This window comes from Bacillus jepli (assembly GCF_047238305.1).
Taxonomy (GTDB): Bacteria; Bacillota; Bacilli; order Bacillales; family Bacillaceae_L; genus Ferdinandcohnia.
This window is the reverse complement of the sequence record NZ_JBDFMO010000001.1, coordinates 3,344,004-3,459,346: the sequence shown is the minus strand read 5'-3', so window position 1 is coordinate 3,459,346 and position 115,343 is coordinate 3,344,004. Positions and strand designations below refer to the sequence as shown.

General features: G+C 36.8%; 120 protein-coding genes, 1 tRNA gene, 1 pseudogene and 2 riboswitches (1 of these 124 only partly in view). Of the genes and pseudogenes, 35 read left to right on the top strand and 87 right to left on the bottom strand.

Going from position 1 to position 115,343, the window contains the following annotated elements:
- The first annotated feature begins 125 nt into the window (after positions 1 to 125).
- A complete protein-coding gene (gene ilvD, locus ABC371_RS17735; RefSeq protein WP_412898006.1) occupies positions 126 to 1,805 on the top strand; it encodes a dihydroxy-acid dehydratase in 1,680 nt (559 codons plus the stop codon).
- Between the two features lie 137 nt (positions 1,806 to 1,942).
- Complete coding sequence (locus tag ABC371_RS17730) at positions 1,943 to 2,485, top strand: transcription repressor NadR (RefSeq protein WP_412898005.1); 543 nt, start codon at positions 1,943 to 1,945, stop codon at positions 2,483 to 2,485.
- Between the two features lie 254 nt (positions 2,486 to 2,739).
- Here ABC371_RS17730 and htpG read toward each other — a convergent pair whose 3' ends face one another.
- From htpG to selB, 4 genes are all read right to left on the bottom strand, one after another.
- Complete coding sequence (htpG, locus tag ABC371_RS17725) at positions 2,740 to 4,620, bottom strand: molecular chaperone HtpG (RefSeq protein ID WP_412898004.1); 1,881 nt, start codon at positions 4,618 to 4,620, stop codon at positions 2,740 to 2,742.
- 114 nt (positions 4,621 to 4,734) lie between these two features.
- A complete protein-coding gene (locus ABC371_RS17720; protein ID WP_412898003.1) occupies positions 4,735 to 5,658 on the bottom strand; it encodes a CBASS cGAMP-activated phospholipase in 924 nt (307 codons plus the stop codon).
- Positions 5,659 to 5,755: 97 nt separating this feature from the next.
- Complete coding sequence (locus tag ABC371_RS17715) at positions 5,756 to 5,983, bottom strand: SelT/SelW/SelH family (seleno)protein (protein WP_412899384.1); 228 nt, start codon at positions 5,981 to 5,983, stop codon at positions 5,756 to 5,758.
- Between the two features lie 12 nt (positions 5,984 to 5,995).
- Positions 5,996 to 7,879: a selenocysteine-specific translation elongation factor gene (selB, locus tag ABC371_RS17710; RefSeq protein ID WP_412898002.1), complete on the bottom strand. Its 1,884-nt coding sequence runs from the start codon at positions 7,877 to 7,879 to the stop codon at positions 5,996 to 5,998.
- Positions 7,880 to 8,009: 130 nt separating this feature from the next.
- Between selB and ABC371_RS17705 the strand changes: the two genes are divergently transcribed.
- Positions 8,010 to 8,106, top strand: a tRNA-Sec gene (locus tag ABC371_RS17705).
- 77 nt (positions 8,107 to 8,183) lie between these two features.
- Here the strand turns inward: ABC371_RS17705 and ABC371_RS17700 are convergent.
- Positions 8,184 to 9,209 carry a PTS sugar transporter subunit IIC gene (locus ABC371_RS17700; RefSeq protein ID WP_412898001.1) on the bottom strand — a complete coding sequence of 342 codons (1,026 nt, stop codon included), beginning with the start codon at positions 9,207 to 9,209 and terminating at the stop codon, positions 8,184 to 8,186.
- Positions 9,210 to 9,576: 367 nt separating this feature from the next.
- Here ABC371_RS17700 and selD point away from each other — a divergent pair, with 367 nt between their 5' ends.
- The 5 genes from selD to ABC371_RS17675 all read left to right on the top strand — a co-directional run bounded on the left by selD (position 9,577) and on the right by ABC371_RS17675 (position 14,303).
- A complete protein-coding gene (gene selD, locus ABC371_RS17695) occupies positions 9,577 to 10,629 on the top strand; it encodes a selenide, water dikinase SelD (RefSeq protein WP_412898000.1) in 1,053 nt (350 codons plus the stop codon).
- Between the two features lie 71 nt (positions 10,630 to 10,700).
- Positions 10,701 to 11,597 (top strand): phosphate/phosphite/phosphonate ABC transporter substrate-binding protein, encoded by an 897-nt coding sequence (gene phnD / locus ABC371_RS17690; protein ID WP_412897999.1) that lies wholly within the window; start codon positions 10,701 to 10,703, stop codon positions 11,595 to 11,597.
- An 11-nt stretch (positions 11,598 to 11,608) separates the two neighbouring features.
- Positions 11,609 to 12,364: a phosphonate ABC transporter, permease protein PhnE gene (gene phnE / locus ABC371_RS17685; RefSeq protein ID WP_412897998.1), complete on the top strand. Its 756-nt coding sequence runs from the start codon at positions 11,609 to 11,611 to the stop codon at positions 12,362 to 12,364.
- 14 nt (positions 12,365 to 12,378) lie between these two features.
- On the top strand, positions 12,379 to 13,116 hold the full coding sequence (phnC, locus tag ABC371_RS17680) for a phosphonate ABC transporter ATP-binding protein (RefSeq protein ID WP_412897997.1): 738 nt from the start codon (positions 12,379 to 12,381) through the stop codon (positions 13,114 to 13,116).
- An 86-nt stretch (positions 13,117 to 13,202) separates the two neighbouring features.
- A complete protein-coding gene (locus ABC371_RS17675) occupies positions 13,203 to 14,303 on the top strand; it encodes an AI-2E family transporter (protein WP_412897996.1) in 1,101 nt (366 codons plus the stop codon).
- A gap of 96 nt (positions 14,304 to 14,399) precedes the next feature.
- On the opposite strand, the gene ABC371_RS17670 is transcribed toward ABC371_RS17675, so the two are convergent.
- Together ABC371_RS17670 and ABC371_RS17665 are read right to left on the bottom strand one after the other, a co-directional pair.
- Positions 14,400 to 14,639, bottom strand: a complete 240-nt coding sequence (locus ABC371_RS17670; RefSeq protein ID WP_412897995.1) for a spore germination protein — start codon at positions 14,637 to 14,639, stop codon at positions 14,400 to 14,402.
- Positions 14,640 to 14,826: 187 nt separating this feature from the next.
- Positions 14,827 to 15,018: a hypothetical protein gene (locus tag ABC371_RS17665; protein WP_412897994.1), complete on the bottom strand. Its 192-nt coding sequence runs from the start codon at positions 15,016 to 15,018 to the stop codon at positions 14,827 to 14,829.
- A 315-nt stretch (positions 15,019 to 15,333) separates the two neighbouring features.
- On the opposite strand from ABC371_RS17665, the gene ABC371_RS17660 reads away from it, so the two are divergent.
- Positions 15,334 to 15,798 (top strand): low molecular weight protein-tyrosine-phosphatase, encoded by a 465-nt coding sequence (locus ABC371_RS17660; RefSeq protein ID WP_412897993.1) that lies wholly within the window; start codon positions 15,334 to 15,336, stop codon positions 15,796 to 15,798.
- Between the two features lie 85 nt (positions 15,799 to 15,883).
- Here ABC371_RS17660 and ABC371_RS17655 read toward each other — a convergent pair whose 3' ends face one another.
- From ABC371_RS17655 to ABC371_RS17645, 3 genes are read right to left on the bottom strand one after another with little or no spacing between them, the layout of a single operon-like run.
- Entirely contained in the window at positions 15,884 to 16,891 is a 1,008-nt protein-coding gene (locus ABC371_RS17655) for an LLM class flavin-dependent oxidoreductase (RefSeq protein WP_412897992.1), read from the bottom strand.
- A gap of 14 nt (positions 16,892 to 16,905) precedes the next feature.
- Entirely contained in the window at positions 16,906 to 17,190 is a 285-nt protein-coding gene (locus tag ABC371_RS17650; protein WP_412897991.1) for a DUF3219 family protein, read from the bottom strand.
- A gap of 3 nt (positions 17,191 to 17,193) precedes the next feature.
- Positions 17,194 to 17,796: a class I SAM-dependent methyltransferase gene (locus tag ABC371_RS17645; protein ID WP_412897990.1), complete on the bottom strand. Its 603-nt coding sequence runs from the start codon at positions 17,794 to 17,796 to the stop codon at positions 17,194 to 17,196.
- 134 nt (positions 17,797 to 17,930) lie between these two features.
- Between ABC371_RS17645 and ABC371_RS17640 the strand changes: the two genes are divergently transcribed.
- On the top strand, positions 17,931 to 18,257 hold the full coding sequence (locus ABC371_RS17640; RefSeq protein WP_412897989.1) for a LapA family protein: 327 nt from the start codon (positions 17,931 to 17,933) through the stop codon (positions 18,255 to 18,257).
- Positions 18,258 to 18,288: 31 nt separating this feature from the next.
- On the opposite strand, the gene ABC371_RS17635 is transcribed toward ABC371_RS17640, so the two are convergent.
- Positions 18,289 to 20,487: an ATP-dependent helicase gene (locus ABC371_RS17635; protein WP_412897988.1), complete on the bottom strand. Its 2,199-nt coding sequence runs from the start codon at positions 20,485 to 20,487 to the stop codon at positions 18,289 to 18,291.
- 148 nt (positions 20,488 to 20,635) lie between these two features.
- Here ABC371_RS17635 and fumC point away from each other — a divergent pair, with 148 nt between their 5' ends.
- Positions 20,636 to 22,024, top strand: coding sequence for a class II fumarate hydratase (fumC, locus tag ABC371_RS17630; protein WP_412897987.1), 1,389 nt, complete (start codon positions 20,636 to 20,638; stop codon positions 22,022 to 22,024).
- A 34-nt stretch (positions 22,025 to 22,058) separates the two neighbouring features.
- Here the strand turns inward: fumC and pepF (ABC371_RS17625) are convergent, their stop codons facing one another.
- Complete coding sequence (gene pepF / locus ABC371_RS17625) at positions 22,059 to 23,849, bottom strand: oligoendopeptidase F (protein WP_412897986.1); 1,791 nt, start codon at positions 23,847 to 23,849, stop codon at positions 22,059 to 22,061.
- Positions 23,850 to 23,983: 134 nt separating this feature from the next.
- Between pepF (ABC371_RS17625) and ABC371_RS17620 the strand changes: the two genes are divergently transcribed.
- A complete protein-coding gene (locus ABC371_RS17620) occupies positions 23,984 to 24,769 on the top strand; it encodes a hypothetical protein (RefSeq protein WP_412897985.1) in 786 nt (261 codons plus the stop codon).
- 176 nt (positions 24,770 to 24,945) lie between these two features.
- Here the strand turns inward: ABC371_RS17620 and ABC371_RS17615 are convergent, their stop codons facing one another.
- From ABC371_RS17615 to ABC371_RS17595, 5 genes are all read right to left on the bottom strand, one after another.
- Positions 24,946 to 25,104: a hypothetical protein gene (locus tag ABC371_RS17615; protein WP_412897984.1), complete on the bottom strand. Its 159-nt coding sequence runs from the start codon at positions 25,102 to 25,104 to the stop codon at positions 24,946 to 24,948.
- A 15-nt stretch (positions 25,105 to 25,119) separates the two neighbouring features.
- Entirely contained in the window at positions 25,120 to 25,566 is a 447-nt protein-coding gene (locus ABC371_RS17610) for a DUF5392 family protein (RefSeq protein WP_412897983.1), read from the bottom strand.
- 335 nt (positions 25,567 to 25,901) lie between these two features.
- Positions 25,902 to 26,378: a Cys-tRNA(Pro) deacylase gene (gene ybaK, locus ABC371_RS17605; protein WP_412897982.1), complete on the bottom strand. Its 477-nt coding sequence runs from the start codon at positions 26,376 to 26,378 to the stop codon at positions 25,902 to 25,904.
- A 16-nt stretch (positions 26,379 to 26,394) separates the two neighbouring features.
- A complete protein-coding gene (locus ABC371_RS17600; RefSeq protein ID WP_412897981.1) occupies positions 26,395 to 26,790 on the bottom strand; it encodes a VOC family protein in 396 nt (131 codons plus the stop codon).
- A gap of 114 nt (positions 26,791 to 26,904) precedes the next feature.
- A complete protein-coding gene (locus ABC371_RS17595) occupies positions 26,905 to 27,246 on the bottom strand; it encodes a VOC family protein (protein ID WP_412897980.1) in 342 nt (113 codons plus the stop codon).
- A 106-nt stretch (positions 27,247 to 27,352) separates the two neighbouring features.
- Between ABC371_RS17595 and ABC371_RS17590 the strand changes: the two genes are divergently transcribed.
- Positions 27,353 to 27,871: a TetR/AcrR family transcriptional regulator gene (locus ABC371_RS17590; protein WP_412897979.1), complete on the top strand. Its 519-nt coding sequence runs from the start codon at positions 27,353 to 27,355 to the stop codon at positions 27,869 to 27,871.
- A gap of 56 nt (positions 27,872 to 27,927) precedes the next feature.
- Here ABC371_RS17590 and ABC371_RS17585 read toward each other — a convergent pair whose 3' ends face one another.
- The 6 genes from ABC371_RS17585 to ABC371_RS17560 form a co-directional block, all read right to left on the bottom strand.
- Positions 27,928 to 28,425 (bottom strand): YfiT family bacillithiol transferase, encoded by a 498-nt coding sequence (locus ABC371_RS17585; protein ID WP_412897978.1) that lies wholly within the window; start codon positions 28,423 to 28,425, stop codon positions 27,928 to 27,930.
- Positions 28,426 to 28,576: 151 nt separating this feature from the next.
- The gene (locus tag ABC371_RS17580; protein ID WP_412897977.1) at positions 28,577 to 28,972 is read right to left on the bottom strand and encodes a secondary thiamine-phosphate synthase enzyme YjbQ; all 396 of its coding nucleotides are present in this window, start codon (positions 28,970 to 28,972) and stop codon (positions 28,577 to 28,579) included.
- A gap of 24 nt (positions 28,973 to 28,996) precedes the next feature.
- On the bottom strand, positions 28,997 to 29,200 hold the full coding sequence (locus ABC371_RS17575) for a zinc ribbon domain-containing protein (protein WP_412897976.1): 204 nt from the start codon (positions 29,198 to 29,200) through the stop codon (positions 28,997 to 28,999).
- 59 nt (positions 29,201 to 29,259) lie between these two features.
- Positions 29,260 to 30,153 (bottom strand): TIGR01777 family oxidoreductase, encoded by an 894-nt coding sequence (locus tag ABC371_RS17570; protein ID WP_412897975.1) that lies wholly within the window; start codon positions 30,151 to 30,153, stop codon positions 29,260 to 29,262.
- 160 nt (positions 30,154 to 30,313) lie between these two features.
- Positions 30,314 to 30,886, bottom strand: coding sequence for an ECF transporter S component (locus ABC371_RS17565; RefSeq protein WP_412897974.1), 573 nt, complete (start codon positions 30,884 to 30,886; stop codon positions 30,314 to 30,316).
- A 167-nt stretch (positions 30,887 to 31,053) separates the two neighbouring features.
- Positions 31,054 to 31,183, bottom strand: a riboswitch (FMN riboswitch).
- A 117-nt stretch (positions 31,184 to 31,300) separates the two neighbouring features.
- Positions 31,301 to 32,302 (bottom strand): LLM class flavin-dependent oxidoreductase, encoded by a 1,002-nt coding sequence (locus tag ABC371_RS17560; protein WP_412897973.1) that lies wholly within the window; start codon positions 32,300 to 32,302, stop codon positions 31,301 to 31,303.
- 276 nt (positions 32,303 to 32,578) lie between these two features.
- Between ABC371_RS17560 and ABC371_RS17555 the strand changes: the two genes are divergently transcribed.
- On the top strand, positions 32,579 to 33,262 hold the full coding sequence (locus ABC371_RS17555) for a DUF421 domain-containing protein (RefSeq protein WP_412897972.1): 684 nt from the start codon (positions 32,579 to 32,581) through the stop codon (positions 33,260 to 33,262).
- A gap of 83 nt (positions 33,263 to 33,345) precedes the next feature.
- Complete coding sequence (locus ABC371_RS17550) at positions 33,346 to 34,761, top strand: Na+/H+ antiporter NhaC family protein (RefSeq protein WP_412897971.1); 1,416 nt, start codon at positions 33,346 to 33,348, stop codon at positions 34,759 to 34,761.
- Positions 34,762 to 34,799: 38 nt separating this feature from the next.
- On the opposite strand, the gene thiW is transcribed toward ABC371_RS17550, so the two are convergent.
- The 4 genes from thiW to ABC371_RS17530 all read right to left on the bottom strand — a co-directional run bounded on the left by thiW (position 34,800) and on the right by ABC371_RS17530 (position 37,257).
- On the bottom strand, positions 34,800 to 35,303 hold the full coding sequence (gene thiW, locus ABC371_RS17545; RefSeq protein ID WP_412897970.1) for an energy coupling factor transporter S component ThiW: 504 nt from the start codon (positions 35,301 to 35,303) through the stop codon (positions 34,800 to 34,802).
- A gap of 21 nt (positions 35,304 to 35,324) precedes the next feature.
- Entirely contained in the window at positions 35,325 to 36,086 is a 762-nt protein-coding gene (locus ABC371_RS17540) for a 3-oxoacyl-ACP reductase (protein ID WP_412897969.1), read from the bottom strand.
- 90 nt (positions 36,087 to 36,176) lie between these two features.
- A riboswitch (TPP riboswitch) is annotated at positions 36,177 to 36,283 on the bottom strand.
- Between the two features lie 64 nt (positions 36,284 to 36,347).
- Entirely contained in the window at positions 36,348 to 37,010 is a 663-nt protein-coding gene (locus tag ABC371_RS17535; RefSeq protein WP_412897968.1) for a DNA alkylation repair protein, read from the bottom strand.
- Between the two features lie 115 nt (positions 37,011 to 37,125).
- The gene (locus ABC371_RS17530) at positions 37,126 to 37,257 is read right to left on the bottom strand and encodes a hypothetical protein (RefSeq protein ID WP_412897967.1); all 132 of its coding nucleotides are present in this window, start codon (positions 37,255 to 37,257) and stop codon (positions 37,126 to 37,128) included.
- Positions 37,258 to 37,443: 186 nt separating this feature from the next.
- Between ABC371_RS17530 and ABC371_RS17525 the strand changes: the two genes are divergently transcribed.
- Complete coding sequence (locus tag ABC371_RS17525; protein ID WP_412897966.1) at positions 37,444 to 38,496, top strand: alpha/beta fold hydrolase; 1,053 nt, start codon at positions 37,444 to 37,446, stop codon at positions 38,494 to 38,496.
- Positions 38,497 to 38,618: 122 nt separating this feature from the next.
- Positions 38,619 to 38,762: a hypothetical protein gene (locus ABC371_RS17520; RefSeq protein WP_412897965.1), complete on the top strand. Its 144-nt coding sequence runs from the start codon at positions 38,619 to 38,621 to the stop codon at positions 38,760 to 38,762.
- A gap of 44 nt (positions 38,763 to 38,806) precedes the next feature.
- On the opposite strand, the gene ABC371_RS17515 is transcribed toward ABC371_RS17520, so the two are convergent.
- Both ABC371_RS17515 and ABC371_RS17510 read right to left on the bottom strand, forming a co-directional pair.
- Positions 38,807 to 39,253, bottom strand: a complete 447-nt coding sequence (locus ABC371_RS17515) for an RlpA-like double-psi beta-barrel domain-containing protein (RefSeq protein ID WP_412897964.1) — start codon at positions 39,251 to 39,253, stop codon at positions 38,807 to 38,809.
- A 123-nt stretch (positions 39,254 to 39,376) separates the two neighbouring features.
- Positions 39,377 to 39,823 (bottom strand): RrF2 family transcriptional regulator, encoded by a 447-nt coding sequence (locus tag ABC371_RS17510; RefSeq protein ID WP_412897963.1) that lies wholly within the window; start codon positions 39,821 to 39,823, stop codon positions 39,377 to 39,379.
- Positions 39,824 to 39,996: 173 nt separating this feature from the next.
- Here ABC371_RS17510 and hmpA point away from each other — a divergent pair, with 173 nt between their 5' ends.
- Entirely contained in the window at positions 39,997 to 41,217 is a 1,221-nt protein-coding gene (gene hmpA / locus ABC371_RS17505) for an NO-inducible flavohemoprotein (protein WP_412897962.1), read from the top strand.
- A gap of 98 nt (positions 41,218 to 41,315) precedes the next feature.
- Here hmpA and ABC371_RS17500 read toward each other — a convergent pair whose 3' ends face one another.
- Complete coding sequence (locus ABC371_RS17500; protein ID WP_412897961.1) at positions 41,316 to 42,653, bottom strand: uracil-xanthine permease family protein; 1,338 nt, start codon at positions 42,651 to 42,653, stop codon at positions 41,316 to 41,318.
- Between the two features lie 274 nt (positions 42,654 to 42,927).
- Between ABC371_RS17500 and ABC371_RS17495 the strand changes: the two genes are divergently transcribed.
- Positions 42,928 to 43,905, top strand: coding sequence for a Rieske 2Fe-2S domain-containing protein (locus tag ABC371_RS17495; protein ID WP_412897960.1), 978 nt, complete (start codon positions 42,928 to 42,930; stop codon positions 43,903 to 43,905).
- 52 nt (positions 43,906 to 43,957) lie between these two features.
- On the opposite strand, the gene ABC371_RS17490 is transcribed toward ABC371_RS17495, so the two are convergent.
- Positions 43,958 to 44,224 carry a phospholipase A2 family protein gene (locus ABC371_RS17490; RefSeq protein ID WP_412897959.1) on the bottom strand — a complete coding sequence of 89 codons (267 nt, stop codon included), beginning with the start codon at positions 44,222 to 44,224 and terminating at the stop codon, positions 43,958 to 43,960.
- A gap of 209 nt (positions 44,225 to 44,433) precedes the next feature.
- On the opposite strand from ABC371_RS17490, the pseudogene ABC371_RS17485 reads away from it, so the two are divergent.
- The 3 genes and pseudogenes from ABC371_RS17485 to ABC371_RS17475 all read left to right on the top strand — a co-directional run bounded on the left by ABC371_RS17485 (position 44,434) and on the right by ABC371_RS17475 (position 46,794).
- Positions 44,434 to 45,672, top strand: a pseudogene (locus ABC371_RS17485) (MFS transporter).
- Positions 45,673 to 45,787: 115 nt separating this feature from the next.
- Positions 45,788 to 46,360, top strand: a complete 573-nt coding sequence (locus tag ABC371_RS17480; RefSeq protein ID WP_412897958.1) for a DUF502 domain-containing protein — start codon at positions 45,788 to 45,790, stop codon at positions 46,358 to 46,360.
- A 218-nt stretch (positions 46,361 to 46,578) separates the two neighbouring features.
- A complete protein-coding gene (locus ABC371_RS17475; protein WP_412897957.1) occupies positions 46,579 to 46,794 on the top strand; it encodes a hypothetical protein in 216 nt (71 codons plus the stop codon).
- Between the two features lie 33 nt (positions 46,795 to 46,827).
- On the opposite strand, the gene ABC371_RS17470 is transcribed toward ABC371_RS17475, so the two are convergent.
- From ABC371_RS17470 to ABC371_RS17445, 6 genes are all read right to left on the bottom strand, one after another.
- Positions 46,828 to 47,655, bottom strand: a complete 828-nt coding sequence (locus tag ABC371_RS17470; protein WP_412897956.1) for a hypothetical protein — start codon at positions 47,653 to 47,655, stop codon at positions 46,828 to 46,830.
- On the bottom strand, positions 47,648 to 48,550 hold the full coding sequence (locus tag ABC371_RS17465; protein ID WP_412897955.1) for a WD40/YVTN/BNR-like repeat-containing protein: 903 nt from the start codon (positions 48,548 to 48,550) through the stop codon (positions 47,648 to 47,650). The genes ABC371_RS17470 and ABC371_RS17465 overlap by 8 nt, the downstream gene beginning before the upstream one ends.
- A gap of 109 nt (positions 48,551 to 48,659) precedes the next feature.
- Positions 48,660 to 49,478, bottom strand: coding sequence for an NAD(+) synthase (gene nadE / locus ABC371_RS17460; protein WP_412897954.1), 819 nt, complete (start codon positions 49,476 to 49,478; stop codon positions 48,660 to 48,662).
- A gap of 46 nt (positions 49,479 to 49,524) precedes the next feature.
- Entirely contained in the window at positions 49,525 to 51,000 is a 1,476-nt protein-coding gene (locus ABC371_RS17455) for a nicotinate phosphoribosyltransferase (protein WP_412897953.1), read from the bottom strand.
- Positions 51,001 to 51,024: 24 nt separating this feature from the next.
- Positions 51,025 to 51,573, bottom strand: coding sequence for a cysteine hydrolase family protein (locus ABC371_RS17450; protein ID WP_412897952.1), 549 nt, complete (start codon positions 51,571 to 51,573; stop codon positions 51,025 to 51,027).
- Between the two features lie 233 nt (positions 51,574 to 51,806).
- Entirely contained in the window at positions 51,807 to 52,085 is a 279-nt protein-coding gene (locus ABC371_RS17445) for a DUF1292 domain-containing protein (RefSeq protein ID WP_412897951.1), read from the bottom strand.
- A 423-nt stretch (positions 52,086 to 52,508) separates the two neighbouring features.
- Here ABC371_RS17445 and ABC371_RS17440 point away from each other — a divergent pair, with 423 nt between their 5' ends.
- Positions 52,509 to 53,390: a DMT family transporter gene (locus tag ABC371_RS17440; protein ID WP_412897950.1), complete on the top strand. Its 882-nt coding sequence runs from the start codon at positions 52,509 to 52,511 to the stop codon at positions 53,388 to 53,390.
- 44 nt (positions 53,391 to 53,434) lie between these two features.
- On the opposite strand, the gene ABC371_RS17435 is transcribed toward ABC371_RS17440, so the two are convergent.
- The 3 genes from ABC371_RS17435 to ABC371_RS17425 all read right to left on the bottom strand — a co-directional run bounded on the left by ABC371_RS17435 (position 53,435) and on the right by ABC371_RS17425 (position 56,841).
- Positions 53,435 to 55,030 (bottom strand): long-chain-fatty-acid--CoA ligase, encoded by a 1,596-nt coding sequence (locus ABC371_RS17435; RefSeq protein ID WP_412897949.1) that lies wholly within the window; start codon positions 55,028 to 55,030, stop codon positions 53,435 to 53,437.
- Between the two features lie 152 nt (positions 55,031 to 55,182).
- Positions 55,183 to 55,857: an N-acetylmuramoyl-L-alanine amidase gene (locus tag ABC371_RS17430; RefSeq protein ID WP_412897948.1), complete on the bottom strand. Its 675-nt coding sequence runs from the start codon at positions 55,855 to 55,857 to the stop codon at positions 55,183 to 55,185.
- A 177-nt stretch (positions 55,858 to 56,034) separates the two neighbouring features.
- Positions 56,035 to 56,841 (bottom strand): RDD family protein, encoded by an 807-nt coding sequence (locus ABC371_RS17425; RefSeq protein ID WP_412897947.1) that lies wholly within the window; start codon positions 56,839 to 56,841, stop codon positions 56,035 to 56,037.
- Between the two features lie 101 nt (positions 56,842 to 56,942).
- On the opposite strand from ABC371_RS17425, the gene ABC371_RS17420 reads away from it, so the two are divergent.
- A complete protein-coding gene (locus ABC371_RS17420) occupies positions 56,943 to 57,923 on the top strand; it encodes a stage II sporulation protein M (RefSeq protein WP_412897946.1) in 981 nt (326 codons plus the stop codon).
- Here the strand turns inward: ABC371_RS17420 and ABC371_RS17415 are convergent.
- The 6 genes from ABC371_RS17415 to ABC371_RS17390 all read right to left on the bottom strand — a co-directional run bounded on the left by ABC371_RS17415 (position 57,901) and on the right by ABC371_RS17390 (position 64,118).
- Complete coding sequence (locus ABC371_RS17415) at positions 57,901 to 59,259, bottom strand: DUF58 domain-containing protein (RefSeq protein WP_412897945.1); 1,359 nt, start codon at positions 59,257 to 59,259, stop codon at positions 57,901 to 57,903. The genes ABC371_RS17420 and ABC371_RS17415 overlap by 23 nt on opposite strands.
- Positions 59,210 to 60,139 (bottom strand): AAA family ATPase, encoded by a 930-nt coding sequence (locus ABC371_RS17410; protein ID WP_412897944.1) that lies wholly within the window; start codon positions 60,137 to 60,139, stop codon positions 59,210 to 59,212. Before ABC371_RS17410 ends, ABC371_RS17415 begins: the two co-directional genes overlap by 50 nt.
- Entirely contained in the window at positions 60,136 to 61,263 is a 1,128-nt protein-coding gene (locus tag ABC371_RS17405) for a DUF4350 domain-containing protein (RefSeq protein ID WP_412897943.1), read from the bottom strand. Before ABC371_RS17405 ends, ABC371_RS17410 begins: the two co-directional genes overlap by 4 nt.
- Positions 61,250 to 61,906 (bottom strand): DUF4129 domain-containing protein, encoded by a 657-nt coding sequence (locus ABC371_RS17400; protein ID WP_412897942.1) that lies wholly within the window; start codon positions 61,904 to 61,906, stop codon positions 61,250 to 61,252. The genes ABC371_RS17405 and ABC371_RS17400 overlap by 14 nt, the downstream gene beginning before the upstream one ends.
- 13 nt (positions 61,907 to 61,919) lie before the next feature.
- Entirely contained in the window at positions 61,920 to 62,834 is a 915-nt protein-coding gene (locus ABC371_RS17395) for a hypothetical protein (RefSeq protein ID WP_412897941.1), read from the bottom strand.
- A gap of 162 nt (positions 62,835 to 62,996) precedes the next feature.
- Positions 62,997 to 64,118, bottom strand: a complete 1,122-nt coding sequence (locus ABC371_RS17390) for an NAD(P)/FAD-dependent oxidoreductase (protein WP_412897940.1) — start codon at positions 64,116 to 64,118, stop codon at positions 62,997 to 62,999.
- Between the two features lie 182 nt (positions 64,119 to 64,300).
- Between ABC371_RS17390 and ABC371_RS17385 the strand changes: the two genes are divergently transcribed.
- Positions 64,301 to 64,432: a hypothetical protein gene (locus ABC371_RS17385; protein ID WP_412897939.1), complete on the top strand. Its 132-nt coding sequence runs from the start codon at positions 64,301 to 64,303 to the stop codon at positions 64,430 to 64,432.
- A 154-nt stretch (positions 64,433 to 64,586) separates the two neighbouring features.
- A complete protein-coding gene (locus ABC371_RS17380; protein ID WP_412897938.1) occupies positions 64,587 to 64,742 on the top strand; it encodes a hypothetical protein in 156 nt (51 codons plus the stop codon).
- A 17-nt stretch (positions 64,743 to 64,759) separates the two neighbouring features.
- Here ABC371_RS17380 and ABC371_RS17375 read toward each other — a convergent pair whose 3' ends face one another.
- The 15 genes from ABC371_RS17375 to desA all read right to left on the bottom strand — a co-directional run bounded on the left by ABC371_RS17375 (position 64,760) and on the right by desA (position 79,374).
- Positions 64,760 to 66,874, bottom strand: a complete 2,115-nt coding sequence (locus ABC371_RS17375; protein WP_412899383.1) for a heavy metal translocating P-type ATPase — start codon at positions 66,872 to 66,874, stop codon at positions 64,760 to 64,762.
- Positions 66,867 to 67,235 carry an ArsR/SmtB family transcription factor gene (locus tag ABC371_RS17370; RefSeq protein WP_412897937.1) on the bottom strand — a complete coding sequence of 123 codons (369 nt, stop codon included), beginning with the start codon at positions 67,233 to 67,235 and terminating at the stop codon, positions 66,867 to 66,869. The genes ABC371_RS17375 and ABC371_RS17370 overlap by 8 nt, the downstream gene beginning before the upstream one ends.
- Positions 67,236 to 67,334: 99 nt before the next feature.
- Positions 67,335 to 68,126: a nucleotidyltransferase domain-containing protein gene (locus ABC371_RS17365; RefSeq protein ID WP_412897936.1), complete on the bottom strand. Its 792-nt coding sequence runs from the start codon at positions 68,124 to 68,126 to the stop codon at positions 67,335 to 67,337.
- Positions 68,127 to 68,199: 73 nt separating this feature from the next.
- Positions 68,200 to 69,141 carry a formimidoylglutamase gene (gene hutG, locus ABC371_RS17360; protein ID WP_412897935.1) on the bottom strand — a complete coding sequence of 314 codons (942 nt, stop codon included), beginning with the start codon at positions 69,139 to 69,141 and terminating at the stop codon, positions 68,200 to 68,202.
- Complete coding sequence (gene hutI / locus ABC371_RS17355; protein ID WP_412897934.1) at positions 69,134 to 70,390, bottom strand: imidazolonepropionase; 1,257 nt, start codon at positions 70,388 to 70,390, stop codon at positions 69,134 to 69,136. The genes hutG and hutI overlap by 8 nt, the downstream gene beginning before the upstream one ends.
- A gap of 32 nt (positions 70,391 to 70,422) precedes the next feature.
- Positions 70,423 to 72,078 carry a urocanate hydratase gene (gene hutU, locus ABC371_RS17350; protein ID WP_412897933.1) on the bottom strand — a complete coding sequence of 552 codons (1,656 nt, stop codon included), beginning with the start codon at positions 72,076 to 72,078 and terminating at the stop codon, positions 70,423 to 70,425.
- Positions 72,079 to 72,098: 20 nt separating this feature from the next.
- The gene (hutH, locus tag ABC371_RS17345; RefSeq protein WP_412897932.1) at positions 72,099 to 73,616 is read right to left on the bottom strand and encodes a histidine ammonia-lyase; all 1,518 of its coding nucleotides are present in this window, start codon (positions 73,614 to 73,616) and stop codon (positions 72,099 to 72,101) included.
- A gap of 147 nt (positions 73,617 to 73,763) precedes the next feature.
- The gene (gene hutP / locus ABC371_RS17340) at positions 73,764 to 74,201 is read right to left on the bottom strand and encodes a histidine utilization transcription antiterminator HutP (RefSeq protein WP_412897931.1); all 438 of its coding nucleotides are present in this window, start codon (positions 74,199 to 74,201) and stop codon (positions 73,764 to 73,766) included.
- 136 nt (positions 74,202 to 74,337) lie between these two features.
- On the bottom strand, positions 74,338 to 74,742 hold the full coding sequence (locus tag ABC371_RS17335) for a MaoC/PaaZ C-terminal domain-containing protein (RefSeq protein ID WP_412897930.1): 405 nt from the start codon (positions 74,740 to 74,742) through the stop codon (positions 74,338 to 74,340).
- The gene (locus ABC371_RS17330; protein WP_412897929.1) at positions 74,739 to 75,188 is read right to left on the bottom strand and encodes a MaoC family dehydratase N-terminal domain-containing protein; all 450 of its coding nucleotides are present in this window, start codon (positions 75,186 to 75,188) and stop codon (positions 74,739 to 74,741) included. The genes ABC371_RS17335 and ABC371_RS17330 overlap by 4 nt, the downstream gene beginning before the upstream one ends.
- Before the next feature lie 131 nt (positions 75,189 to 75,319).
- A complete protein-coding gene (locus ABC371_RS17325; RefSeq protein ID WP_412897928.1) occupies positions 75,320 to 76,159 on the bottom strand; it encodes an aldo/keto reductase in 840 nt (279 codons plus the stop codon).
- Between the two features lie 114 nt (positions 76,160 to 76,273).
- A complete protein-coding gene (locus tag ABC371_RS17320) occupies positions 76,274 to 76,453 on the bottom strand; it encodes a twin-arginine translocase TatA/TatE family subunit (protein ID WP_412897927.1) in 180 nt (59 codons plus the stop codon).
- Between the two features lie 85 nt (positions 76,454 to 76,538).
- Positions 76,539 to 77,138 (bottom strand): response regulator, encoded by a 600-nt coding sequence (locus ABC371_RS17315; protein WP_412897926.1) that lies wholly within the window; start codon positions 77,136 to 77,138, stop codon positions 76,539 to 76,541.
- The gene (locus ABC371_RS17310; protein ID WP_412897925.1) at positions 77,135 to 78,268 is read right to left on the bottom strand and encodes a sensor histidine kinase; all 1,134 of its coding nucleotides are present in this window, start codon (positions 78,266 to 78,268) and stop codon (positions 77,135 to 77,137) included. Before ABC371_RS17310 ends, ABC371_RS17315 begins: the two co-directional genes overlap by 4 nt.
- 68 nt (positions 78,269 to 78,336) lie before the next feature.
- Positions 78,337 to 79,374 carry a Delta(5) desaturase DesA gene (gene desA / locus ABC371_RS17305; RefSeq protein ID WP_412897924.1) on the bottom strand — a complete coding sequence of 346 codons (1,038 nt, stop codon included), beginning with the start codon at positions 79,372 to 79,374 and terminating at the stop codon, positions 78,337 to 78,339.
- Between the two features lie 307 nt (positions 79,375 to 79,681).
- Here desA and ABC371_RS17300 point away from each other — a divergent pair, with 307 nt between their 5' ends.
- Entirely contained in the window at positions 79,682 to 80,272 is a 591-nt protein-coding gene (locus ABC371_RS17300) for a guanylate kinase (RefSeq protein ID WP_412897923.1), read from the top strand.
- A 45-nt stretch (positions 80,273 to 80,317) separates the two neighbouring features.
- Here the strand turns inward: ABC371_RS17300 and ABC371_RS17295 are convergent, their stop codons facing one another.
- From ABC371_RS17295 to ABC371_RS17285, 3 genes are all read right to left on the bottom strand, one after another.
- Positions 80,318 to 81,250 (bottom strand): manganese-dependent inorganic pyrophosphatase, encoded by a 933-nt coding sequence (locus ABC371_RS17295; RefSeq protein WP_412897922.1) that lies wholly within the window; start codon positions 81,248 to 81,250, stop codon positions 80,318 to 80,320.
- Between the two features lie 89 nt (positions 81,251 to 81,339).
- Entirely contained in the window at positions 81,340 to 81,633 is a 294-nt protein-coding gene (locus ABC371_RS17290) for a DUF6509 family protein (protein WP_412897921.1), read from the bottom strand.
- 156 nt (positions 81,634 to 81,789) lie between these two features.
- Positions 81,790 to 82,023 carry a hypothetical protein gene (locus ABC371_RS17285; RefSeq protein ID WP_412897920.1) on the bottom strand — a complete coding sequence of 78 codons (234 nt, stop codon included), beginning with the start codon at positions 82,021 to 82,023 and terminating at the stop codon, positions 81,790 to 81,792.
- 177 nt (positions 82,024 to 82,200) lie between these two features.
- On the opposite strand from ABC371_RS17285, the gene ABC371_RS17280 reads away from it, so the two are divergent.
- Positions 82,201 to 82,401 carry a hypothetical protein gene (locus ABC371_RS17280; RefSeq protein WP_412897919.1) on the top strand — a complete coding sequence of 67 codons (201 nt, stop codon included), beginning with the start codon at positions 82,201 to 82,203 and terminating at the stop codon, positions 82,399 to 82,401.
- 38 nt (positions 82,402 to 82,439) lie between these two features.
- Here ABC371_RS17280 and ABC371_RS17275 read toward each other — a convergent pair whose 3' ends face one another.
- The 6 genes from ABC371_RS17275 to ABC371_RS17250 all read right to left on the bottom strand — a co-directional run bounded on the left by ABC371_RS17275 (position 82,440) and on the right by ABC371_RS17250 (position 88,535).
- Entirely contained in the window at positions 82,440 to 83,387 is a 948-nt protein-coding gene (locus ABC371_RS17275) for an ArsA family ATPase (protein ID WP_412897918.1), read from the bottom strand.
- Positions 83,388 to 83,400: 13 nt separating this feature from the next.
- Positions 83,401 to 83,664 carry a cory-CC-star protein gene (locus ABC371_RS17270; RefSeq protein WP_412897917.1) on the bottom strand — a complete coding sequence of 88 codons (264 nt, stop codon included), beginning with the start codon at positions 83,662 to 83,664 and terminating at the stop codon, positions 83,401 to 83,403.
- Positions 83,665 to 83,733: 69 nt separating this feature from the next.
- Positions 83,734 to 85,479, bottom strand: a complete 1,746-nt coding sequence (locus tag ABC371_RS17265) for a carbon starvation CstA family protein (RefSeq protein WP_412897916.1) — start codon at positions 85,477 to 85,479, stop codon at positions 83,734 to 83,736.
- Positions 85,480 to 85,702: 223 nt separating this feature from the next.
- Entirely contained in the window at positions 85,703 to 86,497 is a 795-nt protein-coding gene (locus ABC371_RS17260; RefSeq protein WP_412897915.1) for an ABC transporter ATP-binding protein, read from the bottom strand.
- Positions 86,472 to 87,503 (bottom strand): ABC transporter permease, encoded by a 1,032-nt coding sequence (locus tag ABC371_RS17255; protein WP_412897914.1) that lies wholly within the window; start codon positions 87,501 to 87,503, stop codon positions 86,472 to 86,474. The genes ABC371_RS17260 and ABC371_RS17255 overlap by 26 nt, the downstream gene beginning before the upstream one ends.
- A gap of 18 nt (positions 87,504 to 87,521) precedes the next feature.
- Positions 87,522 to 88,535 (bottom strand): ABC transporter substrate-binding protein, encoded by a 1,014-nt coding sequence (locus ABC371_RS17250; RefSeq protein ID WP_412897913.1) that lies wholly within the window; start codon positions 88,533 to 88,535, stop codon positions 87,522 to 87,524.
- 312 nt (positions 88,536 to 88,847) lie between these two features.
- Between ABC371_RS17250 and ABC371_RS17245 the strand changes: the two genes are divergently transcribed.
- A complete protein-coding gene (locus ABC371_RS17245) occupies positions 88,848 to 90,191 on the top strand; it encodes a sodium-dependent transporter (RefSeq protein ID WP_412897912.1) in 1,344 nt (447 codons plus the stop codon).
- A 39-nt stretch (positions 90,192 to 90,230) separates the two neighbouring features.
- Here the strand turns inward: ABC371_RS17245 and ABC371_RS17240 are convergent, their stop codons facing one another.
- Positions 90,231 to 91,568, bottom strand: coding sequence for a hemolysin family protein (locus ABC371_RS17240; protein ID WP_412897911.1), 1,338 nt, complete (start codon positions 91,566 to 91,568; stop codon positions 90,231 to 90,233).
- 232 nt (positions 91,569 to 91,800) lie between these two features.
- Here ABC371_RS17240 and ABC371_RS17235 point away from each other — a divergent pair, with 232 nt between their 5' ends.
- On the top strand, positions 91,801 to 92,334 hold the full coding sequence (locus ABC371_RS17235) for a YceI family protein (protein WP_412897910.1): 534 nt from the start codon (positions 91,801 to 91,803) through the stop codon (positions 92,332 to 92,334).
- A gap of 35 nt (positions 92,335 to 92,369) precedes the next feature.
- On the opposite strand, the gene dacB is transcribed toward ABC371_RS17235, so the two are convergent.
- The 5 genes from dacB to ABC371_RS17210 all read right to left on the bottom strand — a co-directional run bounded on the left by dacB (position 92,370) and on the right by ABC371_RS17210 (position 97,174).
- The gene (gene dacB / locus ABC371_RS17230; protein WP_412897909.1) at positions 92,370 to 93,785 is read right to left on the bottom strand and encodes a D-alanyl-D-alanine carboxypeptidase/D-alanyl-D-alanine endopeptidase; all 1,416 of its coding nucleotides are present in this window, start codon (positions 93,783 to 93,785) and stop codon (positions 92,370 to 92,372) included.
- A gap of 179 nt (positions 93,786 to 93,964) precedes the next feature.
- Positions 93,965 to 94,795 (bottom strand): undecaprenyl-diphosphate phosphatase, encoded by an 831-nt coding sequence (locus ABC371_RS17225; RefSeq protein ID WP_412897908.1) that lies wholly within the window; start codon positions 94,793 to 94,795, stop codon positions 93,965 to 93,967.
- 152 nt (positions 94,796 to 94,947) lie between these two features.
- The gene (locus tag ABC371_RS17220) at positions 94,948 to 95,562 is read right to left on the bottom strand and encodes a DedA family protein (protein WP_412897907.1); all 615 of its coding nucleotides are present in this window, start codon (positions 95,560 to 95,562) and stop codon (positions 94,948 to 94,950) included.
- Between the two features lie 98 nt (positions 95,563 to 95,660).
- Complete coding sequence (locus ABC371_RS17215) at positions 95,661 to 96,416, bottom strand: exodeoxyribonuclease III (RefSeq protein ID WP_412897906.1); 756 nt, start codon at positions 96,414 to 96,416, stop codon at positions 95,661 to 95,663.
- Positions 96,417 to 96,439: 23 nt separating this feature from the next.
- Positions 96,440 to 97,174 carry a glucose 1-dehydrogenase gene (locus ABC371_RS17210; RefSeq protein ID WP_412899382.1) on the bottom strand — a complete coding sequence of 245 codons (735 nt, stop codon included), beginning with the start codon at positions 97,172 to 97,174 and terminating at the stop codon, positions 96,440 to 96,442.
- 134 nt (positions 97,175 to 97,308) lie between these two features.
- Here ABC371_RS17210 and ABC371_RS17205 point away from each other — a divergent pair, with 134 nt between their 5' ends.
- Together ABC371_RS17205 and mntR are read left to right on the top strand one after the other, a co-directional pair.
- Positions 97,309 to 98,277, top strand: a complete 969-nt coding sequence (locus ABC371_RS17205) for a hypothetical protein (protein WP_412897905.1) — start codon at positions 97,309 to 97,311, stop codon at positions 98,275 to 98,277.
- Positions 98,278 to 98,510: 233 nt separating this feature from the next.
- The gene (gene mntR / locus ABC371_RS17200; protein ID WP_412897904.1) at positions 98,511 to 98,933 is read left to right on the top strand and encodes a transcriptional regulator MntR; all 423 of its coding nucleotides are present in this window, start codon (positions 98,511 to 98,513) and stop codon (positions 98,931 to 98,933) included.
- A gap of 25 nt (positions 98,934 to 98,958) precedes the next feature.
- On the opposite strand, the gene ABC371_RS17195 is transcribed toward mntR, so the two are convergent.
- The 5 genes from ABC371_RS17195 to ABC371_RS17175 form a co-directional block, all read right to left on the bottom strand.
- A complete protein-coding gene (locus ABC371_RS17195) occupies positions 98,959 to 100,944 on the bottom strand; it encodes a DUF4179 domain-containing protein (RefSeq protein ID WP_412897903.1) in 1,986 nt (661 codons plus the stop codon).
- Between the two features lie 124 nt (positions 100,945 to 101,068).
- Positions 101,069 to 101,515, bottom strand: coding sequence for a YndM family protein (locus tag ABC371_RS17190; RefSeq protein WP_412897902.1), 447 nt, complete (start codon positions 101,513 to 101,515; stop codon positions 101,069 to 101,071).
- Between the two features lie 104 nt (positions 101,516 to 101,619).
- Positions 101,620 to 103,416, bottom strand: coding sequence for an ABC transporter ATP-binding protein (locus ABC371_RS17185; protein ID WP_412897901.1), 1,797 nt, complete (start codon positions 103,414 to 103,416; stop codon positions 101,620 to 101,622).
- The gene (locus tag ABC371_RS17180) at positions 103,373 to 105,139 is read right to left on the bottom strand and encodes an ABC transporter ATP-binding protein (protein WP_412897900.1); all 1,767 of its coding nucleotides are present in this window, start codon (positions 105,137 to 105,139) and stop codon (positions 103,373 to 103,375) included. Before ABC371_RS17180 ends, ABC371_RS17185 begins: the two co-directional genes overlap by 44 nt.
- A gap of 117 nt (positions 105,140 to 105,256) precedes the next feature.
- On the bottom strand, positions 105,257 to 106,591 hold the full coding sequence (locus ABC371_RS17175) for an MDR family MFS transporter (protein ID WP_412897899.1): 1,335 nt from the start codon (positions 106,589 to 106,591) through the stop codon (positions 105,257 to 105,259).
- Between the two features lie 114 nt (positions 106,592 to 106,705).
- On the opposite strand from ABC371_RS17175, the gene corA reads away from it, so the two are divergent.
- Positions 106,706 to 107,656 (top strand): magnesium/cobalt transporter CorA, encoded by a 951-nt coding sequence (corA, locus tag ABC371_RS17170; RefSeq protein WP_412897898.1) that lies wholly within the window; start codon positions 106,706 to 106,708, stop codon positions 107,654 to 107,656.
- A 161-nt stretch (positions 107,657 to 107,817) separates the two neighbouring features.
- Positions 107,818 to 109,632, top strand: a complete 1,815-nt coding sequence (gene pepF, locus ABC371_RS17165; RefSeq protein WP_412897897.1) for an oligoendopeptidase F — start codon at positions 107,818 to 107,820, stop codon at positions 109,630 to 109,632.
- A 69-nt stretch (positions 109,633 to 109,701) separates the two neighbouring features.
- On the opposite strand, the gene ABC371_RS17160 is transcribed toward pepF (ABC371_RS17165), so the two are convergent.
- The 4 genes from ABC371_RS17160 to ABC371_RS17145 are packed head-to-tail and all read right to left on the bottom strand — an operon-like array spanning position 109,702 to position 112,472.
- Complete coding sequence (locus ABC371_RS17160; RefSeq protein WP_412897896.1) at positions 109,702 to 110,649, bottom strand: MBL fold metallo-hydrolase; 948 nt, start codon at positions 110,647 to 110,649, stop codon at positions 109,702 to 109,704.
- A 14-nt stretch (positions 110,650 to 110,663) separates the two neighbouring features.
- Positions 110,664 to 111,053, bottom strand: coding sequence for a VOC family protein (locus ABC371_RS17155; RefSeq protein ID WP_412897895.1), 390 nt, complete (start codon positions 111,051 to 111,053; stop codon positions 110,664 to 110,666).
- Positions 111,046 to 111,717, bottom strand: a complete 672-nt coding sequence (locus tag ABC371_RS17150) for an HAD family hydrolase (RefSeq protein WP_412897894.1) — start codon at positions 111,715 to 111,717, stop codon at positions 111,046 to 111,048. The genes ABC371_RS17155 and ABC371_RS17150 overlap by 8 nt, the downstream gene beginning before the upstream one ends.
- Positions 111,717 to 112,472 (bottom strand): class I SAM-dependent methyltransferase, encoded by a 756-nt coding sequence (locus ABC371_RS17145; protein ID WP_412897893.1) that lies wholly within the window; start codon positions 112,470 to 112,472, stop codon positions 111,717 to 111,719. Before ABC371_RS17145 ends, ABC371_RS17150 begins: the two co-directional genes overlap by 1 nt.
- A gap of 157 nt (positions 112,473 to 112,629) precedes the next feature.
- Between ABC371_RS17145 and ABC371_RS17140 the strand changes: the two genes are divergently transcribed.
- Positions 112,630 to 113,070 (top strand): GNAT family N-acetyltransferase, encoded by a 441-nt coding sequence (locus tag ABC371_RS17140; RefSeq protein ID WP_412897892.1) that lies wholly within the window; start codon positions 112,630 to 112,632, stop codon positions 113,068 to 113,070.
- Positions 113,071 to 113,239: 169 nt separating this feature from the next.
- Here the strand turns inward: ABC371_RS17140 and ABC371_RS17135 are convergent, their stop codons facing one another.
- Together ABC371_RS17135 and ABC371_RS17130 are read right to left on the bottom strand one after the other, a co-directional pair.
- Complete coding sequence (locus ABC371_RS17135) at positions 113,240 to 113,737, bottom strand: hypothetical protein (protein WP_412897891.1); 498 nt, start codon at positions 113,735 to 113,737, stop codon at positions 113,240 to 113,242.
- Positions 113,738 to 113,885: 148 nt separating this feature from the next.
- Positions 113,886 to 115,343 carry the 3' portion of a polyprenyl synthetase family protein gene (locus tag ABC371_RS17130; protein WP_412897890.1) on the bottom strand. 897 nt of this gene lie beyond the right edge of the window, so 1,458 of the gene's 2,355 nt are visible here — the last part of the coding sequence; the start codon falls outside the window, past its right edge; it ends in the stop codon at positions 113,886 to 113,888.

Genomic DNA, 115,343 nt, shown 5'->3' with positions numbered 1-115,343 from the left:
ATATTTTTTAAAATTCTCATAAAAACTATAAAATTTATTAATTGATTATCTTAAAAATAGTGTTACAATGAGTAATAATTTAAATTTTTAGATTTTGTTCACTTAAAGATTTGGAGGTAGTATTTATGTCAGATTTACGTAGTAATATGATTAAATCAGGAATTGATCGGGCTCCACATAGAAGTTTGCTTCGTGCAGCTGGAGTTAAAGATGAAGATTTTAACAAACCTTTTATAGCAGTTGTCAATTCGTATATTGATATTGTTCCAGGTCATGTTCATTTACAAGAGTTTGGAAAAATTGTAAAGGATGCCATTCGTGAGGCAGGTGGTGTTCCATTTGAAATGAACACAATTGGTGTTGATGATGGAATTGCAATGGGTCATATCGGAATGAGATATTCCCTACCAAGCCGTGAAATAATTGCTGACTCAGTTGAAACAGTTGTTTCTGCACACTGGTTTGATGGAATGGTTTGTATTCCAAACTGTGACAAAATTACACCAGGAATGATGATGGCTGCCATGCGTCTAAACATCCCTACTATCTTTGTTAGTGGTGGGCCGATGAAAGCTGGTCGTGATGCAGCTGGAAACCCGCTTAACCTCAATTCAGTATTTGAAGGTGTGGGTGCATATCAATCTGGTAAAATTGATGAAGCTAGATTATCAGAAATCGAACAATTTGCTTGTCCTACATGTGGTTCTTGTTCTGGTATGTTTACAGCAAACTCCATGAACTGTTTAGCAGAAGGACTTGGTCTTGCTCTACCAGGTAACGGTACAATCCTGGCTGTATCTGAAGAAAGAAAAGAATTTGTTAAAAAATCAGCGAAACAGTTAATGTATTTAATAGAAAAAGATATTAAGCCACGTGATATCGTAACTGTTGATACAATTGATAATGCATTTGCATTAGACATGGCCATGGGTGGTTCTACGAACACAGTGCTTCACACTCTTGCGTTAGCAAATGAAGCGGAAATTGAGTATTCATTAGAACGAATTAATGATATCGCAGCTCGTGTTCCACACTTAGCGAAAATCGCCCCTGCCTCCGATCATCATATTGAAGATGTTCATAATGCGGGTGGCGTTAGTGCAATCATTAATGAATTACTCAAAAAGCCAGGTGCAATTAATGGAGATTGTTTGACTGTTACAGGTAAAACCTTACGAGAAAATGTAGAAGGCTGTGAAATTACCGATCACAATGTCATTCGTCCACTTGAAAATCCTCATTCTGAAACAGGAGGATTGGCAATCCTATTTGGTAACCTTGCTCCTGAGGGTGCTGTCGTTAAGGTTGGTGCGGTTGATCCAGAGGTTGGTGGATACCATAGAGGCCCAGCAGTTTGCTATGATTCTCAAGAAGATGCACTATCTGCTATCATCGTTGGTAAAGTTAAAGAAGGCGACGTTGTTGTCATTCGCTATGAAGGACCTAAAGGTGGTCCAGGAATGCCAGAAATGCTTGCACCAACATCTCAAATCGTTGGTAGAGGCCTTGGTGCCAAGGTTGGCTTAATTACAGATGGAAGATTTTCAGGTGCTTCTAGAGGTATCTCAATCGGGCACATCTCACCAGAAGCTGCTGAAGGCGGACCAATCGCTTTCGTTCAAGATGGCGATATAATTGAGCTTGATTTAAATAATCGTTCGATCACTTTAGAAATTTCAGACGAAGAATTCGATAGACGTAAAGCTGAATGGAAAGGCTTTGAACCTAAAGTTAAAAAAGGATACCTAGCTCGCTATTCCAAACTTGTAACAAATGCAAGTACTGGTGGAGTTATGAAAATCTAATCGTATGATCTATTAAAACAGCCTTATTCAATTGAATGAGGCTGTTTTTTATGGTTCTAAGAATTGTATCCGAATGTACTTGCTGATAAAATAAATGGTAAGCGAAAGCTCTTACAGTTTTAATTGGAGTGAAAAAAATGAGTACAGATAAAAAACTATTAGGGGAAAAACGAAGAGATTCGATTATCAAATGGTTAAAGGAAAGCCCTACTCCCATCATTGGTGAGGAACTTTCAAAACGAGCAAATGTGAGCCGCCAGGTAATCGTTCAGGATATCTCGTTATTGAAGGCGAAAAATGAACCCATTGTTGCGACTAGTCAGGGGTATATATATTTACAGGAACATCCAAAACAAGATATCATTTCAAGAATTATTGCAGTGAAACATACATCTGAGCAAACTGCGGATGAGCTTAATATATTGGTCGATCATGGCGTGACTGTTAAGGATGTGATTGTCGAGCATCCTGTATATGGGGAAATTATAGGTTCATTAATGATTAAGAATCGGTTCGAAGTGAAACGGTTTATTGAAAAATTATCTGAAACCAATGCCTCCCTCCTCTCCTTGTTGACGAATGGAGTACACTTACATACGATTGAAGCAGATTCTGTTGAAAAACTTGATGCAGCGTGTGAAGCATTACATGTGGCGAATATTCTATTTAGTGATCAATAAAATTAGAAAAGCAACAGCCTCGCGAAGACTGTTGCTTTTCTATATTTTGTAGGTCGAAAATGGCTGGTAATTAGGCTAATCGTACCTTTAGTGTGCAAACTTTCCCAAGTGATGGTATGTAGTCCTAATAATCGTACCATCGAGCCTTGAACGAAGCCAAAGCGATGGTATGAAAACGGCGTAATCGTACCCTCACCCATTGAAAAAATCCTGAGTGATGGTACGAAACCAATCTACCCTACTTCCCTCAATAATCAAACCATAATCTTACAAATGTCATTTGTAAATTCAACCGGATCTTGAATTGGTAGACCTTCGATAAGAAGTGCTTGGTTGTACAATAAGTGAGTGTACAAATCAAGCTTTGTCTTGTCATGTTCAAACGCAGTTTTTAACGATTGGAACACCTCATGATGTACGTTAATCTCTAATACTTTATCAGCCTTAATATTCTGGTTGTCAGGCATTGCGTTCAAAATTTTCTCCATTTCGATCGAGATCTCTCCATCGGTAGATAGACAAACTGGATGGGTTTTTAGACGTTTAGAGATTCTCACATCGGTTACTTTTCCAGCTAATGCATTTTTCATGTACTCAAAAAGCTCTTTATTTTCGTTTTGTTCTTCTTCCGTTGCTTTGTCGGTTTCATTTGGCTCGAAGCCTAGATCACTGCTTGATACAGATTTGAATTCTTTTTCCTTGTACTTCATGAGCATTTTAATGGCAAACTCATCTATATCCTCAGTGAAATATAGGATTTCATATCCCTTATCCGCTACTAATTCAGTTTGTGGTAGTTTATCGATACGTTCTACAGAATCACCAGTTGCATAATAAATGTATTTTTGATCCTCTGGCATTCTTGAAACATATTCATCTAAGGTAACAAGCTTTTTCTCTTTGGAAGAATAGAAAAGCAACAAATCCTGGAGGGTATCTTTATTGCTTCCATAATCACTATATACCCCAAACTTTAACTGACGACCAAAGCTATCATAGAACTTTTCGTACTTTTCTCGTTCATTCTTTAACAGGCTCTGTAATTCACTCTTGATTTTCTTATTGATATTTTTCGCAATAAGCTTTAATTGACGGTCTTGCTGTAGCATTTCACGTGAAATATTAAGAGATAAATCTTCAGAGTCTACTAACCCTTTTACAAAACTAAAATAATCTGGAAGCAGGTCTGCACATTTGTTCATAATTAGAACACCGTTTGAGTATAGCTCTAGCCCTTTTTCATACTCCTTTGAGTAATAATCAAATGGAATACTTTCAGGAATATATAAAATAGCATTATAGCGAATTGTCCCATCAACACTTATATGAATATGTTTTAATGGTTTATCAAATCCATAATGCTTTTCATTATAGAATTTTTCATAGTCTTCATCAGTTAGTTCACTTTTGTTCTTTCTCCAAATTGGAACCATGCTGTTGATGACTTGTTCTTCTGTCACCTGCTCGTATTCAGATTCATTACCTTCTTTAAGTTTACTTGTTGTAATATCCATTTTAATAGGATAGCGGATGAAATCAGAATACTTTTTAATAATTGATTTCAAACGGTATTCTTCTAAAAACTCCTCATAGGATTCATCTTCTGTATTTTCTTTAATTTTTAAAATAATGTCAGTTCCAACGGTATCCTTCTCAACTGTTTCAATGGTATAACCATCAGCACCTTTGGATTCCCATTTGTATGCTTCTTCACTGCCAAGTGCTTTACTAATAACGGTTACTACATCAGCAACCATAAAAGCGGCATAAAATCCTACACCAAATTGTCCGATGATATCATATCCATCTTTGATTTCTGTTTCCTTTTTAAATGCTAAAGAACCACTTTTTGCGATTGTTCCAAGGTTGGTTTCAAGCTCTTCCTTTGTCATACCGATACCAGTATCAGAAATGGTAAGTGTTCTGTTTTCTTTATCGGCCAAAACTTTGATGTAATAGTTGTCCTTATCAAATTGTAATCTGTCATCCGTTAACGCCTTATAATAGATCTTGTCAATAGCATCGCTGGCGTTTGAGATTAACTCACGTAAAAATACTTCACGTTGCGAATAAATAGAGTTGATCATCATTTCTAATAATCTTTTAGATTCTGCTTTAAACTGCTTTTTCGCCATGATAGTTCCCCTTTCCAAAAAAATATATTATTCTTATTTTAGTCAGATTAGCACTCTTGATTTCGGAGTGCTAACACCCATTTTTTTAATATCATAAATTTATTTCTGTGTCAATCAAGTCGATATATCTTTGCTCAAAAATGCTGCGATTTCTTCCTGATGCTTTTGATAGGATCTCTCCCCTAATTCAATCAAAAAATCAACAAATTCCGGAGCGTCAAACGGAACCTCTCGACCGAGATTTTCATTAATCCGAAAATAGTGGTCTCCAAGCAAATGCTGACAATGATAGGTTACTGATTCCGATGATAGGTGCAGTGCAAGATCCAATAACTTTGGTGTCATTCTCATTGTAGGTAGATGAAATGGTAGCCATTTCGTTACACCCCACTCTTTTTGCGTTTCAATTGAGAAATCAATTTTTTGCAGACCAGTACCAATTGACATAATATGAATGTCGTTTAAGTTCTTTTTAAAAAAGTGCTGGGCTTCCGTTATACAAACGAGTGAAGGGTTATTAGCCCACAGTCCCCCATCTATGGCTAAATAGTGATTATCAATATTATTGGGTGGGAAAAAGACGGGCGCTGAACAAGAAGAAAGAACGACATCCCAAAGTTTTATGGAGTGATCATCCTGTTCGGCATTCCCATAATTCGATCGATGGACAAATGGATTCCCGTGTGTAATATCGACTGTTGGGATTAGCAGTGGTTTCTTAATATCAAATAAGGTTGTTTCACCAAATGTATCTTGAATATAGCGACGTAAATACCGATCGCTGTAAAAACTCTTTAGAACCCCAACTCTTGATTGTTTTGTAAAAATTTTTTCACCAAATTTGATATAGCTTTCTTGAACTTCTCCCATGTCCAGCTCAAGAATTGCAGAAGCAGCGACAATCGCACCGGTACTAGTGCCGGCAATCATATCAAACATATCTGAAATGGGTTTATTATATTCTTTTTCTATTGCACGTAAAATGGCAACCGCGTATGCACCGCGAATTCCGCCCCCATCAATACACAGGATTTTCATATTTTTCACCTATTAAAAGAGTTTTCCTATTAGTATTCCCTTTGAAGTATTGCAGTATAAGCGAAAAAAAGATGCCTCGTAAAAAGGCATCTTATTCTTATTCCATCGTTGAAATGATTTCTTCTGGTAGTGGGAATCTTCCTATTTCTTTTTTTGAAAAAACGATCTTCCCATTTACGGTTACTTCAAATACTCCACCCGATGAAGGGATGAGTTCTAAGCTTGAAATTTTCTGTCTGAAATGAGTTAAGAGTTTTTCCGCAAGACCTGCGGCTTTTGGTGCGTAGTTTCACTGCATGCAAAATTCAATAGATACCTTGTACATCATGAAAACCTCCTAATTATTAATCCATACTCGATTCCCCTCTTCTCTTTTTGTGTATTGGTGTTGATCCAATAATTCTAAGAAAGGAATGAGATATTTACGAGAAAGTGATAAAATTTCTTTTGCTTCTGCCAAACTAAAAGAAGCATCTGTTCCTGCTTTTAACTCGTTAATAGCTTTGTCAAAAGCGCTTTTGTAAATCAAGGTTTCCTCGTTAAGTGTGAGTGCTTGACTCGTTTTAAGTAAAAATACCTTTAGTTCATTCGCCTCTTGATTGGAGAGATTTCCCTGTCTTACATATTCTCCCCACTTCTTAGGTTGGATACCGTCATTTAATAGTGATGAAACAGCAGTCTCCATCGGTCCGTTTGGAAGGCTAGGTTTAAAACTTGATACAGCTAAATATTGTTCGTCTTTTTTTAGTACATTGCTTTGTATCAGATCATTTATACAGTACTCGAGTACATTTTTGTTTTGTCCAAGTACTTGAAGAAGCTCAGCTTTACTCATACCTATTCGTAATGGAAATTCTTCGTGATAATCTTTTAATTTATGTAAGATTACTTCATTAAGTCTTGAAATCGTGCCTTTTAAACTATATACATGTTGAGTAATCTCGATGTATTTTTCCGTAAGAAGAGCGTTAGAAACAATCTCTTCTACCTCATCCTCTTGCAATGAGGAAAGCTGGATGAGTTGAGATTTAGATAGTTGTTGATTCTTACGAAGTAATTCATCCAAGATTTCTGTAGGTGAGCTTTCCATTTGTTTTTTGAGCATAGTAATCGTTTCTTCACCAAAACGATATTTTCCTCCTTGTGGTTGAATAATCCATCCTCCACCAAGGGTTTCAACTGGGGTCGGTCTACGTAATATAAAGCGATCACCGCGACGAACAACGATTTCTTCTTCTAACCGAACCTGGCAAAGGATTTCTTCTGAAGATTCCTTCAACTCATTTCGGTCAAAAAAGACTATTTTTCCGTAAGACTCAGATGTTCCAACATGTAGCTTTACAGGTGAGCGCTGCTTAAGTGGGGTCGCAAGTGTCGAAACGAGCTGAAGTGAAATATCAATCGTGCTCGTCACATGGAAGTTTTCTGAATCGACAAGTACATCACCGCGTTTTATTTCATCTTTAGTCGTACCGGTAATGTTTAGAGCTACTCGTTGTCCTGCTTGTGCTTTTTCAGTCTCTTGGTTATGTACTTGGATTTGCCGAATTTTTATTTTCTTACCTGAAGGCAATAATGTCAGTGGACTGTCTTTAGTCACAACACCTTCAAAAACGGTCCCTCTCACAACAGTTCCATGTCCTTGGACGGTAAAAGCTTGATCAATCGGTAAACGGAATGAGCCATTGCTATCTCTTTGTTCGAGGTCATTGATTTCTGATTGAATGGCTTGTTTTAGCTCAGAAAGTCCTTTTCCTGATAAACTATCAACATAAAGAATCGGGGCATCTTTATAATCTGTTTCTTTAAGTAATTCCTTTATTTCTTCGGCAGCGAGTTCAAGCAATTCCTCTTCTACTCTGTCCATTTTCGAAACAACGACCATACATTTTTTAATCCCTAAAAATTTCAATATTTGGAGGTGTTCCTTTGATTGTGGCATGACACCTTCATCAGCAGCTATAACGAGTAACACCAGGTCGATCCCTGCAACTCCAGCAATCATTTGTCTAATGAAACGTTCATGTCCTGGTACATCAACAATAGATACATGAATTCCGTTTTCTAATTTAAGGGGTGCATAGCCAGGTTCAATCGAGATATGGCGTTCTTTTTCTTCTTTCAGTCGGTCAGTGTCTACACCAGTTAGTGCTTTTGTCAGCGTTGTTTTCCCGTGGTCAACATGACCAGCCATTCCGATTGTGTAATAAACATCAGCCACTTTTTCCCTCCTCACTTTTTTCGTATAATCTACCTTCTACTTTACTAGGAAGCACGAGACGAATTCAAGCATGTTGTTTATTATTTGCCATAAAATGAGCTTCCTGTATATAATGAGAGTTGTTCTATATGGGGTTGGCTGGGTGACTGGTGTCCCCCTGGGTCTTCAAAACCCTGAGGGAGGCGCGTGTCGTCTCTGGTGGGTTCGATTCCCACACAGTCCCGCCAATATTGATATTCTATATTCTTAATAATACAAAAAACTGGGTGGTATAAGGAGTCTCCTTTCCACCCAGTTTTTTGTATTATTGTAATTCCATTTTTAAGTCAGATGCTTTTGTCCATCCGATTACTTTCAAACCATGGTAGATAGCCAGAGTTATAATAATTGGAAGGATGATCCCAACAGCGATGTAAATGGATAAAACAATAGCACCCTGTTCAGCTAATATATTGATAGGTGCGATTAATGAATTAAGACCTAGACCAGCTAATTTATATGGAACTTGAAAATCAAAAATCAAAGTTGCGATTGGAGCACAAATCACCGCAGCGATAAATGGCGGAATCGCAAGCCGTGGATTTTTGACCAAGTTCGGAAATTGTACCTTAGGTGTAATTAAAGATTGTGCAATGTTAGCCCCAGCGTCGTTTTGTTTAAACGACATTGCGGTGAATCCAGCAAATTGAACTGTGCAACCGATTAAGGCAGCAGCACTGGAAACAGGATCAAGCTGTAAGGCAATCGCAATAGCCGCTGAAGATGCTGGGGACATGAGAAAAATACTCCAAACAAGAGATATAACCATAGGACCAATAATAGGAGAACCAGCAACAGATGTCGCTATTTGTGCGCTTAACCATTCAAGTAATGGAGTGGTAATGATTGATAAAAATACACCAGCGACTCCGCCTACAAATATAGCAGCAAATGGTATTGCCATCATATCAAGTTTTGTTTTTCCTGCAACACGCTTCCCTACCCAAGTAGCGACAACTGCAGCCATAACCGCACTTAAAGGTTGTCCTGTTACTAATGTAACGCCATTTTCAGTTAGTTGAACGGCGCTTGCTCCCACCGTAGAACTGGCCATTGCGCTGAATATGACAAGTGTATTCCCTCCAAGCTGGTACGCTATCCCTGCTCCAAGAGCTGGAGCTAACATAAGCTGTGCCGAAACGCCGATGATAGTAAAACCATCCCAACCAGTAAATGTTCCAAGTGACTCCATTAGGAGACCGATTCCAAGTGTTACTAAAACTGCATTTGCTAGCCCCTGTGAAGCTTTATACATACGATCAATTAAATATTTTTTCGTTGCTTGTTTCATGGTGTAATCCCCCTGATGTGATCATTTCTGAATTTTTAGTTTACCAAAAGCAAAAATCCTTTTAGTATTTAAGTTTTGGTCATGGTCATTTGAATTAATTGTTATCATAATATAGTTATTTTCAGATAGTGTCAACAATTATATCAATTCAGAATCTTTAAAAACGCTTTCATAATTAAACTTATAACATTATTTTTTTAAAATTCCTTAATTATTTATTATTTAAATATAATTTCGTTTTATTTAATAGGAGAATACGAAAAATTCATATTAATTTCTAATCCTAAGAATCTTATGCTAAAATTAGTTTTGGAATTGAGGCGCTAAAACTAGTGCCAAAATAGAAAGTATGGAAGGAGTGATGTTGATGTCTAAGAAGGAAGAAATCATTAAATTGACCTCCCTTTCAACAAAAGCTGGCTGAGGATGCAAAATCGGTCCTGAGGACCTGACGCAGGTTCTGCGTCATTTACCAAAAGCTACACCGAATCCAAACCTATTAGTTGGTCTTGATAATCCGGATGATGCAGGAGTATATAAAATCAATGATGAACTTGCACTTGTGCAAACACTTGATTTTTTCACCCCAATTGTGGACGATCCATACATGTTTGGACAGATTGCCGCTGCTAATGCTTTAAGTGATGTCTATGCAATGGGAGGAAAACCGATTACGGTTATGAATATCGTTGCCTTCCCTATTAACACATTGGATAAAAGTATCTTAGCAGACATACTAGCAGGAGCTGCTGAAAAAGTAAGAGAATCTGGAGCATCTTTAGTTGGTGGTCACTCTATCGATGACAAAGAGCCGAAATTCGGTTTATCGGTTACGGGTACCGTCCATCCTAAACGAATTCGTGCAAATGCAGGTGCCAAACCTGGTGACCGACTTATTTTAACGAAGCCGATCGGTGTTGGGATTTTAACAACAGCGATTAAAAGAGATCTGTTAGATCAAGAAGATATTGAAAAAGTAACAGGGGTTATGGCAACGTTAAATAAAAATGCAGCTGAAATAATGGATGGTTATAATGTCCATGCCTGCACGGATGTAACAGGGTTCGGTCTACTAGGGCATGCAATGGAAATGGCTGAAGGAAGCCAGGTTGGGATGACGATACACTATGAAAATGTCCCTATTCTACCTAGAACAAAAGAGCTTGCTGAACAAAAGGTAGTTCCCGGCGGAACAAAGAAAAATCATGCGTGGCTCGCCGATCGAGTTGAGTATAGTTCCAACCTAGATGAACTGGATCAACTTATTTTATGTGATGCAATTACTTCTGGAGGACTACTCGTTTCTGTTCCAGAAATTGAAGCTGAAAAATTGCTGAAACAACTACATGAAAATCATGTAGAAGCACATATCATCGGTGAAGTAACAAGCGAAAACCCTAGTGTTATTAAAGTTATTTAAGGACTCGATGTTGAGTCCTTTTTAGGTTGTTAGGAAAGAATAACCACTACAAAAAGAATAATGAGGTGTATATGTTGAATAAGAAAACGATTTATGTACTATTCCTAGTTTTTACCCTTCTTTTAACTGGGTGTGGGTCAAATGCTAATGATGAAAATAAAAATGATAAAGAAGAAGCTTTTACAATTGGAGTTATTCCGGTACAGACAGTTGGTGAAATGGAAACGGCAATGGATAAGCTTCAAACCATTTTAACGAAAGAATTAAACCGTGACGTATCTGTAGAAGTGTATCCTGATTATAACGGTGTTGTTGAGGCGATGAATTATAATAAAATCGATATGGCCTATTTTGGTCCATTAACCTATGTTGTGGCCCATGAAAAAAGTGGTGCTAAAGCGATTATTACTCAATTAATTGATGGTGAACCCTTCTATCATTCCTATATTATCACTCATAAAGATAGCCCATTGAATTCAATCGATGATTTAGTAGCAAACTCAAAGGATATTGATTTTGCCTTTGGTGATATTAATTCAACATCTGGCTCTCTCATTCCTTCGATTGAACTTAAGGACCGTGGAGTCTTCGAATCTGAGGATGTGAATCAATTTAAATCTGTCCGTTATACAGGGTCACATGATGCAACTGCTTTGGCTGTTCAAAATCAACAGGTTGGCGCGGGTGCTATTGATAGTGCGATTTATAATCAACTTGTTGACTCAGGAAAAATTGATGGCTCTTTATTTAAAACGATCTGGCAATCTGAAAAATTATTTCAATATCCATGGGCTGTCCATAAGGATACCGATGACGCGACTATTCAAAAGCTTAAAGATGCCTTTTTGGCTATTGAAGATGAAGAAATTTTAGCTGCGTTTGGAGCAAGTGGATTCACAGAAGCATCAAATGAGGATTATGAAAGTATACGCCAAGCTGCAATTAAACAAGGAATTATAAATGAATAGAGCTGATTTACATGTGGTTTAAACGAACTACTCTACTAACTGTAGTTCTATTAGTATCTGCAATATTGGTTAGCATGAGGTTAACCGAATTTGACCTTTCGAAATTTCGTGATTTTCGTAATATGATTGATTTTCTCTCACAATGGTTTCCCATGAATTATTCTGCATTGCCCCGAATGCTGAGAGATAGTGCAGAGACACTCGCGATGGGATTTTTGGGTAGTATTTTTGGTCTTATGATTGCTTTACCGATTAGCTTTCTGGCGGCTAAAAATACTTCCCCTTCTGCCTTTGTTTTCAATCTTACTCGAATTTTATTGAGTTTTATCCGATCCATTCCAGAAATTGTGTTCGGATTGATTTTATTAACGGCTTTAGGACTGGGTCCCTTCCCTGCCGTTCTAGCGATCACCTTTCATAATATAGGGGTGCTCGGCAAATTAATCTCTGAACTTATTGAATCAGCAGAATCCGGTCCACACGAAGCGATGAAAGCAGTGGGTACAAAAAATTGGGTAGCGTCTCTTTTTAGCATTCTTCCACAAATTTGGCCGAATGTCTTGTCCCAATACTTTTATCGGTTTGAGGTTGCGATTCGGACCTCCCTCATCCTTGGTTTTATTGGTGGTGGAGGAATTGGGCAGCGTCTTTTTAATGATTTTAAAAGCTTTCAGTATTCTTCGGTGTCATTGGATGTGTTCTTAATTATGTTGATTGTTATTATTGTAGATTCCTTTGGAAGCTATGTTCGGAATAAAGTGATTTAAATGGGAGACCTGAAATGATTAGATTAAAGGATGTTACTGTCTACTATCCAAATACTGAAAAGCCCGCTTTATCCTCTGTCAATCTTACCTTTAATAAGGGGGAATTTGTCTGTGTACTCGGAAAAAGTGGAGCGGGGAAATCAACGCTGATTCGGTGTATGAATGGCCTCCAACAGCCAACAAGTGGTGAAGTATTTTGGGATGGTGAGCTATTTACAAACAAAAATAAGGAACAACAACGCCTAATACGTAGGGAAATCGGAATGATTTTTCAACATTTTAACCTAATTCCCCGCTTGACGGTGTTGCAAAATGTGTTAACAGGCATGTTCGGATATCGGAATTCAGTTAAAAACTTACTTGGGATTTTTTCTAAGGAAGAAATACAAAATGCGATACGAGTATTGGAAGTTGTTGGTCTATTAGAATTTAAAAACCGTCGGATCGAATATTTAAGTGGTGGTCAAAAGCAACGAGTTGGAATCGCTCGTGCCTTACTCCAGAAGCCTCGTGTCTTTCTTGGGGATGAGCCGGTTGCTAGCTTAGATCCAGGAACAGCGCAGCGAATTTTTTCATTGCTGAAGAAATTACATAACCGGCACAATCTTTTATCCATAATGAATCTGCATGATGTAAACCTTGCTAAACAGTTTGCAACTAGACTTATTGCATTAAGAAATGGGGAAATCATTTTTGATGGTAAACCAGAGGATTTTACACAAGAATTGTTTGAGCAGACATATAATTCATGAAAATAATCCCTGTGTAGGAAGTAATTGTTTTCTTTTTCGTGAATTGTTATACTTTTTTTATAATAATAGAAAAGAAGGTACATGATTTGTCTAAAACGAAATTACAATATTGGCTCATTCAAATCCTAATCATTTTAACGATTATCTTTGTTTCAACGAAAATCACATTCTTATTTAAACCAATCGGAGTGTTTTTTTCAACAGTTTTTTTTCCTATTTTAATCACTGGGTTTCTCTACTTTTTATTAAATCCTGTCGTCAAATTTCTGCATCGTCATAAAGTGCCGAAGAGTCTTGGAATTTTAATTATTTATATTGTATTCTTTGGGCTACTTGTATTGGCCGGTATAAATTTAGTTCCTATTATTTCTAATCAATTTACAGCTCTTGGAAATGCCTTACCAGGTTATGCAAATCAAGCGATGGACTTTTTTGAAAAGTTCTCAAAGTCCTCAGAATTCAAATGGATTCAGACTGAACAACAAGAGCTTTTAAATACGATTGAAGAAAAATTAATCGCCTTTGCAAATACTATCCCACATCGAATTACAGGTGGAATTACGCAAATTATTGGAGTTGTAACCAATATTGCAATTATCCTTGTAACGGTCCCGTTTCTCTTATTTTATATGTTTAAAGATGGAGATCGTTTCCCACATGCAATTGCAAAGTTCTTTCCGACTGTTTATAGAGACGAGGCCCTAACGATTTTAAAAGAAACAGGTGAAACACTTTCAGCCTATATTCAAGGACAAGTAACGGTGGCATTAGCGGTCGGCACCTTATCCTTTATTGGGTATTTGATTATTGACTTACCGTTTGCACTTGTGATGGCATTAATTGTTGCTGTAACGAATATTATTCCGTATGTTGGGCCCTTTCTTGGTGGAGCACCGGCTGTTATAGTGGCTCTATTTGATTCCCCTACGAAGGCATTATTAGTGGTTTTGGTAATTGTAATTGCACAGCAAATTGAAGGAAATGTCCTTTCCCCTCTTATTCTTGGAAAGACACTTGATACACATCCGGCGACGATTATTATTCTTTTACTTGCAGCAGGAAATCTAGCTGGTGTGCTGGGAATGATTCTAGCAATTCCAACCTATGCCGTTATCAAAACGATTGTCATCAATATTGTTAAATTCTTAAAAGCAAAGAAAAAGGCGGAACTAACCGCAGATTTATAATTGAACACCAAGCACTTAAAAAAAATGGCTTAAAGATAAATATTCTTTAAGCCATTTCTTTTCCCCTATAACTACCCACCACAAAATATTAAGTCCTCATTGGTTTATGTCAGGTGAAGATGGATTCTCGATTTGATCTTGATCGCTAATGTCGGAATCTTTTGTAACCGTTCTTATCATGGAGAAAGAGGGTGAAAAATCTCCCATTGAAAAATTAGCACCATATAATTTCATGTTAGCAGTATGGCTATTTTGTAATGTTCCTCCAAAATTGATGTTTGAATTTTGTGTCATCGCGTTAACCTTAAAGTTAGCAATTTTAATTAGATTAAACATAAGCTCCTCCAAATATAAATCGATTTGATACAAGGTATGTTAAACAGGCATTATTTGAAAGGGACAAACATGGAATTTGGTATATATAGTCTTTAGCATATCTTAATCACTAATATAAAAAAGGAATTAACTAAATGGACTCCCCCATGAGGAAGTCCATTGGAATAAAAGATGACTTTACTTCATTCTAATCCTTATTTTTGGAGCTTTGTTTTTCGTTATCATTAGTAACTTCCCTCGTCTTGTTATTTTGCGCTCCGCCAGCAATAGGACCTACATTAGAACCAAATGGATCAAGAGCAGAAGAGATGGTATCACCAGTTTCTACTGCATACCTAGTATCATTTTCGTTACCTTTGCCTTCGTTAATATCAACCATCTATTTGACTCCTTCGTTTTTATAGTGAAGTGCTATTTGTTTTAGTAGCACAATCCTGTAACATATTGTATCCAGTTTTGACAAATTTACTTGGAGGGATTGAAGAGCAGCACTAACTGTAATTTTTTTCAAACCTTCTTATTAAAGTACCAGCCCTTGCCCAGTCTCTAAGTTTAGGTCTAGCGCCGTTCCATACTTCAGTTTTGTACATATGTTGTGATTATGAAAAGAACACAAGATGAGAGGTTCTAAACCTGGCAAATAGTACATACGGGCTGATTTAGCTCTAATCATTATGGCTGGAGGTTCTAGTACATGATCAACGTTTTATTTGTGTGCCGTGGAAATATATGCCGTTCACCGATGGCTGAAGCCTTGTTTCGTCACTTAATCAAAAAGGAAAATCTGACAAACAAAATCGCAGTCGATTCCGCTGCTACCAGTCCTTGGCAAATTGGATTTCCTCCGCATGAGGGAACCCTTGAAATTTTAAAGAAACACAATATTTCTACCAATGGGCTTATAGGACGTCAAATAAAGAGAAAAGACTTTTGGGAGTTCGATTATATTATTGGTATGGACGAAAGCAACATAAAAAATATCATTCGAATAACAGGCAAGCCCAATCATCCAAAAATCAATAGGTTACTCGACCTTACCAAATATAGGAAGGATGTTCCTGATCCATTTTACACAGGTGATTTTGATGAAACCTACCGTCTTGTTTCAGTTGGCTGTCGGGCATTACTTAATAAAATTCGTAGTGAACAAAACTTATAACAACAAAAAAGCACACGCTCTCTTATAAAAATACCGTGTGCTTACATATGTTCTAATGATTATCCCAGAAATAGATCCGTTGAACTTAGCTTGTTGTAAGCCCCATCTCTTTTGCAATAAGTTCATAGGATTTTAGTCGGTCCTCAGGAGAGTGTGTAATTGTGACAAGCATGATTTCATCGGTTTGGTAGGTTTTTTCAAGTTGCAGGAGTTTATCCTTCACTTCTTTTGGATTTCCGATAATGACTTTTTGTTTCATTTTTTCAAAGCCTTCGTGGAGTTTCTCATTCTCAAGGTAGTCCATTGCTTCTGAAATGGACGGAACTCCTTCCTTCCCTTCTCCCTTTTCTCTTTGTTTGCCCCATACATAAGAACTTAGCGCAATTTCCTCTGCTTTCTCCTTCGTTTCAGCACAAATAGCAGAAACAGTAACAATAACTTGTGGTTTGTCGCCTTCATTTCGTGGTGTAAAGTTATGAATATATCTTTTGACGATTTCTTCGCCATCGTTGTCGCTCATGAACAGTCCGAATGTGTATGCTAACCCTTTTTCCGCTGCAAGGATAGCACTCTTTTTGCTTGTTCCCAAAAGCCAAGGAACTGGCGGTGTTAGCGGGATGGGAGCTGCCTTCAGGTTAGCAAATTCATGGTCAGCGGGCAAATCATTATAAATAAAGTGAAGCAGCAAATCGATTAATTCTGGCATTTTCCAAACTTGTTGAAGAAAATTATCGGATAACGCATTTGTCGCTTCTGCAGAACCACCAGGCGCCCTTCCAATTCCGATGTCGATCCGATTTGGAAATAAAGTCGAAAGCATATTGTAAAGTTCAGCCACCTTATATGGTTTATAGTGGGGCAGTAAAACAGCACCCGAACCAATACGGATTGTTTTTGTTTGTGCTCCAATGTATCCAAGCATGACCTCTGGTGCAGGGCAAGCTAGTCCAGGTAAATCATGATGTTCAGCTACCCAATATCTAGTATAGCCGAATCGTTCCCCTGCTTGCGCTAGATTCATTGACTCATTCAATGCTTGTTGTGGTGTTTGATTAGCCGAGATGGGCGCTTGATCTAAAATACTTAATTTCATTAAGAGCCCCCCTCCTATTCTCTTGTTTCACGAAGAATTAGCGTGAAATCCCCAACTTGATCTTTTTCATAGAGATTCGTGATAGAAGTTGAATATTCTTGGATGATTACGTTACATGCAATATTTCGCTCTGGAACCTTTAATTCAAAATTCCCCTTATATAAAAGGGTTGTTATATCATGATAATCTTCACTTGATACTTTAAATTCGACTTTCACTAACAAGAGATGATTTTCTGTTTCTTCAGAGAAATGAGTTACATTCAATTTGTAATCATTTAAATATATTTCAGTAACCATCGGTCAGCTCTCCTCTTTAATATTTCGTATTTGCAACGCAATGAACAGTCCATTATAAAATTCTTCTTTACCTACAATTTTTAATCCATTTCGTATAACAAGATTTTCAGTTTCTCGATTTAAACAACAACCATCACATACTTTTTTCCATACAGGTGTAAGCCAATCCTGTAGTTTTGATAAAAAAGGGGTTCGCATTTTCACGTGCTCAAACATAAGAATGGTTCCGTTTGGTTTACAAACCCTTTTCATTTCTTGTAAAGCCATTTCAGGGTTTGGTATTGTACAAAATACAAGCGTGGCTACAACGGTGTCATATGTATTATCCTCAAATGGTAATTTTTCAGCACCTACTTGAACAATTTCAATCGGAACAATAGCTTGTTCTTTATTTTCATGGGCTCTATTTGTCATATAAGGATTGGGTTCAATTGCCGTTACATGATTGACATCTTGATATAACGGGAAATTGATGCCTGTACCCGAACCTAATTCAAGTACATGTCCCGTTGCTTTGTTTAGCAATTTGCGACGAATCGAGATGAATTTTCTCTTTTCTAGTGGTTTCATAAAAAAATCGTATAGTGTTGGAAAAACCGTACCCATTGTTTCAACTCCAGTAATCTTCAATACATCAATTATATAATAGTTTTCAGATAGATTTCGAATTATTGCTATAGTGGGAACATGAAACGCCATAATTGGGTAAGCTAAAAACAAGTAGAACTAAGGAGTTGTGTATGGTGAGATTCCAGTGGAATTTTATTTTGGGACTTATCTTTGCTTTGATAGTTGCGATATTTGCGGTTGTGAATGTGGATTCTGTGAAAGTAAACTATGTATTCGGTTATACAGAGATCCCGCTTATTTTAATCATTTTAGGTTCCGCTTTACTTGGTGGTCTGATTGTAGGTATGTTTGGTATTCTACGTCAATACAAGCAGAAAAGACATATAAAAAAACTGGAAAAAGAAATCGAACAGATAAAAGCAGTGAAGATTCAGGAGTCACCAATAGAGACGAATCCTAATATAGAAACAACTATTAATGCAGAGAATGAAAAATAAGGAAAGGTGCGGTACCTTTCCTTGTCTCTTCCTAATTAACCGAAACCTCATTTGCTGGCTCTAATAACCCCATTTCAAGACAGGTTTCAAGTAGTAAAGCTTTCCGTACTTTTTGAAATTGAATTTCGATTTTTTCTTCAGCAATCGAAACAACTGTTCCTTGCCCAAAAACACGGTGTTTAATGGTCATTCCCACTTGAATGTCTTCTGCCTTTCTAATCGCATCTGGATTATAAGGGACAATTGCCTTTTCAACTTTCAACTTTTTCTTTTGCCCAGACGGCTGTACCTTAACGGGAGGTGAAATGATATTTTTTACATTTGCAACAAATCGAGACTGAACAACCTCTTTTCCGTTTTGTTTTTTATACGTCAAAAGTTCAAGCTCCTGTTCAGCACGTGTAATCCCAACATAAAATAGTCTAACTGCCTCTTCCATAAGATCTCGTTCGCCATCTTTATATTTATTAATCTCGTCATGGGAAGGAATCACTCCTTCAATTAGATCAATCATATAAACCTTTTTAAACTCAAGTCCTTTTGAACTATGAAATGTGGAAAGGGTAATGGCATCTTTGTTTTTATTAAATTTTGAGACTTTCATCAGATCTTCGAGATGCTTTAATCGTTTTGCAAATTGCTCCATCGTGTCAAGTGAATCTGCAATTTCCTCGAGCGTTTGAAGGACGCTGAAGATATACTCCGTATTAAATCCGAGTTTCTTACTCATGTCTTTAAGCGTTTTGTCGTAATTAAGCTGGTTCCTTATTTGCTTAATCGCCTTAAGTGGCTGAACCCCCTTCATTTCTTGAAAGGTTTTTTGACATGTTTTAATTTGCTTCACTTGATAGTCTTTTAAGCCTTTATTTTGTAATAGACGTTCAAAAATGGATTCAGATGGCTTCTTTTTTGCAAGTTCGAACAGTTGTTCTCTTGATAAGTAAAACCCACATTTCGTGTAAATTTGCTGAAAAATATCGACTCGTTTATCTGTAAATGTCATTCTCATAAAATTCAATATGTCTTTTACAACCCAATGTGAGAAAAAGCGATTATCAGAATCCTTTATATAGAAAGGAATTTGATTCCGATCAAGCTCATTTATTAACATGATGGATGAAGAGTTGTTTCGATATAATACAGCGACATCCTTCTTCTTTTCTACCAAGTCAATTTCTTGGACAAGATATTTTGCTTGGTTCCGATAGTCCTCGAACTGTGTGATTTCAATTGGCTTATGGCTGAGATTTTCGGTGTACATATTTTTATCGTAGCGGTCTTTATTCCGCTTAATGAATCGATTGGCAACATCAACGATATCCTTTGAGGAACGATAGTTTTGCTCCATTTTTAGGATTACCGCATTTGGATATACTTTTTTGAAATCTAACAAATACGTTGGCTCTGCTCCACGCCAGGAGTAAATGGATTGATCATCATCTGCAACGATAAATAAATTTTGATGTAGTTTTACAAGTTTTTCTATAATTTTATGCTGGACGAGTGAGGTATCCTGGCTTTCATCAGTAAGAACATAATCATAGCGGTTTTGGTATTTTTGCAGAATTGATTTATCTTTATTAAATGCGTCATTTGCAATGGTTAACATATCATCATAATCGAGTAATAGATTACTTGGATTTGCGTTCTTAATTTTTTCATATTCCTCAAAAATGGCCTCAACAAATGGAATGTCACAATCAATATTTTTCCACTCATTCCGTGGGAGAAGCTTATTCTTAATAAAACTAATATACGTTGTGAGTTCCTCAAGCTGTTCTTCGGTGATCATCTCATCATTCATCGCTTTATAAATTTTTCGCAAAAGTAGTTTTTTATTAGGACCACCATCTAGGCTTCCTTCAATTAATTGGTAGGAAACTTTTTGTTTATAAAAATAATCCCGAACCACCTGAAATGCAAGACTATGAATCGTTGAAAAGTCTACAGGAGTAGTGGTGAGATCAGGAAAGAATCGAGCAAATCTTTCTTTCATATCGGCTGCAGATGCACGACTAAAAGTTACAGCCTTAATGCGTGAAGGTTCTACCCCCACTTCTTCAACTAAATACCCAATTCGCATAATCGTTGTCGTTGTTTTTCCCGAACCAGGTGAAGCTAATAAGAGTAATGGTCCCCTTGTGTGAAGAACGGCCTTTTTTTGAACGTTATTTAGTTGTACACCGAGCTGTTGTTTCTTTCGATTAATAAAGCTATCATCTGTATTCACGGTAGCCCACCTACCTTCCATAAAAACTCCATTATAAATTCTATCATTTTTATGGACAAGGATGTTGTGTTCTATACGAATTTCAAAGACATAATACAAGGGAATAATTGGTACCCTTATATAAAGAGGAAAACAAGAGGTGATCATTTTGGAGTACAGAATCGAAAAGGACACAATGGGTGAAATTAAAGTTCCAGTGGCTGCTTACTGGGCTGCTCAAACTCAACGGAGTAAAGAAAATTTTCAAATTGGGACAGAGAAGATGCCCCAAGAAGTGTTAGAAGCCTTCGCCATATTAAAAAGAAGTGCGGCCATTACGAACAAAAAGCTTGGTAAATTAAGTAAGAATAAAGCTAAAGCCATTTTAAACGCTTGTGATGAGATATTAGCTGGTGATATGTTTGAGCATTTTCCACTAGTTGTATGGCAAACGGGTAGTGGAACACAAAGTAATATGAATATCAATGAGGTTGTTGCAAATCGTGCTACTCAATGGTTACATGATCAAGGTATTGATGAAAAAGTTCATCCAAATGATGATGTCAATATGAGTCAAAGCTCTAATGACACATTTCCTACAGCAATGCACATTGCTGCTGTAAAAGCAGTAAAAGAACATCTAGTGCCAGCACTTGAGAGATTACAGGCAACTTTGCAGGAAAAAGAAAATGAATTTGCTAGCATCGTAAAAATTGGAAGAACTCATCTTCAAGATGCTACTCCATTAACACTTGGTCAGGAGATTAGCGGCTGGGTCCATATGTTAAAGCGTTCGAATGAGATGATAAAAGAATCGACTGAAAAAATACTTGCCCTTGCGATAGGCGGCACGGCAGTAGGAACTGGTATTAATGCTCATCCGAAGTTTGGTGAGAATGTGGCAAAGGAAATTTCGAAATACACAAAGCTTTCCTTCTTCTCTTCAGATAATAAATTCCACGCGCTAACCAGTCATGATGAGATTGTGTATGCACATGGAGCTTTAAAAGCATTAGCAGCTGATTTGATGAAAATAGCAAATGATGTTAGATGGCTAGCAAGTGGTCCACGATGTGGGATTGGAGAAATTAAAATTCCTGAAAATGAACCTGGCAGCTCGATTATGCCTGGGAAAGTAAATCCAACCCAAAGTGAAGCCCTTACGATGGTTGCCGTTCAAGTAATGGGCAATGATGCAACAATTGGAATAGCGGCAAGCCAAGGAAATTTTGAACTTAATGTGTTTAAACCAGTAATTATCTATAATTTCCTTCAATCGGTTCTTCTTTTAGCGGATTCAATGGAATCTTTTAATAAAAACTGTGCAGTTGGAATTCAAGCAAACGAAACGATCATCTCTAAGAACCTACATGATTCCTTAATGCTCGTAACAGCCCTAAATCCATATATTGGCTATGAAAAAGCTGCGAGTATCGCAAAACATGCACATAAACACGGTACTACCTTAAAAGATGCAGCCCTCCATTTAGGCATTTTAACAGAAGAACAATTTGACCAATACGTAAAACCTGAGGATATGGTTCATCCAAAGGAATGAAAAAGAGCCTTCCAATTTCGGAAGGCTTTCCTTTTTACAGTTTTGAAAATTCTTCTACTAATTCATTAAACTTTTTCAATGAATTTTCAATTGGGTATGGAGTTGTAAGGTCTACTCCAGTCTTTTTCAACAATTCAAGTGGATAGTCTGAACTTCCACTCTTTAAGAAGTCAAGATAAGGGATTAATGTTGTTTCGTCCCCTTCTAGAATCTTCGTAGCAATATGAATCGCAGAAGCAAATCCCGTTGCGTATTTATAGACATAAAACGGGCGGTAAAAATGTGGGATACGTGACCAGCCGTATTTTACTTCGTCATCAAACACGAGATCCTCTCCATGGTATTCTCTAAATAACCCTTCATACACTTCACTAAAAGATTCAACATTTAATGGAAGACCTTGTTCAGCCATTTCATGTGTCTTCTTCTCAAACTCTGCAAACATCACCTGAGTAAAGAATGTGCCCTTAAATTTATCAATAAAATGATTAATTAAGAATTTCTTTACTTCTTCATTTTCTTCATTGTTCAATAAGTAATTAATTAATAGCACTTCGTTAACTGTTGAAGCTACTTCAGCAACAAAAATACTATACCGAGCCGTAATTTGTGGCTGGTGTTCTGAGCTTAATTTGCTGTGAACCCCATGGCCACATTCATGAACCAACGTAAATAAACTATCCAAGTCATCCTGATGATTTAAAAGGATATATGGATGTACGCCATACACACCTAAGTTATAGGCGCCAGACCGTTTTCCAGGTGTCTCTCTAACATCGAAATAACGTGATTTTCTAAAATCCTTTAGTGTTTGAATATAGTCTTCACCTAAAGGAGCAAGTGCTTTACACATCGTTTCAAATGCTTCATCATACGATATATCTTTCTTTGCTCCACTAACGAGTGGCACACTTAAGTCATATTGACGAAGCTCATCAAGACCTAATTTTTCTTTGCGGATACTTGTATATTTGTGCATCGCATCAATGTTTTTTTTCGTGGTTTCAATTAGATTTTCATAAACGTCTTTTGGAACATTATCTCCGAATAATGCTTTCTCAAGTGCTGATGGGTAGTGTCTCAGCTTGGAAATCGTGACATTATTTTTAATGGCTGCAGATAATGTCGAAGCGATTGAATTTTTTAAGTGTACATAGGGCTCGTAATATGCTTTATAAGCCTCTCTTCGTTTATCACGGTCTTCATCCTCAATCAACTTGGCATACATCCCTCTTGTAAGTTCAACTTTTTCACCATTATCTTTCGTAACCTTACCAAAGCGAATATCTGCATTATTTATCATTCCATACGTCGTACTTGGTGCAGAAAGTGCCTCACCTAATCGAGATAAAATTTCTTCTTGGTCCTTATTTAAAACATGTGGCTTATAACGAAAGGATTCCAGTAATTCTTTTTCAAAATACTGAAGACCCTCTTCTTCGGATATGTATCGTTTTAATGTTTCTTCATCTAAGCTTAATAAAAATGGCATGAAAAATGAATTTGCTGAACTTACCTTTACACTAAGTTGCTTGGCTCGATCTAAATAAGATTGGGACTTTGTAACCCGAGTATCTTCATCTACCTTTAACATTGCATAAGCAAAGAGCATGTTAAAATGGAAAGACATTTTTTCACTCAACGTTAAATACTCACACAATGAATGTCCATCATGGATATTACCATCAAATGTTGCGAGTTCCACCCCCATCTTTTCAATGAGCCGATAATCTTCTTCCCATTTATTTAGGTCAGAGTAGAGATTATCTAAGTTCCATTTTTCTTGTTCAGGTACTTCATTTCGAGACGTATACGTAGTTGTCATCGCAATTCTCCTTTTGTTTAAATTGAAAAAAACTTTTATTATGTAAGAAAGAAATATATGATAAGAAATAGATATGTTTCATTTTATTGTATATGAATTACATAAATTTGTAAAAAACGAAAGGATGTTCATACATGGCGAATACATTGCCTCATGTAGAGGACTCGGCCAGTACAACATATCTCCCTCCAAAAGGAGAATATGAAACTTTTGTAGACGAAGCCCACTATGAAGAAAAGGTTAGAGAATGGGGTCTTTCAGTTAAAAAAGAATACTGGTACAAAGAAAGAACCCACCAACGAATCGTTACAATAAAAGGCTATGAAGTGTACGGTAAAACACAGGAACACAATACAATTGTACTTGAGTTTGAGGATGGTAATCTAACCTGTATTCACCCTGCCTATTTAAAAGAAATGCAATCACCTAACTTTGCAAAAGCGGCTATTTCAGACACGGCAGTAGTGACGGAGAAGAAAAAGGAAACCACGAGTAAAGTCACTGTTGAAAAACCTGCATCGACAGAATCAAAAGCGGCTGTAAAGAAAGAACAACCAACAAAACAAGTTAAAAAGGAAAAAGCACCAAAAATTGAGTTGCCAACTGACAAGGTTCATTTTACCGCTACAGTTAAACAATTTGCGCTTACATGGAACCATTTTAACGAAGATAATGATGAGGTTGTCGTACTTGAAAATGTAGTTATTCAGCAGGAAGACCCCGTTCAGATTGGACTTGCTTGGTGCTCCCATTCAAAGACGTTAAAGAAACTGGAGCTTGAGCCAGGGAATGAACTTGAATTTGATGCAAAAGTTGTGAAGAAGAAGTTAGCAAAAGGCAAGGATGTCGATGATGAGTTCATCATTGAAGATCCAGTTCACTATAAAATCAATAACCCTTCAAAACTTAAGAAAAGCTAAAAGAGCAAATCTTTTAGCTTTTTTCTGTATATTTCTTTTTGAAATGCGCAAGTGCCAAGAGCGGGAAAATATACCGGTAGCTGTGGTAGTGTATGAAAAAAGTCCCCTCCCCTGCCCTTTTGGATATGTTGTTGTTCAGTCGTTTCGATCCACTCTGTATGGGTCAGGTTTTCCTATTACGATCCTAGTACAAGCTTACTTCTTTTTTTACAAAGGGATGCATTCACTCCTTGACTCTGTAGCTGTAATAGAATTTGGTGGATTGATTTTTTATGCTTTGCTTTTTTAACTGGTCTTTCATCCTGCTTTGTCGTTTCGCAATTTGAGGGCTTCATATAATTAAAACTCCTTTAGGAATAAAGATTTCGCTTTTCTCTCTTGTTTTCCTCATCTAAAAATTCAATAAAGTAGTGAAGAGCAAGCTTCGGTTGGTTTTGAAGACGTGCAATATAGTCTTGCTGGCGTCCTGCTGTTACTACATCACTCTTTTTGATTCTTTCAATCATATATTTAGAAGAAATAGCTTCTATTTCCTTCTTCTTCATTTTTGCTTCCTTTGCTAAGGCGAATCCAATTGCTCCAATGATGGCATAAATGAGAAGTGACGGAATAGCTTCATTGGTAAATGGCATGAAAAATAGTAAAAACACTAAATTAATAAGTGAAATCATGATCAATGGAAACGACCAAAACATATACTTAGATGTCTTCATCATGATTGGAGCAACTTTTTTATGTAGCTGCTCAAGTTCCTTTGTGATAAATACTGGCAAATTCTTCGTTGTAATGATATTCATCTATAAACTCCCCTTCCGTTTTGATGGATGAGAAAAGGCCTATATCCCGTTTGATATAGGCCTTAAAAAAGCAAAAAAGACCTATACCATTGTTATTGGTAAGGTCTTGCTAACAACGTTATAGTTGCCAACAAAGCCGAGAGATTAATCTCTGTATTGACGACTTTGCTGTTAAAGCTACTCCCCTTAGAGTATCCAGTTAATTATACATACATTTTAACATATGGGCTTAAACCAAACAACCCATAGTAACCATTCTAATATAATCTTAAACAAATATGTTTGAATCGTTTCTAAATAATTATGTGATTTCATCTTTCGCGAATAATATAATTTTATTTAATGATGTCTACAATTTGTCCATCTGTTGCAGTTGTTAAATCAGCCACTTTTAGTTCGACCTGCATTCCAATTTTTCCTGCGCTAACAATAATGCTGTCAAGGGTCGAAGCTTGAGCATCAATAAATGTAAAATATGCTTTTTTCATACCGATTGGGGAGCAACCGCCTCTAATATAACCTGTGTGTTTTTGGATATCCTTTACGGGTACCATTTCGACCTTTTTACCATTAGCTACTTTTGCTGCTTTTTTTAGATCAAGCTCTTCTTCAACTGGAATGACAAACACAAAAATATCTTTGTTGTTTCCTTGGGCAACCAATGTTTTGTAAACCTTTTTTATATCTATTCCTACCTTTTGTGCAACAGATACTCCATCAATTTTTCCATCATTACTTTCATATGTATGAATCTTGTATTCAATCTTTCTAGAATCCAAAATCCTCATGGCATTTGTTTTACCCTTTGCCAATTCTAAAGTCCTCCTTTTATTGTCTTCTACCAAAAATGATTTTCTTTCGCTCTTCCTTTTCTGATTGGTTATGATATTCAAATAAGCCAACTTTATTTCCCCATGGATCTGAAAATGTAGTCCAATTTACAGGGACCTCTTCCCTTGAATAGATTTCGAATGGCTCTATTTTTAAATCGTTGATTAGCCTTTCTCGCTCTTTTTCGAGATTATCTATCCCTAATCTTAATGGACCGGAACCGATTGAGGGAATTCTCTCAGCAATTTGAAGCCAACATCCAGGAATCAATTCCCACTCTGCAAACCCATCATGAGGAATAAAATCAGGTTTTTTCTTTAGAAGTGTTTCGTACCAATCTTGCCCCTTAGAGATGTCACCCACACGAAATTGAATTGTCATTTCATAAATCAACTAAAACCCTCCTCCTAAAGTATTTTATCCATAAGTATTCTGTAATTAAATTACAGATTCCTCTTTTTCATAATGAAAAGCAGACAGTAGATTGGCTGTCTGCTCTAATTGGGGCTATTTTTCTTTTGTAAAATCTAAAATGCGAATAGGGTTTCCGGAATTGTCTAAATAGATGGCGTAGCGTCCTGGTGGGATATCATGAGGTTCTCTAACAAAATTAAGAGTATCTTTGTTTTTCTTATAAAATTCGTCTACACTATCAACCAGAAAGACTCCTCCTGCAGAAAGCCCTTCATCTTCATCTTCAATCATAAGACGAATATCGGTGTTTGGTAAATGAATGGCCGCAGTATGTTCCCCTTCTCTCCACGCTTCTTCAAACCCAAGATTTTCACGGTAAAATGCAAGAGATTCTTTAAGGTTTTTTACTGGGTGATATAAAAATAGTAGTTTCATTTTCCTTCCTCCTCCTCAATAAGATAAAATATTTATGTAATGCGTAAATTGGTTATGTTTAGCGTAAATCATTTACGTATTCTTGTCAATATGGTATGATCAAAATATGAAAGAGTGGATACCAATACCAGGAACTAATAAAGATACCATACTAAAAGTGGCTTTAGAGGAATTTAGTATCAAAGGATATAAAGTGGTAAATATCACAGAACTTGCCCAAAAAGCAAACGTGACTACTGGTGCTATTTATCATCACTTTGGCTCAAAAACAAAGCTCTATGAAGTTATTCGGGCTGAAATGGAACAAAGGATCTTAGATAGAATGGAGGGTGCCGTATCTTTATTTGAAGATACATATAGAAAAATTGAAGCAGCAATGCTAATTGGATTAGATTTTGCAGTTAAGGTTAATATTTGTCGCTTACTTTGTGAGGAATCTCCGGGAAAAAATAGAGATAGGGTTGAAAGTTTTTTTAACGAAATGATTTCGGAATCACCTCTTCCTTTAAATATTATTGTTACTGCATCATGGAGATCAATCTTAAAATCACTTGCTGAAGGTGAGATTACACCTGAACAAGGAAAGCAATTAATCAAATGGTTGTTTATCAAAGAATCGTATTAATAGAAGAAGCAATGCCTAGGTGCATTGCTTTTATATTTTCCAATTTTTATTTTTCACTAAATCGTGATATGCGCCAGATGATGGTTTCCATGCCAAGCGCAAAAGCCTAAAAAGATGCCTAATTTCATTTCGCCACCTTCTGGGTGAATATATGACAAATCGAAATCATCCATTGAAAAGCTTTGCAAAAGTGGGACCCAACGTTTGTGAACACCTTCGATGATTGTTAATGAAACATCCACTGGTAGAGTTGAATCTGTTAGTTCAGCCCATTTCGCTTCATCATATGGTTTAATAACTGGATTATTTTCGGTCACAGCTAACTTAAAACGAATATATGAATTCATCGATGCATCTGCAATATGATGAACAACCTGGCGAAGTGTCCATCCCCCATTACGATAAGGTGTATCAAGCTGTTCATCTGTTAAATCTTTCACAGCATTCTTTAGTAAAGATGGTAAATTCTCAATTTCCTTTATCCAGCCCGCTGCCAATTCTTCTGTCAAATCTCCATCAAACCGGAATTCTCCAATCGGATAACGTTCATCCATTATATTCCCCTCCTAAAAGTTTCGAATACTAAAATGCTTAGTACTATTTTAACAAATGTAAGGGAATTTTTCTGCTTCGACGAGTTTTACGAAGGAGTTGTAACAATGTGTTTTCTAAATGGAAAAAGGCGAATCATTGGGATTCGCCTTTTTACAAGATTTTCACATAGAATGTTCGAGATCGAGGACCATCAAATTCGCAAAAATAGATTCCTTGCCACGTACCCAGGAGTAAACGTCCATTTGTGACAATAACATGTTGCGATGCACCGACAGTACTTGCTTTCATATGAGCTGCGGTGTTTCCTTCCATGTGACGATCAAGCTTATGATGCCAAGGATATACCTCATCAAAACGGCGAATCATGTCACGTTTTACATCGGGGTCCGCATTCTCATTAATCGTTATCCCAGCTGTTGTATGTGGACAATAGACAATCACAGCACCCTCTCTTATCCCCTTTTCGTCAATAATGGCTTGAACTTTTTCTGTTACATCTACCATTTGGTCGCGATTATTAGTTTGTATACTGAGCTTGTGCAGCATGATTTATGTTTACCCTTCATCACATTATCCAAAGAATAAATCAAGGATATTTGATGTAGTAGAAGAATTCTTGTTGTAGAATTCAGAGTATCCGCAATTCTTACAATACACAACAGTAAAACGATTGTTTTGAATATCTAACATTTTAGTAAGTCCAGAACCTGTCATCAATACATCTTTCGTTCCAGCATTTGTGCTTCCGCATTTAACGCAGCCTTTACTTTCCATAAAATCATCTCCAATTTTAGTTTTAACACTATTGTTTACGAATTTATAGGAAAATAGTTTCAATTATTTTTTGTTATTTGTGTAAGTGCGTCCTCGATTGTTGGATAAGAAAAAATAAATCCTTCCTTATTCAGTCTTTCTGGAATAACCCATCTGCTCTTTAAAATTAATTCAGTTTCCGTTCTAATAAAAATCGCACCAAGTTCAAGAAGCCAAGCTGGGGATGGTAATCCGAATTTACGATTATATGCGTCTCGGAGATTATTCATTAACTCGCGATTTGTAATTGGATTCGAAGTTGAGCAGTTAAAGACTCCAGTTAGATGGGAATGATCACGTATATAAAGTACAATATTGAACAAATCTTCAATATGAATCCAACTGAATTTTTGACTACCAGGTCCCTGGATCCCACCAAGACCAAAACGAACTAAGTTTTTATATGGAATCATTACACCTCCACCGGCTCCAAGTACAATCGAGATTCTTAACGCTACCTGCCTCGTTCTTTGGAATTGATAAGAAAAAAAGGCTTCTTCCCATCTTTTTGCAACATCCACTGAAAAACCAGTACCTATTTCCCCAGATTCTTCTGTCATCGGTCTATCTTCAGCATGCCGATAGATCGTTGCTGTGCTGGAATTAATCCATAATTTTGGCGGATTTTTGCATTCTTCGAGGGCATTGCCTAATATTTTCGTAGTCTCCGTTCGAGAGAGGAAAATTTCTTGTTTATTTTTGTCGTTATATCTGCAATTGACTGATTTCCCTGCGAGATTGATAATCATCTCGGAGTCTTCAAGTGCTTGTATAATTCCTTCCCTATCATCCCAAGTGATGTTTGGGGCATTTCTTGAAATCACTTTTACTACATACCCAAGTTCAGTAAACCTTTTTAAAAAATAGGATCCCACAAAACCAGTACCACCTGCAAGGACGATTTTCTTCTTCATAGTTTTCATCCCCTTTTATCATTCTTTTACTAGTTTACCATTAACTAGGATTATGAAAAACGATTTTCAAAGATTTGAAATGAAATAGGACTTTCTCGACTTTGGTAGCTGTAAAAACAAAACAAGCACCCGCCCCCGGGTGCTTGCTATATCAACTCATTTATATCGACGCTTGTTTATTAATCCACGGGTGTAGACGAGTATACAACAACATGAAGATTGTTGCTACAATTAATCCTTTTAATATGTTAAATGGAAGAATTGCGTAAACCACCATTTTGAGTGTCTCTGGTGCTGACATGGCCGGGATATTCAAGAAAAAGTTGAATGCCGGTAGGAAGACATAGTAGTTAAGGACACTCATGATGATTGCCATCATCGCTGTACCGCCAATTAATCCAATTGTTAAGCCTAATTTCGTTTTTAATAGTTTAAAAATATAGTAGGTTGTGAGAACAAATATAATCCCTGCTACAAAGTTTGAAATATGACCAACAGGTACCCCAGTTTCACTTCCAGTGATGAAATAATCAATCATGTTTTTGAATAATTCAACCAGGATTCCGGCCATCGGTCCAAAAATGAGTGCTGCAAGCAATGCTGGAACATCGCTAAAATCGACGTTCAAAAAGCTTGGGAATGTTGGCAATGGAAAATTCAAAAACATTAAGATGTACGAAATCGTACTTAGCATTGCAATTGCCACAAATTGACGTAAAGGTATTTTCTTCATTTTTTCTTTCCTCTCCTCTTTTGTCGATCCACCTCAAAAGAAGAAAGGTTCAGCATTTAAGTCATACCCAAATAAAAACCCCCAAGAAATGGCTTCTTGAGGGAGTTAATGTAAAAGGCACGCTTAATAAACGTTCAATCATAGTAAAATTTTTGAACGCGCAGAACCTCCATCTTCTCCCATCCAGACTATACTGTCGGCTTTGGAATCGCACCAAATCCTGCCTTACGGCTCGCGGGCTTAGAGAGTAATCTCATCACCGCCGGTCGGGATTTTCACCCAGCCCCGAAGATAGATCAATATTTAGTTTCACTTTATAATATCAAGTTTTATATCCGTTGTGAAGCAATTTGCTTCAAATTGCCCAATTTAGGATTAAAGCCACAGCATAATCAGCAAAATACCCTTTAAAACTCATTTTCCATCGACAACTTCTTTTAAAATCTCATATGAACGCTTTTGTTTGTCCGGATCATAGATGTAAGAAACAGCCATAAGCTCATCGACATTATATTTTTCTTGGAAACTTGTCAATTGCTTGCGAATGGAATCTTTGCTGCCTAATAATGTGACACTAGACATGGATTTTGCCATTTCTTTTTCTTGTGCGTTCCAAAGTTCATCCATGTTGTCAACTGGTGGTTGTAATGGGTTTTGGGAACCACGTACAACGTTTAAGAAAAATTGCTGCATGGTTGTGATTTCTCGTTTCGCCTCTTCATCCGTTTCTGTTGCAATAACATTTAGGCAAACCATCATGTATGGTGAGCTTAAATATTCGGATGGTTCAAAACGTTTGCGATAAATGGAAATCGCCTCTTCCATATATCTAGGTGCAAAATGTGAGGCAAATACATACGGAAGTCCTAATTTTGCTGCTAAATAAGCAGAATCCGTTGAAGAACCAAGAATATAGATTGGTACATTTGTATCCACTCCAGGATAAGCTTTTACATACCCTTGGCTTTCCATCGGACCAAAGTAGGTGAGTAAAGCCTTTACATCATTAGGAAAGGTGTAAACAGAATCATTATTTGAACGTCTTAAAGCATTTGCTGTCATCATATCCGTACCTGGTGCTCTTCCTAGACCTAAATCAAGACGGTTTGGATAAATGGTCGCCATTGTACCGAATTGTTCAGCCACAACTAATGGTGAATGGTTTGGAAGCATAACACCACCGGAACCAACTCTAATTTTTTCTGTATGCTCTAAAGTATGTTTGATTAAAATGGACGTCGCAGAACTAACTAATGTTGGTGAATTGTGATGTTCCGCTATCCAGTATCGTGTGTATCCCATTTTTTCAGTCGTTTGAGCTAAATCAACCATAGCATCAATTGCGTCTTTCTGATTTTGCCCGTCACGAATTGGAGCAAGGTTTAAAACGGAGACGGGAATATTTATATTTGTCATGTGTATGACCTCTCTTCTATTATTTCATTACTATCTTATCAATTGTAAGTAAAGAAACAAACAATGTTGCTCGACATCGTTTACTTTCTAATATTGTATTATCTGCATGTTTGGTCTTATTCGTGATACCCCATTCAACAATTAGTAGGATTATATTAAAGCATAAAAACACTTTCTATTTGAGTAGAAAGAGTTTTTTATTGGTTGTAAGTTTTAATAGTAATAATGAAATAGGTAAAAACTAATTAGGTAAATTCAGGTTAAGGTGGAGTATTTATGCACTTTTTTGCCTCGCAAGACCATCTCACTGCTGTTGAATGGATACTCAGAGCAATCGTGGGCTTCGTGTTTTTTATCGTGGTAGCTAGAATGATGGGGCAACGAACTATTTCACAGGTCGGTCTTCTCGACTTTGTGATTGTCTTACTAATTGGAAATATAATGGCTCATCCATTATCAGATGAGAGGTTAGGTTTAACAGGGTCAATGATTACGATGACCGTAATCTTGATTCTTTACTTAATTGGTATTTTATTAAGTCTACGTTTACCTAGGATAAGAAAGTTGTTTATTCCTGCACCGATTCCACTAATTGAGAACGGAAAAGTGCTTTATAAAAATTTGAACAAAGCAAGGATTTCAATCGATGTTCTTTTATCCGAATTAAGGATGCATAAAATAGAAGAAATTCAGAAGGTTGCTTTAGCATCTTGGGAGCCTGGCGGATCTATATCAATCTTTTTAAAAAGTGAACACCAACCGTTAACTCCGAATTCCTTTAATGCTCCTGTCCAGCCATTTCATTATCCTAAGACCATTATTAAGGAGAAAAAGATAGACTATAAAGTCCTACAGCAAATTGGGAAAAATGAAGATTGGCTATTGCAAAAACTCCAAACAACCTCTAAGAATGTAACACTCAACGAAATTTTACTTGGAACAATATTTCTATATCAATAGAGAAACTTTGCATTCAAAATACTTCCTTTCCAAATTGGTCATACTAACCAAATGAACATTTTTGTATATTGGAGGACATTGGTTTGGAACATTCATGGCTCTCTCTAATTCCTTTTTTAATTGTAATCGGCATGGCGATTTGGTTAAAGGATATTCTACCTGGACTTGTTCTAGGATTATTAGTTGGTTCGATTCTTGTTACATCTGATTTATTAGCTGGAACACAGCAAGCAATAACTTATATCGTGACCACGTTATCAGACCCAACCAATATTAAAATCGTAAGCTTTTTATATGTGTTCGGTGGTTTAGTTGGGATGATGAATATCGCCGGAGGTATTAAAGGATTTACAGAATGGATTGGGGAGAAAATTAAAACTGAGCGAGGCTTGCTCGGGTTAATTTGGCTCACACTCCCTTTTACTTTTATGATGCCAATGTTTCGGATTATGATGGTTGGCCCTATTATTAAACAACTCATCAAAAAAATGAACCTACCAAAACAGAAGGTCGGTATGACATTAGATATTTCAACCGAATCGGTAATTGTACTTTTACCAGTTGCAACGGCGTTTGTTGGCTTTATGGTTTCACTTGTTGAAGGTGGTATCAAAGGACTTGATTTAGGTATGACTGCTTATGAAGTTTTCCTGCTTAGTATCCTGTTTAATTTTTATGCAATCGTGATGCTTCTTATTGGAATTATTCAAACATTATGGCCTTCCAAAACAAAATCAAGTTCTGAAAAAAATCAGGACGAAGAAGAAAATGAGCACGAATTTCACCGAATGGGGATAAAAAGAGAGTTATCCCTTGTAAAGGCTCAGCCTTGGCATTTAATTGTCCCGGTCTTTCTATTATTAGGACTATCGCTTTACCTTTTATGGGAGGACGGCAAATCACTCGGTGCTCAAACGGTTTTTGAAGCATTTTCGATGGCTGACGCGACTTTTGTGATGCTGTTGGCTGTGTTCATCACCCTCATTTTTACATTTGTCTTTTATGTGTTTCGAAAGCAGAAATTACATGAAATCATGTATCATTTTTACGATGGTGGCAATCAAATGATGCAGGCAATTAGCCTTCTTATCTTAATATGGGCCATAACTTTATCAGCCGAAGATCTCGGATTTTCAACATTTATTAGTTCAACTTTAGGTTCATTTCTACCTGGATTTTTAACTCCTGCAACGATTTTTATAATAGGCTCTGTTGTCGGCTATTTTATTGGATCCTCATGGGGAACATGGGGGTTATTTATGCCGCTTGGGATTGCGCTAGCTTTATCAACAGGCGCCTCAATCCCATTAACCGTGGGAGCTGTATTTGCGAGTGGAGCATTTGGAGCATTGACATCCCCACTTGGTGATACAACTATTACAACAGCATCGATTTTAGATCTAGACCTAGTTGATTATGCTCAATACAAATTAAAAGTTTCAGCGATTGGTGGGATACTTGCAACAGTTCTATATATCATAGGTGGTTTAATGATTTAAAAAAGACTAAACGCTAACTGTTTAGTCTTTTTCCGATGTTAAAGATTTCGTTCTTGATATGTTTTAAAGGCAGGGCTTTTTAATACGATGCCAACGATAATAAACCCAAAGATAGATCCTGCAATTGAGCTAAAAATGAACGCGGGCACGAACCCAAAAAGCGCTGCATCCTGACCAAGTATGAGTGTGGCGATTGGATAACAAGCCATCGCTCCTAATAATCCGGTTCCGATAATTTCACCGGTCATTGCCATAGAAGCTTTCTTTGTTTTTGAATATAAAAAGGCTGCTAAAAACGCACCAATCATACTTCCTGGAAAGGCAAATAATGAACCTGTCCCTAGCATGTTTCGAAGTAATGATACTGAAAAAGCTTGAAGTACTGCGTATGCTGGACCCAAAATGACTGCCGACAGTACATTAATAAAATGTTGCATTGGAAACACTTTTGTAAATCCGATTGGTATTGCAAACAAATGGCTTGTAACTGTTCCTATTGCGACAAACATCGCTGTAATTGTCATTTTTAATGTTTTATTCACTGTTAATCCTCCTTTTGAAATTTAGTCCATTACTAATCCGCCATCAACGACTAGGTTCTGTCCAGTTACACCTTTACTCCAAGGTGATGCAAAGAAAAGAACCGCATTCGCAACATCCTCTGGTGTCGTGACTTTTTGAAGAGGTGTTGAATTCTTAATTATTTGGAAAACCTCTTCAGAAGTTGCCGAACTTGCATCTGTTGTTTGAAGTAGACCTCCTGATATCATGTTAACGTTAATGCCATAAGCCCCAAGGTCTTTTGCCATGTTTCGAGTAAATCCTAAAAGTGCTGCCTTACTAGTGTTGTAATCATGATAGGCAACGACAGGGTTTTGAAAGAGATTTGTACCAATAGTCACGATTCGACCAAAACCTAATTCCTTCATGTCAGTAATTGCAGCTTGAGTTGTATGTAAAGCCCCTCGGATTGCTCCTTCGAGCTGTGCGTGATAATCTGCCCATGATATCTCTTCAGCGTTTTTTCTTGCAATGGGATCAAAACGGAAATTTATTAAAGCGTTATTAACAACTGTTGTTATAGGTTGATCAAAATGCTTTTTCGATTCAATAAATAAGTTCTTTACCTGCTCACGATTTCTCACATCAGCTTGAATTGCAATTGCGTTTTCACCAATTTCTTCTTTTAGAGAATGAGCTTTTGCTTCACTTTTGAAGTAATTGATAACCACTTTCGCTCCTTCATTTGCAAATGCTTTTACAATTTCCTTTCCTAGTCCACGTGCACCACCGGTAACAAGAACAACCTGATTTTGTAATTTCATTCTAGTAGCCTCCTAATAAAGTATGATAAGAAATACGCAAAAAGCCAGATCCACATATATGGACCTGGCTTAGGTAGCAAGAAAAGATGGAAGTTTTCCACTCTACTTTCCTCCGCCGGTATTACCCGGATCAGGTCCAAAGGGTTAAAAAACGTCCGTTTTTCTCTCAGCCCAGTCGGGCACCCCTAGTAGTTTGCGAATATTCTTTCTATAAGCATAGTATGTTCAGACAAAAATGTAAAGGTAATTGATCGCTAGCCTTTAAATATATTTACTCCCCTCTCTAATGCTTAATTTCGCCAGTGTGGTTTCATTAATAAATTCACGAACTGAATCTGGGTTAGTTTTTGAGTATTCCCTTAATGCCCAACCGATTGCCTTTTGGATGAAAAATTCCTTACTATCTGCATTAGCTCTTATGTATTTGTATAGGTATGTTTCATTTGTTTCTAGTTTGTATTTTAATTGAAATAATATCGATGAACGTTTTAGCCATATGTTGTCACTGAATGTCCATTTTTCGATTTTATCCTCAATTATGCTGGGTGTTTCTTTTGCGATTTTTCCAATAAGATGTGGGGCAAGAATATCTACCGTGTCCCACCAAGATTTGGTGATAATGAGATTCTCTATAAATAGTAAATGGCTGCTATTTATTTTCTTTAGAGACTTAACTAAATAGTCTAATGCTGCATATTGATATTCGCGTTCTTCTTTCATCCACAATTGTTTGACAAGCTTAAGATTAATTTCTTGTTGTAAAATACCTGTTTCTTTATAAAAATCACGCATTAATTGTCTTCTTAACGGTGCTTTTATTCCAAGGAATGGGAACAGGTTTTTCATATATTTCTTCATTGGTTCTGCATTTTCTTCATTTCGATTCGTTTCAAATAATTCAACAAGATCATTTAATTCGTTCATAACATGCTCCTTTATTACGTTTCCTTTATTGTACGTTATTGCCTTTTATAAGCAAAATAAAAATACCATCTTTTCTATGTAAGAATACGCACGAAAAGATAGTATTTAGAGGAAACTACTGCATCTTTATAGGTGTAACAACAGCAAATAAGTTTTCTGTTGGAGTGTTAAGGTTTACTTCGATTACCTTGTAGCCTTCTTTGTCCTTGTAATCATTTGAAACTGGTGTTTTAATCTCGTTGCTCATCTTCGTACTTCCCTTCTAACAGTTTTCTCACACAATAAGTAGTATATGAAGGGGAAATGAAAACGTGCTTATTTTCAAAAAAAATTCAAGTTTATTAATAAGTTTGTCCATCTAGCCGTTCTCAAAAGTAGATTTCTTCTATATATATTGTATAAGTAGAATAAAAAATGAAAGGTGGTTCCCACTTTGATTGAGAATTCATTTTATAGCCAAGAGTTCCACGGTCCTTTTGAACTTCATAATTTAGGAGATTTCACACTAGAAGAAGGTGGAATGATTCCAAACTGTCAGCTTGCCTATTCGACATTCGGTGAACTAAACGAAGCAAAGGATAATGCGATTGTTCTCCCTACTTGGTTTTCAGGTACAAACAAGGCCTATGAGCCATATATAGGAGAAGGAAGAGCTCTAGATCCTAGTAAATACTTTATTGTTATTATCAACCAAATTGGAAATGGACTATCAAGTTCCCCGCATAACAGTCCCGCTCCTATTAGTTTGGTAAACTTTCCGAAGGTCAGAATTAGCGATGATGTACGTGCTCAACATCAATTCCTTACTGAAAAGTACGGTATTGAAGAAATTGCTTTAGTTGTAGGCGGATCAATGGGAGCCCAACAGACATATGAATGGGCTGTGAGATATCCGGATATGGTCAAGCGTGCTGCACCGATTGCTGGGACTGCCAAAAATACGACACACGATTTCATCTTTACAGAAACTTTAATAGATGCCATAACTTCAGATCCAGGCTGGAAAAACGGAAACTACCAGTCTTGTACAGAAGTAGTCGAAGGATTAAATAGACATGCAAAAATATGGGCCGTTATGGGGCTTAGCACAGAATTTTACAAACAAGAACAATGGCGCCTATTTGGGGTCAATTCTGTCAACGAATTCGTTTACGACTTTTTACAGCCTCTTTTTGCGGCAATGGATCCAAATGCGTTACTAACGATGGCATGGAAATGGCAACGTGGGGATGTAAGTCGAATGACAAACGGAAATCTCGAAGAGGCGCTTGGAAGAATTAAAGCAAAAACCTTTGTTATGCCGATTGATGAGGACATGTTCTTCCCTCCACGAGACTGTGAAGGCGAACAAAAAATGATTCCAAACAGTGAGCTTCGATTAATCAAAAGTATATGCGGTCATTTTGGCTTATTCGGTGTAGAAGGTCCAGCCTACTTTGATCAGATTGACAAACATCTTAAAGAACTATTAGCCACACAGGTATAAAATAACATACTAATAAAATTGAGCCATCGATCGAGATGGCTTTTTTTGTATGGTTAATATGTGTAAAAAGAAGCTCAAAAAGCCATATTAGTAAAATAATACATGAGAAAGGAAGGGAATCTATGAAGAAAGAAGAACATGTAAAGAACCAGGTTCTTTATATCACAAACCCTGCTTATGATGCTTTGCATTCAGAAAATCTTCTTGAGGAAAATGATGAGGAAAATCATCGCGAACATACCGTTCAAAGTGATTTAGAGGAATAAATTGAAAAAGGAGGACAATGGTCATTGTTCTCCTTTAGTCAATATTAGTCGAGTGGTGTAATTTCTACATTTAAGACTCCAACACTTGGTGATGCACCCAAAGCTTCAAATGCTTTACGATGAAGGTTAATTCGATTTGCTGGGTATTTCTTCACCTGATCAACTACTGTTACAATTACATCTTGATTTGGAACAAAGGATACATTTCGGATCCGTAAACGTTGACCACATTTAAAAGGGCTATTTTCTCCTACCGCTACAGTCATGTTGTGGTCATAGGACCATCCCATTTCACATTTTGTTGGTGTACCGCCCCAAGTCCAAGTTGCTTTTCCTAAAATCGTATCGGGATTTCGATTCCAATCCCACCCATAGTAAGGTGCCGAGTACTGCGGCACATACTGGTGATAATAATTATTATCATACATGTTCCGCGGTTCTAAGTATCCGTGACAATAAGGGCAGTAATAACCAGACGTAGGTCTTATCATCTCTCTCCTTCTCCTTTAAAAACCAATTTTCTAATTACTTCGTCTACTTAAATGTATGTAATACGACTAGTATTGGTTCCTATTGGAGAGTTCTACTTAGGTCTTTGCGGACATGGAAATTCTTTATTTATGATCCTGAATGTGAAATAAATTGAGCAAGTCTGATTTATTCGTCACTAAATCTTCTAACGTATACCCATTCAATACATTTATGAAAGCCTGTAATGCTTCATTTAATGCATGTTTTAGTTTACAAGATGGTGAAATGGAGCAATAGCCTCCTCCCTCTTTAAAGCAATCCACAATATTGAAGTCGTCCTCGGTATTCGACACTACCTCCCCAATATTAATATCTTTTGGATGCTTCGCGAGCCTAAAGCCTCCATTACGTCCACGAATGGTTTTGATGTATTCTAGCTTCCCTAAATGGTGAATGATCTTCATTAAATGGTTTTTTGATATATTATAAGCTTCTGCAATTTCTTGAATTGTACACAATTCTTCTTCATTTTTTATAGCCAAATACATTAATACACGTAAAGAATAATCCGTATAATTTGTTAACCTCATTGGAAAAACTCCTTATATTGATGAGTTCTAACTAAGTATAGCACGAAAGTCCTGCTTTTACTGTAAATGTGACAACTTTTCAAAAGATGTATTCAAAAGGTATCTTTTATTTACACTGTCGTTATATTATAAACATGTATTTTAAATATTTGTTTTAGAAAGGACGTCTTTTAATGCTTAGTCAACAAACAATTGAAATCGTAAAAAGCACAGTTCCAGTACTTGAAAAATACGGTAAAGATATTACATCTCACTTTTACAAACGTATGTTTAAAAATAACCCAGAATTATTAAATATTTTCAACCATGCAAATCAAAGACAAGGTCGCCAGCAAACAGCTTTAGCAAACGCAGTTTATGCTGCAGCTGCTCATATTGATAACTTAGGAGCTATTCTTCCTGTTGTTAAACAAATCGCTCAAAAACACCGCGCATTAGGAATCCAACCTGAACATTATCCAATCGTTGGTGAAAACCTACTTGGTGCAATTAAAGAAGTATTAGGAGATGCTGCAACAGATGAAATCATCAACGCTTGGGCTGAAGCTTACGGAGCAATTGCAGATGCGTTCATCGGCGTGGAAAAAGAAATGTATAAGGAAGCAAAGGAACAGCCTGGAGGTTGGGAAGGATTCAAAAACTTTGTTGTAGACCGTAAAGTGAAGGAAAGTGAAGTTATTACTTCCTTCTATTTAAAGCCTGAGGATGGAAAAGAAATTGCTTCGTATCAAGCTGGTCAATATTTAACTGTTAAAGTTCAGCCAGAAGGTGATGAATATACACATATCCGCCACTATAGCCTTTCAGATGCACCAGGAAAAGACTATTACAGAATTAGTGTCAAACGCGAAGAACATGGTGTCGTTTCAAATTACTTACATCAAGTAATTAATGAAGGTGATGTAATCACTGTAAGTGCTCCAGCTGGTGATTTCGTTCTTGAAGCAAAAGAAACTCCTGCCATTTTATTAAGTGGTGGTGTTGGATTAACACCAATGGTCAGCATGTTAAATACAATTGTAGAGCAACAGCCAGAACGTGAAGTTATGTTCATCCATGGTGCACTTAATAGTGAGGTTCACGCATTAAAAGATGAGGTTGCAGAACTTGCAGCAAAACATGAGAATGTGAAGAATTTCGTTGCTTATTCTGCCCCTACTGACCAAGATCGTCAAGACATGAATTTTGATAAAGAAGGCTTCATTGACCTTGATTGGTTAAAAGCAACTGTTGGTACAACAGAAGCCGACTTCTATTTCTGTGGCCCAGTACCATTTATGAAAATGATATACCGCTCATTAAAGGATTGGGGAGTTGCATCTGAAAATATTCATTTCGAATTTTTCGGTCCTGCTAGTGAATTAGAGGAATCCGCAGAAGCAGTAACTGCATAAAACTAATATTCTTATATAGACTCTCAGTTTCTATGATGAAATTGAGGGTTTTTTTAATTAGAAAAAGCCACCTAGCTTTTACTAGGTGGCTTTTACGATTATGACAAGGATTCAGTTTTTATCTTTTTCTTCTTTTCCTCAGGAATGAGCAAGTTGAGAATCAATACTGCGATTGCTCCCACAGCTGTACCAGAAGATAGAATATAGTTAGCAAAATCAGGAACACTGTATAGAATCTCTTTTGGTAATACGATTGTTCCAACCGTTAAGAGAATAGGAACGCCGATTACAATCATATTACGGTCGTCAATTGTAACATGTTGAATAACTTTTAAACCGTTCATTACAATTGCAACACAAACAACTCCAAAAATACCCTGGATAACAGGCTGAGGAATACAAGTAATTATTGCAGAGAGTTTTGGAATAAGCCCTAAGAAAATTAAAATAACCCCTGCAGCAATAATCGCCATACGGCTAGCAACACCAGTAATTGCGATTATACCAGCATTTGACGAATAACCTGTCACTGGTGTTCCACCAACTAAAGAACCTACAAAACAACCAATCCCTTCACCTACAGAACCACGATTCAAACGTTTGTCATCTAACTCTTCACCAGTTACTGTTGATACAACAAACCAAGTCCCAGTTGTTTCAATCAAAATAATCATATAGATAAATACCATTGTTAATATGGCTTGAAGATCAAAAATAGGTTGTCCAAATGGGAAGAAGCTTGGTAATGAAATCCACTTTGCTTCCTTAACAACTGAAAAATCTACTGTACCAAAGAACGACGCTGTGATAGTTCCAACTAGAATCGCCAAAATAACGGATACTAAACGGAAAAATGTTCCATACCCCGATTTTTTACGACCAAGTAACATAAAAATCAATAAAACTCCTGCTGAAACAGCAGCGATAATCACATTATGTCCAACATTTCCTGGAGAGGTGTAAATGCTATTAAATGCACTCGGCATTAATGAAATTCCAACTATGACAATTACAGTACCCCCTACTAGTGGAGGAATAATTTTTCTCACTGTTTTTGCAAAAACTTTTAGTGGGTATCCTAGGATTGCAATTAATAAAGCCCCTGGTATTAAACTCCCGAATACAGCTCCTAGTCCTAGCTTTCCACCGATAGCTGCAAGGGCACCGATTGGCACATAGGATGGACCTTGAACAACAGGTAATTTTAAACCACCAATTGTTTGAATAAGTGTGGCGATACCAGCTGCAAGAAAACACATTTGAATAAAGTAAGTTGTATTCATTGTGTTCAACGCTAGAAGCCCCGCAATAATAATTGGAGCAATATATAGATCCATTGCTAGAACGTGTTGAAAACCTAGTAAAAGCGATTTACCAACACTAATTTTGTCATTGACTCCGACGGCTAAGTTCGGACTTTGTGAATTCTGGTCCACTTTTCTTCCCCCATTTTATAAAATTAGTAAACTTAAATAATATTTTTTCAGAGTATAAACTCCTGTAGCCAATGGAATACAGCATGAATGTGTGAAATAACACTATTAACATGTTGTATAGCATATTTGCATTATAAAAAAGGTTTTTAAAAATGTAAATACTAAATACGAATATTTTATTTTATTAATTTATTAATGTTCGGTTTTCGTTGACTTTAATCATTTATCTATATAAAATGGAATGAGGAATTACACAAAACAAGGAGGATTGGTCATGTTAGTTGAAGACCAAGTATTAAGAGATCAATGGGTTGTTGCAGCAAAAGCTAAAGATATTAAAGAAGAACCACAACAAGTGATCGTACTAGGTGAAAGAATTGTTTTATTTAGAACAGAAGAAGGTATTCATGCTTTTAAAGACCTTTGTATACACCGCGGTGCAGCTCTTTCATTAGGATGTGTAAAAGACGGGCAGCTCGTTTGTCCATACCATGGCTGGGAATATAACTCTGAAGGAGATTGTACAAAGATTCCTCAATTGCCTGAAGGAAGAAAGATTCCATTAAAAGCAAAGGCAATTAAGTATTCTTGCCGTGAAGAATATGGCTATGTATGGGTGAATTTAAATAATAATAATCCTAGAATGTTTACTTATCGCCCGTTTGTTGATGAAAGCTACCATAATGTTTTATGGGGACAAACGGAAATTAATGCGAACCCACCAAGAGTTGTCGAGAACTTCCTTGATGTAGGTCATCTTGCTTTTGTTCATGAAGGATTTCTAGGTGTACAAGAGAAACCTGTAATCAGTGATTATAATGTTCACCAAGATAAAGAGCGTATCTATTCTGATGAAATCGCAATCTTCCAACCAGATCCAGATGGTACTGGAGTTGCTAAGGATGTATATTATACGTATGAAATTTTCAATCCTCTCGTTGTTCAATTTACGAAGAGAGACCCTGATAATGATAATAAAATGTCAATTGTGCTAATGATTCAACCTGTAACAGAAGGAAAATCAATTGCACATGGTATTATTTCCTTTAACTATGATACTGGAACAACTGATGAAGAAACGGTTAAGTTCCAAGATATGATTTTTGCACAGGACAAGCCAATTGTTGAAAATCAAAAGCCAGAAGATCTTCCATTAGATCTACAGGTTGAGCTTTCATTAAAATCTGACCGTATGAGTATTGCATATCGTCATTATTTGAAAAAAATTGGAGTCTCTCTAGGGACTGCCTAATACAGAAAAAGTGCCAATCCCCTATTTTGTAGGATTTGATTGGCACCCTTTTTTATTGTCTAAATAAATTTCTAAATCTCATTGCACCATAAAATAATGCTGCATCTCTTCCCTCTTTTGTATATCGGTTTCTCTGTTTTCGCAAACACTCCATAAAAGCAAGGTCACATTCCCGTGACGGGCCATATCGTCGATAGCATAGGTCATGTCTCATACAACATGAATCTACCTGATTTGTCGGCGGACCAGAACCTCCACAGCCTGGACCACACCATCTATAACCAGGCATACAAAAACCGAACCCTCTTCTGTCGCTCATCACTCTGCCCTCCTTTTTATTTCAGACTATATTAATAAAATATGTTTTTGTTTTCGGAAAGGAAGGGCTTTTACAACGCATAGCGTTAAGACTATTAAAAAAGAATTGAAAGGTCTGATAAAAGTTTGATAGTATAACATTAATATTGAGAGCACATCGAATAGTAATCATTGGAAATTCAACTTTTACATTAGGCGAAGGGGATTAAAATGAAGGGTAAATTTCATTATGCGTGGATGATTGTATTTGTGACTTTCCTCGCATTTTTAGCAGTTCAAGGAGGAAGATTAGCATTCGGAGCGTTTGTTGAGCCTTGGGAGCAAGACTTACATATGGACAGGGCGACAACTTCACTCATTTCAACTATAAGTTTGTCATCTATGGTTTATCACAACCTTTTATTGGGAGATTCATAGACAGATATGGTGCGCGTCTTATTTTATCTATTAGTACGTTTATTGTAGGAATTAGTTTCTTTCTTATTACTTTTGTTACGCAGCCTTGGCAATTATTCGTCCTTTACTCACTCGTATCAGTTGGTGTTGGCGGTGCATCGAATGTTGCCGGCACAGTTCTTATTACGAATTGGTTTAATAAAAAGCGTGGTCTTGCGTTAGGGATTATGGAAGCTGGCTTTGGATTTGGACAAATGCTCCTTGTACCTGGCTCTCTTATGTTAATTCACTGGTTTGATTGGAGAACCACGATTTTTATTTTAGGAGCTCTGCTAATCGTCATCGTGTTTCCTGTCGTACTCTTCTTTTTACGTAACCATCCCGATGAAAAAGCTGTGGAGCCTTTGGGCGGAAAAATAAATGAGAAAGAAGAATCTGGGACAGAACCTGTAAAGAAGCCTGTTTCACTTAAAGTTCTGTTTAAAATCCGCGAATTTTGGTTTTTAATGTTACCTTTTGCTGTCTGTGGGTTTACGACAAATAGTTTAATGGATACTCACCTAATTCCTTTATCCCACCACCCTGGATTTTCAGCAACTGTAACAGGAACAGCAGTAAGTATTTTAGCGGCTTGTAATCTTGTTGGAATCTTGCTTTCTGGTGCTATCAAGTAGCCGTAAACTATTAGTTTTTATTTATTTTACACGTGCAATATCAATTGGCATACTAGTTTACTCTCATAACACTGTGTTATTGTTAATATTTGCAGCTATTTTTGGATTCGTCGATTTTGCTACAGTTGCACCTACTCAATTATTATTAACTCAATATTTTAAAAACTATTCAATTGGATTTATTGTTGGGTGTTTATCTCTTAGTCATCAAATTGGTTCAGCATTAGGTGCTTATATTCCAGGACTATTATATAGTAACTATGGTAATTATGAATTATCTTTATATATATCAATCGTAATTGTTCTGGCTGCAGCCATTATGAATCTTTTATTGCCTGAACCGAAACGAATGAAAATAGTTGATAAAAGGGCAAGCTAATCCAGAGTTTGCCCTTTAAAAACGCCTAAAAATAGAACCATGGACATCTGTATTCTAGTTTGACCATGGTGTAAAATCTTTAAGCATTACAATAGGGATATAAGGAGAAATTTTAATGAAAAGCATTTTACGAAATTTTATTAATGGAATTTTGACAATTGTTCCGATTATTTTAGTTGTGTATGTAGTCTTTAAAGTCTTTTTGTTTTTAGATGGGATTTTAGGGAATTTCCTTAAGCCGTATTTGAGAGAGGATTATATCCCTGGAATTGGATTATTACTCACATTTGTCGTCATTACGATTCTAGGATGGTTATCAACAAAAGTATTTGCGGGAGCTATTTTCCGTTTGATTGACAAATTGTTAGAAAGAATTCCGTTAATCAAAACTTTATACTCTGTTATTAAGGATACCTTCAATTCCTTTCTTGGTGAAAAGAAGTCATTTTCAAAGGTTGCACTTGTGACGATACCTGGTACAGACGTAAAAGCAATTGGTTTTATCACGACTGAAGATGTCGAAAGTTTTTATGATCCATTGAAGGACTATATCGCTGTTTATATTCAGCAAACTTTTCAAATTGCAGGTTTTACCTTCTTAATTCCTAAGGATGAAGTTGAAATTATTGACGTCAAGCCTGAGGATGCCATGAAATTTGTAGTTTCTGGTGGAATGACATCAAAATAAAACGAAATACCTTATTAATAAAAAAGAACGTACCTTCCCTATTTAAGGACGTTCTTTTTTATTCGCACGCAAGTTAACATAATAACATTATGGTATACTAAACGAAGGGTTAATATATTGAAATTATTTTTCAAGTTTTACGGACCAAAACAAATTTTAAACATATATTATCACGTAAATATTTGGGCTCTTATAACTGATTCTAAGAGGTGATAAGCATGTATGTTGTCCATTACTTTGAAAATAAAAATCTTTTATTAACCCAACTGGTGCAAACGGTGCCATCTGTTGATGACGCGATCAAAATAAAAGGAAAAAAAGGAAAAGTTTCCAAAGTAATCGATATTGATCAAAGAAATATTCATGTCCAGGTTGAGTTAGACCGGATTGTGAAAAAGAAAACAGTTGACGATTCAAAAAAGAAAAGACGATAAAATCAGAGAACGCACTGATCAAGGAGTGCGTTCCTATCTTTGTAGTGTAATGATTTCAACATCGCCCATTGATGCCTTATAAAGGCTTATTGTTCCCGTTACACCTATTCCAGTAGAAGGATCCATTCCAAAATCATCATTTAACGCAATTGTCCATTTAGCTTCATTATTTTCAACTAAAACAACTGCTAAAGTACCAAATTGAATAATATCATCCCAGGAAAAGGTTGCTGAATTTCCGTTATGTTCGACTGTAAATCCGTCCGAGTGAGTAGATATTTTGCTATTTCCACCCTTCCATTCGCCATAAATGGCAGAACCAACATAATAATACGATCCCCCTCTACCTCGGTCACCATATGTACCAATATATTGGTGAATTGAATTGTCTTTCGCCTTATATGTCATCGCAGCAACATCAGTTGCTAGCCATTCAATTTTATATTCACCATTCATTTGATATGGAAGAGTCTCCTTTTGGCGAGCGAAAATTCCATAATAAGTTCGATAATAATGAGCTTCCTCGCTATCATCTTTTATGATGAATATATGCTTAAAATCAGGTGAAACACTTATGATCTGATTGATCGGATGTTTAAAAAGCAGAATGCCATTAAAAATAAAAAACAACATTAATAAAGATGAGCTGAGAATCCTTCCTTTCTTCTTTATGTGTAGCAGCATCCAAAATGACAGACTTAAAAAAATTCCAACCAAAATATTAATCACATAAAATAATCGATTATCACTATACTCGATTAGAAATTTGGAGTGAAGGAAAAAATAGCCCATTTGAAGAAAGAAAAATCCGATTGCGATTACAAAGAAAATCCATCCTAATGCTTTTTTACGACTATTCATTTGGTGTAACCTCCGATGCAAACTCCCACGATACCCCTTGATCATATGAAACAAATTTCCCTTTTACCTTCCCACCCATATAATCTCCATTAGGTCCTTGGTTAAGAAGAACAGCAAGATGATCATCTTCTTTAAAAGGAAGCTCTGCTGTCACAAATATCTTTTTATATTTTTCTGGGATAGAAAATGTGGATTTATTCCATGAAAATCCAGCATCTGTTGTTACATAAAAATCAGGTTCTTCAGGATTGATGATACCGTACGATAAGAAACCCGAATTTTCATCGACAAAACCACCATTATAAATAAGCCTTGTTGTACCTGGGTACGCTGTTTCTCTCCACGTTTTTCCCCCATCATTTGTGATAAATGTAGCTGACCATTCCTGAGACATAGTTCGATCGCCAGAAACAATAACATATCCATGTTTTTCATTTAGGAAATCCACTTTCCGAAATCTGATGCCTGGAGCATTTTGATAAATCATTGATTCCTGCCATGTTATCCCCTTGTCGAGTGAAGTAATTAGTTTAATACCACCTTCTATATATAAAAAAGTGGCTCTTTTATCTGTTAGAATAAAACTGTCATTTATAAGCTCTGTTTTGTTTCCGTTATATTCTCCACTAAATAGTTGCTCAACCTCTACTGGCACTGTAACCCAATCATCTCCATTATCATATGTAATCTTTAATTCATTATTTTGAAGTTTGTACCCAATTGAATCCGTCACAATGTTTGGATGTAAAGACTCAGCTCTCTCTCGATTTTCAGAAGGACTTAAAATATCTTCCTGTACAGGGGATGTTTCATCAAAAGATTTTTCATATTGAAAAATGGAAATAATTAAAATCAGAATGACTAAACTTGAAACCATGATCATTAGATTTTTCAAAAGATAAACTCCTTTGTTCTTTTATCCCTTTATTTTAACAAAAGTTTCCAACAAACAATAAGCAAATATAGAAAAAAGCCTGTCTCTATTTTTAGAAACAGGCCCAACACTACTTCCACCAGTCATCAAACATACTTGCTGGTAAATGTCGTTTATGTTTGGATATTTGATAGCGTTTTTCTATTTTTTCTGCGTCTTCTTTGGATACTACTTTTCCTTCCAAATAATCGTCAAGAATTTCATAACTGATCCCTAACTCTGTTTCATCAGCCTGCAATGGTTTTACGTCTAATAAATCAGCTGTTGGAACCTTCAAATACAGACGTTCCTCTGCACCTAACGCCTGTAAAAGAGCACGTCCTTGTCGCTTGGTTAACCCTGTTAATGGAAGAATGTCTGCTCCTCCATCCCCATATTTCGTGAAGAAACCAGTGACGGCTTCAGCGGCATGATCGGTTCCTACTACTAATAAATTATGCATTCCTCCAACAGCATATTGAGCAATCATTCTTTCTCTTGCCTTTACATTTCCCTTATTAAAATCATTGATCTCTTTAGAAGTCGATTTCTTGTACTCAGTCACAAAGGCATCAACAGTAGTTGCAATATCAAAGGTGATTGCATGGTCTGGGTTGATAAAAGCAAGTGCAGCCTTGGCATCATCTTCATCCTTTTGAATCCGATAAGGCAAACGAACAGCAATAAATGTGGCCTCATGCCCTTCGTTTCGAAGTTCCATGGCAGCCATTTGACAAAGCTTCCCTGCTAAAGTAGAATCCTGACCACCACTAATCCCTAGCACAAATCCATTTGTCTTGCTTTTTATGACATATTCCTTTAAAAAGTTCACTCTACGTTGAATTTCTTCTTTTGGATCAATTGTAGGCTTTACATGTAATTCTTTCATTATCTGTTGCTGAATACTCATGAAAGTTCCCTCCATTTTAAAATGGTCTTTTCGCAACAAACTTATTTTAATTGTTCATTTTTCCAATCATTTCTTCAATATTTTCCTTTACTTCTTCAATGCGTTTTATTTTATTATTCCAACATTCTTGGCTAAGGTCGACTGGATATTCCTCTGGCATCGTCGGACGCTTGTACTCATCCCATAGTAGTTCCAGATTTTCATTTAAAAACGCGCGGATTTCCTGTAAAGTTGGAATCTCATACACAAGTTTCCCATGATCAAAAATCGTATACTGCAATTCACGTGCTTCAAAATTCGTAACAAATTTACTTATAAATGTATGAACCGGATGGAACATTTTGATTCGTTTCTCATTCTGTGGTTCCTCGTGTTCAAGGGTAATGTAGTCACCTTCAGATTTTAGACTATTTTTATTAATGATTCTATACACTCGCTTTAATCCCGGTGTAGATACCTTTTCAGGGTTACCGCTAATTTTTATAGTGTCTACCATATCCCCATTTTTATCTTCAATTGACACAAGTTTGTAGACGGCACCAAGTGCTGGTTGGTCATAGGCAGTAATTAGCTTTGTTCCGATACCCCATGAGTCGATTTTAGCTCCTTGGGATTTTAAGTTGATAATCGTATGTTCATCAAGATCATTTGAAGCCACAATTTTTGCGTCCTTAAATCCTGCCGCATCAAGCATTTTTCGTGCTTCTTTTGATAAATAGGACAAGTCACCACTATCAAGGCGTATTCCAATGAAATTAATATTGTCTCCTTCTTCCTTAGCAACTCTAATGGCATTCGGAACACCGGATTTCAGTGTATCATATGTATCAACTAGGAAAACACAATCTTTATGAGTGCTCGCATAATGTTTAAACGCTTGATACTCATCTCTATATGCTTGTACTAGTGAATGAGCATGTGTACCAGAAATGGGTATGCCAAATAATTTGCCTGCTCGAACGTTTGAGGTTGAATCAAATCCAGCTATATAAGCAGCACGTGTTCCCCAAATCGCCGCATCCATTTCTTGTGCTCGTCTTGTACCGAATTCCATAGCAGCCTGATCTCCAACAACATGCTTAATACGGGCTGCCTTTGTGGCAATTAGCGTTTGGTAATTAATAATATTTAAGATTGGAGTTTCTAATAATACCACTTCACAAATTGGACCTTCAATACGAAGCAGAGGTTCATTTGCAAAAACGACTTCTCCTTCCTTCATGGAGCGGAGTGTGCCCGTAAATCGAAGTTCCTTAAGATAGTTAAGGAAATCCTCTTTATATCCTTCTTCCTTTAAATAGGCGATGTCCGTCTCACTGAATGAGAAGTTTTCTAGAAAATGGATAATTCTCTCAAGTCCAGCATAAACTGCATAACCATTCCCAAATGGAAGCTTCCGAAAGTTTACCTCAAAGACTGCTCTACGGTTATGTAATCCTTCCCTCCAATAAATTTCTGCCATGTTTATTTGATATAAATCTGTATGTAATGCCATGCTGTCGTCGTTAAAATGTTTGTTCATCAAAAATAACCTCCAGTAAATAACCTAACGAACTTCTGCGCCGATTGAATCTTTAAAATGACCGAGTGCCCACTCATGTCCTGCTTGGTTAAAGCTTGCAACTGCTGAACTGTGGATCACAATTTTAAATCCACGGTTATATGCATCAACAGCCGTGTGGAGGACACAAATATCTGTACAAACACCCACTATATGAACTTCAGTGATTCCACGTTCCCGCAACTTAATCTCGAGGTCTGTTCCAGCAAACGCAGAATATCTCGTTTTATCCATCCAATACACATTCGGATTTGTTTGTTGTTCATTGAAAACTCTTTGAAGATCCCCATATAGAAATCTTCCTGATGTATCTTCTATATTGTGAGGTGGGAATAACTTTGTTTCAGGATGTAGGTCATCGCCTTCTTTATGAAGATCAATTGCAAATACAACATAATCACCGTTTGAAATAAATTCCTCAGTGATACGAACAATTTCTTTTTCAATATCTTGCCCTGGTTTCCCACAAGTCAATGCTCCGTCACTTGCAACAAAATCATTTGTATAATCTACATTTAACAATGCTTTTTTCAAAGTATTTCCTCCTCTTTCATATAATCATTCCGCCTGAGTTCATATCAAAAAGATAAACTTTGTTTAGTTTGGTTTACATTTGTGTAAAGTTTTTCGCCTATAGTTCATTTTATATGAATTTTGTGGAATATTGAATAGAATTGCACTTTTTTGTTATATGTTTTGGATTATTTAAAGAATCAAAAGGGCCTAACATAAAGAACCCCACCGAATTTCGTGGGGTTCAGGTGTTTTTATTCTTCGTCTAATTCTTCATCAAAGATTTCATCAAAGGCAGCGGACACTTTATCAAATTCTTCATCACTTTCAATCGCTGAGAAATCTCCCTCTTCATCAATCTTTAAAAAGAAAACATCGATATCATCCTCGGTATCTTCTTCTAAGTCGTCGAGAAAACCTACTGCAGCGTACTCAGTACCTTCAATCGTTACAACGCCGAGCACTTCAACTTCTTGATCTTCACCTGACTCATCACTAATCGAAAAAACTTCTCCAACTGTTACTTTTTCCATAATCTTTTCCTCCCCAAATTGGTTATGTACTATTTTATCTTTTCATTGTACCGATTAAAACATACCTTGTACACATGATAATTCGCTGTTAGTAAATAATAATCCTGTGAAGAGATATTTACTCTCACTACTAATCAATGTGGAGGGATATACATTGAATATTCTATTTCGCTTATTCCCAGAGTTGTTCTATACTTTCGTGAAAATGATGGTTTTCATGAAAAAATTAGCTTTTAGACTTCAGTATTTGGTACGAATTCCAACTCTTGCGTAGAAGGGATATTCATGTATTGTCAAATTCTCATTGATATTTGAAAAAGGTAAGCACATGTAGCTTGCCTTTTTCTTTTGGTTTTTAGCTAAAAATCGTATATGTTTAACCAAAATTTATGCTATGATGAGGAAAAAAGTGGGAGTTATGAAATGAATCCTTTCTTGTTTGGTGTACTTGTTGTGACCACTACTGCGTTAATGGGCTCTTCTTTTGCGGTAGGAAAAATTGGGTTAGATTATGTATCGCCACTTCTTCTCGTTGGTTTACGCTTTACTATTGCAGGTATTCTCATGGCGTTATTTGTATGGAGAAAACCACTTCCAAATCAACTTCAAGATTGGTTACGAATATTCACCGTCGGACTTTTTCAAACAACTGGTGTGATGGGGTGTATCTTCCTAAGTTTACGGACGATAACTGCTGGTGAATCCTCTATCCTCACATTTAGCAATCCTTTACTTGTTGTCATTTTAAGTACGTTGTTTCTAGGAATTCGCTATCATTTTTTTCATTGGATGGGGGTAATCATTGGATTTACTGGAGTTTTCATTACGCTTGGCTTTCATCTTCAATTAGAAATTGGAGTCATATTAGGTCTTGGCTCCGCAATTTTCTGGTCGATTGGAACATTGTTAATTAAAAAATGGGGCGTTCGTTTTAATATTTGGGTGCTAACAGCCTATCAAATGTTATTCGGTGGTATTCTACTACTCTTGATGAGTTTTACGTTTGAAAATCCTACAATCACGGTTACCTCTACCTCTGTATCTATCATTTTATGGCTTGCAATCATGGCTTCGATTGTTCAATTTGCCATTTGGTTTTACTTAATTAATACGGGTGACCCTGGTAAAACATCTGCATTCTTGTTCCTTGCACCATTCTTTGGGGTTCTTTCAGGCTGGGTGATTTTAAAAGAGGTTGTTGAATGGTTTGTATATGGGGGAGCCTTGCTTATTTTCCTAGGTATCTTTTTGGTTAATTGGACATTTGCAAAAGACAAAAAAATAGAACAAAATCTTGGTGCATAATTGGAGGACCCCATTCTCCAATTGGGAGACTAGGGTCCTTCCTTTTAGTTAATAAACTTTTCTTTTTCCTGCCAGTATTCCTTCCGAAGATGAACCTTTTGAATTTTACCAGACGCGGTTTTAGGTAATTCATTTTTAAAGACCACCTTTGTTGGTGCCTTAAAATGTGCGAGACGACTACGTGAGAATGCAATTAACTCTTCTTCGGTCACATCATGCCCTTCTCGTTTGACCACAATTGCCTGTGGTGTCTCTCCCCACTTCTCATGAGGTATGGAAATAACCGCAACCTCTAAAACAGCAGGATGATCGTATAATGCACTTTCAACCTCGATGGAAGAAATGTTTTCCCCACCACTGATAATAATGTCTTTTTTACGATCGGCAATTTCGATATTGCCATTTGCATCTACAATCGCCATATCACCTGTGTGATAATAGCCATTTCGAATCACTTCGTCCGTACCTTCTTTATTGTTTAAATATCCTTCCATCACAGTGTTACTACGTACAATCACTTCCCCAATTTCTTTCCCATCCTGGGCTACATCTTCCCCGAATTGATTGACAACACGTACCTCTGCTCCTATAAATTCATAGCCCGCTTTTGCTTTTAAGCGATACTTTTCTTCTTTTGAAGCATGATCCTGTGTATCTCGGATTATGGATGTTGTGATAAGTGGTGCTGCCTCTGTCATACCATATACTTGGATAAATTCCCATTCGAGTTCCTCTTCAACACGTTTTACAAATGCTGGTGGAGGCGCTGAACCAGCGATGACAATTCGAATATCTTGTTCTTGCTTTGTAAATCCATTTGATGCCGTATATTGTAATAATGAATTGAGAACTGTTGGTGCCATATGCATAACAGTAACTTTATTTGTGTCTATTTTTCTAAAAATCTCTTCAGGCTTTACCTTTCGTAAGCAAACTTGTGTAGCTCCGTTTGCTGTATAGTAAAAAGGTGAGCCCCAGCCATTGACATGAAACATCGGTAAAATATGAAGTAGTGTATCACGATCTGATACGCGAAGGTGGTGCATGGTTGTTAAGGCATGAAGGTAATTACTGCGATGTGAGAGCATAACCCCCTTTGGTTTTCCAGTTGTTCCACTTGTATATAAAAGTGTCGCAATGTCTTTCTCATCCATTTCAGGGCGTTCGATTGGTTCTTTTTCAAAGCATTCGAGCCATTCCTCATAAGAAATCGTCCATTCTTTGTTATCCTTTTCGCCATGGACAATAATCTTTTCTACCGTTTTCAATCTTTCACGAATCGGCTCAATTTGTCCTAATAGCTCATGGTCGACAAACAAGATTTTCGTTTCACTATGATTTAATATGTACTCATAATCAGATGGAATCAATCTTGTGTTTAATGGAACAATGATCGCGCCAATTTGAAAAACTCCATAAAATCCCTCAAACATTTCTGATGAATTTGGAGCTAAATAAGCAACACGATTCCCTTTTTCAACACCAAGATGTCTTAGTCCTCGGGAAAGTTGATTTACTCTATCGTTTACTTCTGCATACGTAAAGCTTTTGTCATCATCAATTAGTGCAGTTTTTTCACCATACAGTTTGACAGCACGATCTAAAAATTGAGTTAAAAGCAAAGGTACATACAAGTTCATTTCCCCCTTTAGTAAGTATAAAACGAAACATGTAAACACTTACATTATAAGGAATATTCATGCTATTTTCAAATTATTTCAAAATAAAAAACCATTTCTTTAAATTGAAGTGTCCTTTAAAGAAATGGTTTTCTAAAGTAAAATACATAAAGTCAAAATCCGATTCTTGTCCAATCAAATAGGGAACCAGGGTCTGTTTTTCTTCCAGGTGCATATTCATCGTGCCCAATCACGTGGCTTCTGTCTCGTAAAATCAATGGATTTCTCTTCAAGATATTATCTACTAACTGCTGCAATGATTGATATTGGGCATCTGTATAGCCAGCAAGCGCGGGATCAATTTGATTATACGTCTCTTCATCTAATATCCCTGTCATCTCTTCTTTAGTTCCGATTGCAATTAGCTCAATCCCGATTGAATATTGATTCATGTTATTATCGTATTCAGGGAAATCCGGCAAACTCCCTTTTCCTGCATGATATGCGACTCTATCTTCAGGTACCAGACTATAGATTTCTCCCTCGCGATCGATTAGATAATGAACCGAAAGACCATATTCTTCAAATATGGAATAGACATCCTCAACATTGTAGGGATCTTCAGGTTTGAGCCCGGCATTGCTAATAAAATGGACCATAAGATGTGTAATTTCGTTTATACGTTTTTCTGAATGATCAAGAGGCAACGGTTTATTGGTAGTTGCAATGATTTCTTCTGTGGCCACTTCTACCTCCGTATTCTCAACTTTTACTTCCTTGGTTTGCGCTGAACAGCCGAACAACAGAGCTGTAAGTGTGCAGCATATACTAATTTTCTTCCATTCCATGTTTTCCAAATCTCCTGTTTTCAACTTTATCCTAGCTTTTGTGGGTATTATCGCCTATATGTATTACAATTTATTGTTTTACGAGATTAAGTATACAGTGAAATTACTAGGATGTCAGTCTAAAGTAGGAAGACATTACAAATTAACGGGCATTACAGAACCACTGCCTAAAGCACTTTAAAGTTCAAATTCCCATTCATCACGTAAAATTAGATATAGGACTAATAACTCATTTTCTAATTGCTCAAATGTTTTACCTGTTACGCCTATTCCTGCCTTTGGTAACAAAATATCAGCAATTTGTTTTGTCCGCCTGTCCTTCACATCATCTTTTAGTTGTAAAAATCGATTGCAATAAGTTTGCAGAAGTTTCCACTCCTTGTTTCCGAAGGATTTGATTGCCCACTGATCGATTGTAATTGAATCTTTTCTAAGTCCACGTCTGTGAATTTCCTTATCAAGTTGACTTTGTTTTTTGAGATTTTTCGCTCGCCTTTCATGTATAACAATTGTACCAGCAACTAGGTCTCCCAATCGTTTATGTTTCGGGTGAAAGAAAATCATGATAATTCCTAAAAAATAGGATGCTGGTAAAGAATCAATGATGCGTAGAAAATTTCGGATAATACTTGATAACAATGTTATACTATGCCCGTTTTCCTGAATCACACGAATGCCAACAAGTTTTTTTCCAATTGTCTTGCCCCCTGCAAAAAATTCGAGAAGAAAAAAATAACCCCAGTTCAATAGAAATAACAATATAATGGCAATGGCTACTGGTCCAGAAAAAAACGCTTCACCAAGCAACCAAAAATCGGATACTCCGTGTAAAATAAGCAATAAAGTAAGTAAAATAAGCAAACTTGAAATTGACAATATTAGTGTATCAAGTAAGAAAGCAGCGGCCCGGCTACCTACACCTGCTAGCTGAAATTGAATGGAAACATACTCAGGTGTTTTAATATTAGTCTGTTCTTGACTCAAAAAAGATCCTCCTGTTCTGGTTGTTTTTTACATTCGTAGTTTCTATTTTTCTCTAAAATTACTATAATAAGGTTATTGCTATTTCAAGAGGTGATTAGACATTGAACATGAAACAATTTGTCAAACAGCACCGAGATGAGTGGAAGCAGCTTGAGCAAGTGATATTTACTTTGAATAAGCGTAAAAAATCTCATAGCAGCAACGAAGTTAACGAGTTTCATAGACTGTACCAAAAATGCGCAGGGCATCTTTCCTATAGTCAAACCTATTTTCCAAATGAGGAGATTACTCCTTATTTAAACGGTCTTGTGTCAAAGGCACATAATCTTTTGTATAAAGATCAGGTTTCAAGCTTTCAACAAATTCGCTATTTCTTTAGTACGAAATTTATCGGACTCTTACTTGAGCAATGGAAATTTGTAGTTGTTGCTTTTGTTTTGTTTTCTTTAGGTGCCGTTGGTAGCTTTTTTTCAGTCCTACAGGATCCACTCCATATGTTTTCTATTTTGCCTGCAGAAATAGCTCAAGGTGTTGATCCAGACTATTTGGGTAGTCAAGATGGTGGAGTTGATTCACCCCTCATGTCAGCAAGTATCATGACAAATAATATTCAAGTTGCGATCCTTGCGTTCGCTAGTGGAATAACCTTTGGGTTGTTAACCGTCTATATTTTAATCTACAACGGTATCATCGTCGGTGCCTTGGCTGGTTTGTTTTGGCATTATGGAAAAACGTATGATTTTTGGGCATATATCGTCCCACATGGGATGATCGAGCTTACGGCTATATTTATAGCAGGTGGAGCTGGACTGTTAATGGGATACAAGCTGCTAGTCCCAGGTCCATACACTAGAGGTTATCAGCTAAAAATACAGGCGAAACGCTCTGTTCAACTACTTTTAGGCACTATACCGTTATTTGTCATTGCTGGTATCATCGAAGGCTTCATCACACCTGCGACTATTTCGCTTGAAGCCAAATACGCCGTTGCATTCATTACAGTAATTGGGTTAATCTTCTATATCTTGACTGGGAAACTCTTTTTAATGAGAAAAGAAGCTACAGCAAATTCCGATTCATAATATCAATATAATAGGAAACGGCTGTAACTGCTAACTTATCCTCCTTGGCCTCTACCATCATGAGGCCTTGGTTTTCCCATTTTTGTTTTTCTCTCTTTTTTACAAGCGTTTGCTGCTGTGCCATACTTTTTAGCATCGCTTTTTGAATAGTTGTTGGCTTCTCCTTAATCCTCTGGTTTAGAGTTTCATCCTCTACACCAATCATTAGAAAAAAATGCCGTTTTCGTAATTTTCGTAAATAAATCAACGCACTTTCTTCTCGAACGAACGTTTGTACATCACTAAACATTAAAAGCAGACTCCGCTTCTTTTGGACGGTTTCTAAATAAGATAAAACAGCCCCATAATTGGATTCAACTGCATCTACTTTAAGATTGTATATCGCTTGTAAAATCGTTTGAAGATGTGTGATCCCTTTTCCGGCTGGGACAAAAACTTTTACATCTGTTGAAAAAGCTAGCATGGATACATAATCTCCATTTTGAAGAGCTGCTGTCGCTACAGTAATTGCTGATTCAATCGCTCTTTCAAGACGATTCCCCTTTTCTAACTCAGCACCCATCATTCTGCCACAATCAAGTAATATCGTAATATACTTTCCATGTTCTGGTTCATACTCATTTGTCATGACTTCATGTAACTTAGCAGTTTGTCTCCAATTGATTGTTCGCGGATCATCACCGACCACATAACTCCTGATTTTAGAAAACTCGCCTGTTCCGGTTTGTTGCTTGCGAATTTTTACACCTTCATACAACAAGAATTTCTGTGCATTTTCAAGGTATTGCCTAGTTTCTGAGAGATCAGGAATTACTTTTACTTGGTCTTCTATGGTTAAAGTGAGTTGTTTTTCCCATAAACCAAGTACACTCTTGTATCGAAAATATAGCTTTTTAATATGATAATCACCGCGTTCCATTGCTTCTATTTGGTAAGTGATTCGTGAAGTCGTCTCACCTGAAATCTTTCCTTTGATAGGAAAGGAATTCGTAAATGAATCTGGAATACCATCTACTAATCGATAGGAAAGACCATATGTGGAATTGTTGGAAATTTCAACCTCAATCTGAGTTGGAAGTCCTCTCTCCACTTCAGACGGTAATTTTCGAACGGCAGATAAATACTTTTTTCTTGGTGAAAAAAATAAGTCAACTAAACTACCAAAAAGAACAAATAGATTAAGACCAAAGATCAGTCCCCATGATAACTCAAATGATGATAACACCAAAAACCCGATCGAAAGAAATAGTAAAACTAAAATCAACCTCGTTGTAGGCAGTATCCCCCTATCGAGGAACAGGAACCGATCCCACAAGCTCTTCAATGATTTCGTCAATGGTGATTCCCTCCAATTCTGCATGTGGAGATAACTGAATCCTATGCCTTAACGCAGGCTTTGAAATCAATTTCACATCATCTGGTGTGATATAATCTCGACCAGCCAAATACGCCCACGCCTGTGCCGCCTTCGCCATCGAAATAGCAGCCCTTGTGCTTGCTCCAAATCGAATGGCTTCAGATTCCCTCGTTTTCCGTACAATTTGCATGATATAATCGAGAACACCGTCACCCAAAATAACTTTCTCAATTTCATTGCGTATGGATAAAAAGGTGTTTAGATCAAGAATACTAGATGCTGTTTCTTTATTAAATATTTGTTCAACTACTTGTTTCACAACATTTTTTTCTTCAGCAAATGCTGGGAAATCAATAAAAAGTTTAAATAAAAAACGGTCCTGTTGAGCCTCTGGTAATCGGTAAGTTCCCTCAAATTCAATAGGGTTCTGTGTGGCTACAACAAAGAATACCTCAGGTAACTTGTATGTCTCACCTTGAATTGTAACCTGTTTTTCTTCCATGGCTTCTAACAAGGCTGCTTGGGTTTTAGCCGGTGTACGGTTAATTTCATCAGCTAAAAGGATATTAGTAAAAACGGGTCCTCTTAATGTTTCAAAACGACCTTCCTTCATGTTGTAAATCATACTTCCTGTAATATCACTTGGTAAAAGATCTGGTGTAAACTGGATTCGATTAAAATCTCCACTAAGTAAAGTGGCGAGAGTTCGTACCATTTGTGTTTTTCCGGTTCCAGGAACACCTTCAATCAAGACATGACCGCCAGCTAGAATGGCAGAAAGTAAAAGCCTGAGATTCATATTTTGACCTAATATTCGTTGTTCATATTTCTCTAGTAAGGATGCAAGTTCCGATCTCATCCTTTCTCCACCTCTTTTCGTAATTCATCTAATTTATTTGACCATAACAAATAATCTTGTTTGGATAGTTTTTCAGTCTTTACTATTTTTGTGAGGTCATCAAGATATCGTTTAATTTCCCTTTCATTTTTTCCAGTCCCTCGTTGAATCAATTTTGTAGAAAGGTCCGACCAATCCCGCTGAAATGGAATTCCCCATTTTTCCTGTAAAAGCTGCTTCACGTAATCTGCTTGTATATTTATAGATTCATGGTAGTAGCGCCCTCTCAAATACCATGCGCTCAATGCTCGAATACTTTCGTCACTAAATCGGACCGTTTCTTCGCGGGGAACAATAATTGGTCCAAACCGTTTACCTTTGTACCAAACCCATAGTATAACGATAATTCCACCTTGTAAAAGTAACACTAAAAACCAAGCAGGGTATAAGGTTGTAACTGTAGAGGCATTTTTCGTTCCGTGAACATATTCATCAAAATAATAAACGGAAACATCTTTATCTTCAATCAATGATAATACTAGTGGAATATGATCATAGTTTAATAGATTGCCATTCAACATCCACTCTGGTGAAATGGTTGTGATGAGTTCACCTTTCCCTATTTTTTGACTTGTTGCTAATACGCCAACATCATCTTCTAAAAGTACCGTTTCTCTTTCACTAGGAATGATTCTATTTCCGGCTTGGAAAAATGCATCAAATTCTTTCCCATCTTTGTTTTCGATGGTAATTGCTTCCTCATTAAAAGGGTTGGTTTCTACTGGAAGGGTTTTAATATCAAACATCCCTCGTGGATTGGATTTAAACAAAATAATTTTGTTTCCAGCCTCTATAAAATCAAGATACCCCTGTACTTCTTCCTGTTCTGGAGTGAAATAAGGTTCCACCATTATTAGAACTTGATTTGCATCTTGGTTGGTAAGAAGGTTTGGTGAATGTGACCATCTTTTAACCTTATGCTCATCGTTTAAATATGTATAAATCGCTTTTACACCGGTTGGAGAAGGAGAATCAGATGCATAATGTGGATACACCTTTGGGTTATATGAATCAATAAAATACGTTAGAAAGAGAAGGAGCGCGATGAGCCCAATTAAGGTAATCCATATTTTACGGTTTTGCATGTTGCTTCTCCTTTCCTCCTTCTGGGTGTTCTATCCAAGCAAAGGCTTTTTCTCGAAAATGATTGTATTCTACTCGATCAATCTCATATTCTCCATATGCAACCTCATCGAACACCAATGCTAAATCATAAAATTCATCGGCCCAAGCCTGTTTTACTTTACGGAGTTCGTCATAATACTCCCAATTTGTTTTCCATAATTTCGCCTCTAACCACTCTTTATCATGGAAAAATAGGAGAAGTGCCAAAAATAGATGCCTAGTCGCAGGTGAAAAATCCTGATTTTTTTCATGTTTTAAAGCCTCTTGTAAATGCTTATGATATGTCCAATTTAGTTCTTGAGTTGAATGAAGGGGCTTATGTTTACTTAACTTTGTATTTCTCCTTTTATTTCGTACAAGCAAAAAGACCGCAATACCTAATAGCAAAAGAGCTCCAAGAATGATAAGGATGAGCACCACTTCTGCAGCATCGCTCCCAGATTCAATTGCGGGAAATAAATTTTCGATAAAATCAGCCAGCCATTCTTTTATTTGCTCCCACCATTCTTGAAACACGTTCCTTGATTCATCATGGTAAATTCGATATTCTTTTCCATTTAGAATTTCTTCTATCCGGTCCCTTGCTTCATTCATTTGTCCCATAGTTGATCACCACTTATCTTGGTTCATTAAACCCCTCAATCATTTCATCCAAATCCTCAGCATCATGTCGAACCTTCGCATCAAGGTACATCACACCATACCCAACTGCAAAAAGTAACGTAGTAAAAATAGATGTAAAATTAACAATTAAAGATAGTAGAACACTATTTCCTAAAAAGATGCTAAATGTCGCCTCAACTGCAAAGCTAATCGCGCTAATAATTAAAAAGAAAACAATATATAGACCAAAAAGAATCCAACCTCGTTTCTTAGAAAGATGCCAACTTCTTGACAATCCAGGAGATTCATAGTCTAGTACAACCGAACCAAAATAAAAGCCCCAGCGTGTCAGTAAATAACCGAGTCCAACAAATAACCCCAATCCTAATACTATCGCGAAGAGAACCCCGATTATGTTAATCGCAATGGCACCGTAAATACCAATAGGAACTATAATTAAAATGGAAACAAAGATGAACCCAAAGACAATTAGAACAAACACTATATTACTTCCAAGCATAGCCCAAAATCGTGAAAAAGCTTTTTTAATCACCGAACTGATTGTATATTCCTCATTCTTGCGGATATGATTTAATGCAATTAGAAGTGCAGCTTCGGCAACAGGGAATAAAGCCAAGCCTATAATACCGATAAACATTGTTCCTAAAGCCCCGCCCAATCCTATATTTTCGGCAACAACTGTCTCATCAAAGCTATTCGCGATTTGAGAGATCCAGTCATCACCAGGACCGACTTCTCTAAAAAAGCTTGTTCCCGATGCAAATAATATGAGCGCCTCAAGTATGAATACCGGTCCCATAAAAATGAGTAAAATCGTAAAAAAGTCCCGAAACCGTTTTTTGCTCAAACTAAAAGTGAGGTCAAGGATTTCCCCAAACCCCTTAGGCTGTGAAAATTTTGTATTCAATCTGCCATCCCCCTATTATGTAATCAAATCCTAATATCGCCTATTTTAACATTATTCTGGAAGTTTTTCTGTATTATTTTAGAAATTTTTTCTAGTTAGTGGGTGGTTGAATTTTTAAAAAGCCAAATCCCTTTTAAGGAATCTGGCAAAAACTTTATTACACTATTGAGGTTTAATTGCTCCTTTTATGTCATATAGATTCAAGTCGATTTCGAGCGGTTTTCCCATAGAAAGCTTCGCTAATTCACCACCTAAAAATGGACCTACAGTCAAACCTGACGCACCGAGACCGTTAGCAACAAAAATGTTTTCATAGCTTGGCATAACTCCAATTACAGGTAAAAATTCTGGAGTGAACGGTCGAAATCCAACTCTTGTTTCTATAACTGTTCCTTCCGACAAACCTGGAGCAGTATGTAATGCTTTATCAAAAATTTCATGAAGGCCACCTGCGGTTACTCGATAATCGATTCCTTTATCATTTTCATGTGTTGCACCCACAACCACTCTTCCCTCATCAAATGCTAAAATGTATTGATCATTTGGTGGCATAACGACTGGCCAACTGTCAGTGTTTGTATTTTCAAGACCTAAATGGACAATTTGTGCCTTTTGTGAGGTGACTAGAAATTCGATGTCGAGTGATGTTAGTAATTCTTTCGCCCAAACACCTGCTGTTACGATGATTTTATCCGCTCTTAAAACTTCATCCTCTATTTTAGCACTAATTACGTTGCCATCCTCTTTTACTAACGTAGCACTTCCTTTTCGCTCTAATCCACCAAATTGTTTGGCTGCGCGAATTAAGGCATTTCGGAGTTCACGTCCATTTACTCTTGCAGCACCACTTACGTGTACCGCAGCGTATTGATTGGATAAAGGCGGAAACAGTTCTGTTGTTTCAGCAGAAGTCAAACGTGTAATTTCTCCAATTTCAGGAGCGTCTTCCCGACGAGTGTGGGCTCGCTCTTCCATTTTATCAAGCTTGTTTTCATTAAAATGTAGACTGATTGCTCCAACCTTTTTATAGCCAGTGTTTGTCTCGCCCAATGCCTCAAGTTCACCTATTAATGTTTCGTAGTATCTTGCACCCGCTTTCGCTAAATTGTACCAAGCCTTATTTCTACGTTGGGATAACCACGGACAGACGATACCCGCGGCGGCGTCAGTGGCTTGTCCTTGGTCTTGTCGGTCGACAATAGTTACTTGTGCACCTGCTTTAGCAAGATGATAGGCTGTTGAAGCGCCAAGAATCCCAGCACCAATTACAAGATAGGTTGTCATGTTTTCAAAATCCCTTCTATATACAATATGTTAATTATTTTACTAAAAATGGAGTTTTAAAACAGCTTTTTGTCGAAATTTGTATATTTTTCTGTTTTTTTATCCAATATATAGATAACGCTGTAAAATATAGGAAAAATTGTATACAGCGCATTTTTGAGAAATGAAAGGAGGTAAGGTGAATGGCGAACAAAAATAAAAATAACCAGCTACAAACAGGAGCAAATAGTATGGACACGGAATTTGGTGCAGAGCAAGGCATGAGTAAAAAGGCAAGAAAGAAAGCGGCTCGCGAAAAGCGCAAAAACAAATAATAGTTAAGTTACAAATTTTCGTACCGGTACATATTTGACCTGTTCCTAGGTTTGACTTTTTGGAACGGGTTTTTTCTTTTTTTGAACTTTTGGATAAAACGCCGGTTATTGGACAACCGCCATCACCCGTATATTGTTTTAAGGGGTGATATGATTGAAACAATTAGATCTTCAGATGATTTTATTTATTGGGGTAACTCTGGTTCATGAATACTGGCATCATTGGGGACTCCCTAGAGTATATTATTGGGACGTCCGGCATACTCATTTTAAGAAAATAGAAGAAGATTCTGATGAAAAAATCGCATAAAAAAAGGGATAACGATGTTACCCCTGTTCCTTAACCTTTAATAGTCGTAAGCTGTTTAATGTAACAAGTAGAGTTGCGCCCATATCAGCAAAAATAGCGATCCAAAGTGTAAGCCAACCTGGGACAACCAATAACAAAGCTAATGCTTTTATTGCTAATGAAAAAGTGATGTTTTGTTTTATTATCCATAATGCTTTGCGACTTAATTTAATTGTAAATGGCAATTTTCGAAGGTCATCAGACATCAAAGCAATGTCAGCTGTTTCAAGTGCTGTGTCTGTTCCGGCTCCTCCCATCGCAACACCAACAGTCGCAGCAGCTAGTGCTGGAGCATCATTGACCCCATCTCCAACCATCGCAACATTTTGGTAGTTTGCTTGAAGCTCTGTTATAGAAGCTAGTTTGTCTTCAGGAAGTAAATCCGCTTTAATTTCAGATACACCCACTTCGTTTCCAATCGCATTTGCTGTTAATTGATTATCACCGGTGAGAATAATCGTTTTTTCAATGCCTGCTTCATGTAAGTTGCGAATGACCTCTTTTGATGATTCCCTTAATTCATCAGCTACCGCGATGAGTAAAAGAATTTTTTCCTCAGTTCCTAAGATTATTACCGTTTTTCCTTGATTTTGCATTTCAACAATCTGATCTTGTTTTTCTTTTAAACTACCATTGTGCACCTCTTCAAATAGAGCAGGACTACCAACATAATATACTTCTTCACCAATTATAGCTTTTACACCTCTACCTGTAATAGATCGGAAATCTTCTATCTTTACATCATTATAAGGAAGAGTCTCAGCTTTTTTAAGGATAGCTGCAGCAAGTGGGTGTTGGGAGCCTTTTTCAATGGCAGCAGTAAATGTCAGCCATTTTTGCTCATTCTCATCATAAGAAATGATATCAGTTACAGCTGGAACTCCTTTTGTTAATGTACCCGTTTTGTCAAATGCAATAACTTTAAGTGATCCTGCTTCCTCGAGGTAAATACCACCTTTGATCAATACACCATGTCGTGCAGCATTACCTATTGCAGTTACAACTGCAACTGGGGTAGATACGACTAAGGCGCATGGACATCCTACGACAAGGGCAGCCAATCCTTGATAAATCCATTCGCTCCAACTTGCTCCAAAGAACAGTGGAGGAATAACAGCAATTAAAGTAGCTAAGACGATAATTGCAGGTGTATAGTATTTCGCGAACTTATCCACGAAGGCTTGAGAAGGGGCACGTTCAGCTTGTGCTTCCTCAACCAAATGAATGATTTTTGCTATTGTTGTATCTTCAACTCGTTTCGTTACTCTGACTTCAAGAAGCCCTTCTTCATTCAGAGTTCCAGCAAACACCTCATCATCTATTGTTTTGCTAACTGGAACACTTTCACCAGTTATCGAAGCTTGATTAATGGAAGAGTTACCCTTCATGACGATTCCATCCATGGCAATCTTTTGGCCTGGCTTCACAATCATGATGTCCCCGATTTGAATATCCTCGACATGAATCAACTTTTCTTCAGTTCCACGACGGATCAATGCTTCACTTGGTGCTATATCCATCAATGACTCAATTGATTTTCGGGCTTTGTCCATTGAATAACGTTCCAGTGCTTCGCTTATTGCAAATAATATCACAACAGTTGCCCCTTCACCCCATTCTCCAATAAGGGCCGCACCAATTATGGCTACTGTCATGAGAGTATTCATGTCAAAATTGAAACGAACTATATTTTTAAATCCCTTTTGAAACAGTGTATAGCCACCGATGATAATAGCTGCAGCATAGCCGATTGTTGAAGTCATATGTCCTTCTCCATAAGTTTCCGCTAAAAGCCAACTCACAAAGAGAAAAACGGCAGATATATAGACTTTAATATTTTGTTTTTGTTTCCAAAATGGGATTTGCGGTGCTGCTTTTTCATGCTCGTCTCGGAGCTTTAAATTTTCAAAAGCACCTGCTTTTTCAAGTTCTTCAATTGTTGTATGACCAGTTACCGTGATTTTTGACGCACCAAAGTTTACATTAGCATCTGTAACACCATCCAGGTGTTTCACGTTCGTTTCGAACGTCTTTGCACAGCCAGCTCAGGAAAAGCCTTGAACACGGTAAGTCTTTGTAGCCTGTTCAGACATCATTTTTCACCTCTTCTTTATGAGCGAGGGCAATTTTTAATAATTGTCTAATATGATCATCATCTAAAGAATAAAAGACCAACTTTCCTTCTTTCCTGTATTTTACAACACCTTGTTTATGAAGTGTCCGAAGATGGTGTGAAGCATTTGCAACTGTAACATCAATTACATTTGCTATGTCGCATACACATAATTCGTCATCTCTAGTTAAAGCAAATGCGATTTTGGCCCTATTTTCATCCGCTATAGATTTGAACAATTGGGCTACATTTAAGATATCAACTTTTTTTAACTCATTCTGTATTCGATTTACCTTCTCTTCGTCATAACAATAAATTTCACAGGTATCCTTTTTAGACATTTATATCCCCTCATTAAAGTATTCATTTGAATATAGTATATAACTGACTTGTCAGTTATTCAAGGGGATATTTGAATAATGGGTGTCGTAAAAATATAATTAGTTATCATCCCATGTTTTTGTTAATGTCTCTCGAAAGAGCTGATTAAGTTGGGGTGTAGGATCTGATATATTGCGTTTAGGTTTAGAAAAATTTTGATTTAAGTTTGTAAATTGCTCATCAATAAACGTATCAACTAATAAGTTATGTTCTTTTAGATTTTGGCCTTTTGATTTTAATTTCATCATGTTTTCAATGTTTGTTTTTAATGCGTCATTGGGCAAGATTTCTTTTATTAAGCTATTCATATCAAGTTTGCCCATGCGATTGTACTTTTGAATGTATTTAGCCATTAAAAGTGGTCGGATTACATTCATATAGGTTTTTATATTCGGTTCTTTCTCCTGGATGGTTTTAAAATTTCCCTTTGCCATTTTGACGTAGTGATAGATACAAGTATTTGGTGAAAAAATTTGCGGCTCAAGTTGTTGCATCTTTTCAACGAAGGAATGAGTTTGGGAATAAATGATATTTGAATGTAACCATTCTAAAAGTCCCGGATTTGATTTGCGAAATAGACGCAATGCCTTTGTAAGCTCCCAACCACTCATGTCCACTAAAGGGTTTATCGAAATGTTTACTTTATCGTGTTTCGGAATTTCAAGCACGTCTCGCTTTTGATCAATCGAAAGATACCAATCGGTTTTATGAATATAAATAAAACGCACATCATAGTCACTATCTTCGGATGAAATACCCCAGGTTCGACTCCCTACTTCACATGCATAGAGAATTTTGATGGCATATTCCGTTTCAATTTGATTAAAAACTCCTATGATATGTTCTTTCATAGTGATACCCCTTTTCTTCACATGAGAAAAGGAGATGTTATGATCATCTCCTTTTACAAATAGTATTCTCTAATTACGTATACATAAATCGTAGCATTGCATGGGCGGCAAGTCTACTTGTGATATCGCGAATATCTTTAGACGGGTCTATTTCAACAATATCCATAGCTTTCACTTTGGGATGGTCTGCAGCTGCTGTAATACTTGAAAGAAGCTCTCTTGATGTCAAACCACCAGGTCCAATCGCAGAACAACCCGGTGCAAATGCTTGATCAACCACGTCCATATCTACTGATAAATAGATAACATCAACCTTTTGCGATAGTCGTTCTACCTCTTTTTCAATGATAGGAACAATTCCAATGCGGTCCACATCATCCATTGTGTACACTGTGACTCCTTTGTTTTTTACATATAGATGATATTCACGTGCATTTGCAAAGTCTCGAATTCCAATTTGGGTAAGATCTTCTCCGTTTAGAAAGCCACCCTCGAGCAAACTTCGGAAAGGTGTACCATTTGTTCGTCCACCATCCTTTAAATTTCGTACATCATGGTGGGCATCCCATTGGATGACGCCGACTCTTCCGTAATATTCCTTAAAGGCACGAATCGATGGATAGCTCACACCGTGATCGCCACCTAGCATGATATACTTATTACATGAATTGGTTTGCAGCATTTCTTTGACACTTACATACAAACGTTCCGTGGTTTCTTCAAGATTTGTGGGATGGGTCAGAACATCACCAAAGTCTAAAATTGATGTGTCTTTGTAATCTTTGTTTTTTTCCCCTGAATATGTTGAATACGCGTTCAATGCGTTTCGTATCGTTTTAGGTGCGTCTGCTGCGAACGATGGTGAGATTGATGACTTTGATGCCGGAAGACCGATCATACCGATGTAAGCGTTGGTTCCATTTTGATATGCATTTATGCATTCTGTTACTTTCGTTACATATTGATCTTTAAAAATGGCAGTTTGACCAGGTGTGAGAAAATGAAAATCAGACATGATCGTTTCTCCCCCACACTTTTTTACCATTCACATAAACACTATTTGTATGGTTAACACCAAAATGGTATGGAAGGTACATATAATTCGGAATATCCCATAGGACAAAATTTGCGTTTTGACCGATTGTAAGTGTTCCAGCTTCTTCACTTTTACCGATTGCAAATGCGGCATTGACAGTAACTGCATTCCAAATTTCTTCTGGTGTCATTCGTAATTTTAGGGCAGCAAGTGACATGATAAGTTGTAAGTTTTCAGTTACGCAGCTCCCAGGATTAAAATCAGTTGCAAGAGCAACAGCTACACCTTCATCAATCATTTTTCGAGCACGAGCATAGCTGTCCTTACCAAGATAAAAAGTTGTTCCAGGTAACAAAACAGCAACAGTATTACTGTTGGAAAGCATAGTTATTGCTTCATCGGATGCAGCCACTAGGTGGTCGGCACTTGTTGCACCCAGTTTAACAGCTAACTCTGTTCCCCCTAATGAATCAATCTCATCAGCGTGAATTTTTAAGCCAAAACCCTTTTCCTTTGCTTTTTGTAAAAAATACTCTGATTGCTGTGTCGTGAATACACCGGTTTCGCAAAAAATATCAGCGAACTCTCCAAGGTTTTCTTCACTAACAGTATCAAGGAGCTGAACCATTTCTTCCAAGAATTTAGATTCTTTCCCTTTGTAGTTTGGAGGAATGGCGTGTGGTCCTAAAAAGGTTGAAATGATTGATATTGGGTAATTTTCGTTTAGTTTTTTAACTACTTTTAGTTGTTTTAGTTCAGTTTCTCGATCTAAACCATAACCGCTTTTAGCCTCCAACGTTGTCACTCCGTATGAAATGATGCGTTTTAGATGGAAGGATGCCTTTTCATATAGTTCTTCCTCTGTTGCCCTTCTTGTTGCCTCAACGGTTGATAAAATGCCTCCACCTTTTGCAAGGATTTCAAGATAGGGAACACCCGCTTGCTTTAATGCAAGCTCTTTTTCACGGGACCCACCGAACACCAAATGGGTATGAGGGTCGACAAGTCCAGGAGATACCACTTTTTGCTGTGCATCAAGAATTTCTTTCGTTTGTAAGTGATTGGCTTCAACATTTGTTCCGATCCACGTTATTTTCCCATCCTTGATTGCCAAGGCAGCGTTTTCTTTAACAGTAAGCTGCTTCATTTCTTCCCCTTTTAGGGGTTTAGTTGTTTCTTTTGGTAAAATCAATTGTCCAATATTGTGAATGAGTAAATCGTACTGCATGTTACCTCTCCTTTCCTGATAGTTTGATAGTCTTACAACATTGGGATATCGACTCCCTTTTCCTTTGCGACTTCAATCGCCTTTTCATAACCGGCATCCGCATGGCGTACAATACCCATGCCCGGATCAGTTGTAAGGACTCTACGGAGTCGTTCTTCTGCTAAATCTGTTCCGTCAGCAACCACAACCATTCCTGCATGTAGTGAATAGCCCATCCCGACTCCACCACCATGATGGACAGATATCCATGAACCACCAGCGGCCACATTAATTAAAGCATTTAATATAGCCCAGTCACCTACCGCATCACTACCATCCTTCATGCTTTCCGTTTCGCGGTTTGGTGAAGCAACAGAACCGCAGTCTAGGTGATCCCGACCAATTACTATTGGTGCTTTCAATTCACCTTTTCGGACCAATTCATTAATGGCAAGACCCATTTTTACACGTTCCCCGTATCCAAGCCAGCATATTCGAGCTGGAAGCCCTTGGAACTCCACTTTTTCCTGTGCCATTTCTATCCAGCGAAGCAATGCTTTGTTTTCAGGGAGTAGTTCCTGAATTAAGGCATCTGTTCGATAAATATCTTGCGGGTCACCGGATAGAGCAGCCCAGCGGAATGGTCCTTTCCCTTCACAGAATAATGGACGAATGTATGCAGGAACAAAGCCAGGAAAGTCAAATGCATGATTAACACCTTCGTCTTTTGCTATTTGACGAATATTGTTTCCATAGTCAAATGTTACGGTTCCTCTACGTTGAAATTCTAGCATTGCTCGAACATGCTTTGCCATGGAGGCAGATGATAATTCAATATATTTCTTAGGGTTTTCCGCACGCAATTTATTTGCTTCTTCAATAGAATATCCTTCTGGAACATACCCATTTAACGGATCATGAGCAGAAGTCTGGTCAGTCGTCACATCAATTTGGATATTGCGCTTCAGGATTTCATGATGCACTTGGGCTGCATTTCCAATCAATCCAACTGATAAGGCATCTCCGTTATGTTTAGCCTCCAGGGCCCACTTAATCGCTTCATCAATTGAATTTGTGATTCGATCACAATACTTCGTATCAATACGTTTTTGAATACGAGACTTGTCAACATCCACTGCGATGCAAACACCACCCATCATGGTAACTGCAAGTGGCTGAGCACCACCCATCCCGCCTAATCCAGCAGTAAGAGTAATTGTTCCTTTTAATGATCCGTTAAAATGCTGGCGTGCAACTTCAGCGAAAGTTTCATAGGTTCCTTGTAATATCCCTTGGGAACCGATATATATCCAGCTTCCTGCTGTCATTTGGCCATACATCATTAAGCCCTTTTTATCAAGCTCATGGAAATGCTCCCAGTTTGCCCATTTCGGTACAAGAACAGAGTTTGAAAGTAAAACACGTGGTGCGCCCTTGTGCGTCTTAAACACTGCGACTGGTTTTCCAGACTGAATTAACAGGGTTTCATCATTTTCTAAACGACGAAGAGTAGATACAATTGCATCAAAAGCTTCCCAATTTCTTGCGGCTTTTCCAATACCACCGTACACAACAAGTTCTTCTGGTTTCTCCGCAACAGCAGGATCTAAATTGTTATATAGCATTCGTAATGCAGCTTCCTGCTCCCACCCTTTACACTCAAGGTCTGTTCCTTTTTTTACATGTACGACACGATTTTGAATTGACACGGTTTATTCCCCTTTCAAAGTTAATTTCTAATTAGTACTAGATTGGCTGTCCACACTAGATTATTTTTTTTAAGCCACTCTGTTACCTTCTCTATATCTTCAGCGAAGATACGGTCTTCAGTTATCGACGGAACAATCTTTCTTGCTTCTTTATAAAAGGCAAGAGTAACGGGTGACATTTTGTGTGTGCCACGATATTCGACTGCCTGCAAAGCACAAATACATTCAATCGCTAAAACTCGTCGTACATTTTGTATAATTTGATAGGCATGGCGTGACCCGATAGTCCCCATACTCACATGATCCTCCTGGTTGGCTGAAGATGGGATGGAGTCTACACTTGCAGGATGGGCGAGTGTTTTATTCTCAGATACGAGTGATGCAGCCACATACTGCATAATCATTGCTCCCGATTGTAAACCAGGTTGAGCACTTAAAAACGGTGGCAAATCATTTAGCTGTGGGTTCACAAGTCTTTCGATTCGGCGCTCAGAAATACTAGCAAACTCCGCAACTGCAATTTTCATAAAATCCATCGCAATGGCGATAGGCTGTCCATGGAAGTTTCCGCCTGAAATAACCAAGTTTCCATCTTCAAAAATTAACGGATTATCAGTAGCTGCATTCATTTCAATTTCTAGCTTTTCTTTTACATAGTCTAATGCCTGCCAGGAAGCTCCGTGCACTTGTGGAATGCATCGTAATGAATAGGCATCCTGCACTCGCTTTTCTCCTTGCCTTGTAATCAATTGACTTCCTGATAAGAAGTCACGAATTCTCTTAGCTACATCCATTTGCTGTTGATATCCACGTGCCTCATGTATAGCAGGATGAAAGGCATCAATAATTCCTTCAAGACCCTCAAGTGTTAAAGCTGCAATCATATCACTTTGTAGAGCTAGCTGTGTGGCTTCTAACCAATTGACCACACCCATTGCAGTCATTGCTTGGGTACCATTAATGAGTGCAAGACCTTCCTTTGCCTGCAGAACAACTGGCTGAATTCCCTCTTTCAAAAGAACATCCTGTGTCGCAAAAATCTTTCCGTTGAAATGCACTTTACCTTCTCCTAGAAGAACAAGGGCTAAATGTGAAAGTGGAGCTAAATCTCCAGAAGCCCCAAGTGAACCCTGCTGTGGAATAACTGGATGTATTTTCATGTTTAATAAAGTTACTAGACTTTCAGCAATGACAGGACGAATCCCCGAAAAACCTTTCAGTAGTGCATTCAACCGAAGTAAAACCATGGCGCGTGAAACAACTTCAGGGAAAGGTTCGCCAACTCCACAGGCATGAGAGCGAATTAAATTAAGCTGCAGATCATTTACATCATCATCGGCAATGATGACATCACTAAATTTTCCAAATCCTGTATTGATTCCATAGATGGTTTTTTTATCAGTCACTATTTTCTCAACCGCTTTACGACTCTGTACTACTTTTTGAAGTGATTCTTTACTTATGGTTACTTGCTCATAGTCATAACAAATCCGTTTGACTTGTTCTAATGTTAACGACTGTCCTGTTAACTCAACCATACGCATCCCCCTAACTATTTATGTGTCCATTACGTGTTCTAGTAAATGAGTCATAAAAAAGAAAAGAGGCGATAATGGCATAGAGATACCATCATCGCCTCCTATTAACTAAAGGACTATAGGCAATGTAAACATTGAATTATCGTTTTAAATATGATTGATTCCGAGACCAATGGTTTCGTGTTCAAGCCCTTTAATAGGAGCACCAATTGTTCCATAAAAGGCCACTGCAATCCATTCGCCTTCTTCCTCATTTGTATAAGGTGTCCCTCTAACGATTGCAAAACGAAGACCCACTGTCCGACTGATTTCGCCGATTGCCGTTTGCCCTCTTGTAACTCCTTCGATTCCTTCGATAATTGCATGGTACAGGGCATGGGTTTCACGGTATTGTGACTCATGAATAAGGCCATGACGCTTAGCGGCTGTTTCAACAGCAGCAATCACCTTCTGCATATTCATCGAACCAACTTTTCCTTGACAGTATTTAATATCCTGTAATGAACGAGAAAAAAATTGCATTTCATCTTCGGTTAAGGTTGCAAGTAGTACAGCAATTTTACCAATTGCTATTTTTTGACTCATAACTAAGAACCTCTAATTTCTGAATTTTCCTATTATCTATTAACTACTTTTATTGTAATGGTCAGCCAATCCAAATGTCAATGAATTTGGTAAATTTTAGTATATTACTATAGTAGTAATCTACCATGTTAAAGGTTTAAGCATATTTTTGATACACGATACTACCTTTGATTACATCTTTTTCATGTTGGTTTACCGCAACAACATCAAAGATTAGATTGTTTTCGTCTATTCTTTTTAATGTTGCTTTAAGTGTGATCACGTCATCTAAAAACACCATATTCCGAAATCGGATTGAATAGGTTTTGATAAAACCTTCCTCGTAAAATGGTGTAAAAAGCTTTGCAAGGTTCCCCATTGTCCACATGCCATGTGCGATCACACCAGGCAACCCCGCTTTATGTGCTTCATCATCAATGGTATGGATTGGATTGTAATCGCCGGAAGCACCTGAATATTTAATTAAGTCCATTCTCGAAACGGGTGGAAGCTGGACACTTTCAAGAGATGATCCAATTTCAATATTCGTTAATGAACTCATGCCATCATCCCCTTTCTAACCGTTTCTGTAATTATAACAACAAGCTTAGAAGAAAAAATGAGATTCCCATTTATGTCCTCCCCATTTTCACTAATGGTTAAAAAGCCCATCGACCCTGTAGATCCTTTTTTCTCCACGTATTTTTCTACCTTTGAGTAACAATAAATCTCTTCTCCAACTAATAATGGTCTTTCATAATTGTAAATCTGCTCACCATGGATGAGTCCTTTTTCAGGTAAAACGAACCCCTCAATATTTCCGAAGTCTAATACTCTTGGAAATGTCGGTGGTGCAATATTTGTTTTATATCTAGAAGCTTTACCAAACTCTTCAACCATAAAAATGGGATGAGGATCGCCAATTGCCTCTGCAAATCTCTTGACAGCTCCTCTTTCAACGACATTTTTTACTTTTACTGATTGTTTGCCGATAAAATCTTTATACACCAATATCACCCCTTAATCTTTTGGAATCTCTGTAACCTATGATGTATAACGTTATTGTATTTGGAAATTTCAGTTAATACAAGAAGAGCGTGAAAAATCCACACGGAATTCCGAGTGGATTCTATTTACAATCACTCAAAATCAGTCATATTTGTATCTGGATTTGAACCGATTCTGTCATTTTTATTAAGTGCAGTGATTATTTCCATATCTTCTTGTGTAAGTTCAAAGTCAAAGACATCAGCATTTTCTTGAATTCTTTGTTCTTTAATAGATTTTGGAATCGTTACTACGTCGTTTTGAAGATCCCAGCGTAAAATAACCTGTACAACGGATTTATTGTATTTTTGGCTAATTTCTATAAGAGTTGGATCATTAAGTAATTCTCCGCGCTTAAGTGGAGACCATGCTTCTAATTGAATTCCTTCTTTTTTACAGAATTCATGCAATTCTTTTTGTGTCAGATGTGGATGGTATTCAACTTGGTTTACCATTGGTTTGATCTCGGAATTATTGATTAGATTTTCAAGATGATGAACATGGAAATTACTTACGCCAATCGCGCGTACACGTCCGTCCTTGTATAGCTTTTCAAGGGCATGCCATGTTTCAATATACTTGTCTTTTCCCGGCCAGTGGATGAGATATAAATCTAAGTAGTCAAGACCAAGTTTTTGAAGGCTTGTTTCATATGCTTGTAGTGTAGATTCATAGCCCTGGTCACTGTTCCAAACCTTAGATGTAACAAACAGCTCATCCCTATTAATACCTGACTCTCGAATAGCCTGTCCTACACCTTCTTCATTTTTATATACAGCAGCCGTATCTATACTTTTATAGCCGTGCTTGATTGCCCATTTTACAGAATCAATGACTTCTTGACCCTCTTGCACTTTAAAAACCCCTAGGCCAAACCATGGCATTTTGACTCCATTATGTAAGGTCGTTGTATCTTGAAGACTTCTTACCATATGTATCCTCCTCATAATTGAAAGATTTACCATTAATAGTTTCTCACATGCTATGCTACTTTTCAAATAAGATTGTTACTAAAATAAAAAAAGAGAGGTTCGCCCTCTCCAAAACTAGTTCTTATTTGATTTTGGTTCAATATCATCATCCTCAAGGATGCCTTTTGTAGCCTTTTTAAATTCTCGAAGTGTTGTTCCTGCTGCTTTACCGAGCTCTGGCAACTTTTTTGGTCCAAATACAAGCAGCGCAAAAAAGATAATTAATAATAATTCTCCGAAACCAAGGTTTCCCATGAACATTCCACCCTAAAACGAAATGTATTGCACACTTATTTTATTCCTCTACTGTTAGTTTTTCAATTCGAATTTTTTATATTTGCTACTTGAACCAACCTTTTTCTTTTGACTGTGTAATTGCTTCTATACGATTCTTCACTTCCAGTTTGTCTAAAATAGTAGAAATATAATTTCGGACAGTGCCAGTTTTTATTCGTAGCTTTTCAGCGATTTCCTTCGTGTTTTTTCCATCAGCAACAAGTTCCAGTACTTCTAGTTCACGTTCAGTTAACGGGTTTTCATCTGCATATAAATCATCCATTAACTCAGGAGCATATACACGTTTACCACTCATCACACTACGAATGGAATCAGCCAATTCGTCACTTGGGCTGTCTTTTAAGAGGTAGCCTTTCACACCAGCTTTTAGTGCACGTTGAAAATATCCAGAACGGGCGAAGGTTGTTAAAATGATTACATTGCAGTCCAGGTTTTTCAACTCCTCAGCAGCTTCGAGTCCAGTTTTAACTGGCATCTCAATATCCATCATGCAAATATCTGGTTGAAGCTCCTTCACAAGCGAAATTGCTTCCTGCCCATTATTAGCCATACCGACAACTTCCATATCGTCCTCTAAATTTAAAAGTGAGCCTAATGCGCCGAGGACCATTCTTTGGTCTTCCGCAATTACGATTCGAATCATAAAAGTCCCTCCACTTCGACCTGTTTACGTACATTTGGAATGTGAATAATTAAAATCGTTCCATCATTCATCCTAATTTCGAGGCTTCCATTTACAAATTCTAAACGTTCTCTCATTCCTTGTAATCCATGACCATCGTTCACATCTTTATCTGGAATGATCCCAATCCCATTGTCCTTAATGACTAAGCGAATCTCTTCTTCAAACTGTGCGATTTCTATTGTACACCGAGTCGCTTTACTATGTTTCACCACATTGTTAATTGCTTCTTTTATTAACATGCTAATGATATTCTCGTAGAATAATGAGACATCCTTTAGTGTTTCATCTTCCTTATACTCAAATTCAATTTCAGCTGCACGCAGTATTTCTTTTACACGGGCAATTTCTTCATGAATACGAATACCCCTCATTTGGGATACCATTTTTCGAACTTCATTTAATGCTGTCCTTGCGGTTTGTTGGACATCGATTAATTCAAGTCGTGCTTTTTCCGGATCTTTTTGTATGAGTTTCCTTGCTAAGTCACTTTTTAGACCAATCATGGAGAGTTTTTGTCCTAATGTATCATGTAGGTCACGTGCAATTCTTTGCCGTTCTTCTTGTTTTACTAGTTCGGCAATTCGTTTGTTAGCATCCTCAAGTTGTTCTTCTAACTTCTCTTGTTTCTTTTTATTATAAATATTAAAAGGCAACAGAATAACGCTAATCCAAATAATGATGTTAAATGGCAATTGGGTTATAAACACCTCATCCTGAATCACGAGATTATAATTGATTGAGAATGTTGTGGCTACAAGGTGTATGATGTATAACGTTAAGAAAGCAACCCGGTTTTTAATATGGCCATTGTAATATGCAATATAGAAAGCAAAATAAATAAAGGCAAATAGTATAGACATGGTTAATGAAATCCCAATTAAGATTGAGGTCCATAAATAAACTGGCCATGTTTTCGAGATAAAAGCAAATCGTAATGAAAGGAAAAAGATAACCGTTAAGATGAGTCCAGCGATAATTTCAGGTGTCGATGATGATTGAAAAATAAAATAAAACGGTAGTATACTCATGACTGCCCAAATATAAGGTGAAACCCCCGACCATTTTTGAAAAAGTGAATATTTCTTCATAGGATAGACCCTCATTTTATTCGTGTTTTTTCTGTATCATATCATAATAAGCTACAGGAAAACCCAGCTTATTTTTCTAAGCTGGGAATTTCATTTACATTCTTTTGGTCTGCAACCATTTCTTTTATTTTACCATAGCCTACAAAAACTTTTTCATCTTCATCCCATAATCGGAATTTCAGTGATTTTAAGCTTGTTTTTAACGTAATGGTAGGTACATGCTGAAGTGGAGCTGTTTGGTTGTGCACCTCTTCAAGCTTGTAATTCGGAACACGTGGGCTTAGGTGATGCACATGATGATAGCCGATATTCCCTGTTAACCACTGCAATGGTTTTGGAAGCTTATAAAACGAACTACCTTCTACAGCAGCCTTAACATATTCCCAATTTTCATCTTCCTCAAAATAGGAATCTTCAAATGTATGCTGAACATAAAATAACCAGACACCCGCAATTCCAGATACCATAAAAATCGTTCCTTGTACAATTAAAAACGACTGCCAGCCAATCGCCAAACATAAAATAGTCGCTAATCCTACGATTCCTGCATTAGTTATATAGGTGTTGATACGTTCATTTTTTCTCGCTTTTCTTCTGTTAAACCGATTTTCAATTAAGAACACAAAAATTGGTCCTAAAATAAACATCACAAATGGATTACGGTAAATTCTGTAGCAAAGACGCTTCCAAGGAGTTGCTTCCATGTATTCTGCAACCGTCATTACCCAGATATCACCCGTACCACGTTTATCTAGATTTGAGCTAGTGGCATGGTGTACGGAATGGTCATGTCCCCATTTACTATAAGGAAATAATGTTAAGATTCCAGAGATAGTACCAATGATTTTATTCGCCTTCCGATTTTTAAAGAATGAGTGGTGACAACAGTCATGAAAAATGATAAAAATCCGAACAAGAAACCCTGCTGCAATCACTCCAAATACAAATGTCAAGATATAAGAAATGTTTAATGAATAATAGGCAAGTACCCATAATCCAAGATAGGGAATTAATGTGTTGAAAAGCTGAAAAAGACTAGCCTTAAAGTTTGACTTTTCATATGGTGCAACTTGTTTCCGTAAACTTCGCTGATCTAATTTGTTCATATAATCTTTCCTTTCTTTTTTTCTCGTTTCATATTTTTTAATCTGATTTTAAGAATAATTAGGTATTGTGCTGACAAAATGTCAACTAAGTTTTCTACACTTTTAATGATATAGGAGAAAAAAGATTTCCACTAGACATAGGTGTCATGTGATTTACATGATAAATGTCATATATCGTTAGGAATATTTAAAATATACAAAAAATTAACATTCTAAATAGGCTAAAACCCATTTTTTGTGCTATAATTAAAAAACAGAATATTTAAATTAAACTCTTGTGAAAAACTTTTCTTAAAGGAGGAAATCTATGTACAAATTAAAAGACAAAGAGAGGATTTTTATTTATACGGGTCCAGATGGTTCTGGCAGGAAAACATTAGGCAAAATGGTTGCAACTGCATTTGATATGCAAACCGTTCCCTCATTCACAACTCGAAGCCCCCGCCCTTTTGAAAACAACGGAGAAGATTACCACTTTGTTAGTAAAGAAACCTTTCAACAAATGATGCAGCAAAATGAATTTCTAGAAAGTGTCGAGATTGATGGACATTTTTATGGAATACGTGAAATTGACATTGTAAAAATCTTCAAGAAGCACAAAGTGGTTTACTTAACACTTAACCCAGAAGGGGCCGATCTCTTGAAGCGAATGTATGGAGATAAGGCGATCCGGATTTTTGTGTATGCTGATCGTGATACGGTACATGAACGTCAAAAAGAACGTGGGGATAGTGCCGAAGATATTGAAAGGCATATGAACCATTATGATGAAACAATGGCCTATAAAAATTCATGCGAGCACGTCTTTGAAAACTATGACCTACCTCAAGTCTCTTATCAGATTAGCGAAATGATTGAAACGTATCTTGATCGACAGTTAATTGCTGATGACTATTAATAATGAAAGCCCCAAGCGGGATAACCTCTTGGGGCTTTACTATTATTATAGGCTATTAAATGCTTCTGTTAGAACAGGGACAACCTGTTTCTTACGGGAAACCACACCTTTTAATTCTGCTATTTTGTTTTCAAGTGTAACATTAAATGCTTTTTCTACTGCAGTTATTTTCTCTCCTACTGCAAGGCCAACAGAGTCATTATTCAAAATGTCAGTAATAACAAGTAAGAATAAATCAAGTCCGTTATTATTAATTTGTTGATTCATTACTTCTTCAAGCTCGCTTTGTCTTGAAAGTACGTCCTGTGGGTCTACTACATTCACTTGAGCAATTTGAACTTTGTTTTCATTCATTGAGAATTCTTTTGAATCTAATGAAACCAATTGTTCTGCAGTCTTATCACTAACATTTGCACCAGCTTTTAACATTTCAAGACCATAGCTTTCAGCGTCTACCCCTGCAATTTCTGCCAATTCACGTGCTGCTTGAACATCTTCTTCAGTACAAGTAGGTGATTTGAATAATAGCGAGTCAGAGATAATCGCTGATAACATTAAGCCAGCAATCTCTTTTTCGATTTCAACATTGTTTTCTTTGTATAGTTTATTAAGGATCGTTGCTGTACAACCAACTGGCTCTACACGGAAATACAATGGATCGCTTGTTTCGAAGTTTGCAACACGGTGATGGTCGATAACCTCTTTGATCTTTACATTTTCTAGTCCTTCTGCACTTTGTTGACGTTCGTTGTGGTCCACTAAAATAACAGATTGAACTTCATTTGCTACATTTTCCACTAAACGTGGGGCTTCAGCTTTAAAATAATTCAATGCATATTGAGTTTCACTGTTTACTTCACCTAAGCGCACAGGCTCCACATCTAAACCTAGTTTCTTTTTTAGTTCTGCATATGCAATTGCTGAACAGATTGTATCAGTATCTGGATTCTTGTGACCAAAAACTAGTACTTTTTCCATTTTTGCATTACTCCTTATTGCTTAATATGTATGATGTACTCTCTCATTTTACACAAAGATTGGATTGGATTAAACAATTTTAGACATATTTATTCATTTTCATCTTCTAAATGTTCTTTACAAAAATTATTCACGGTTATTTCTTCATCTTCCTCAAGTTCAAAATCAAGTACTTTTTCAGTACCTCTTTCATAAAAATAATATTGGGCAATTCGTTCACCCTTCTGATCCACCGCATAAATCACTTTTAATTCAATTCCATTTTCAGAATATAATTCATCCTCTTCGGGAACTTCGATATCCAAAAAGAACTCATAGCGATCACCTTCTAAGATTCCTGTTGGATCCTTTAATTTTTCAACCGAGTATCCGGTAATATTCATCCTTGCATTGCCACCCTTCTTATTGAATACAATCCGTACTTATTATACACATTCTTTCCTGATCCGTGAAAAAATTTCCAAACAAAGGACTAATTTTACTCATAACTATCAAATGGGTGTCCCAGGGAATTGGAACACCCATTTGATTCTAATAATTTACCATGGAAACATTCTTCTACGCTCATTTTCTTGAGCACCAAGAACTTCGTTTTCTTGATTGTGTCTGCGGTCTTCAACTCCACCTACATTATCAAAGTCACGTCTGTTATGTCTTCTTTTGTCATTTGTTTCAATGATAATAACCTCATCAGCATTGATAATTACTCTTTCTGCATTGATTACTTGACGTCTTCTATTTTCATTTCTATTTTCACTTCTATTTTCACTCATGTCGTTTTCACTCCCTTCAGACTAATACTATAAAATATGGGAAAGTAACCGACTTGATTGGACTCATATGACAGGACGTCTATCCATTTTTACATAGTTTATTAGGTTTTAGCTCATAGGACACCCCGTTTCTAAATAGAATATTATTAATCCCAATTACAAAGGAGTTGTCGTCGAATGGCAGTAATGAATAAAATGGCATTATTTTTTGTGGTTCTATACTCCGGCATCATCTTGATGAATACGTATTTAGGGGAAACAGAACGGGTCCAATCGAATGTCGTTATTTTTGTATTAAATGGATTTGCATATATTGTGTCTGCGATAGAAATGGAAAGAGAAAAACATGAACTTGTCGATAATCGATCAACAGCATAAAAACGACCGCTTCGAGTTAAAGCGGTCGTTTTTTAACATTATGGTGTGTTGTTCAAAATTTTCTTTCTAATATGTTCAGCAAATTCCTCTAATAATTCAACTGAATTAATATCGGTTTCAAATAACGGGATATAAAATTTTTGTTGTGTTGGAAATTCTTTTTCAATTATTTTGATATATTCTTGTTCATTATCTTTTCGTCTTTTCAAAAATTCTCCGTCAATATTTTCGGCTAAAACTTTATTAATCAAAAGAGTATTGACCGATATTTCATGTCTTTCAAGTAATTTCAACGAGTTTGCTGTTTCAATGATCGGCAGACGTTCTGGATTAAGAATGAAAATAAATCCTGTCAGTTCGTTGTTTAAGATGATTTTCCTGACATCTGTATAGCGCTGCTTTCGACGTTGTAGCACTTTATAAATGGGATCATCAATCGGTTCTCCATCATTTAATAACTGCGTATAGGTCTCATTTCGCTTCTTTCTTCTCTCAAGCATTCCGTCAATCCATACACTCATTAATTCTGGTAATGTAAGTAGTCGAATTGTATGTCCGGTAGGCGCCGTATCAAAAATAATCGTATCATAATACTTTCCTTTGTCCAGGATGATTGAAACAATGCGATCAAATAGAGCAGCTTCTTCTGCCCCAGGAGATGAACTAGCAGCATCGATTTGCCGATTTACCTCATCTTGCATATGTGAGTTGACAACACCCTGTATGTTTTCTTTAACTGTTTTAATATATTTTCTTGATTCCAATTCTGGATCGATTTCGATTGCCTCCAAGCCGGGATAAACCTCGAGTGCTTGGTTTTTTAATGACTTATGAAAAATATCCCCTACATTATGGGCAGGATCAGTGGATACAAGCAACGTTTTTAGTCCTTGTTTGGCATGTATGAGTGCTAATGCAGCGGCACTCGTGGACTTACCTACACCACCCTTTCCACCTACAAATACTATTTTTTTATCTCCAATCATTTTGTTCCCTCCATTAACAACAACGTATTCCTGTAAGTGGAGATTTATCCATCCCCATTCGTAAATGCCATTCATGAAATTTTTCAAGCATATAAGGATAAAGCTCTAATGTGTAATAAAAGGCAGGGTTTGGAAGTCCAAGAGTTTCTGATAAACATAGAAGTAAAAAAAGGTCATCTTCATCTCTTAATTCCCGCGCTATTTCTGTACGATGATTAACTGAAAGAATATCATCGTATAATTGAAGCATTCTCTTTAAAGCTTCTAATCCTTTCATTTCATCACCCTCATTTTATAAAGAGAAAAAGGAAACCTGCTTACGATCGTTTCCTTTTTCATCAAGTATTTACATATTTGAATCAAAATTTGGCGGTGTTTCTTTTTTACTAAGTTCTCTAAAGGCAGTTAGTACAATCCAAACGGCAAAAATCAAAATAATACTTCCAAGAATGAATAATAATAAATTTCCCTCTGCTGCCCCTACCCCTGCCCAATCGAATATAACCTGCTGAACCATCGCCCATACGGTCATGACGAGTAGGAATAGCATCGGGATAAGAGTAACTAAATAATTTCGGCCTAATCGCTTCAGCCAAACCGAGATTAACATTAAACTAATTGCAGCTAATAGCTGGTTCGACGTACCGAACAGAGGCCATAATACATAACCACCTGAACCAAATCCGTTAGGACCCTTCGGTAAAAGAACTAATGCTGCACTCGTTACAACGGCAACTGTTGTGGCAACATGCGCTTTTTGTAAGGATGGAACTTTATATTCAGAACCTAGTTCTGCAATAATATACCTCATTAAACGAACAGAAGAATCTAATGTTGTAGCAGCGAAACTAACAACGATAATAGCAATAATTGTGGCTGCAATATCAGCAGGAATGCCAATCCCTGTAGCTAGCTGAGCGCCTCCTGAAATAAAGTTTCCTAGCCCACCAGAATTTGCAGCAGAAAAACTACTATATGCTGCTTTAAAGTCTCCGGCATTTGCAAATAAAGTGATACAGGCAATGATTGAAATTAAGGCTAAAAATCCTTCACCAACCGCTCCAAAATATCCTACGAAGCGTGCATCAGTCTCTTTATCCAATTGCTTTGATGATGTCCCGGAGGATACAAGTCCATGGAACCCAGAGATTGCACCACAAGCTATTGTGATAAACATGAGTGGCAACCAGGATTTGTCGGTCGCATCATGATTCATCATTGGTGCTGTTACTTCTGGATTTAAAAACACTAGACCTAAATACATAATGGCTAATCCAATTACGAGTTGATGAGAGTTAATATAATCTCTCGGTTGTAACAATTTCCAAACAGGCAGTGTTGAAGCAAAGTAGCAATAAACCATTAGGATAATAATCCAAACGAAGAAGGCCATTGACACACCGCTAAGGTCGAAAAGACTAGTGGCATCTGCTCCACCAAAATAGCTAACTAGATCTATTTGTAAAGCAGGCACTTTACTTGTAAGAACAGCTGAACCATACATGATAATTAGTGACACAATGGATGGAAGTAACATACTGCCTTTTTTTCTATAGACGGCATATCCAATCCAAATGGCAAGGGGAATTTCGATAAATACGGGAATGACGCTTGCTGGAAATTTGATAAATAAATTGGATATAACCCATGCAAATACAGCGTTAACCATTAACACTAAAATCAGGATGATGAATAAAAACAATATCTTTGCTTTTTTACCGATTAATTTATCGGCAAGTGTACCTACTGATTGACCTTTGTTTCTGACTGAGAGGACAAGTGTACCAAAATCATGAACACCTGCGGCAAATACAGTACCTAAAACAACCCATAATAACGCAGGTCCCCACCCCCAATAAACAGCAATAGCAGGTCCTACTATTGGCGCTGCACCTGCAACGGAGGTGAAATGATGCCCCCATAAAACATGTTTTTTGGTTGGTACGAAATCAACCCCATCACTAAATTCATGAGCAGGTGTAACAAAATTTGGGTCAAGACGATAAATCTTTTCAGCAACAAATTTTGAATAATACCGGTAGCCTAAAACAAATACAATAGTTCCAAAAACAGCAATCCAAATTGCACTCAAGCTTATCCCTCCAATACAATTTTTTGTAGTAGGTATTAATACTTAATGTACATTTTTATGTTAAATCTATTTTGTAAGCGTTGTCAATACTATTGTCTAAAAAGTCGATATTTTCAAAAATCGACAATTAAAACTGTAATATTTGGTATTATGTTTTTACTAACTTTAATCATCGGACATAAGAAATCCCGCAAGATTAAATTCTTGCGGGTTGGTGTTTCGTTTATGAAAGTAATGCACGGTCATTTGTCATCTTTGCGCCTCTGATTCTTTGGAACTCATCTAGCAATCGATCAACAGTCAAATCTGCTTTCTCCTGTTCATCTACTTCTAGAATTATTTGTCCCTTATCCATCATAATTAGACGGTTCCCTAAATCAAGAGCTTGCTGCATATTGTGAGTGACCATTAATGTAGTTAGATTGTATTTTTGCACAATTTCTTTTGTTAAGTTCGTAATTAATTCAGCACGAGCTGGGTCAAGTGCTGCCGTATGTTCATCTAGTAACAAAATCGAAGGCTCAGTGAATGTCGCCATTAATAGTGATAATGCTTGCCGTTCTCCCCCAGATAATAAGCCCACCTTCGCCGAGAGACGATTCTCTAAACCAAGATTAAGAGATTCTAGAACCTCTTTAAAATAGTCCTTACGTTTCTTAGTAACCCCTTTACGCAAGTTTCGTGTCTTATTTCGTGAGTATGCCATTGCTAGGTTCTCTTCAATGGTCATATTCGGTGCAGTCCCAGCCATTGGATCCTGGAATACACGTCCAATGAGCTTCGCCCGTTTATGTTCAGGTAAAAATGTAACATCTTTTCCAGCAACTTCAACTGCACCTGCGTCAGGAATGAGCACACCAGATATCACATTCATTAACGTGGATTTTCCGGCACCATTACTACCAATGACAGTTACAAAATCGCCCTCTTTTAAGTGTAAATTGGTCCAATCAAGGGCAATCTTTTCATCAGGTGTACCTTCATTAAAGATTTTATGAATTTGATTTAAGTGTAGCACTTCCCTCACCCTTTCCTTCTGAAGGTGCACTGTTCATTTGTACAAGTTGTTGTTGTCGTTTCGCTCTTCTGCTTTTTTCTTTTGTTCCTTCAAGAATTTTAGGCAGGACTAGCGCAATGATCACGATTATCGCCGTAATTAATTTCATGTCTCCTGGCTGTAAAAACTCCACACGCAGTGCAAGTGAAACAACGATACGATAAATGATAGCTCCACCAATAACTGCAAGTGTTGCCCTTGCAATGGTTTTGGCACCAAATAAGGCTTCACCGATTATAACAGAAGCTAAGCCAATAACGATCATCCCAATCCCCATTCCAACATCAGCAAAGCCACCTTGTTGTGCAATCAGTGATCCAGAAAGTGCAACAAGGGCATTGGATAGACCCAATCCAAGGATGGTCATTAAGTTTGTATTAGCAGAAAAACTGGAAATCATCTTTTTATTATCTCCAGTTGCTCTTACTGCAAGACCAATTTCTGTACGTAGGAAAAGATCAATTAAAAATTTAATAATAAATGTAACAACAATCATGAAAAGCAAGATGCCCCATGTTTTAGGTAGACTATTGCCTAAACTAATTGTTGATAAAATATTATTAAAAAATGAATCTAATCCTAAAGAAGACGATACTCCAGATACGTTTGTAAATGTTGTATCAATATTTAATAATGAAACATTTGATTTCCCCATTATTCGTAAATTGATTGAATAAAGAGCGATCATCATCAAAATACCAGATAGTAATGCATTAATTTTTCCAACCGTGTGAAGTAATCCAGTGATACTACCTGCAATAAATCCAGCAACAAGTGCTAGAAGAGTTGCGATAAAAGGATTCACTCCATTTGTGATCAAAATGGCGGAAACAGCAGCTCCTGTAACGAAGCTGCCGTCAACCGTCAAGTCTGGAAAATCTAGGATACGGAAGGACAGGTAAACACCAATTGCCATGATTGCATAGATGATTCCTGATTCAAATGCCCCAAATAATGCCGTAAACATGTTGAATCATCCTTTCTTTTATTCCCCTTCGTAGATGTCAGCAATCTCTTTCCATTCAGGTTTAATTTCAATACCTTGTTCTTCCGCTGCTTTTTTGTTAATGAAAAGCTGTAGGCTATCAGGAAGTTCAACTGGAATTTCAGAAGGCTTCTTCTCACCTTTTAGAATCTTAGCAGCCATTAGTCCAGATTGGTATCCAATATCATAGTATTCAAATCCGCTTGCTGCGAATCCACCCGCTTTCATTGAGTCAAGCTCACCAACGAATAGTGGAATATCTTTTTCATTTGCCACTGAAATAATAGAATCTAACGCTTGAACTGCAGTGTTATCAGTTGGAATATAGATGGCATCTACACGCCCAACTAAGCTTTCAGCCGCTTGCTTTACTTCAGCAGTTGTAGAAACGGAAACTTCAACTAATTCCGCACCACCTTGTTCAGCAAATTCTTTTACTTGCTCAACCTGAACGACAGAGTTTTGTTCACCAGAGTTATAGATAACACCTATCTTCTTTGCTCCCATTTCCTCTGTAATAAAGTTGATTGTCGTTTTTGTCGCGTCTGGATGGTTATCTGTTGTACCCGTAATGTTGTCACCTGGCTTATCAAAAGCTTCTACTAAGCCTGCACCAACTGGGTCTGTTACAGATGTGAAAATAATTGGAATGTCACTAGTTGCATTAAGTGCAGCCATCGCACTTGGTGTTGCGTTCGCAAAAATTAAATCCACATTATTCCCTACAAGGTTTTGGGCAATTGTTGCAGTATTACTTTGCTCGCCCTGTGCATTTTGGGAATCAATTTTTAAATTTTCGCCTTCCTTAAATCCTTCATCTTCTAATGCCTTAATGAAGCCTTCAGTCGCAGCATCTAATGAAGTATGTGGTGCATATTGTGAAATACCAACTACAACCTGCTCTTTACCACTACTTTCACCCGCATCACCTGATGTGTTATCTGACGAACCACAACCTGCTAACGCAAGGAAACCAGCCAACAACACTCCTACAAATTTGCTTGAACTTTTCATGAATAATCCCCCTTATTTTCCTTTACACTTTTTGTTTATTCTAGTATTCTATTACTTTACTAGAATAATGATTTTTACGCACTTTAGTTTTACCGCAGTAAAGCAAAAAAGCGTTAATGTATGTCATTGTTTAATCGTTATATTATCACTCTAGGTGCATTGCGTCAATTATTTTCTGAACATTTTACACTTTCAGGTTATATTTTTTTCGTTAAGCAAAATACGAATTTTTGTTTTCCTGTGATAATACGTTTTAAATTTTTTCACTTAACAAAGACTAAAACCATATGAAGTTGCAATGGAGGTATTTGCTTGAAGCAATCTGAACAATGGTCTTCAAAAATTAGCTTTATTTTAGCTGCAGCAGGATCTGCTATTGGATTAGGGGCCATTTGGAAATTCCCTTATGTGGCTGGTACTAGTGGTGGAGGCATTTTTTTCATTATTTTTCTTATTTTTACCTTGTTAATCGGTTTACCACTTTTATTAGCTGAATTTGTAATTGGCCGAACGACACAAAAAAACGCGATAGAATCCTTTAAAGAATTGGCTCCAAAAACAAATTGGCACATCGTTGGGCGTTTAGGTTTCATTACAAACGCTATATTACTCTCATTTTATAGTGTCGTAGGTGGCTGGATCTTAATTTATTTGGTTAGCGGAAGTATCGGAAGATTAAATGGTTTAACGGAAACTGAGTATGGAAGTTATTTTGGAGAAACAATATCAAATCCATTCCTCGTAATTTTTGCGCAACTTGTATTTATGTTAATTACGATTATTGTTGTTGCTAAAGGGGTCCAATCTGGGATTGAAAAAGCAAGTAAATGGATGATGCCAGCACTTTTTATCCTATTTCTAGTCATTATCATCCGCTCGATTACTCTTGAAAACTCGCTTGAGGGAATCTTGTTTATTTTAAAGCCTTCTCTTTCTTCATTGACATCTGACACCATTCTTTTTGCATTAGGTCAATCTTTTTTCGCCCTTAGTGTTGGTGCCTGTACCATGTTAACTTATAGTTCATATCTTTCGAAAAAGGAAAACCTGGTACAGTCCGCGTTTTCAATTGTATTATTAAATATACTTGTAACCCTTTTGGCTGGATTGGCCATTTTTCCAGCGGTGTTTGCTTTCGATTTAGAGCCGGACGCAGGACCTGTTCTTTTATTTAATGTACTACCCACTGTTTTTAACTACATGCCATTTGGAATGGTTTTTTTAATTGCTTTCCTTCTCTTATTTTTATTTGCTACACTTACCTCTGCATTTTCAATGCTTGAATTAATTGTAGCCATATTAACTAAGGGTAATGTTCAGAGGCGAAAGTCATACGCTTGGATGTCGGGTCTTGTTATTTTTGTAGTTGGCGTACCATCAGCTCTTTCTTATGGGGTGTTAAGTGATGTTCATTTATTTGGAAAATCTATTTTTGATCTTGCAGATTACCTTGTAAGTAATATACTATTACCGGTTGGGGCTCTCTTTATATCCCTATTTGTTTCGTTTAAATTTCCACGTACAACTCTTTATAAGGAGATGCAAATGGGCAGTAGTCTTCCCATTTCTTTGTTAAAGGCGTGGTTCTTTATCATTCGGTATGTAGTACCGGTAGTAATCGCAATTGTTTTCTTGGATAGTTTAGGTGTTATTTAAAAAGGGTGTTCCAATTTTACTTGGAACACCCTTTTCTTCTTATTCTTTTTCTTCTTCGATTTTAGATGGAGATCCATTAATAATTACCTTTATTCTCATAATTCGTTTTTCATCCATTTCGATTACTTTAAATGTATGATTTTTGTAGTAAATTTGTGGATTTACATCCCCAGCTGGAATATAACCTAACTGACCAATTACAAAACCACTTAAAGTATCATATTCATCTGTTGGAAAGTCAATTTTCAATAGATCTTCAACTTCATACAAATTAATTGTTCCAGCCATGGAATAAGTATTTTCATCAAGCTGGATGAATTCTTCGTCCTCAATTGTGTATTCATCGTATTCGTCAAAAATATTCCCAACGATTTCTTCAATTAAATCCTCAATTGTAACAATCCCATCTGTCCCACCATATTCATCGATTACAATGGCCATATGAATATTGTTTTTTTGCATTTCCTTAAATAATTCATTTGTATGCTTTGATTCTAAAACAAAATAAGGATCTCTTAGTAAGTCTTTTAAGATGAAAGCAGTGTCATCACATTCATCAACAAATTTTATTAGTTCTTTTGAATGTAAGATCCCCACAATCTGATCAATACTCTCATCATATACTGGAAAGCGAGTATATTTCTCCACTGTAACTAAATGAATGATTTCTTTTAACGTGTAATCAAGTGGGATTGCAATAATATTCGTCCGATGTGTCATGATGTCTGATACGGTTTTATTATCAAATTCGAAAATATTATTGATCATAAACTTTTCTGATTCTTGTATTGTTCCTCTTTCTTTACCTACATCAACCATCATTCGAATTTCTTCTTCAGTCACATTTTCATCATCCGCATTCGGGTCGACTCCAAATAAACGTACAAGTCCATTCGTTGATAACGTTAGTAGCTTGACAAAAGGAGATGTTACTTTTGATAAAATCGTTAAAGGCCTTGCCGCAATTAAAGATATTTCCTCCGCCTTTTGTAAGGCAAGCCTTTTCGGTACTAGTTCACCGATTACTAATGTGAAGTAGGATAAAATAAGTGTAATGACTATCACAGAAAGGGAATCAATAATACTTGGTGCTACTGGAACACCAATGTCTACAAGCCAATTTGATAAGTAAGTAGCAAAGCTTCCAGCTGCAAAAGCACTTGCAAGGAAGCCTGCCAACGTAATACCAATCTGAATGGTCGCTAAAAAACCACTCGGATTTGACAAAAGTCTATGTAGTAAAATTGCTTTTTTATCTCCACTGTCTGCCATCATTTTTACTTTATTATCATTTAATGAAACCATTGCCATTTCAGAAGCCGCAAAAAATGAATTCAACAGAATCAAAACGACAAGGATTAAAATTTCAACTACCATAATAAATACCCTCCAATGATCAAAAGAACGAACATTATTTTATTAAATTCCCCTTCTCTTATATCCATTATGCTTATTTTACTATGAGTTACGAAATATGGTGGAAATCATGCTTAATTTTTATACTTTTATGTTGACATGAACAAAAATCACTATTATAATTTATCTTAAAGTTATATATCTTGAATTCAAGATAAATGATAGTAAAATAATATTTTTTGGAGGATTAAAAATGGCAAACACAAAATGGGCAGTAGATGCATCACACAGTAGTATTGATTTTTCAGTTAAACACATGATGATTGCAAAGGTAAAAGGTTCATTTGAGAACTTTGAAGCTACAATTGAAGCAGATCCTGCTGACTTAACAACCGCAAATATTGAATTCAATATTGACCTTACAAGCATTAATACAAAAAATGAAGATCGAGATAACCACCTTCGTTCAGCTGATTTCTTTGATGTTGAAAACCATCCATCAATGACGTTCAAATCAACATCAATTGTTAAAACAGATGATGGTGAATATGATGTAACTGGTGATTTAACCATTCGTGGAACAACAAAATCTGAAACCTTCCAAGTTGTATTTGAAGGTGCAGGAAAAGATCCATGGGGAAATGAAAAAGCTGGTTTCAGCGCAACTGGTAGCTTAAATCGTAGCGATTATGGTCTAGTATGGAATGCAGCACTTGAAACTGGCGGCGTTCTAGTTGGAGACCAAGTAAAAATCTCAATCGAAATTGAAGCAGGAAAAGCTGAATAAACAATGCAAAGCAGGCCCTAATATGAGCCTGCTTTTTAATATTCGTATAACAACGTAACAATTTTATCTTCAATTGGTTTTCCATGTGCATCGTTCATTAGATTATTCAATAGGATTGAAAAGATCAGGTCTTCCCCACTTCTTGTTTTCAAATAGCCAGATAGAGAACTAACCGTTGTGATCGTCCCTGTTTTTGCTTTTACCTTTCCCGCCATCTCTGGATTTTTTAAGCGATATCGTAAAGAACCACCAACAAGGCGTTCACTGTTTCCAGCAACCGGTAAAGAGTGTGAAAATGTAGGAAACCAAGCTTGGTGTTGGGCGGAATAAAGAAGCTTTGAAATATCATTAGCAGAAACTAAATTTACGTGTGAAATTCCTGAACCGTCTCTTATCACCATACTACTAGGATCAACACCTATTTTTCGAAGTTCTTCCTTCACGACATTTATTCCTTTTTCCCAGCTACCTTCCCCATATCGGACACGTCCCATCTCCTTAACTAATGTTTCTCCGTGGCCATTATTACTTAGCTTCATAAAAGGAATAAGAAGTTCATGTAGTGGTATGGATTTATCTGTTACAAGGAGTGCCGCATTTTCAGGTGTTTTAGCAATGCCTTCCGTTCCCATCACGTGGATTCCTTGCTTTGCCAATGATTGCTTAAATAAATCCAGTGCATAGCCTGTAGGCTCCCACACCGTCATCCACTCTTGAATAGGTTTTGCATGAACCGGGATTGTTCCTTCGATGATAATGACATTCTCTCCATGCTCGCGAATGATAGAAATTTCTTTCTTTTCTTCTTTTTGAACTGTTTTTGTGTTATTGATAATCTTTATGTAATTGCTGGAAGGTTGTAAAGAAATTTCTGCTTTGGCCCCCTCCTTCTTCCCCGGTGAAACCTCCACAATTATTGTTCCAGAATCATAATCCTTATTCGGGGATGCAGTTAATCCCGAAACAGCTGAACCATAATAATAAGTTTCATCACTCCAAGTTAAATCCATTGAATACCGCTCATTATCATACCAAGTATCATCTGCAATCACATTTCCAAAAATCACATCAACTCCAGATTTCTTAATTTTTTTCGCAAGTAAATCTAAATCTTCCTGAAGCAATGTGGGATCTCCTTTTCCTTTCAGATAAAGATTTCCAGTTAGTTTGTTTTCTTCGAGTTTTCCATCTGTCAGAATCTCGGTTGAAAACTGATGATCTTCACCAAGTGCTGATAAAGCTGTGGCGGCCGTGATGAGTTTTAAATTGGAGGCAGGTCTAAGTCTTACATCACCAGCGTGTTGATACAGGATTTCTCCACTTTTTGCTGACCTTACACTTATTCCGGCAATTGCTCCTTTTAATCTCGGTTCATTCATGACAAGCTGATTCAGTTGCCCGAACACTTGCTTTTGGCTCGCATTTGCATCTGCTACTTCTTGTTGTGGCATGATGACAATTACAAGCAGGATAATCGCAAACAGAAAATAATTTCGAGAGCTAATAATTGATTCCCCCTCTTCTAGTACTTTTTGTACAAGTTTGGAACTATTACCATATTTTACACAAAAGCAAACGTATTATGAAGAACCATGAAAAAAAGCATCCCTTTGCAGAGATGCTTTATATCTTATAAAAATACAAAATAAATGACAGCTGCTAATACAATGCGGTAAATAGCAAATGGTAATAACTTGATTTTATCGATTAGGCGTAAGAAGAATCGGATGGAAATAAGAGCGAAAACGAATGCACTAATGAATCCAACAATAAATACTGGAAGTGCGTCCATTGAAAAATACTCGATATTTTTTAAAAGTGAGATTCCACTTGCCCCTGCCATAATCGGTACAGCCATGATAAAAGTAAAGTCTGCTGCTGCTCTATGGCTTAATCCCACTAATACACCGCCTGATATAGTGGCGCCTGAACGTGAAAATCCAGGCCAAAGTGATAAACATTGAATAAGTCCGACTGTTAAAGCTTGTTTATACGTAATCTGGTCGACTGTTTGTGTATTTGGGTGGTTTTTGCTATAACGGTCTGCAATAATCATTAAAATGGCACCAATTACGAGCCCTATTAATACCGTTTCTGTTGTGAATAAATGCTCATCAATTGTATCCTCTAATAACACACCTAGAACACCTGCAGGAATTAATCCCACAATGATATGAGTTAAACGTAGGTGCTTTGCCCCCACCGGGACAATTTTATTTTTTCGATTAAGTCCTAATAAATCAATAAACCTATCCTTAAAAACAACAACAACGGCCAAAATAGAGCCAAGTTGGATGACAACCTTAAATGTATTTGCTGGGTACTTACCAAGAAATTCCTGTGTTTTCAGCCACATATCATCGACGATAATCATGTGACCGGTTGAGGAAACAGGCGCAAATTCAGTTAGCCCCTCAACCATTCCTAAAATTATGGCTTTTATAATTTCAATAATTTCCATCAGATATAATATACTCCTTTTTTACAGATGTCTGGCCCAAGTCTCCATCAACTCTTTGGTCTAAGCCAATCGCTTCGGAAGGAAAAATACACCTTCTGTCAGCGCTCGTCCTATGCTTGTCGCCCAAAGCTGTGCGCCTTGCGCTTTTCTCATTATCTCGTTTTTGATCTTCTCTTGCTGAAAAATATAACAAGAAATCCAATTCCCGCTAATGCGATTAATGCATACGTAATATTGGAGTAAATGTCCATGTAGTGAACAATGACATCCCAAGATTCACCAAAAGCGGCTCCTAGCATTACAAGAATCACATTCCAGATCAACGTTCCAAGTGTTGTAAACAAAATGAACATCCAAAAATTCATATTGGACATCCCGGCTGGAATGGAAATCAAGCTCCTAATTAATGGTACCATTCGGCAGAAAAACACAGTCCAATATCCATATTTATCAAACCAGGCATCCGCTTTATGAATATCTTTTTTGGTTACTCGTAAAATACGACCATAACGGTCAACAATTTTTTCCAATCGCTCAACATCAAGTAAACGTCCAATTCCATAAAGAATTATTGCGCCTACAACTGAACCGAGTGTTGCAGCGATGATGACGCCAGTCACGGTTAAAGACGATTTTGTCGTCATAAATCCACCTGCTGTCAAAATAACCTCAGATGGAATAGGTGGAAAGATGTTTTCTAATGCAATTAATAGAAAAATCCCTATATACCCAAATTGGTCCATAAAATCCGTAATCCAATTTTCCATGTTTACCTCCAAATAAGATGCTATTATTACTAAATCAATAAGCATACTTATTGTAATCTATGTTTGTCCTACTTTAAAGTATTCATTAAAATTTTTTCTTAAACTTGTAATTCCAAAATGACTGGGCAATGATCGCTACCCATTACGTGTGAGTGGATTTGAGAATCTTTTAATCTGTCTTTTAACTGTTTGGAAACAATAAAATAATCAATTCTCCAACCAATATTCTTTTCACGGACATTACGCATATAGCTCCACCATGTATATTGATCAGTCACGTCTGGATAAAAATATCTGAAGGAATCAACGAACCCAGAGTTAAGCAAATCAGTCATTTTTCCACGTTCTTCATCGGTAAAGCCGGAATTTCCTCGATTCGATTTCGCATTCTTTAGATCAATGTCTGCATGAGCCACATTCAAATCGCCACAAAGGACAATTGGCTTCTTTGCATTTAAATCAATCAGATAATCACGCATACGATCTTCCCAGTCAAGTCGAAAACCAAGTCGTGCAAGATCTCTTTGTGAATTCGGTGTGTAAACATTGATTAAGTAAAAGTCGTCAAATTCTAATGTCAGAATTCTTCCCTCATCCTGCTCATTTTCATCACCAACACCATATGAAACAGATAGAGGTTTCTCCTTTGTAAAAACAGCAGTTCCAGAATAGCCTTTTTTAACCGCGTAATTCCAATACTGATGATATCCTTCAAGTTCTAGATCAATTTGACCTTCCTGGAGTTTGGTTTCCTGTACGCAAAAGATATCAGCATCCATTTCGTGAAAATAATCTAAAAACCCTTTCTTCACACAGGCCCGTAATCCATTTACATTCCATGATACAAGTTTCATAATAATAAAGCTTCCTCTCTATGTTACTCCTCATAAATCATTTTTCTTGTCATTCCGCCATCTACAACAAGATTAATTCCTGTTACAAAATTATTTTTCAGATCAGTTAAATAAAGACATGCATTCGCGATATCATCTGGTTTTCCGACTCGCTTCGCAAAATGTTGTTCGTGATCAATTTCTCGAAGATCTTCATAGTTTCCCGTTTCAATCCAACCAGGAGAAATCGCATTTACGGTAATCTGATATTCCGAAAATGAAGCAGCAAGTGCATGTGTAATCGCGACGATCCCACCTTTTGTGGCTGCATATCCTTCAGAATGGGGCTCAGACATAATCGCTCTCGTTGACGCAATATTGACAATTGAGCCACCAGATTTCTTCATATATTTTGCGACTTCTCTCGAACATAAGAAAACACTTCGCAAATTGGTATTGATCACATCATCCCATTCTTCAACGGATACATCGAATGGTGACTTGAATAAATTTTTACCAGCGTTGTTTATTAAAATATCAATTTTACCATAAGTTTGATAGGTTTGGTTTACCAATTGGAGGATATCCTGTTCGTTTCTTACATCTGTTTTAATAAAAATAGCCCCCGCACCTTGATTGATAAGTTCACTTGAAAGCTTGTTTCCAGCATCAATATCCATATCTGCTAAAACAACCTTATCTCCGTTTTTCGCAAAAGCTTTTGCAATCCCTTTTCCAATCCCATTTGCCGCTCCCGTTACGATTACCACTCGATTCATTTTCTTCACCAACCTAGTATTCAAGTTTAAAATCTTCCTTTCCCATTATAAACGACAATATCAATCTGGCAAAATAAAACAGAGATTCAGTGGTTCTAAGAATGATAAAATGACATATGGGAGTGAGGACGGGCATGAGAAAAAAAGTGATCTTTTTTCTATTATTGTTATGTAGTCTTCCGATTTTGTTAAGCTTAAATCCTATTATGTATAACTCTTCATATTTTGCCAAATATGAATCTCCAGAGGGAATTCTATTCCTTAGCTACTCACAAAAATGGGACGAACAACAATTAGAAGATTTATATAAAGAATTAATAAAAAATAAACACGGTGAAGAAATCAACCTATTGCAGGAAGTGCGTGTAATGTCTGGGCCATCACCTTCAAATCGTATGATTACTGGAGTCTATCACCCTTTTATAAGTAGCATTACTTTATATAATGGAAATGAACATACGAGTGCCCAGGAATACCGAGATACATTGTCGCATGAGTACGGGCATCATTTTGCCTATTATTATTTTCCATCTCATCATTTTCCTTTTTCAAAATGGGCAAAACTAAGAGGTTTACGTCATTTTCCTGTCCGCTGGAATTCATTTTTAAATTATTCAGTTTCGGCTCATGAATGGTATCCACAAGAAATTTTTGCCGACGATTATGTTCTATTATACGGGCCAATAGATGAGGTAGATCTAGACGATGTCTATACGAATGAAGCCTTCTATATGCGAACGGAGCATGAAAATCAAAAACTTAAAAATATACTTGGTAATGAAGATCTACAACAATTTATAGAGCAAGAAACAGGTATTAAGATCGATAAGAAGCGGAAACTGAAAACACCTGAGCTTATAGATTATACTGAGGAAAGTTTGACCTTTTCGGTAGAGAAAAAGAAAGACGTAGCCTACCGGCTGAATCTAGGAGACTACGAGTACTATAAAATTTCAGAAGACCAAAGTGGATCAATCACTTTTTCAAATATAAATTTGTCCGAAAATGCTGTGGTTTCTCTGGATATTCTTGATTTAAACACATCAATTGGCTTTCGTTCAAAAGATATTCGACTACAATTTGAGGATTTGATAGAAAATTAACCGCGTTTCATTATATAATAAGAAAAGAAGTAGTAATTAACTCTGTAGAAGAAACTACAGAGTTAATTACTAGCCTCCGGCGGATGCCTCAGATTTTTCAAAGGAATCTCGAAAAAGAAGATCAAAGACTAAGAACGCCACTTCCTGTGGCAACGTCTTTGTGACCCACCTCGTGTGGGCCTAAAAAAATCTGGGCGCAAATACGCCATGGCGTATTTGATGGAAAGGCGGTAATGACGATTCCGACACCGAGTATGGAAGATTATTTAGAAAAAATTTATTTATCCATTCAGCATAAAGGCTACGCACGAAGCGTAGATATTGCTTCTTCATTAAACGTCCTCCCTTCTTCTGTCACAAAGATGATGCAAAAATTGGACGAGGAAGGCTTTGGAATATATGAAAAATATAGAGGATTTGTACTTACAGATAAAGGAACAACAATCGCAAAAAAGCTAGTCGAAAAGCATGAAATGCTAGAGGACTTTTTAAAAATGATTGGTGTACAAGATAAGAATATTTATGAAGAAGTCGAGAAACTCGAGCATTATATCAGCAAGGAAACTTCTCTTTGTTTGTCTACTTTAATTGACTTTTTTGAAGAGAATCCTTCAGTTAGAAAGCAATACTTACAATTTCGAAATGAAAAAATGTAAAAAGCTCAGAGTTACTGAGCTTTTTCTATTTAAATTCTAATTTGATTACTTCGTCCAAATAGGTTGTGCCTTGATAGCCAGTAATTTGTAACCATTCTGGTATAACTTCTTCATTAGAATTTTCATTATAAACCTCGAATAATATTTTCGTTTGGTAATGGCGTGGCTTATCAATTTCATTGATATTCGCGTAATAATCGTATTCATCCCAGTTATATATGTTTCCCTTTCGATCAACTAATACACCCTCGCTCTCCATAGACCCGATCGGAATAGCTGACGATTCATTTTGGCCCAATATATTAAAATGGAAAGATTCAAATTTTCGACTTTCACTTATTTCAGCTGTTAACCCTATTTTCGTAGGTTTCCCAATCTCAATTTTGTCAATTGATATCTCACTTCCCAGATATTCAAAAGTTTGTGGAAACGGTTGGTTCATGTCAATTTTCACTTTGTGAAGATCATTTTTATAATAAGATAATGAATATAATCGAACACGAACATCTTTTGGATCATCAAAATAGAGAGAATTAAACATCGAATGAAAGGTAAAATACTCATTCGTACTGCTCTCTACCGGAAAACTCCAACCGTATGATAATGGTTTTGCGACCTTTTCTTCCGTTTCAATTCCTCCAAAAAATAATTCAGTCATATCTTGATCAAGCGTATTGGGTTTATATTGATATTGTAGAACTGTTACAGTAGGAGCCATAATCACTTTATTAAACTCAATAGGCACGTTGTCTATTGTTATTTTTTCGTCAATTGGATATTCTATTGATTCTTGCTTTTTAACAGGAATTTCAAAGTTCCATTTTCCAGAAGAAAAGCTCGACTCCCCATTAGAAGCCATCCATACAGGATTTTTAGGGTCCTCCCCGATTTTTTGAAGCTTTGAGATATTTAACTTTATTGATTTTGCTTCTGACGTAACAGGCAATAAACTGAGAGTTCCTTTAAAAATGGTTCCATCACTTTCCAAAGGCTGAACCGGTAATTGGTTGACAGTGTATCCCTGCTGATCAAAGGTTTCAAATTCATTCTCAACATATACACCATCCCACAAATTAATACCATATTGTTCATCTTCCCCAAGGTTCTCAACTTCATAATAGATTAGGGTTTGAAATTCATCTGCAATGGCGCTTTTAATTGTTACCTTTATTCCATTGGATTCTTGCACAAGATCGAGTGGCTCTCCGATGCCTCTTTTTAAATAATTAAGTAACTGCTCATCCTCCAAGTCACGCCAATCTAGCCAAGAATAATACATATAAGTAAAAGCATTGGTGGCATAACCAATTAAGAGAAGGAGTAAAATTGAAAATGCGATTCCACCGCCAATAGTTGTACGTTTCTTTTTCTTATTTCTTTTTTCCTCCTCTATTTTCCTTAATGCTGTGATTACAGGGTCCAAAAACTCTCCCGGAACCTCAATGGCTTCGGCAGTTTTGATAAGAGAGTTAATGGCATTCTGAAAACCCGCCAAACTTTGCTGACAACTTTGACATGTATGTAAGTGGATTTCGAGTTCAATCTTTTCAGGTCTTTCTAATGTACGACTTAGATAATCAATAAATTTATCCTGGTAATGAGCTTCCTTACTACCGCTTAAATTTTGAATTCCTCTATGGAGACGATCTTTAACTGATTCAACTGAGATATCAAGAATGTCGGAAACCTCTTTCTGTGAAAGTCCTAGAACATAAGTTAGAACGAGGGACTCATCCACCTTTTCATTGGAGCTCCTTTTTTTACATTCTTGTAGGAATTGGGAAATAACCCATTTCTCTAAGTCAGGATTGTTTTTTAGTTTTCGAATGTCAGCCTGCATATTAAACATGACAGTGTAAAACACATCTTGAATTTCACTGGAAGTTTTCAAATATGTCCAGGCTAGTTTGTATAAGCTGTCTTTCCTTTGATCAAACCATTTGATCATGGCTGCTAGGTTATTTTCGCGTATCATTTTTATTAAAACGGGATCCGTTTCCGCTATTATCACAATTTATGTCTCTCCCTTTGGTAAAAATCTTCCTTTTCTTCAATATTCAACAAATATCGCATGAATCCTTCTATTAAAAGCAATAAAAAAGACTAAATCTGTTACGACTTAGCCACATCTGATTTTATTTCTTTTTTATATCTTTCGGTTTTACCTCGTATTCTTCGGCAATCTCTGTTTGATAGCTTGGTTTGAACTGTTTCCTTCCTTGTTCCCGATTTTCGTCAATGATCACCTTGTTTTTCATGTAGGCATGGAAAAGTGCCTCACAAGCAGTAATTAACGCGGCAGCAGTGAGGGACGCTGTAATTAAAGATGAGGTGTTTTCCAAAAACAAATAGCTCAACAGCCAAACTGAGAAAAATGATAGCCCGAAGTCCGCCAATGTAGCAAATAAATTCCCCATTCTCGGTAATGTAAATAAATCACCTATGAGGTATGAAATTCCTGTTACGAGAAGGCTTATTAAAAGTAAATTTCCGAGAGACGCCCCTCTAAAAATTCCAAAAAGAGACAAGAGAATAATTGATATGATAATAAATTTGATTCCGAGAGCTTTAAAATGCCTCATTTTTCGAGATCACCCTTTAATTCTTATTTAGACCTATCTTTTGAAGATAACGAATAGAATATAAAAGGTAATTTTTGGTCGAAAATTTTCTGCAAACTTAGATACTATATTGCCTGATTCTCTATTTGACGATTATGTAGAGTGTAATAATAACCCTTTTGTTCTAAAAGAGAAGCATGTGTTCCTCTTTCAACAATTTCTCCTTCATTTAAAACAAGGATTTGATCGGCCCTTTCAATCGTATTCAAACGGTGGGCAATAATAAAACTTGTCTTTCCCTTCATCAAACGTTGTAGTGCCTCTTGAATTTTCATTTCTGTAACCGTGTCAATGCTACTTGTAGCTTCGTCAAGAATAAGAATAGACGGATTTGCAAGAATTGCTCTTGCAATCGAAAGAAGCTGCTTTTGCCCTTGGCTGATTCCACTGCCATCCTGGTTTAAAATCGTCATGTATTGATTAGGCAACTTCATAATAAAGGAATGAGCATTTGCTAATTTGGCTGCTTCAATTACCTCTTTATCGGATGCATCCAGTCTTCCGTAACGGATATTATCCATGATAGATGCTTGAAACAAATACGTATCTTGTAGCACAAAGCCCATATTTTGACGGAGGCTTTCCCTTGTGATCGATGACGTATTGAGCCCATCTATTAGAATTGAACCTGAATTGGGTTCGTAAAATCGAGACAATAAATTAATAACCGTTGTTTTCCCAGCTCCAGTTGGTCCGACAAAGGCCACATTTTGTCCAGCTTTCACTTCAAATGACACATCTTTAATGGTGTTTCCATCTTTTTCATAAGAAAAAGAAACATGATCAAATACAACATTACCTCGGATTTGGTTTATTTTTTCCGCTTTGCTTTCATCCTTTGCCTCAACATCTTCATCTAAAATAGCAAACACACGCTCAGCACCCGCAATGGCTGACAGTAATGTATTAAATTGGTTAGCCAAGTCATTAAGTGGTCGGGTAAATTGTCTCGAGTATTCAGAAAAAATGACAATTGTTCCAATCGTGATATGACCATTCAGTGCAAGTATCCCGCCTATCCCGGCAATAATCGCAAAGCTTAAGTTATTTAATACGTTCATAAGCTTTGGAATAAAACCAGAATAAGCTTGTGCAAAATAGCCCGCTTTCTTTAGATTTTCACTCTTTTCTAAGAAGTCGTTCATCACGGTTTCTTCCTGTGAAAACGTCTTTACTATTCGCTGACCTGAAATTGTTTCCTCAATATACCCGTTTAGTTCCCCTAAATAACGCTGTTGTTCTTTAAAGAGCTTCCCAGTTCGTTTCGTAATCCACTTTATCCCAATAAACATGATTGGAATAATAATCATCGTGATTAAGGTTAACAGCGGGCTTAGCCAAAGCATAATTCCGACTGTACCAATTAATGTTAGTAAACTTGAAAATATTTGAATGACGGATGTATTCAATGTCGAGCTGACATTTTCAATATCATTTGTAACTCGGCTCATGAGCTCTCCATGTTGCCTTTTAATAAAAAAGTGAATCGGTAAACGATGCAATTGTTCAAAAAGCTCCGTTCTCATCGAGAATACGGTATTTTGGGCAATGCCGACCATCCAATAGGCTTGAAACCATAATGATAAGGAATGAAGAATATAAACTACTCCTAGTCCAAGTAATAGAACAAGGATTCCTATATGATCCTTTGAAACGATGTATTCATCGATCCCTTTTCCTAATAAGAACGGACCGAGGAGACCAAGTCCTGAGCTTGCTATTACCATCGCTAGTACGGCAATCAATAATTTATGATTGACCGCAAGATAAGACCAAATTCTTTTTACAGTCCCAATTCTATCTTTTGCTTGCTGCGGTTTATCCCCATGATTTTGTTTCGGACGATTCATTCGCGCTGACATCAGCTTGTCCCTCCTCTCCAAATTGAGTATGATAGACCTTTTGATAAAAAGATGAGGAATGTAATAGCTCTTCATGACTTCCGGTAACAAGTAATTTTCCATCTTCCATCAGTAAAATTGTATCGGTTGCCATAGCTGTGTATATTTTTGAAGTAATGATTAAGGTCGTACATGTGTAATTTTTTAATTCTTCAAGAAGTTTAGCTTCAGTTTTAAGGTCGAGCGCACTTGTACTATCATCCAGTAATAAGATTTTCGGGTTGCGAACAAGTGCTCTAGCAATTGAAATTCGTTGTTTTTGCCCACCAGATAGGTTAACACCCTTTTGACCGATGACAGTATCGTATTGTAAAGGAAGCTTTTCGATTGTTTCATGAATTTGGGCTCGCTTTGCCGCTTCAATAATCTCTTCCATCGTCGCATCCTGTTTGCCCCAGCGGATATTATCCTTAATTGTGCCGGTAAACAATAAAGCCTCCTGTGGTACATAACCGATTTGCTTTCGTAATTCGTCAAGCTTTCGATCCTTCACATCAATGTCGTCTAACTGAACACTTCCATGGTCAACATCATATAAACGTGGAATTAATTGAAACAAGGACGTTTTTCCTGAGCCTGTTGCACCTAGAATCGCAACCGTTTCACCAGGTTGAATCGAAAATGAGATATCCTGTAACACCCATGCATTCGTTCCTGGATATCTGAAATCTACATGTTTAAACAAGATCCTACCCTTTGCATGTGATACAGTTTGTAAATTATTATTCGATTCAACTAAATCAACCTCCGTATCTAATACATCAACGAGACGGTCTGATGATGCTTTTGCTCGTGAAAAATGCATGATAATCCAAGAAAAAACACCTAGAGCGCCAGTAATCCGGGTTGTATAATTGATGACTGCAACAACTTCGCCAACCTGAACGTTTCCTGAGCTAACATCAATGCTACCAAACCAAAGAATCGCGATAATACTACCATTCATTAATAGTAAAAGTACTGGCATCGTTAATTCGATAAGCCGAAGTGAAGTAATTGTTCTCTCCTTTAAGTCTTCATTAGCATGAAAGAAACGTTTTGTTTCATGTCCCCATCTTACAAAGGCTTTAATTAATCTCATCCCAGAAAGATTTTCTCGCATTACACCGTTCACGATATCTAAACTTCTTTGGACAGACTGAAACAATCTTCTTGCTTTTGTCATGACGAAAATGAGAAACAAAATTAAAAATGGAGTTGTAACGATGAGCATCATAGCCAGCTTTGCATTTACAAGGAAAGCCATGATCATCCCAAAAATGATTAGCATTGGTGCGCGCATTGCGATACGCAAACTCATAAACACCGTGTTTTGTAACTGGGTCACATCATTTGTCATTCTCGTAATTAAAGAAGCTGTATCGAATTTTTGAAGATTAGCGAAGGAAAAAGATTGGATTTTTCCAAACAATTCTTTTCTTACGTCAAAAGCAAAGCTTTGACTTGTGTACGAAGCAAAAAAGGAATTCGTAATTCCAGAGATAAAAGCGAGAAGCGAGATTCCGACCATAATTCCGCCCCACTTCATGACCACAGAAAGATCTTTTTGTAAAATACCATCGTCAATCACCTTTGCAATTAATAGCGGTTGCAACAGTTCTACCGCAAGTTCAACAAATGTTAATCCAAGTGCGACTGAAATGGCTAGTCGATAAGGTTTTAAATACGCTAGCATTCTTAACATAAGAGCCTCCAAGTTATGTACGATACAATTATTTCAATATCCGAATTATTTTTATCATACAATAAAATCGCCTATTATTATAGATAAAAAACATCAAAAGCAAGCGCCCTTGATGTTTTACTGTTTTTGTAGATTATGAGAGTATAATTTTTGGCTAGCCAAAAAGCTAATGATTGTCGCAGCAGTGACAGCAATTAGCATATACAAATTTAAATGATGCATACCTGTTGCAACATCAGCCTGACTGGTGATCAGCATCCCCATGATACTTGCACCAAATGTGGTACCTATGTTTCTTGCAAAGAAATGAAGACTTGTCGACATTCCTTTTTGATGTGCTTCTGCCAATTCCTGTGAGCCAATTGTTCCAATCGTCACTACCAACCCGAATGCAAAACCTTGAATCGTTAAAATTGCAAATATATATAAGAAGCTTGTGTCTTTGTTCATAAAGAATGCCATAACTGCAGAAAGCACGAGCAACGCATTTCCAAAGAAAATTGTATTGCGGTAACCATATTTCATGATAAATTTACCTGAAGGAACAGATGCTAACATCCATGCAGCACTCATCCCAAATAGAACGAGTCCACTAACTATAATTGAAATCCCTTGCACCTTTTGCATAAATAATGGAACATAACTCTGAAACGCGAAAATGCTCAAGAAAATCAAGAAGCCATTAATATTCATCCATGAGATATTTTTATTCTTCAGAATCTCAATTGGGATGAAACGCTTATCCGATTTATTCTCAGCGAAGATAAATGCAACTAGGAAGATAGCACCGATTAAATTATAGATTACTAAATTTTCTGTTGTAATGGTGTTCATTAAAAATGCTAGCATACTTCCTGTAAAAAGGAATGCGCTGAGATAGTTCAGGGGAGTTTTATCCTTCGTAATGTGTTCTTTATATGGAATTAAACATAATAAAACGATAATCCCAATTGGTATATTGATAAAGAAAATCCAACGCCATGACATCGTTTCAACGAAAAAGCCACCTATAAGTGGTGCAATGACAGCAGAAACTCCCCACATTGCTGAAAAGAATCCTTGGATTTTCCCACGTTTTTCGATTGAATATAGGTCACCGGCAATAATCATTGTTAATGGAGAAACCCCACCAGCACCTAGTCCCTGAATACCTCGATATACGATTAATTCCACCATTGAATCAGCTAAACCGCATAGTAATGAGCCTATCGTAAAGAGAATAATAGAGATGCTAAAGATTTTTTTTCTTCCATAAATATCGGCAAGTTTCCCGAATATTGGTAAGGAAACAGTAGAAAATAATACATAAATGGCAAACATCCATCCATATAACTTATACCCGCCTAGCGTTTCTGCTATCGTTGGGGCTGTTGTCTGAAGGATTGTCGTATCCATAGCACTAATAAGCATTGCAAGCACAATACTTACTAAAACAAATGGTTTTGATTTCATTTTGTCTTCCCCTTTTAGCCTAGAATTATTCTATTATACTACAGAAACTGGAAAAGAAAAGATGCTGTTTGTTCAAACAAATACATTGCCACAAAATATGAATGAGGTAATTTTATGATTCGCATTACAGCCGTTACACATAAAAATAAGCGTATTACAGATGTTCCTGTTTCAGAAATAAAAAACACCGAATGGAAGTGGTATTGGATTGATTTTAATCGACCAACTGAATCGGAAATCGAAGAATTAACACGTACTCTCCATTTTCATCCGCTGGCAATTGAAGATTGCATCCATGTCTTGCAACGTCCAAAATTAGATTTTTATGAAACAAATACATTCTTTGTTTCGCACAGCCTTCATCAGAAGACGATGGAAAAGGAAGAAATTAATATGTTTCTTGGCGAAGGATACATTGTAACCTTTCATTTAATGGAGTCGAGCGAAGTGAATGATGTTTGGAACCGGTTAATGGTAACGGAGGAAGTTGAGAAATGGGATCCCTCCCTTGTGTTATATCATATCATTGACAAGCTAGTAGATAATTATTTTCCGTTTGTATACCAGTTAGAGGACACCTTAAATGAAATTGAAAACAATTCGAATGAAAAATCAATGGAAGAGCTGCTTGATGAGCTTTTTGAAACAAGACATGATTTGCTAACATTACGGCATACAGTTACACCGATGCGCGATTTAGTGTATCGGATTATCAATTCTCATCGCCTTGATATATTACAGCACCGGATTGAATATTTCCATGACATCCATGATCACTTGTTACGACTTACTGAAAAAATTGATGCAAGTCGTGAATTAACAGCTGATATTCGCGATAGCTATTTGTCTTTGAATTCACACCAAACAAATAAAGTGATGCGGATTTTAACCGTCATCACGACTATTTTTATGCCACTCACATTTATCGCCGGGATTTACGGAATGAATTTCACGCATATGCCTGAACTTACATATAAATATGGGTATTTTGTGATCCAAGCAATTATGATTGTAATTGGGGTTGGGATGTTTGTTTGGTTTAAACAAAAAGGTTGGTTTAAATAGAAGTTAGAGGCGATAAAAACGAGATTGGGTCGTTAATGCAACTAATCATAGGATTTTAAAAAATTTCATTAAAGCTATCTGAAAATACTATTAACTTTTCTATCATTTCAGGTATAATAAAAATTGTTAGAGTATCGAAATATTTCTTTGGGGGTAATATTATGACGAAGGTTAAAGAAAAGTTATTAACTCGTGCAGAAGTACCTGTTGAACAAACTTGGAAGCTTGAGGACTTGTTTCCTTCAGTTGACGCATGGGAACAAGAATTAGCTGCTATTGAAGCGGACGTATCGTCAGTTACAAAATATAAAGGACAATTAGGTAAAGATGCTAATACATTTTTAGATTGTTTACTTGCTGAGGAAGAACTTCGCAAACGAATGATTTTGGTAGGAACATATGCAAGTTTGCGATTCAATGAGGATGCGACAAATCCTGAAAATCAAGGTAAAGCTGCCAGAGTATCTTCGATTTTTTCAGGGATTGGTGCAGCACTATCGTTTATCGAGTCTGAAATTCATGCTTTACCAGAGGGCACAATCGAACAATACATAAGTAAAGAAAAAGAATTAGAAGTTTTTCAAAATAATTTAAATGTGATTTTGGAGAAAAAGCCACATACACTTTCACCTGAGACAGAAGAAGCGTTAGCTGCTCTTGGAGAAGTCCATAACGCACCATATATGATTTATCAACGAAGCAAAGCATCTGATATGACATTCCCTTCTTTTAAAGATGGTGAAGGAAATGAACTACCACTCTCCTTTGCGTTATTTGAAGATCGCTATGAACTATCTGAAAATCCAACGATTAGACATAATGCGTTTAACACTTTTTCTGATACGTTAAAAAAATATCAAAATACATTTGCTGCTGCCTATGCAACGGAAGTAACGAAACAAGTTACACTTTCTAAACTACGCAACTACGAATCTGTTACCCATATGCTCTTGCATCCACAGCAGGTAACGTTAGAAATGTACAAGAATCAATTAGACATTATTCAAACTGAGCTTGCGCCACATATGCGTAAATTCGCAAAGCTTAAGCAAAGAGTGCTCGGACTGGAAAAAATGCATTTTAGCGATTTAAAAGCACCACTTGATCCTGATTTCAATCCAAAAACGACCTATGAAGAGGCGTCAAAAACGATCCTTGAGGCTTTACAGGTTATGGGTCCTGAGTATAGTGCAATCATGGAAAAAGGTCTCACAGAGCGCTGGGTTGACCTCCCTGCTAACGTTGGTAAATCAACTGGTGCATTCTGCTCAAGTCCGTATGGTGCCCATCCATATATTTTAATTACGTGGACTGATACAATGCGTGGAGCGTTCATATTAGCTCATGAGTTAGGGCATGCGGGACATTTTTATTATGCGAATGGAAACCAACGTGTTGGCAATACACGTCCATCAACTTACTTTATCGAAGCTCCATCAACTATGAACGAGTTACTTCTTGCTGAACATCTGTTATCGAAAACAGATGACAAGAGAATGAAGCGATGGGTCATTCTTCAGTTACTAGGAACTTATTATCATAACTTTGTAACTCACCTCCTTGAAGGTGAATACCAACGGCGTGTATATGCATTAGCTGAAAGCGGAAAACCAATCACGGCTCCTGCGTTAAGTACAATTAAAGGTGAGGTATTAAAATCTTTCTGGGGAGATGCAGTGGAAATTGATGATGCAGCAAGCTTAACTTGGATGCGTCAACCACATTATTATATGGGTCTATATCCATATACGTATTCTGCTGGATTAACTGCTTCTACTGCTGTTGCCCAGTTAATCAAAGAAGAAGGTCAGCCTGTAGTTGATCGCTGGATTGAAGTTTTAAAAGCTGGCGGTACAATGAAACCACTTGAATTAATGAAATATGCTGGTGTAGACATGTCTAAACCAGATGCCATTCGCAAAGCGGTTGCTTATGTTGGTGAGTTAATTGAGGAATTAGAAGGTCTTTACGAATAATATGAGGAATGCCCAGAGCATATCTGGGCATTTTTTAATCCGTACCTTATGTAACATGATATATTCGTTTTACTGATAGCAATAAAAATTATAGACTTTCGTAAGATTACCTTTGACTCCATTTATCCCATTCCACTTCCTATAATGTTCAGGTATTGTTGTATGTGACAAAAATGAATCTAATGTTAAATTGCGTTCTATTGCTTCTTTAGAAGTCTTGATTAAATACGATAAATAGCCTGACATTATATTCAGCAATTGTTTGTTTCCAAAATTACCATGTCCTGGAACGAATGTATTGATATTCATCTCTTTAACCTTCTCCAAAATAGAATAAAATTCTTTTGGATTATGAATGGGTACATGTAAATTTTCAGTCAGTAAATCTCCCATAAACGCAATTTTTTCATTTGGTAGAAACATTAATGCATCACTGGGGGTATGTCCTCCACCAAAGCAATGTAACTCAACCTTTCTTTTTGAACCTTCAATGATTAATTTTTCTTCAAAAAGCACATTAGGTAATACAAGTCTAAGATTAGGTAAATCCTCCAACACTTTTGACATTTCATTATACTGGTTAGTTAGACTAGATTGAATGATTTCATCAGTATTAGAATCTATTTGATCTCTAAGACTTTCAAGAAACTTTTCCATTTCTATTCTTTCAATTTCTAAGTCTTGTAATTTATTTCTTTCTTTGAAGTGCTTTTTAGTGATTGCTGTTGAGATAATTATTGCATCTAAGAATGCTTGATTTCCGAAAACATGGTCACCGTGATAATGGCTATTGATCAGATATTTTACCTTCTTACTGGTTATCACTTCTGCTTGTCTACGCAGTTCATAACCTGCTGAGGGGGTAGAAAGTGAATCGAAAACTAAGATTTCATCACCTAAATCAACAATACCCGCATTACTCCAAGCGCCTTTACCGGGTTTTGCAATGGCTGCATACACTCCATCATCTAATAAATACATCTTAAAATAATCCGTTTCGTTTAATAATCTTTCCATTCTATAAATCCCTTTTAACCTGTACAAGCCATGATTACATTTCCATCTGGGTCCTTAAAATTAAACCAAGCAAAGTTCTCTCCCACTCTTTCAATTTCTCTAACGATTTCGATATCTTTTGATTTAATAAAATCGTAGGCAGCATCAATATCATCGACTAGAAAATTAAAGATTGGATTGGGTGAAGGTCGGTGGTTGAATGTTGGATCAAACGCATGGTCATCAAATGTTAAGCCCGTGATGCCAGTAACCGGAATGTTATACACGGGAGATATCACCTTTGTTGAATCAGCTTCAATTCCTAAAATGTTGCTGTACCATTCAACTGACTTTTTTAAATCTGAAACATGAATAAATACTCCTCCCATTGTGTTTTTAATGGGTGTTTGGTTAGAATTATTCATTACTACACATCCTTTTTATGATTATTGGTAATTCTGCCAAATCATCAATGATGTAATCTGCATCAACATTGTCCCATTGAAGATCCTTTTTCCAAATTCCTATCATACCAACATTACGAGCTGCTTTTACATCGTTATCTGGATGGTCGCCTACAAATATACATTGATTTGGTTGCACATTTAATTGTGCGACTGCTTTCATAAATATTTGGGGATCAGGCTTTTTTATTCCTTCCCATTCGGAAACTAAAATAGTATCAAAATATTTCTCTATCCCTAGTGATCTAATATTATCTAACTGGAACTGTCCTATTCCATTTGTAATTATTCCTAATTGAAGGCCAGTATCCTTTAATTCTCCTAACATAGGTATAAGATTTGGAAATGGTACACAATTGTATTTAAATTCTGAGATATAATCCTCTAGCAGTTCTTGCCAAGAAAAGACCTTTATATTAAATTCATGAACTAGTTGTTGATACACTTTGTCTTTCCAAACATAACCACGACGGTCTAATTCTATAAATCTCTTTATATACGTTTCTTTTGGAATCCGGTCTAAAAATTCAATTAACCTATCATATTGGTATGAAACGAACTTCTTTACTGATTCGTCTCTGTCCAATAATGTTCCGTCTAAATCAAAAATAGCGGCTTTTATCATTATTGCTTTCGAGCCTTGATAATCATTGTTGTTGGAAATTTACGAGCTTTGGATAACGAATAATAACGGTCTGAACCCTCATCTTCGATTGAATCAAATGACTCTGATACATCACTTTCAATTACTTTTTCAATTGTAAACCCCACTGTTATCAGTTCATTTATATATGTACTCATTTTTCGCGTTGGAATGACCATTGGTGCTTCTTCCCCCTTGAAATTATCGTATGTAACCGTTCCTTCATTCTGATAGGAACCTTCAAGAAATATTTGCCCATTTTCACTTTTAAGATGAGGATATAATGGATGATCCCAACTGAAAATGAAAGATCCACCTGAATTCAAATAAGAATGGATCAGCTTAAAGGTTGCAGGTAAATCCATTGTCCAACCAATCGCATAAATAGAATAAACAAAATCAAAGTCTTCCTTTGGAAGGTTAATATCTTTCTCCATTGGTGCACAATACAAATTAGGATTCATTCCCTTTAGTGTTTCTTTCGCGGTTTCAATTTGATTCTGTGACAAATCTATTCCCCATAGTTCACTCGCTCCATTTTCCGCCATGTATCGTAAGGAATGTCCACTTCCACAACCGATATCCAATATTTTTTTATTTGTTAGGTCTTCAAACAGCCTTAACTCTTCCTCTGTTTGTGTAAAAGGACCGTAACTTGGAAGGGCATCCTTCCCATTAAAATGTTGTGCGACTTTGTCCCAACTTTTCTTATTGTTTTTGAGTATTTCAAATGTCATTTATTTTTACCTCCAGAAATTCAGCAAAATCTATACCATAAAACCTACATTCTACAAATTTTGATAAATTCCTTTTTATTCCTTTCAAAAGGTATGAAGGAAATCAAAATTAACAATAGAATTATTATATAAATAGTTTTTAAAATGGAGGAAAATCATGTTAGTGGTGAAACAAATTGCCCCAGAAATGACTTATGATTTAAGACATAGCATACTCCGTCCTCACCAGCCAATGGAAGCCTGCATGTATGATACTGATCATCAAGAAGGCGGATTTCATGTGGGAGCCTTTTATGAAGGAAAATTAATTAGCATTGCTTCCTTTTGTGCCGTATCAAACGAAGATTTTCCAAGTAGAAATCAATATCGCCTTAGAGCTATGGCGACTCTTGGGGAGTATCGAAAGCTAGGTGCTGGACGAGAGGTGGTTAATTTCGCAGAAAGTATTCTAAAGGAAAAGGGTACGGAGCTTTTATGGTGCCTGGGTAGAACGAGTGTTCAGAAATATTATGAAAAGTTGGGCTTTAGACCATCTGGAGAGGTCTTCGATTACCCACCTATTGGTCCACATATTGTGATGGTGAAAATATTAATTTAAAGTACAAGGAGTGTTGAACATGAAAATACGAAATAGGATCTATTATTGCGTTTTTTTTTGAATTCATTGTTATATTAAATAGTTTAATCGTCCTGCACTCTCCTTTTGCTTTTGTTAGAGTGGTTAATCTTAGTCAGGTGAATTTTTCTCTTGGAGAATAATTTTTACATTAAACACACGTAAAAGATTGGATTTGTCTTAGGCTAATTCCGAAATACATCCATCGAAAACCATTCCATCTATAACCGGAGACAGATCTTCTACCAACAAATGTTGGATAGAACCAGAATTGCTCTCGACCTTTCAACCAGACATAGGTATATCTAAACAAACATCCTCTAATACTACCTGGATCGACTGCAAACTGCTGTGCTTGTTGGGATTGCTGTGGAACAAAAGATGGTGGCGGTGCTGTCGGTGCCCCTACTCCCTGTCCTTGACCAGGTGTTCCAAATGGCGGACCACCTCCAGGTCCTTGATTTGGTGGTCCAAAAGGTGGGACTCCTCCTGGTCCTTGGCTTGGTGGTCCAAAAGGAGGCATCATAGAACCTCCTCCGAATGGTGGCATGAATGAACCCATTTGTCTTTCATACTCGTTATAATAATCAAAATCTGAGTAGTATGGTAGTGATGACGCCATTAAAGTGTTAGGATCGTAATAATACATTTTATAAATCTCTCCTTATTCATAGGCTACTATCATCCTATTCGGTAGGCTTATGCCTTTCAACTTGTACCTCCGAAATGTGCTTTTACCTAGATATTCAACAGAATTAAAAAAATACCCGCCCTAGATATAAGGGACAGGCATTCCTTTAGCGATCTCTTTGCACAAAATAATTCAATAGTTGTTTTAAAAAAGTGCTTTTAAGTTGAATTTCTTGCAATGCTTCCATTGCGAGACAATAATGTTTCCACATTTCTTTTTTTGCAGCTTCCACTCCAAGAATCGAGACAAACGTTGAATGATTGTTTTCCTCATCTTTACCAACCGATTTTCCGAGTAAGTCTACGGTCCCTTCTACATCTAATAAATCATCTTTGATTTGAAAAGCAATACCTCCATGATATGCAAATCTTTTTAAAGCTTCAATCTGAATTTCATCCACATTTGCAAGAATAGAAGGCATGATAAGTGCGGCCTCAAATCCCTTCCCAGTTTTTAAAAAGCACAATTGATTGAGCTGTTCAAGCGATAATTGTTTTCCTCTTGACTCTAAATCCATCGCTTGCCCTTTACACATATCCATCGTACTCTCAGCCGAGTATTGAATTAACTTAAGCACTCCCTGCGTATCAAAATGAATGAGAGAGGCTTGCTCAACTACCGCTCTTTGCGTTAGAAAAAGGCCAGTTAATTCCGCTACAGCTGTGTTGTAGGACTGATGGACAGTTGGTTGACCTCTCCGAAAGGAAGCATTATCCTGGGAGGGAAGATCGTCATAGATTAAAGAAGCAGTATGCATGTACTCGATTGATTTCAAAAGTGGGAAAATAGCTTTTTCAGCTAATCCATATTCCTTCACACCCATCATCCAGGCGACGATAGGCCTCAATCTTTTACCGTCTCCATTGAGACTGTAATTTGCGGCATTAATTATCGATGAAGAATCTATTTTATTTAAGTTCAAATGGTCATTTATCTTTGTACGGACCTCATCAATCAACTCAGAAAAATTTTCCTGCTCTTTTTGTTCATTTTTCAAATTGGTGACCATATGATCACGCAAGAGTTTATCAAAGAAATCAACATCATCTGCTTTTCGCACCATTTTTTGAATTAACGGAGTAAAGGTTGAATTACCTACAGCAAATGTCTCCATTACCTCTTCATAGACCTTACTTCCGACCCTCTTTTTGAAACGTTTTAATCCATTAATCGCTCGATCTAATATGATTTCGATTGCTTTTGAATCGGATCGATATACACTATGGATTAAATAAGAAATCACAGCCCAATATAATGCAAATGGATTCACTAAATCATTTCGCTGCTTGTGGTATTTTAAATAATAGGTATACGGGGTTACCGCACCCTCCTCCATATCTGAAAACATATCTGCAAAATCATCTGCAAGCTGATTATAGATTCCATAATAGAAAACCCGCTCCTCAATATCTTCATCTTTGGGAGCACGAAGTAGAGAACGAACAATCAATCGTGAAGAAGAGGATTTAATCATAATGGGAATATATAAATCTTCATTTGTGTAAGTTTCATTTGAAAGATCTTTCTTTCGATCATCTTCTTGGGAATGAAAAAACACATAAGA

Coding starts and splice junctions, on each gene's coding strand:
- ilvD (WP_412898006.1), top strand. CDS start 126: ATGTCAGATTTACGTAGTAATATGATTAAATCAGGAATTGATCGGGCT.
- ABC371_RS17730 (WP_412898005.1), top strand. CDS start 1,943: ATGAGTACAGATAAAAAACTATTAGGGGAAAAACGAAGAGATTCGATT.
- htpG (WP_412898004.1), bottom strand. CDS start 4,620: ATGGCGAAAAAGCAGTTTAAAGCAGAATCTAAAAGATTATTAGAAATG.
- ABC371_RS17720 (WP_412898003.1), bottom strand. CDS start 5,658: ATGAAAATCCTGTGTATTGATGGGGGCGGAATTCGCGGTGCATACGCG.
- ABC371_RS17700 (WP_412898001.1), bottom strand. CDS start 9,209: ATGAAACAAGCAACGAAAAAATATTTAATTGATCGTATGTATAAAGCT.
- phnD (WP_412897999.1), top strand. CDS start 10,701: ATGTTGAATAAGAAAACGATTTATGTACTATTCCTAGTTTTTACCCTT.
- phnE (WP_412897998.1), top strand. CDS start 11,609: ATGTGGTTTAAACGAACTACTCTACTAACTGTAGTTCTATTAGTATCT.
- phnC (WP_412897997.1), top strand. CDS start 12,379: ATGATTAGATTAAAGGATGTTACTGTCTACTATCCAAATACTGAAAAG.
- ABC371_RS17670 (WP_412897995.1), bottom strand. CDS start 14,639: ATGTTTAATCTAATTAAAATTGCTAACTTTAAGGTTAACGCGATGACA.
- ABC371_RS17665 (WP_412897994.1), bottom strand. CDS start 15,018: ATGGTTGATATTAACGAAGGCAAAGGTAACGAAAATGATACTAGGTAT.
- ABC371_RS17660 (WP_412897993.1), top strand. CDS start 15,334: ATGATCAACGTTTTATTTGTGTGCCGTGGAAATATATGCCGTTCACCG.
- ABC371_RS17655 (WP_412897992.1), bottom strand. CDS start 16,891: ATGAAATTAAGTATTTTAGATCAAGCGCCCATCTCGGCTAATCAAACA.
- ABC371_RS17650 (WP_412897991.1), bottom strand. CDS start 17,190: ATGGTTACTGAAATATATTTAAATGATTACAAATTGAATGTAACTCAT.
- ABC371_RS17645 (WP_412897990.1), bottom strand. CDS start 17,796: ATGGGTACGGTTTTTCCAACACTATACGATTTTTTTATGAAACCACTA.
- ABC371_RS17640 (WP_412897989.1), top strand. CDS start 17,931: ATGGTGAGATTCCAGTGGAATTTTATTTTGGGACTTATCTTTGCTTTG.
- pepF (WP_412897986.1), bottom strand. CDS start 23,849: ATGACAACTACGTATACGTCTCGAAATGAAGTACCTGAACAAGAAAAA.
- ABC371_RS17620 (WP_412897985.1), top strand. CDS start 23,984: ATGGCGAATACATTGCCTCATGTAGAGGACTCGGCCAGTACAACATAT.
- ABC371_RS17615 (WP_412897984.1), bottom strand. CDS start 25,104: ATGAAGCCCTCAAATTGCGAAACGACAAAGCAGGATGAAAGACCAGTT.
- ABC371_RS17610 (WP_412897983.1), bottom strand. CDS start 25,566: ATGAATATCATTACAACGAAGAATTTGCCAGTATTTATCACAAAGGAA.
- ABC371_RS17595 (WP_412897980.1), bottom strand. CDS start 27,246: ATGAAACTACTATTTTTATATCACCCAGTAAAAAACCTTAAAGAATCT.
- ABC371_RS17590 (WP_412897979.1), top strand. CDS start 27,353: ATGAAAGAGTGGATACCAATACCAGGAACTAATAAAGATACCATACTA.
- ABC371_RS17585 (WP_412897978.1), bottom strand. CDS start 28,425: ATGGATGAACGTTATCCGATTGGAGAATTCCGGTTTGATGGAGATTTG.
- ABC371_RS17580 (WP_412897977.1), bottom strand. CDS start 28,972: ATGCTGCACAAGCTCAGTATACAAACTAATAATCGCGACCAAATGGTA.
- ABC371_RS17575 (WP_412897976.1), bottom strand. CDS start 29,200: ATGGAAAGTAAAGGCTGCGTTAAATGCGGAAGCACAAATGCTGGAACG.
- ABC371_RS17570 (WP_412897975.1), bottom strand. CDS start 30,153: ATGAAGAAGAAAATCGTCCTTGCAGGTGGTACTGGTTTTGTGGGATCC.
- ABC371_RS17565 (WP_412897974.1), bottom strand. CDS start 30,886: ATGAAGAAAATACCTTTACGTCAATTTGTGGCAATTGCAATGCTAAGT.
- ABC371_RS17560 (WP_412897973.1), bottom strand. CDS start 32,302: ATGACAAATATAAATATTCCCGTCTCCGTTTTAAACCTTGCTCCAATT.
- ABC371_RS17555 (WP_412897972.1), top strand. CDS start 32,579: ATGCACTTTTTTGCCTCGCAAGACCATCTCACTGCTGTTGAATGGATA.
- ABC371_RS17540 (WP_412897969.1), bottom strand. CDS start 36,086: ATGAAATTACAAAATCAGGTTGTTCTTGTTACCGGTGGTGCACGTGGA.
- ABC371_RS17535 (WP_412897968.1), bottom strand. CDS start 37,010: ATGAACGAATTAAATGATCTTGTTGAATTATTTGAAACGAATCGAAAT.
- ABC371_RS17530 (WP_412897967.1), bottom strand. CDS start 37,257: ATGAGCAACGAGATTAAAACACCAGTTTCAAATGATTACAAGGACAAA.
- ABC371_RS17520 (WP_412897965.1), top strand. CDS start 38,619: ATGAAGAAAGAAGAACATGTAAAGAACCAGGTTCTTTATATCACAAAC.
- ABC371_RS17515 (WP_412897964.1), bottom strand. CDS start 39,253: ATGATAAGACCTACGTCTGGTTATTACTGCCCTTATTGTCACGGATAC.
- ABC371_RS17510 (WP_412897963.1), bottom strand. CDS start 39,823: ATGAGGTTAACAAATTATACGGATTATTCTTTACGTGTATTAATGTAT.
- hmpA (WP_412897962.1), top strand. CDS start 39,997: ATGCTTAGTCAACAAACAATTGAAATCGTAAAAAGCACAGTTCCAGTA.
- ABC371_RS17495 (WP_412897960.1), top strand. CDS start 42,928: ATGTTAGTTGAAGACCAAGTATTAAGAGATCAATGGGTTGTTGCAGCA.
- ABC371_RS17490 (WP_412897959.1), bottom strand. CDS start 44,224: ATGAGCGACAGAAGAGGGTTCGGTTTTTGTATGCCTGGTTATAGATGG.
- ABC371_RS17480 (WP_412897958.1), top strand. CDS start 45,788: ATGAAAAGCATTTTACGAAATTTTATTAATGGAATTTTGACAATTGTT.
- ABC371_RS17475 (WP_412897957.1), top strand. CDS start 46,579: ATGTATGTTGTCCATTACTTTGAAAATAAAAATCTTTTATTAACCCAA.
- ABC371_RS17470 (WP_412897956.1), bottom strand. CDS start 47,655: ATGAATAGTCGTAAAAAAGCATTAGGATGGATTTTCTTTGTAATCGCA.
- nadE (WP_412897954.1), bottom strand. CDS start 49,478: ATGAGTATTCAGCAACAGATAATGAAAGAATTACATGTAAAGCCTACA.
- ABC371_RS17455 (WP_412897953.1), bottom strand. CDS start 51,000: ATGAACAAACATTTTAACGACGACAGCATGGCATTACATACAGATTTA.
- ABC371_RS17445 (WP_412897951.1), bottom strand. CDS start 52,085: ATGGAAAAAGTAACAGTTGGAGAAGTTTTTTCGATTAGTGATGAGTCA.
- ABC371_RS17440 (WP_412897950.1), top strand. CDS start 52,509: ATGAATCCTTTCTTGTTTGGTGTACTTGTTGTGACCACTACTGCGTTA.
- ABC371_RS17435 (WP_412897949.1), bottom strand. CDS start 55,030: ATGAACTTGTATGTACCTTTGCTTTTAACTCAATTTTTAGATCGTGCT.
- ABC371_RS17430 (WP_412897948.1), bottom strand. CDS start 55,857: ATGGAATGGAAGAAAATTAGTATATGCTGCACACTTACAGCTCTGTTG.
- ABC371_RS17410 (WP_412897944.1), bottom strand. CDS start 60,139: ATGAGATCGGAACTTGCATCCTTACTAGAGAAATATGAACAACGAATA.
- ABC371_RS17405 (WP_412897943.1), bottom strand. CDS start 61,263: ATGCAAAACCGTAAAATATGGATTACCTTAATTGGGCTCATCGCGCTC.
- ABC371_RS17400 (WP_412897942.1), bottom strand. CDS start 61,906: ATGGGACAAATGAATGAAGCAAGGGACCGGATAGAAGAAATTCTAAAT.
- ABC371_RS17390 (WP_412897940.1), bottom strand. CDS start 64,118: ATGACAACCTATCTTGTAATTGGTGCTGGGATTCTTGGCGCTTCAACA.
- ABC371_RS17385 (WP_412897939.1), top strand. CDS start 64,301: ATGGCGAACAAAAATAAAAATAACCAGCTACAAACAGGAGCAAATAGT.
- ABC371_RS17370 (WP_412897937.1), bottom strand. CDS start 67,235: ATGTCTAAAAAGGATACCTGTGAAATTTATTGTTATGACGAAGAGAAG.
- ABC371_RS17365 (WP_412897936.1), bottom strand. CDS start 68,126: ATGAAAGAACATATCATAGGAGTTTTTAATCAAATTGAAACGGAATAT.
- hutG (WP_412897935.1), bottom strand. CDS start 69,141: ATGTCTGATTTTCATTTTCTCACACCTGGTCAAACTGCCATTTTTAAA.
- hutI (WP_412897934.1), bottom strand. CDS start 70,390: ATGCAGTACGATTTACTCATTCACAATATTGGACAATTGATTTTACCA.
- hutH (WP_412897932.1), bottom strand. CDS start 73,616: ATGGTTGAGTTAACAGGACAGTCGTTAACATTAGAACAAGTCAAACGG.
- hutP (WP_412897931.1), bottom strand. CDS start 74,201: ATGAGTCAAAAAATAGCAATTGGTAAAATTGCTGTACTACTTGCAACC.
- ABC371_RS17335 (WP_412897930.1), bottom strand. CDS start 74,742: ATGAGTTCATTAACGAATATTGAAATTGGATCATCTCTTGAAAGTGTC.
- ABC371_RS17325 (WP_412897928.1), bottom strand. CDS start 76,159: ATGGTAAGAAGTCTTCAAGATACAACGACCTTACATAATGGAGTCAAA.
- ABC371_RS17320 (WP_412897927.1), bottom strand. CDS start 76,453: ATGGGAAACCTTGGTTTCGGAGAATTATTATTAATTATCTTTTTTGCG.
- ABC371_RS17315 (WP_412897926.1), bottom strand. CDS start 77,138: ATGATTCGAATCGTAATTGCGGAAGACCAAAGAATGGTCCTCGGCGCA.
- ABC371_RS17310 (WP_412897925.1), bottom strand. CDS start 78,268: ATGAAGAAATATTCACTTTTTCAAAAATGGTCGGGGGTTTCACCTTAT.
- desA (WP_412897924.1), bottom strand. CDS start 79,374: ATGAACAAATTAGATCAGCGAAGTTTACGGAAACAAGTTGCACCATAT.
- ABC371_RS17300 (WP_412897923.1), top strand. CDS start 79,682: ATGTACAAATTAAAAGACAAAGAGAGGATTTTTATTTATACGGGTCCA.
- ABC371_RS17295 (WP_412897922.1), bottom strand. CDS start 81,250: ATGGAAAAAGTACTAGTTTTTGGTCACAAGAATCCAGATACTGATACA.
- ABC371_RS17290 (WP_412897921.1), bottom strand. CDS start 81,633: ATGAATATTACCGGATACTCGGTTGAAAAATTAAAGGATCCAACAGGA.
- ABC371_RS17285 (WP_412897920.1), bottom strand. CDS start 82,023: ATGAGTGAAAATAGAAGTGAAAATAGAAATGAAAATAGAAGACGTCAA.
- ABC371_RS17280 (WP_412897919.1), top strand. CDS start 82,201: ATGGCAGTAATGAATAAAATGGCATTATTTTTTGTGGTTCTATACTCC.
- ABC371_RS17275 (WP_412897918.1), bottom strand. CDS start 83,387: ATGATTGGAGATAAAAAAATAGTATTTGTAGGTGGAAAGGGTGGTGTA.
- ABC371_RS17270 (WP_412897917.1), bottom strand. CDS start 83,664: ATGAAAGGATTAGAAGCTTTAAAGAGAATGCTTCAATTATACGATGAT.
- ABC371_RS17255 (WP_412897914.1), bottom strand. CDS start 87,503: ATGTTTACGGCATTATTTGGGGCATTTGAATCAGGAATCATCTATGCA.
- ABC371_RS17250 (WP_412897913.1), bottom strand. CDS start 88,535: ATGAAAAGTTCAAGCAAATTTGTAGGAGTGTTGTTGGCTGGTTTCCTT.
- ABC371_RS17240 (WP_412897911.1), bottom strand. CDS start 91,568: ATGGTAGTTGAAATTTTAATCCTTGTCGTTTTGATTCTGTTGAATTCA.
- ABC371_RS17235 (WP_412897910.1), top strand. CDS start 91,801: ATGGCAAACACAAAATGGGCAGTAGATGCATCACACAGTAGTATTGAT.
- dacB (WP_412897909.1), bottom strand. CDS start 93,785: ATGCCACAACAAGAAGTAGCAGATGCAAATGCGAGCCAAAAGCAAGTG.
- ABC371_RS17225 (WP_412897908.1), bottom strand. CDS start 94,795: ATGGAAATTATTGAAATTATAAAAGCCATAATTTTAGGAATGGTTGAG.
- ABC371_RS17220 (WP_412897907.1), bottom strand. CDS start 95,562: ATGGAAAATTGGATTACGGATTTTATGGACCAATTTGGGTATATAGGG.
- ABC371_RS17215 (WP_412897906.1), bottom strand. CDS start 96,416: ATGAAACTTGTATCATGGAATGTAAATGGATTACGGGCCTGTGTGAAG.
- ABC371_RS17210 (WP_412899382.1), bottom strand. CDS start 97,174: ATGAATCGAGTGGTAATCGTAACGGGAGCGGCAAATGGGATTGGAAAA.
- ABC371_RS17205 (WP_412897905.1), top strand. CDS start 97,309: ATGAGAAAAAAAGTGATCTTTTTTCTATTATTGTTATGTAGTCTTCCG.
- mntR (WP_412897904.1), top strand. CDS start 98,511: ATGACGATTCCGACACCGAGTATGGAAGATTATTTAGAAAAAATTTAT.
- ABC371_RS17190 (WP_412897902.1), bottom strand. CDS start 101,515: ATGAGGCATTTTAAAGCTCTCGGAATCAAATTTATTATCATATCAATT.
- ABC371_RS17185 (WP_412897901.1), bottom strand. CDS start 103,416: ATGTCAGCGCGAATGAATCGTCCGAAACAAAATCATGGGGATAAACCG.
- ABC371_RS17180 (WP_412897900.1), bottom strand. CDS start 105,139: ATGTTAAGAATGCTAGCGTATTTAAAACCTTATCGACTAGCCATTTCA.
- ABC371_RS17175 (WP_412897899.1), bottom strand. CDS start 106,591: ATGAAATCAAAACCATTTGTTTTAGTAAGTATTGTGCTTGCAATGCTT.
- corA (WP_412897898.1), top strand. CDS start 106,706: ATGATTCGCATTACAGCCGTTACACATAAAAATAAGCGTATTACAGAT.
- pepF (WP_412897897.1), top strand. CDS start 107,818: ATGACGAAGGTTAAAGAAAAGTTATTAACTCGTGCAGAAGTACCTGTT.
- ABC371_RS17160 (WP_412897896.1), bottom strand. CDS start 110,649: ATGGAAAGATTATTAAACGAAACGGATTATTTTAAGATGTATTTATTA.
- ABC371_RS17155 (WP_412897895.1), bottom strand. CDS start 111,053: ATGAATAATTCTAACCAAACACCCATTAAAAACACAATGGGAGGAGTA.
- ABC371_RS17150 (WP_412897894.1), bottom strand. CDS start 111,717: ATGATAAAAGCCGCTATTTTTGATTTAGACGGAACATTATTGGACAGA.
- ABC371_RS17145 (WP_412897893.1), bottom strand. CDS start 112,472: ATGACATTTGAAATACTCAAAAACAATAAGAAAAGTTGGGACAAAGTC.
- ABC371_RS17140 (WP_412897892.1), top strand. CDS start 112,630: ATGTTAGTGGTGAAACAAATTGCCCCAGAAATGACTTATGATTTAAGA.
- ABC371_RS17135 (WP_412897891.1), bottom strand. CDS start 113,737: ATGTATTATTACGATCCTAACACTTTAATGGCGTCATCACTACCATAC.